This window comes from uncultured Thiodictyon sp., assembly GCA_903837595.1.
GTDB lineage: Bacteria > Pseudomonadota > Gammaproteobacteria > Chromatiales > Chromatiaceae > Thiodictyon.
In genome coordinates this window covers 1-93974 of record CAILVI010000562.1, presented here as the reverse complement: position 1 = coordinate 93974, position 93974 = coordinate 1, and the positions used below count along the sequence as shown (strand labels likewise).

The following is a 93974-nucleotide window of genomic DNA, read 5'->3' as shown; positions in this document are numbered from 1 at the left end:
GGTCCGGCTCGCAGGGACCACTGATTTCTCTTGAGTTCGCCGGAAACCGCCACCGGCTAAAGCCTCGACCTCCGGTTGCAGACGGACCGGCTGGCCGGAACGATGATAAAGGCCGCCGCAGGGGCGGAACGCCCCTCCTCCTTTAATAGGCCCGCCGGACCTCCAACACATCGGGGGTCTGGGCGAGCTTGGCCAGTACCCATTCCAGGTGCGCCATGTCGTGCACCTCGACGGTAAAGCGCATGGCGGCGGTGTCGGTGCTGCGCTCTGAATGCGAATTGACCCCGAGCACGTCGATATCCGCGTCGGCGAAGACCGAGGTGATGTCGCGCAGCAGGCCCTTGCGGTCGGCGGCGATGACCAGCAGGTCCACCGGGTAGATGGCGTCGACGCCCTGGTCGGCCCAGCGCACACGCAGTAGCCGCTCGGTCTCCTCCAGCGGCAGGTGGCGCACGTTGGGGCAGTCGCGCCGATGGACGGTGATCCCGCGCCCGCGGGTGACATAGCCAACGATGGGGTCAGAGGGAACCGGTTTGCAGCAGTGGGCAATCTGGGTCAACATATCGTCGACGCCCTCCACCACGACATCCCGGGCGCCGGACTTGGGCTTGGCGGGGGGCCGAGGGCGCTGCTCCGGCACCTCCCCGCGTCCCTCCGGGCGCCCATCGGGGGTGCGCGGGTCGCCGACCTGGCGGGCGACCACACCCACGGTCAGGTCACCGCGCCCGAGGGCGGCCAGGACGTCATCCCCGCGCTTGAAGTTGAAGTGCGGGGCGAGTTGGTCAAACTGGGGCTTCTCGGCGATCCCGAGGCGCACTAACTCGCGATCCAGGGCGGCGCGTCCGGCCTGGCAATGCAGGTCGTAGTCCTGGCGCTTGAACCACTGCCTGACCCGGTTACGGGCGTGCGACGTGGTGAGATAGCCATGGTGCGGGCTCAGCCAGTCCCGGCTGGGGGCGGCGTTCTTCTGGGTGAGGATCTCCACCGTCTCACCGCTGCTCAGCCGATAGACCAGGGGGACGATGCGCCCGTTGACCCGCGCGCCCCGGCAGCGGTGGCCGACCTCGGAGTGGACTTCGTAGGCGAAATCGAGCGGGGTCGACCCCTTGGGCAGTTCGATGACCTTGGCCTGGGGGGTGAGTACATAGATGTGCGTGGGCGCGAATTCGGCCCGGCCCCGCTCCAGGATGTCGGTGGCGTCCTCGCCCTCGCTCTTGATCTCCAGGAAGTTGCGCATCCAGTTGACGCGGCGCTGGAACTCGGCGTCCGGCCCCTTCCCGGCCTCCTTGTAGGCCCAGTGCGCCGCCACACCCAGCTCGGCATGGTTGTGCATCCCGTGGGTCCGGATCTGGATCTCCAGCGGCTTGTCGCCGGGACCGCTGACCGCCGTGTGCAGTGACTGGTAGAGGTTGCCCTTGGGGCTGGCGATATAGTCGTCGAACTCCTTGGGGATGTGGTGCCAGAGTCCGTGGACCAGGCCCAAGGCGGCATAGCAGTCGGCCACCGAGTCGACCAGCACACGCACCGCGCGCAGGTCGAAGATTTGGGTGATGTCCACGCCCTTGCGCTGCATCTTGCGCCAGATGCTGTAGATGTGTTTGACCCGACCGGTAACCTGGGCCTCGATCCCGGCCTCCGCAAAGGTGCGCTCCAGGGTCGCGATCACCTCCCGGATATAGCGCTGCCGCTCCTCGCGCCGCTCGTCGATCGCCCGCGCAATGCGCTGGTAGGCCTGGGGCTCCAGATAGCGCAGCGCCAGGTCTTCCAGTTCCCATTTGACCTGCCACATGCCGAGCCGGTTGGCCAGCGGGGCATAGATGCGCTGGGTGTCGCGGGCGATGCGCTCGCGCGGCTTCCGTTCCAGATTCTTCACCGCGCGCATCAGGTGCAGGCGCTCCGCGAGCACCACCAGCACCACCCGCACATCCTCGGCGATACCGAGCAGGAGGCGCCGCAGGTTTTCCTCGTGCTCCTCCTGGTCCTTGGCGGCGATGATCGCCTCCACGCTCGCGATCTGGCGGATGCGCGCGAGATCCCCGACCATGCGGGCGATACCGGGGCTGAAACGGTCCGCCAGTTGCGCCTCGGTCGACTCGCCCTGGCCGAGGCAGCCGTTGAGCAGGGCGGCGATCACGGTCTCGTGGTCCATGCGCAATTGGGCCAGGATGTCCGCGGTGGACAGTACGTGGCGCACATGGGTCTCGCCGGTCTCGATGCGGCGGTCACCCTGGCAGCGGGTGAGTGCGGCACAGGCCCCGGCGATCAGCGCGAGCTCCTCGCGGGTGTAGTTGGGCGCTAGCTTGTCCAGCCAGTGGCTGATGGCGGCGTCGTCCTCGTTGCACTCCTCGGGGAGGTTATAGACTGCTTTGACCATAGGGAGTTCCGCTTTGCGGCACTAATCCAAGACGTGACTGACCAATCCGTCCGCCAGCTTGGGCTCGAACCAGGTGGACTTCGGGGGCATCACCTCACCCGAGTCGGCGACCGCCATCAACTCATCCATTGAGGTGGGGTGCAGCGATAAGGCGAGAGCCATCTCGCCCGAGTCCACCCGCTCGCTCAAGGGAGCAAGGCCGCGGATGCCGCCCACGAAGTCGATGCGCTCATCCCGCCGGGGGTCCAGGATGCCGAGCACGGGGCCGATCAGGTTGTCCTGGAGCAGGCTGACATCCAGCCGGGCCACGGGGTCCGCGGCGGGAATGAGTTCGGGGTTCAGGGTCAGCCGGTACCATTGACCGGCCAGGTACATCCCGAACTGGCCATGGGCGGTCGGCTGGAGCGGTTGCGCGACGGCCTCGATGGTGAAGCGCGTGGCCAGGCGCTCCAGCAGGGTCTTGGGGGTATGGCCATGCAGGTCACGCACCAGACGGTTGTAGGGCAGGATCTGCATCTGATCGTGGGGGAAGATCACGGACAGGAAGAAGTTGTAGGACTCATCGCCGGTATGGGCGGGGTTGTCGGCACGGCGCGCGGCCGCGACCCGGGAGGCGGCGGCAGAGCGGTGATGTCCATCGGCCACGTAGAGTGAGTCCAGGGCCGCAAAGGCGGCGGTCAGCGCGTCGATGGTCGGCCGATCGGCGATGGCCCAGAGCTCATGGCGAACGCCGTCCGGGGCGGTGAAGTCCACCTCGGGGGCGGCGGCACTCACCCGGCTCAGCACCTGGTCGATGGTGGCGGTGGCCCGATAGACCAGGAACACGGGGCCGGTCTGGGCATTGAGCGTATCGATATTGCGCACCCGGTCGTCCTCCTTCACTGGGCGGGTAAACTCGTGCTTCTTGATCCGCCCCGCGTCATAGGCAGCCACCGCGGCGGCCGCCACCAGCCCAGTCTGTACGTGCCGGCCCATGGTCAGGCGATAGCAGTAATAGTGCGGCGCCGGGTCGCGCACCATCACCCGCTGCGTAATCATCCGCTCCAGATTCTCCCGCGCCTTGGCATAGACCTCCGCGGCATAGGGGTCGGTGTCCAGCGGCAGGTCCACTTCCGGGCGGGAGATGTGCAGGAAGCTCAGGGGGCGGCCCTCCACCATGGCGCGCGCCTCCTGCGCATTCATCACGTCATAGGGCGGGGCGGCAACCTCGGCGGCACGGCCGGTGGCGGGACGCAGACCGGCGAAGGGCTTGATCAATGGCATGATAGAACTCGAATCGGAAGTGGGTATAGTACGGAAGTACGCAAGTGCGTTAGCACGGGGATACCGGCCGGGATTGCCACGACCGCACGTACTCACGTATTGTATTGGTTGTCAGCGCGCCGGCGGGGCATACAAGATCCCGCCATCGCGCCACAGTGCATTGAAGCCACGCGCGATCTTCAGGGGTGAGCCGGTGCCCAGGTTACGCTCGAAGACCTCGGCATAGTTGCCCACCTGGCTGATGACGCGGTAGCTCCAACCCGGGTCAAGCCCTAGCAACTTGCCGGTGCGCCCGTCCACGTCCAGCAGCATTTGCACATCGTCGGCGCGGGCACGCCCGCGCACCGCGTCGACGTTGGTGGAGTCGACCCCGGCCTCCTCGGCGTTGATCAGCGTAAAGAGCGTCCAGCGCACGATATCGAACCAGCGATCGTCGCCGCGGCGTACGGCCGGTGCCAGGGGCTCCTTGGAGATGATCTCCGGCAGGATGCGATGGGCGTTTTCGCCGGCCAGTCCGGCGCGCATGGCATAGAGCTCGGACAGGTCTGAGGTCAGGGCGTAGCAGGTGCCGCTCAGATAGGCCTTGGTCGCCGCCTTGATGTCGGCGAACTCTCTGAGGTCGAACTCCATGCGATTGCGGGCAAAATAGGTACGCGCATCGCCCGGGGAGGTGCTCTCGGCGCTGGTACAGATCGGCTTCCCGGAGAGTTCCCGGGCACTCATGGTGCTGGTGCTACGCTGGACCATGAATCCCTGGCCATCGTAATAGAGGGTCGCGACGAAGATGATGCCCTTAGCGAGGTCCCGGGACAGGTTCCAGGTGGCGTTCTCTGACATCAGGTCCACACGTCCCTCGCCCAGCGCATCGAAGCGTTCGCTGTTGGGGATGGGTACCAAGTCCAGCTTATCCTTGTGCCCGAGCACGGCGGCCGCCACCGCCCGGCAGAAGTCGACGTCGAGCCCGCTCCAGTTGCCCTGGGCGTCTTTGAAGGAGAGGCCGGGAACGGCGCCATTGACGCCGCAGCGCAGGACGCCGCGCGCCTTGACGTCCTGGAGGGTGTCGGCCGACGCCGGTGCTGGGGTCAGCGGCAGGACAGCCAGGAAGATCAGGGCGGCAAGCCAACGGGAGTGTTGCTTCATTGTACTCTCCAAACGGGGCGATGCTCAGACACCGGCGGCACGCCTGTCGGCGGCGCTGGCCCACGCGTTCGGCGCCCGTGCGGGGTCAGGCCGAGCCTTGACGCACGCCGCTCACCGCCGGGCCACGGCCACGCAAGCAGTTTCGCGGGTGCTGATCGAGCAGCCTTCGCCGTGGTGGACTGCGCGCTATGGTACCAGCATGGATGGGAGCGGGCGAAGTGGCCGGGCGGATGCCGCCTAGACGCCCCCCCCCGGAGCCCAGACTCCGGTTTTGCTTACTAGACTGCCGCCGCGCCTTGAGATTTGATCGATTGCACCGCCGGCGTGGCCATCGAACGGTGCGGCTCGAATCGCAAGAACTGCATAGTGACCGGGAGACGGAACAAATGCTTCGCAGCAATGCCTTGAAGCTTCTTTCCGAGCACAAGGGACTCCTGGCCGGCCGCTTCGGTGTGACGTCGCTCGCCCTGTTCGGCTCCACGGTCCGGGACGATGCGCGGGAAGATAGCGACGTGGATATCCTGGTGGCCTTCGATGGACCGGCCACGTCGGAGCGTTTCTTCGGCGTCCAGTTCTGCCTCGAAGACCTGCTCAGCCGTCCCGTCGATCTGGTCACTGAGAAGGCCCTGCGCCCCGAGTTACGACCCTACATCGAGCGGGAGGCGGTTCGTGTCTGAGACCGGCGGCGGTCCACGCGAATGGGCCTTCTAGCTGGATGACATGATCGGATTCCCCGAGAAGGTCACCGCTTACACCGACGGCCTGGACCAGCGCGGATTCTTGAGCGATGGCCTAACCTACGATGCCACCCTAAGCAATCTAGAGCTGATCGGCGAGGCGGCAACCCGCGTCCCAGGGTCGGTGCGAAACGCCAACCCCCAGGTGCCCTGGCGACTCCCAAAATATACGTGATAAATCAGTGGCACCTGCACGCCGGAGCGGCTAACGCCCATGGCGCCCGCACCACCCCGCAAAGTGAAAGTTGGTGGCGCCTTAGCCGTTCCCTCTGCGCCCTCTCTCAGCGGGAGAGGGAAAAGTAGAGCGCGCTCCCGACGCGACTTTCACGGTAGGGGACGACTGCCGCAGACGAAAACACTCGTTGTATCAAAGTGACACGATCGTCGTGGAACCGGCAACCGCACATACTCCGGAGCTGCACATAACGCCGACCCATGGGTATCGGCCGCAGGGCGCGCTCCAGATGGTTGGTGTCGATGGGTACAGCGGCAGGTGGTAGAGGAACTTGTCGATGAGCAGAACGGCGAGGAAGCTCAGGTCGGCACGCCCGCCGGGACCGGTGCGCAGTGCCTGCCCCGTGCTGCCGACAAAGACGCGTTTATCGCAGGGTTCTTGAGCAGGCGCGGGCCCAAGCCAACCGCGGGGCGGAGGGCCTTGGCGCACGCGTCGCCGGCCGGCCCACCCCGCGGACTCGGATCAGGACCGCCTGATCAAAGCGAGCACGAACAAGAGCACGGCGGCACCGATAAGGGCGGCGCCCAACGTACCATGCCAACCAGGGTACTGCGTGGCAAGGCCAAACTGGCCGAAAACGTAGCCGCCGAACCAAGCGCCCAGGCCACCGGTGGCGAGGTCGATGATTCGACCGAACGCACCGCGCTGCACCAGGACTGCGACAAGCCATCCGAGCGCGGCGCCGGCCGCGATGTAGGTCAGGCTGATGAAATCCATAGAAGTCTCCGTTTGATTTAGGGTGAATATTGGAGGAAACCCCTTGGGGATTCACGGGCGGGTATCCCAGAGGGCTGCCACGGGTGCGCCAAGCTCAAGAGCTGGCGCGCCGGCATTTTACACTCAGTGGGCGCTGTTTAAGAAATGCCGTGATGCCCCCACGCGGGAACACGAGGGAGGTTACGCCCCCGCCCCCGCCCATCCTGACAGGCAGCGCTTTGCCCGGACTGCGGGATCCCCGCCGCCCGGGCCGCGACGCGCCTTGCGTCGACCTTGGGGTAGACCCGACACGCGCGTCACCAACCGCCGCTGCGGATCGAGCGGGATTTCAGCGCCTGACAATTTTGCGTGTCCGATGGTGGCAGCTAAGCAAACAGGTCCTTCTGTAGCGACGCCTGGGTTTCTTTCTCCAATAATCTGATTCCAAGCTCGCAATATTCTTTCAAGATCTCAATCGAAATCGATGCAACGCCATGCTGATGCACCGTCCGGCCGGTCGTCATGCTTCCAGAAAAGGGGTCGAGGACGCACATTCCAGTATGCATCCTGGAAATCAGCAATTCAGGAATTGCATTCGGGAAGGGAGCGGTGTGGCCGAGCACATTCTCTCCACGGACAATCTTGTAGACCGGCTTGGCGTCGAGAAAGACCGGGAACTGATAAGCGCAAGACGTGCCACCAGGCTTGCGGAATATAAGGCAATGCTCCCAACAATTCAGCGGAGCCTGGTAGTATGGCGAGCGGTTTCCTTGATTGTAATTGCGCTTGCCCTCGACTTTCCCCTTATACCATGCCACATTACCCTCCAGACCAAAGCCAATTCGTCTGAATAAATTAATTATGTAAGCCCCAAGAATCATCCGTTTCTTGCCCATTGCCGAGAACACGATACCGTTTTCATTGTCGAAATAATCGAAGATGTTGAAGATATAGTAAGACCCTGGTTTAAGCGTTCGGTATACTGCCCTCGCTGAATTGTACATATCATACAAGTAGCAGTAGATATTAGACCAAGTCGTATAGCTGCGCGCGTTGTAGTAGGGTGGTGACGTGACCGCTCCATCGATCGATGCGTCCGGCAGCCGCGACAGCACCTCAAAGCAATCGCCATGATAGACTAAAGCATCCTGTGAGCGATGCGGAACCAGCGCCGCTACCGAATTCGCCACCGGCATTCGATCGATAACAAATCGATCAAATAAAGCGGATGATTGAAACTTCTCATGCATCCCTTTAACGGCTTTTGTTGGGTCGAATATTTCGTGTACGATGCGACGCCCATGCATCTCCTGCGTGCGACAGGTGCCGTTAACGAAAATCACCGTATCGCCATGTAGACTGTAATGCCTGATCAACATATCCGGCACGGCGTTATCGTCAATATCGGATATCAGGTCTAACTTCCATCGCCGCAGGCTCCATTCTGGGATTTGGTCGGCTTCTGACCTAATCGCCTCCTGCTTGATGAGGGCGGAAAGGGAGTAGCGATTACCCCGGTCGAACGCGCTACGATCAGGACAAATCGGATTACGGCACTCCCAACCTCGTATGCCGAGTGCAGGATAGGAATTACCTGCAACATTGCGTGAGCGGCATGCTGGGCACGGAATGAGAGTTTCATCACGCGCGTGCTTATCGAACAGGAGTAATATATCCCCAGGCTGATTGTCGCATCGGCAGGTTATGTCGCCGGAAGTCAACAAGATAAAACAGTCCCGGAAGAAATAGCCTTCATTGGCGAGATCGAACCGCGCTTTCGATGTGTCCAGGCTGGGGATATGTTCCGACGTTGCGCGCTCGATTTCTCGCGGTCGGAAATACCCCGTTTTCAAATGGACTTCGCGGTGCTTCTCCGCATAAAGAACAATGTCGGAGAACAGGCGCCATTGGCCGTCCTCCTTCCCATCCCGAAAAGGCGGGAGTTGGACCGCTAAGACGCAGTGATTCGCAAGACGATCGTAGGTGTCGCAGATGAACGTGCAGAGCGCATCGCGTAGATCGATTTTTGTTAATCCGTCAATCATTTCCTGGGTGACCCGCAAGAACACCAGAGCGGAATCACGGTGGAGGGCTTGCGCATGAAATGCAAGCAGGTGTTGGTAATAGTTATCCCGATAAATTGCATTGCAGTCATGATTAAAATGGCGATGCATTGCCTCCGCGGGAAAGGCATAGAAGATAAAGCTTCCGAAAAGCGAGCGAAAGATTTCCGTCTGGCGCTCTGAGAGATCACAAGATCGTGCGTCGGTCCGGTTAACTCTGCCGGTACGGAGTAATTGGTGAAATCGCTCCAGTGACTCGCTTGCCGTCGTTGGAATGAATTGTAGCGCAAGCGAGTTTTCATAGCCAGACTGTGCGAGCCAGTGGTGAAAACGTCTCTCGTCGCCGAAATCAAGACACTCTAAGATTTCGGTCTTATCGTGGTAATTCGGGAAAATACGGCTCCGTGCTGCCCCGTCCAGCAATGACCGCATCGGGTCCTTGTTCAGCTTCAATTTCCCATTGATTAGGGCAATCAACCGCCGCCGACGCTCTTGCTCAGTGTGCATCGGCCAACCTTTACAGCCATCAATGGCATCCTGGGCCGCGGCCATCAAATCGGGGGGCGCATGGAAGTCAACGCTGAGCCACGCGTTAAACTCACGAAGCATTACGTGTGCATCAGTAGGCATATGGCCTCCCATCATGGTTATTTCGTAAGATCCCAGCAACGATCCCCCGGCACAGCCGGGGGTTTTCTCATGATAATCGGCGTAATCGCTCGTATGGAAACTTATCAGGTTCCCCCAGGCTTGACTAGGGTAATGGGGACGTACGACATAAAGAGGCGCGTCGTTGCTCCCTGCACCCAATGGGCCGCCCACTCAAGCCGATCCGCCACAGATCTCCTTCAGGCTCCGGCACTCCAACACGCGATCAGCCCACTCCTCAAGCGTGGTCTCGCTGGCTTGAACTCAGCGCATCTGGGGTTGGCAGCGGCACAGTTGCGCCGGCAGGCTCAGGGCACTCAGGTCCGCCAGGTGGGTCTTGGCGGTCCGCGGGGCGCACCCAGACCGCTTTCGACTGGGCGGAGGAGGTCGACGGGGGGGCGCGATCCTAGAGACCGAGCGGCCCTTCAAGCACGGTCGAGGGGTGTTCGCTACTGACCCAGTCGCGGCAATAGCGCACCAGGGCCTTGACTCGGCCGGCGGAGTCGCGGGCGCGGGGCGGGCGCAGGTCAGGAGGCTCGCCGCTTGCATCTCCCAGTCGGACCGACACGCGGCAAAGTGCCGCCGCAGCGCCCGATCGACCGGGGACGCGGCGGGCGACGACAGAGGCTGGTATGCTGGCTCCCAATTCAGCCTGATCGCCCGCCCCTAAAAAAGCCGATGCCACCACGCCAATTGAGCCGTCACCGCGTCGCACAATCAGCCCTGGTACTCAGCCTGCTCGCGGCCTGGGCCATGCCGGCAACTGCGGCGGCCGCCCCGCGCCTGCGCTGCCAAATCGAGCAGGGCGCGACCTCCCAGGTACTCGAATTCGCCCCGGTGGCCGACCCCTACAGCGTCCCCGCGATCCACATCAACACCGGTTTCCACTTCAAGGCCGTCGTGATCGGTGACGCGCAGCGGGTGCAATACATCAATCTCTATACCTACTACGAGACCGACCGGCGCATGCTCTTGTTGCACGAGGCCAAGTACCAGGCGCCGACGATTCAGACCGACCCCGCCCGGGACGCGCTCACCGGCCGGAATTATCTGTATTCACCCGGGCGCGAGCGGCAGTTCCAGTATGGGTGCGCGCTATTGGAGGTCAATCCATGACGACAGTCCGCTGCCCTCACCTGGCGGCCGCCCTGTGTTGCGCCCTCGCCTGCTGCTCTGGCGCCATGGCCGCGGTGCCACCGCCAGCACCGACCGTTACGCTGGCCGTGGTCGGCGACATCATGCTCGACGAGTCGCCGGGGACGGCGATCGAGCGCGGCCAGGACCCCTTCGCGCCCTTTGCCGCGCAGCTGGACGGCGCCGATATCCGGATCGGTAACCTGGAGTGTGTCGTGGCGACCCAGGGCGAGGCCGAGCCCGGGAAGCCCTATACCTTCCGCGCCCACCCGCGCACCTTGCAGCCGCTCAAACGGCATTTCGATGCGGTGACCCTGGCCAATAATCACTCCGGCGACTTTGGACCGGGCGCCTTCGCCGAGATGCTGGGCCTCCTGGATCAGGCAGGTATCGGCCGGTTCGGCGGCGGCATCAATTTGGCGCAGGCACATCGACCGCTCATCATCGAGCGTAACGGGCTGCGGATCGCGTTCCTCGGCTACGACGAATTCCTGCCGCGCAGCTTCGAGGCCGGTGCCGATCAACCGGGGGTCGCCTGGAGTGAAGATGAGCAGGTTGAGCGCGATATCGCCCGCGCCCGCGGCACCGATCACGCCGATCTCGTGATCCCGATCATGCACTGGGGCTGGGAACACGACACCATTGCCAGTCCCCGCCAACGCCAATTGGCGCGCCTGATGATCGATGCCGGGGCCGATGCGGTGATCGGCGGCCACCCTCACGTCACCCAGGACACTGAGCAGTATCGCGGTAAGCCGATCATCTACAGCCTGGGCAATTTTGTCTTCAACGGGTTCGACAAGGCCGTCAACAACACCGGATGGTTGCTACGCCTGGAGTTGGACCAACAGGGTGTGCGCCGGTGGCGGACCTTCGTCGCCCAGATCGACGACCAAGGGATTCCCCATCCCGCTGCGGCTGACGATGCCGTCGGCGCCTGCTGGGAACGGGGACAGACCATGCTATTACCCTGCGAAACCCCATAAAAAACCGGCCATCGGGAAACCCGAGGGCCGGTCGTCCTTTAAGCCTCCGTCGGGGGGGATGAGGCCTATTGGATGGGTGTCATCCATTTCTTCCGGCCACACGACCCATTGCCGGGACCGGCAGGTACAGCGGCAGCGCGTTCGATGTCGATTGGGTTTGGGGCGCGGCTAAACGCCCCGTGGCGGCGGATTCCCTGGGGGCTGAAGGATCGGCACCCGCGCGGGGCCGATCCAGGGCCGGACTACTGGCTGAACTGCTTGAGCTGATCGGGGCCGAGCTCGGTCACGACGACGCGACGACGCAGGGGATTGTTCTCCAAGGGACCCAGGTCGATGACCGCACCGTTGGCGGCGACGTCGTTGCCGCCTTCCCAGGCCATGCCCTTTACCTCGCGGATATCGGCGGCGGGGTAACCATGGTCGATCATGTAGTTCTTGATGGTCTCGGCACGGTTTTCACTCAGCACCTGGTTGAGTTGCAGGCTGCCCAGCTTGTCGGTGTGGCCGACGATGCTGACCACCTCTTCACGCGGGGTTGCCTTGAATTCCGCGATCAGGGTATCGAGCTTGCGCAGTTCTTCGGGGTTACGGATGTCCTGGAGCTTGTACCTGTTGATTTCAAACAGCAGGCGCATGACCAGTGGGGCATGGGGGACAAAGGCGACTTCGCCGCACGGAGCCAGCTTTTCGCCGTCCTGTCCCTGCCAGCACTCACCGTAGGGGTTGACCCAGGCGGTGGTGGTCGGCGCGGATTTCCAGTACAGGCCGATCGAATCCTCAGCGCTGACGGGGGCTGCGAGCACCGCGGCCATCGCCAGCGAGGCGGCCACGGCAGCGGCGCGGAAGGTCTTGTGGTCTTTGCGCATCTTGTGTTTCCTGTTGCGATTGGTTGGGGGAGTTCGGTCGATAAAGCGGCTTGATGGTCTCGCCATGTCAGTAAAAAGCAACACCTAGCGGCCGAGCCAGCGCCGCGAGCCGCCGCCGACCTCCCGACACGACGGCTAAGGTGCCTTGAGCCTGGACGAGGCTCGCTGACTGAACAGCCGGACAGTGCGATTTTAGCCCACAACGCATCTGCCAGTGCAACTTTTTTTCCTCTGAGCAACATATTTGCAACGAACGCGCGTTGCACGCCACGCGGCGGCCCGCAAGACACGCTGTCTGCGGCACCGCGTTGGGCCGGATGGCGGCGCCCGTTGTTGCAAAAACGCGACGGAGCGACAGAGCCCATCGCCCCCTCACAGAACCGCCCCACCGGTCTGGCGCTTCTGCACACACCTTATGGTGATGGTGAGTTTGAAGGCCGGGATGCAGGTCCATCCTGGGTCCACAATCAGCAGGGGTGCCATGAAGATTCTGATCTACCGCGGTCTGGATATCGCGGCCATTCCCGGCTTTGACAAGCTCGCGGGCTACCTGCGGACCGGCGATTTCCGCTCGGCGCAGATCAAGAAGGTCGGCGACAATCTCTACCGGGCGCGCCTGGACCGCAGTAACCGACTACTGTTCGCCCTGGACCGACACGCCGGGGAGCCCTGTCTGCTGGCCCTGGAGTTCATCCACCAACACGCCTACGCGCAGTCCCGCTTCCTCGCCCGCGGCGTCACGATCGACGAGGGCCGCATCCCGCCGATCGGCGCCGAGGCAGCGGAAACCGGGCCTTGGTCATCGTTCCGGCCACTGGAGGTCGAGGCTTACGGTGAAAGTCGCGCCGGGAGCGCGCTCCACTTCTCCCTCCCCTATTGGGGGATGGCCGGGGAGGGGAACGGCCAAGGCGCCCGCCACTTTCATCGTTCGGGGTGGCGCGAGCGCCATGGCCGTTAGCCGGTCCGGCTCGCAGGCGCCACTGATTTCTCTTGAGTTTGCCGGAAGCCGCCACCGGCTAAAGCCTCGACCGGTTGCAGACGGACCGGCTGGCCGGAACGATGATCAAGGCCGAGCTGCGCTATGCCCGCGGACGGGACTAGGGCGACACGTCGCTGGAGGTCTACAAGTTGCGGGACATGATCGTGGGGCTTGCCCGAGGTGAGGGCAAGCCCGCGGAACTATTTTGACGGACCGCGTCTAACGTCGGCGCCCGGTCGGACGCATAGCAGTGCCCCCCCCCGGGGCCAGGCCCAACCCGGGGCGGCGCCGACCCTCCGGCGTCCCGCCGGTACCGGCGGGCTGGAAGGCGGGGATCAGGTGGCGCTTGCCGTTGCCGATCAGGTCGGTCCGCCCCATCGCATTGAGCGCCTCGCGCAGCAGCGGCCAGTTCTCCGGGTCGTGATAGCGCAGGAAGGCCTTGTGCAGACGCCGCTGCCGCGCGCCGCGCACCACGCTCACCCGCTCGGCGTCCCGACCCACCCGTTGCAGTGGATTGAAACCCGTGTGGTACATGGCCGAGGCGATGGCCAGCGGGGTGGGCAGGAAGCCCTGGACCGCATCCGGCCGGAAGCCGTTGCGCTTCAGCCACAGTGCCAGGTTGAGCATATCGAGATCGGTGGTCCCCGGGTGGGCGGCGATGAAATAGGGGATCAGGTACTGCTCCTTGCCCGCCTCTTTGGAGTATTTGTCGAACATCGCCTTGAAGCGGTCGTAGGCGCCGATGCCGGGTTTCTGCATCTTGGAGAGTGGCCCGGGCTCGGTGTGCTCAGGCGCAATCTTGAGATAGCCGCCAACGTGGTGGGTAACCAGCTCGCGGACATACTCCGGTGAGCGCACCGCCAGGTCATAGCGCAGACCCGAGGCGATCAGCACCCGCTTGATGCCGGGGACCTGACGCGCCGCCCGATACAGTTGGATCAGCGGGCCATGGTCCGTATTCATATTCGGACAGATGGCGGGATAGACGCAGGAGAGTTTACGGCAGGACGACTCGATCGCCCGGTCCTTACAGGCCAGCCGCCACATGTTGGCGGTGGGACCACCCAAGTCGGAGATGGTGCCGGTGAAGCCCGCCGTGTGATCCCGGACCTCCGCGATCTCGCGCAGGATGGACGCCTCCGAGCGGTTCTGGATGATCCGCCCCTCGTGCTCGGTGATGGAACAGAAGGTACAGCCGCCGAAGCAACCGCGCAGGATGTTCACCGAGAAGCGGATCATCTCCCAGGCGGGAATGGGCTGCGCACCGTAGCCCGGGTGCGGGCGACGGCTGTAGGGCAGCTCATAGACCCGGTCCAGTTCGGCGGTGGTCAGCGGGATCGGCGGGGGGTTGAGCCAGACCGCCCGATCGCCGTGGCCCTGGATCAGGGCGCGGGCGTTACCGGGGTTGGTCTCCTGATGAAAGACCCGGGAGGCGTGGGCGTAGAGGACGGGGTCAGCGCGCACCTGCTCGAAGGAGGGCAGGCGCACCACGGTGTGTCCCCGGTCCAGGTGGCGGGGGCGGCGGTGGAAGGTGATAGGAACGGCCGCGACTGGCTCGGCACCCTGCCCCGCTGGCGTCGCGACGCACCCCACCGGCTCCGCAACATAGGGGTCCCGATGGGACTCCACCCACCCCGGTTGGTCCAAGTGGCTGGAATCGATCTCGGTCCAGGCCGCCGCCACCTCACGCACCATGAAACCGGTGCCGCGCACGTCGCGGATGGCGGCGATGGGCTCGCCCCGGGCCAACCGGTGCGCCACCTCCACCACCGCCCGCTCCGCATTACCGAAGATCAGCAGGTCCGCCTTGGCGTCCACCAAGGCGGCACGGCGCACCTTCTCCGACCAGTGATCATAGTGGGCGATGCGCCGCAGGCTGGCCTCAATCCCGCCGATGATGATGGGGACGTCCTTGTACGCCTCGCGCGCGCGCTGGGCATACACGGTCACCGAGCGGTCCGGGCGCCGATCGGCGACGCCACCCGGGGTATAGGCGTCGTCCGAACGCGCCCGCCGGTCTGCCGTGTAGCGGTTGACCATGCTGTCCATGTTGCCGGCGGTGATGCCGAAGAAGAGCGTCGGGCGCCCAAGACGTTGGAAGTCGGCCGCCAAGGTCCAGTCCGGCTGACTAATGATGCCGACCCGAAACCCCTGGGCCTCCAGCAACCGGCCGATGATCGCCATGCCGAAGGAGGGGTGGTCCACATAGGCGTCGCCGGTGACGATGATCACGTCGCAGGCATCCCAGCCGAGCAGATCCATCTCCGCCCGCGACATGGGCAGCTCCGGGGCGACTCCGAGCTTGTGTGCCCAGTGCCGGCGATAGGAAAAAAGGTCCGGCGCTTGATCCATGGAAACGGCTAGCCTGTACACAAAACACTGAATTACGAACCCAACCCCCAATAGCCGCAGCCCGGGCCGGTTTGGCTCATGAGCCGGGCAGAGCCAGTCCGCCATAGAGCAGTTCCAACGGGATCTCGCCCGCCACGCTCAGGAGCGGCAGACGCTGGGTGCCGGTGACGATCTGCGGCACCCAACCCAGCGCGCGCCGCCACACCTCAATGCGCGGTGTGTCGTGGGCAATCAGGACCAACTCTTCGAGCCCGGCGATGCGGCAGTAGGCCGGCGCCTTTTCCTCCCGGTCGCGCTGCTCAGTACGCGCCGAGAGCACCTCCAGGATCAGCCGGGGCGCGTCCAGAAAGTCCGGGTGCTCGAGGCCCTCCGCGTGGCCAACCTGGAGGTCCGGGTAGTAGAAGCGTTCGTCGCCGGCATCGTGGATATGGACCTTGACCGTCGGGCGGAACAGGCGGTAGGGCGACCCCACCAATTGCTGCTGGAGCAGGCGGGCGAGGCGCATGCAGAGTTGGTCGTGCAACCGGCTGGCGCCCACCACCGGGACGCGCCGGCCATTGACGTACTCGCTCTTCAGATCCGCGACCTTCTCGTTCTCCAGATAGGCGGCGACCGAAATCATATGAAAGTCCTTTCACTCAAGGGACCGGGGCCGGCGCCCGCCGACTCAACCCACCGAGGGCCCCCGTGAGACCACCGGCAGGCTCGCCAGGTTAACGGTGCCATACTGACTGGTGAAGGTGATCGAGGAACCATAGCCCTGTTGCTGCGAGAAACCGCCGATCTGGTGGTCCTGGGTATCATAGACCCAACACTCCCCGCCGGTATCCACCGCCAACCGCCGGATATTGGCGAAATAGGCGTATTTCACCTGATTCTGGGAGCCAGTGGCGCTAGGGGACCCCAACTGCGCGGGCCACCAGTGCATCAGTGGGTCCGGGACAAACAGGCTGGACTGCCCCGCAAAGCCCCCGGCGGCCTGAGTCTGGTAGCCGGACCCGCCCTGACTCTGGGACTGGAAGCTGCCGGTCTGAAGCGGCCCGGGCTGGCGGGCGAGGACGTCGGCGATCTCGCTGCACAGCGCGTCGACGCGGCCCTTGAGCGCGTGGTTGAACATGTCACCCAGCATGATCATGCCGCCGCGCATCCACTGGCCGCCACCGCCGAACTCCGGGTGGCCGAACTGGGCCATGGTGCCGTTGCCGTTGCGCACGGCGAACAGCAGGTGGGTGACGGCATCCACGCTGAAACCGTGGCGGCTGGCCAGTTCAGCGACGAGGCGCTGACCTTCGGGGGTGAGTTGCTGCATGGGCGATCGGCCTGGTAGGAGATTCGTGTTGGGCACAGGCTATCACGGGGACCGGCCGGATGTGCGTGTGCGTTGCGTCACAGCAGCACGCGCGACGGGTAGACGCCACGGCTAGGCGGGCTTAGCAGCGCGGTATAATATTGATATACTTAATTTTTACACTTATCCAGGTCTGCACCTACGAGAGTCTGGCAGCGGCGTTTGCGAGACGCTGGGGTGTGTAGCGATGTTGCTGCGCAGCGGCAGAGGCCATGAATCTGGCTGAAAAACTCCACGCCCTAGTGGCGTCCGAGCACTTCCACAATATCGGCGCAGTTACAAGCGGGCAAAGATGCCTACCGGCAAGCGCAGGTGAGCACTCGGAAGAACCCGCCCAGACAGCCCGCTGTGGCAACCGCCCGAGCAGCAACGCGTCCAGGCAGGTCCATCCTCCTGTGGTGTCAATCAGCGCCGAATAGCCCGCCACCCCCCCGAGCGAGGCACGACCAGCGATGGGTAGTCGGCCGGGTTCCGCGGGTCGAGGCCCCACCGATACTCTTGTAGATTGGTGGCACCGTCGCCGTCGATGTCCGGGTCGCAGGCATCGCCCAGCCCATCGCGGTCAAAATCGGCCTGCCCCGAATTGGCGATCGTCGGGCAGTTGTCGATCGGGTCGGCAACGCCATCCCCGTCGGCATCCGCAATGGATTTCAGCAGGACCCGCTGTATGTCCCGGTACCCTGACCCGACACCGAGGACGAACCCCTTGACCCGGTTCAGGACGCTGCTCGCACTCAGGTCGAATGCGTCGATTCCGAGCCTGGCCTTGGACGACGCATAGACCCGGTCCCGCGGGCCGATCGCCAGATTATTGCCGTCGTCCAGGCTGGTGTACGAGAGCAGTTGGACCTGTGGTGACGGGCCGTCCACCCACCCGATCACCGACAGGCGCCCACCGCCCCAGGAAGGATTCGGATTCCCGACACTGCCGATGATCGCCCGGTGTCCGTCCGCCGCAAAAGCGATCCCGCCCGCATAATCGCGGAGCCCCTCCACCGTGCCGACCTCCGCATAGGTACTCGCGTCGAAGACATCGAGTCCGCCAATCGCATACCCATAGGACGTGCGGAACAACAGGCGCCCATCCGGTGACAGCGCCAGGTCGCCGGGAAGGGGGCGCGTCGGACGGTCTTGAATCGCAGTCGCAACACATCCATAAGTACCGTCCGCGGCCCGCGTGATACGCTGGATCGGATTCCGGCCGGCGAATAGCGTCACACCATCGGCCGAAATTGCTGGATCAGTGTAAAAGGTAGCGCTGTCAATATTGGCACACAGGTCCGGCGCCAGTGTATTTGCTGGCACGTCAACAACCTGTTGGCGGACATAGAGCCGGTCCCCGACTGGCGAGACTAAGAACGCATTAGTCGCGAAGTCCGCAGACAACGGCAAAGGCCCGAAGGCCGCCGCCTGGTGGGTGGTGGTATCCACGACCCCACGATCGGACATATAGAGGAATCGCCCGTCCGGCGACAGGGCCACCGCGTGCCGCCCCGGTAGCAGCCCAAGAATACGGTCCCCGTCCGGATCGATCACGGCGGTCCCGGCAATGGCGGCGGTCGCGACATCGACATAGACCAGATTACGGTACTGGGTACTGAACCCCGGCGTATAGCGAACCACCTTGCTATAGGTGACCGGCGCCTGTCCGGACGCGGTGACGACCAAGGTCAGTGCGTTGTCGCCGGCCGTCAACGCCACGACGGTGGCAAAATTTCCGGCTGCGTCTGGGGCTGGGATCAAGGAACTGCCGTTCAGTGTGATGGCGCTTCCCGCGGGCGAGCGACCCGCCACCAGGAAACTCCCGAGATTGGTTTCGATGGGGCTGCGCATCGACATAAAATCGATGTCGTACGCCTGGGCGGCAAAGGCGTCGCGCAGGCTGTTGTAGACCTGACGCGGTACCCGATCAATATCGAGCAAGCCGAAATATTCCTCGTTGGCGAAACCATCGGGGTGGCCGGCCGCCAGGACGAACCCGCCCGGCTGTTGCGACCCGGCAGGCGCGACCTTCCACCATTCGTCATTCCACTCGAACAGGGTCCCGCCAACCGCCACACCATTCGGCGAGGCGGTCGAGAGATGGTACACAATATCGTTCCAGAGTGACAGGTCCCAACTCGCCTGCATGAGCTGATCGACGGCCCCTGGCGGGTTCGGCGTCGTGGCGGTTGAGCGATAGGCATCGGTGCCCGCTTCGCCGATCAACATGGGTTTATCGGTGATCGACGCCCACTGATCGAACAGCGTACCGAAGGTGCTACTGCGGTAGATATTGAGTGCCCAGACATCGACGCTCGGGCAGGTGGAGTTGACGTAGGTCCGGGTATCCGCCAGGGAGTGGCCGGGGGACGCATAGTCGATCTCTCCATAGCTGCTGGCGACCGGGTGATTGGTGTCCAGACTCTTGACCAGGGCGGCGGCGCGCTCGGTGCGTTGTGCCGCATCCAAGATGGATGAGGCCACCCCGTAATAGAGGTTGATGTTCCATTCGCTACCCAGCATCCACATGAGCACCGCGGGGTGATCCTTATAATAAGCGACCGCCTGTCCGATCCGCGCCAGGTCGTTGACGCCATCGTCCACATTCATCACGACCATGATCCCCTGGGCGTACAGCGCATCGAGCACCTGCAACCCGGCCGGACCCAGGACCGGGTCGACCCCGGGGTCCAGCAGCAGCCGGACCGTGTTGACGTGCATGGCCGCGAGCAAAGGGACATCGACTGCCTGCCAGGTCTTAAATTCCGCGCGCCGCACGTTGGCATTATTCGGGTCGGTCTTCGAGGTGTTGGTGCCGCGGCTGGCCGGCGACCACACGACGCCCCGCATCGCAAAGGACTCGGCCGTCGCAGACAAAGTACCGTCGGACAAGCGTCGACGCACCATGAGCCGCCGACCGTCGAACGAGACGATGCTCGGGCCACTCGCGGCCGCGGCCGCCGGCGCGGCCGCGGGTATGGCGAGTGCAGCCAGCGTCAACAGGGACAGCAGCCACCCGCCGATGAGACATCGACCGGCGACGATGGCCAGGCAGTGTGCAGGAGGAGCACGACCAGACTTTGAGGCTAGAGCCGTGGAGCCGTGTTTGATTATTAACAGGGACATAGGGTATCTCCGTTGGGCCAAGCGACGAACTGTCGGCGGTCGCCCGCCAACGCTGATCTTGCCCGGTCGGTGGTACCGCCGATGTTAAGATAGCTGAAGTTTTCTACGCCGAATGTCGAAACCCAGAATAGCGTTGCCGCACCCGGACCCTGGCACTGTCCGGCGGAGCGTGCGATCCTTAACGCTCGCCGCCCCCCCTGCCGCCCGTCACCACGCCCCCCCGTCGGCACCCCCGAGCCACCCCGACCATGCACATCTCGACCTTCACCAAGATCGCTATCGGCTACTGCCTGATGGAGGCCGCGACCTATCTCGTCTACCTGTTGACGAACAGCCTGCCGTCGCTCAGCGCCGTGTACACCGAGTCGCCCATCGCGTTCTTCGTGTACGTGGCCACGGTGATCATGGCGGCCACCTACGGCCGGCGGGGGTACCATCGGATCGCGCGGATCGCACGCTCGGCGCGGCCCGACACCCCCGGGAGCGATCGTCTGTCGGTCCTGTTTCCGGCCATCCGCGTCTTCTCCGATCCGATCCGTTATACCAATCGCAACCCGCGCTACCTGAACCGGTTCGCCTACGGGATGATGGCCTTCGCGTCCCTGATCCTGGTGCGCTCGCTGCTCTTCCCCGCGACTCTCCCACTCGAAGGCGGACACGCGATGGAGATGCTGACCCTACTGACCATCCCCATCTTCTGTCTGATCCTGCTGTCCGAGGAGTTTTATCGCGGTTACCTCTTCCAGCTGAAGTATCTGCGCCGCCTGCACGCCAAGAGCGAGATCGCCAAACGCGCGCTCTATGACGCCGAGGTGCTACGCATCAAGAACAAGGAGCAGGAGGACGTGATGGCGTTGGTGGCGCACAAGTTCCGCGGGTCACTGGACCGCATTGTCTATAATACCGAACATGAAAACAGTCCCTGGGTACACCGTGAGGCGGTCAACACCATGCGCGGCCTGCTTGATATCTTCGGCCTGATCTCCACTAATACTGAATTGCTGCGCCACAAGCTCCATGAGGACCAGAACGGCGCGGCCACCCTGGAGGAAATCGTCGTCCGCTCACTGGGGCTCGCCTTGGGGCAACTCCTGACCCAACGCGGGAGTGAGCGCATTCAACAGCATTTCCTGTGTTACGCGCGGCGCACCGCGCTGGTGCCGAGCGGGCTCCGCTTGCGGGATTGGCATGAGCAGCATCGGCCACTGGCGGAACGCCTGCGGGGCGAATGGGAAAGGTCACTGATGGAATTACTCCCGCGGGCGCGCCTCGCCGACCTATCCGACTGGATCGGCGAGCGCTTCTTCCCATTGCATACCCAGGGCTTTGCGGAGTCACCGATCCGCTTCACCCCGTTCGGGACTACCGGGTCGTTCCTCACCATCCTCTTCACCGAGTCTTTCACCAATCTGTTCAAATACTACGCCTCCGCCGACCGCACCCAGACCCAGGCGTCGTGGGTCAGCACCGGCGGCCTGGTCGAACTCATCGTCGACAACCCGACCACGCCCAGCGCGGCAGCGATGGTCAAGGGCAGCGGCCGCGGCCATGATTTTCTGCACCTGCTGATCGAGAAGCTCAACGGTCGACTCAGCACCACCGCGACCGGGCATTCATTCGGCCTGAGCATGCAATTGCCGGCAAACCTGTTCTTAGAGTAACTCCAATGAGCGATTTTCTGTGGATCGAGGATTTTGAAGGCGACATCCGGGCGACTGTCGATCAGGTATTCGGGCTGCCCGAGTGCCCGCCCGCCCTGCCGGAACTCAAAGCCTGGCTGCGCGCGCGCGGAATCACACTCAAGACCACCTTTTTCGAGGCCTATCGCCTGGTACGTGACCCGCAGCAACTGGCCGAAATCGATTATGTGGTCATCGATATCGACCTTAAGCCCTATGAGGACTACGACCTCGACGACCCGGAATCGGTGGCCGAGATCGATCACTTCCTGCGCGAGAAAAGGTACCTGAAAGACACCGCCGAGCCGCTCGGCCCCGGCTGGCGTGCCGCCGTCAGCGAACTGAAGAAAGTGGCCGGCTACCACATCTTCACCGAACTCCTGATCGAGGCCGGCTTCCCGCGGCGGCACATCCTGTTCTGTTCCAATCACGGCGATCAACTCACCTCCATTACGCACGCCTTCGAGGCCGCCAAGCTGACCCCGCCGGTCATCTATACCAAGCACGATGCGGTCGTGCGCCAGTGGATCGCACAGAAGCAGACGGACGCCTATTCGGTGCTGCGCCGCGGCGTCCTCATGGGTTGCGCCGCGGCCGAGGAACTGCTCGACCGGCGGGGTGATGACGGGTTGCTGTTCTCGCTCTTCTTCAAGCGGGAGGACGAACCGGAATGGCCACCGGGCCCCGCCTCACCCGACTATGTGCGGGACTATCTGGCCAGCATGACGGCGCTGCTGCCGCTGTGCGCGCCGCCGGTGTCCGAGCAGCGCAAACAGCGCTACCGCATCCTTCTGCACGCGCTCAGCCGGGAATGGGACAATCGCGCCAAGGTCAACCACCTGCCGGACAAGTCCACCTATATGGCGAGCTATGGCACCATCCTCAAGGAGGTGCGCAACTGGACGTCACACACCCAATTGCTCGATGATCTGAGCGAGGCCGATGTGGCCTTCATCTTCATGGCGGACCTGCGGGCCATGTTCGCCTTTCCCCGCGAGTCACAGCCCCATGAGCAACTGCTGCTCGGGCTGCTTAGCCGCACCTTCGGGGAGGTGAGTGAAGACGACACTGCAGAATTGATCGGGGCCAATGCCGAGGGGCGCAAGCTCCCCCTGGATCGGGTCTATTTCGAGACCAAGCGCCTGCTCGGCGAGCGCCGTAGCGCGGACGACAACGACCCCTATTACGACCAACTGATCCGCGAATTGGAGAAGGATACCCCGAACCGGGTGGATGAGCGCGACCGGCAGTTCTTCCTGCAGAGTCTGTATCGCATGTTCTGGTTCTATCCGAGCCGCATGCGCCGGGTGAGATACGGCTGGACGCCGGTCAGCGAGTCCGGTGAGTCGACGCTGTTTCGCCATTGTGACTTCTCGCGCACCCAGCGCGAGAGTTTTGCCTTCCAATTGGCACGGCGGATACTGATCCACGCCTTTCCCGAGTCCTTTGCGTCGCGAGGTACCCGCGACGGAAGTTGATTCGGTCATCTTAGGTGGAAAAAAATGGACCAACCAAAGTACCGACTGCCGGCCCTGGCGCTCGTGCTGCTGGCCTGTACCTTCGCCGTGGTGGCGGAACCGCTGCACCCACCCGGCAAGCGTGCCGTCTACGAGCGGGTACTGACCCGACCGGGGGCCGTGATTGCCGCGGCGCCGGGCACTGGAGCCAACCAGGCCCCGAACCCGTCACCGATCAAGGCACTGTCCAGACTCTATGTCTATGCCCGGGAGGGCTTCGGCGGGCAGGACTGGTTGCGGGTCGGCACCGGGACCCGCGACCAGAGCATCCTGGGCTGGCTGCCCGCCGCACAAACCATCCCCTGGAAACAGCAACTCACCCTGGCCTTCACCAACCAGGGCGCCGGGCGTGAGCCCATGCTGTTTCTGCGCAGTTGGGACGACCTGCGCGCGATCCTCGACAGCCCCAACCCGGGAGAGGCGGCCGGGGCCCTGCGACGCACCGTTGACGCGGGCCGACCAGACCCGCGCATCCTGGCCGTCGAGCCCGCCAATTTCATCGATTTGCACCGGCACTTCTATCTGTTGCCGATCCTGGACTTCGCCGAAGTCCGCGCCCCCACCGGTGATAAGGTGCGGGCACTGAAGGTCGCCTCGGTGACGCTGCCCGGCACGGGCCCCGCCGCCACGACCAAACCCCAGAACGCCGCGACCCCGTCCGACTATCGCGCCGCAGTCGTCTTCGTCATCGACTCCACGGTCTCCATGGGACCCTACATCGCCCAAACCAAAGCCGCCGTGGGGCGCTTCTACCAGCAGATCGCCAAGGCCGGGCTGCTTGATCGGGTTGCCTTCGGACTGGTCGCCTTCCGTGCCCCCTCAGCCGACCCGGCCAAGGCGCGCGGGCTCGAATTCGTCGCCCGCACCTATGCCAACCCCGCACAGGTACAGGACGGGCGCGACTTCCTCCGGCGGGTGAGCACACTGGATGAGGCCCGGGTGTCCACCGACCGGTTCGATGAGGACCCCTATGCCGGCATCCAGGCCGCGCTGGACGCCCCCGACTGGCGGCAACGCTTCGCCGAGCGCCACATCATCCTGATCACCGATGCCGGCGCACTCGACGGCACCCAGCGCGACGGCGCCACCGGGCAGCGCGTGCAGTCCAGCACCGGGCTGGACGCGCTACGGCTGCGCAGTCTCGCCGGCGAGGCCGGCACCTCCATCGCCGTGCTGCACCTGCTCACCCCCAAGGCCAGGCGCCTGGGCGACACCGAAGCCGCCGCCGGCCAGTACCGGACGCTGTCGACCAATGCAGTCAACCAACAGAGCGCCTATTTTCCCATCGCCGACGGGAGTGTGGCCGCCTTCGGCACGGCCATCGACGCCTATGCCGGGCGCCTGATCGAGAACCTGGCGCGGCCGACCGGCCGCCAACCGGTCGCTGCCGCCACGCCGCCGAAAGCCGACGACCAGTCGGCGCAGAGTCGCGCGATCGTCGACAGCCTGGGCCACGCCGCGCAACTCGCCTATCTAGGCCAGGTCCAGGGCACCCGGGCGCCGGAGGTCTTCGAGGCCTGGATCAGCGACAAGGACTTCGCCGACCCCTCACGCTTTGCCGTGGACGTGCGGGTGCTCCTGACCAAGGACCAACTCTCCGACCTGCAGCTGGTCCTGAAGGGCATCGTCGAGGCCGCCGAGACCGACCTGAACGCCGAAAACACCGCCCGCAGCTTCTTCAACCGCCTGGCCTCGGTCGCCGCGCGCTTCAGTGTCGACCCCCTGGCCGGCGGCATTGAGGAATCCACCCGGCTGGCGGACCTGGGCCTGCTGGGCGAATACCTCCAGGGTCTGCCCTACAAGAGCGACGTATTGACCCTGACCCAGGACACCTGGACGCGTTGGGGCACCATGCGGCAATACGAGTTCATCGACCAGCTCAACAAAAAGATCCGCCGCTACGGCCTCTATTATGCCGATCAGGATAAATGGGTGGATCTGGCCCAGAGCGGCACCAGCGACCCGGCGGAGTTGGTGTATCCCATTCCGCTGACCGATTTGCCGTAGCTTATCTCTCGTGACACCGCTCCAGCGGTGTCACGCCTGTGTCGGGCGCTGCGCGCCCGGGTGGTATCGGGCCAACTCGGCCCGAGCGACCGAACCTCAATGCAACCCGATTACCGCCGCCCCTTGACTGTCCAGATGCGTGATGTTGCCGTTCATCATCGTCATCAACACCTTGACTGACGCCAGCTGGTCGGCCGGAATACTGAAGATATCCCGATCCAGGATGATGAGGTCAGCGAGCTTTCCCTCCTCAATGGACCCGATGCGGTCCTCCAGCCGCATCTGTCGCGCCCCGGCCAGGGTATAGCCATAGACCATCTGCTCCCGGGAGGGAATGCGGTCCGGCGGTGCCGAGCCGAGGCCGGGCGAGGCGGGAATCCGTCCGGTGGCCGCGACCTGCATCTGATACAGCGGAGCCAATTCGTCCGGATCGGTACCGGGGATGTCGCCGCCGAAGCTGACGTTGACACCCTCCTCGATCAGCTGTTTCCACACATCCCATTCCGCGGCCCGCATCTGCTCACCAACGAGCGTCCGGGCGACGTCCCAATAGGTGACCAGCCACTCCAGTGTCGTATTGCCGCCGATGCCCAATTGCTTGAAGCGTGGCAGGTCGTCGGGGTGGATAACGCTCAGGTGATGCAGGGCCGAGCGGCGCTGCCGGACATCCATTTGTCCCGCAACGCGCTCAAAGGCATCCAGCGCGCGCCGGATCGAGCCGTCGCCCATGGCATGGATATGCACATCGAACCCTGCCGCATAGGCCAGGGCGATCCAGCGTGCCAGCGTTTCGGTCGTCCAGTCACTCTCGCCCTTGGTCGCGGGGTCGTCGGCATAGGGTTGCAGTTGTACCGCGGTATGGGTATCGGTGGTCCCGTCGGCCCAAATCTTCAGCCCGGTGACCTGCACCAGGGGCGTCCGATATCGTTCATTCCATTGTTTCAAAAGCGTAACATGTTCTTGCGCAGAGGCATTGGCATCGCGGACCCCGAGGACCGAAACCACCCGCACGGGGAGTTTTCCCGCGCGTTCCATCTCGGTCAACAGCTCCAGGCCCAGATAACCCTGAGGAAAATCAGGCGCCCAGATCGCCATATCGTGGTTGGCGGTGATACCGGCCGGGGGCAGTTTCGGAAAGACCTCTTGCGCGATTGCGGCGAGCATCTCCTTCCCCCCCAGGACCCCGGCCCCCAGGAGCATCCCCCTCCAGGCCTCCGGCTCCACCGCGATACCGGCGAGCGTACCGTCGGCGCCGCGCGTGTAATGCGACGTGGGCGTCGGGTCGGCGGCCGTCGGGCTCAGCCCACCCAATTCCATCGCCCTGGTATTGAACCAGACGCCGTGGGTGTCTTCATTGAAGAGGATGATCGGTTTGTCTGCTGCCAGTGCGTCGAGTTCCTGCCGGGTCCCCTTGGCCTCGCCCATCATCGGATAGCTCCAGCCATACCCCGTATAGCGGGTGCGGTCGGGATTGGCCCGGATATAATCGGCCACCCGCTGGAGCAGTTCCGCCTTGTCCCGCGCCCCGTTCAGCTTGACACCGCGTTTGGCATAGGGCCCTGAGAGAAAATGATTATGCCCATCGATGAAGCCCGGCAGCAGCAGCCGCCCCTGAAGATCGACTGACCGCGTCTGTGGACCAGTCAGTTCCGTCATCTCATCGTTGCTGCCCACGGCCAGGATCGCCGCACCCTTGACGGCCACGGCCTGCACCCAGGGCCGGTGCGCATCCACCGTATAGACCCGGGCATTGGTGAATACCCAATCGGCGGTTTCCGCGGCACCTGATTGGCCGCTGACCAAAGCCCCCACGCCGCATAACACAGACCACCATACCAATCGTTTGATGTTCATACATTGACCTCCGCCAATTCACCGATGCACGCTCGTGACACCGCAATCTCTCTCGTTACACCGCAATCTCTCTCGTGACACCGCAATCTCTCTCGTGACACCGCAATCTCTCTCGTGACACCGCAATCTCTCTCGTGACACCGCAACCTCTCTCGTGACACCGCAACCTCTCTCGTGACACCGCAACCTCTCTCGTGACACCGCAACCTCTCTCGTGACACCGCTCCAGCGGTGTCACGCCTGTGTCAGGCGCTGTGCGCCGCGAAGTCCCAGGTCACCAATCAGTAAAGACCTCAACCACCCCCGCCCGCCCCGCATAAACACGCGCACTCGACCACCGCCAATACTCCGGCTCATCCACGAACCCCCGCTTCACCGGGTTCCAATGGATATACTCCAATTTCTGCCGCAGCATCTCCTCCCCCTCGATCGCCTGCGGGTGCGACCCCTCCTGCCAGAACTGATGCGTCCGATCCCCGCGCTGCGCCTTGAACGCAAAGGCCATCCGGTCCAGCAACTGCCGCGCACCCGCCGTCTCCAGCACCTCGATCAACCGCTTGGCGGTGAATGACTTAAACCGCTGCCAGACCCCCGGCAAGTCCGACGCCTGGGCGACCGCGTGCAGATGATTCTCCAGCAACACGAAGCCATAAAGGCGCAACCCGGCGTTGGCCTGGAGCCAGGTCCAGGAATCGAACAGGACCTGCGCCGTCTCCGGGCGGGTAAAGACCGGCAGCCATTCGACGACCGTATCGGTGAGGAAGTGCGGCCGGTCGTGCTCGGCGAAGTGGTAGCGGGTGCGGGCCATGGGTGCCTCCTTCGTGATGGTGTTTCACTCTGAAAAGCCCGCCTGGTCTATTCGGGGTCTGGGGATTCCCGGCGCGGAGCGCCAGACACATGGGTGACACCGCTGGAGCGGTGTCACCAGAATAACCTCTCGCGACACCGCTCTGGCGTTGTCGCGCCTGTGTTGGGCGCTCTGCGCCCCGAGGCCGGAGCTACCAATCAGCCGGGGTAGAGGCTGCGGACTCCCGGCGCGAAGCGCCTGACACATGGGTGACACCGCTGGAGCGGTGTCACCAGAACAGAACAGCAACCACTCGCGCCCGACGCCTTTATCCCTTTATCCCTTTATGCGATGTGCGTACATGCCATCAGTCCATTTGTGAAGTGAGTAGGCGAGGTTCTTGAGGTCACTGCTTTCTATGCGACTGGCGTACATGCCGTCAACCCAGTCGTGAAGTGAGTAGGCGAGGTTCTTGAGGTCACTGCTGCCTATGCGACTTGCGTACATGCCGTCAGCCCAGTCGTGAAATGAGTAGGCGAGGCTCTTGAGGTCGCCGCTCCCTATGCGATGTGCGTACATGCCGTCAACCCAGTCATGAAGTGAGTAGGCGAGATTCTTGAGGTCGCCGCTGCCTATGCGAACTGCGTACATACCGTCAGCCCAGTCGTGAAATGAGTAGGCGAGGTTATTGAGGTCACCTGCTGTCCCACCCTCATTCCATGCCTTGACGAACCCGTTGACGGCCTTGGCCATCACCGCCTGCCCAAAGGTCATCCGGCCGCGCGCATCGACCTGTTGGAAATCACCCTTCTTGGCATCCGCGACGTATTTGTTGTCGTGTCCCGGCTTGATTTTCACGACGATGTCTACGCCATCATACTGGGCCCGAAACATGTCTTTTTTATTGTTGATCGAAACATGGCTGGCAAATGGCAAGGCGCGATTGTCCGTCACCATAGTGAAAAATCCCGCGTTCAGCCCCATATCCATCAGGTTTGCCGCATAGTAGCCCCACTCACCGCTCAGGACTTGCTTTCTTTCGGGATAGATGACCGTGGCCGGTATGCGATCGATCTTAACATCCGATGAATTAAGAATTGAAATCGCGAGGCATTCGTGGTTGGTGTTCTTGTCCGCGCAAAAGAATTTATTCTGCGAAATCAGGGTATTGCCTGACATCAACTTATAAAGCTCTTCCCAACCAATGGACGTCCAGGTACCAGCGGGATACTCTTTGGCCGAGCAGGAGATTTCACTAGGACACCGCTTGCCATCCCGGTACTCGCCTTCGTAGCGTTTGCCGTTGGCCCAAGTGTAGGTACCTCGGCCACTCTGCTGGCCATCTCGGTACTCGCCTTCATAGCGTCCGTTCGGCTTCCCGTTGAGCAACCACTGTAGTACCCCGTTGCCGTTGGCCCTTTTATTTGAGCACGGCCCTGACCATTTGATGCTTTCGCCAGGTGACGGATTACCATTCCAAACCTGGCATCCACTGGCGGAATCAGCAATCCATCCTCCTGCATACGAATTCACTGAACAAAGCAATGGCACGGCACAGATCAGTCTTTTCATGGTGCGTCCTCAGTCGTCATCGCCGGCCTTGATCAAGGCCTGGCATCTACGGTGGTCGATCGATCCATGACAACGCGGGCGCTGCCGTGAACCAGCTGCGAGAACAGGCGGGGACTGGGTGCGAAACAGCGGTTGCGAACCAAGTCCCTATTCGCGACCGGCGGGGGCCGGGGCATCACGCATCCCGACCGGCAATCCGCATTCCTGATCTATTTGATCGCATACGGGGTCCGGGGCCTTATTGGGTGTGACGCGGCGGCAGTATCCACAAAAACAATACACCTGTCAAGGGTGTGCGGCGGACCAGAGGATTAGGGAACTCAATTGGCAGCATTGGCGAAACGCTGCTCTCTTGACACCGCACCGGGGGTATCGCGCAGGCGCCGGATGCGCTGCGCCCCAAGGGGCGGGGAGCGAGTTGCCTGGGATTCGCGCTGGCACTCCCGGCGCGGAGCGCCTGACACAGGGTGACACCGCCGCAGCGGTGTCACCAGAAGGGAGGTTGGAGCGGTGTCACCAGAGGGTGAGGAGACTTGCCGCCAATGCAAACACGGGGGTGACCATCTTTCGTCACCACAGCGTGGCGACCGGGAACGCGCTGAACGCGGGATCTCGGGTCACCAGAACCATGGATTCCAACTCACTCTGGGCCGCCAGCATGCGATCGAAGGGGTCGCGGTGGGCCAGGGCGTAGCCTCCCGTCCGCAGTCCGTGGAGATAGCTGACCGGCAGATGCAGGAAGCCGTCAGCGGCAACCAGTTCTGCAAACCGCTCGGCCGCTTTGGGGACCTCATCCAGCTTGCCAATCCGCTGCTTAGTGGCGATGTCCCAGGCACTTGCCGCGCTGACATGGATCGTGTTGGCCTCATCGGCGATGGCGGCCTGAGCCCTGACAGACAGCCGCGCGTCGGCGGTGAACCACCATAGCAGCGCATGGGTATCGAGCAGTAGCCGCATCACCGGCCTTCCCAGGCGTCCAGTTCTTCCGGGGGCAGGGGTTCAAAGAAGGCGTCGGTCACGCGGCCCTCAAGGCGCCCCGGTTGACGCCGTGTTGGTGTGGGCGCCAAGGGCATCAGGCGCGCATAGGGCTTGCCGGCCTTGGCCAGGATGATCTCCTCACCGGCATGGGCCTGCTCCAAGAGCTTGGATAGGTGGGTCTTGGCCTCGTGGACGTTGACGGTCAGGGTCATTGGCGGCTCCTGATGGGCGAGGGTGGCGAACTCAAGTCTATGCAGGATGGCCCCGCGATGGAAGAAATCCGATCACTCGGGCGGGACGGGGCGCCGCGGGTATGGTGCGGCGGGGCCTGGATCAGCCCGTGGCCGGTCCCGTACCCAGAGGCCGCTCGGCGCGGAGCGCCTGACACATGGGTGACACCGCTGGAGCGGTGTCACCAGAAGGTAGGTGTCACCAGAGGGTAGCGCTCAGAATTGCCGCACCTTGATGTTCAGGGTCTGGATGCGATAAGCGATCTGGCGCGGGGTCATGTTGAGCAGGCGCGCGGCCTTGGCCTGGACCCAGCCGGCCTCCTCCAGGGCGGCGATGACGCGCTCGCGCTCGTCCAAATCCGGGTCGTCGAGGTCGACCTTGGGGACGGGATCCGTCGGCAGCGGCAGGCCTGAATCCGCGCCGGCACCGACACTCGGACCGGCCGCGCTGGCCCCGACCGCGGCGCCGACACCCGCACTGGTCGAGCGCCCATCCCAGGCGCTGACATCCAGCCCGGTGAGCTCGATCACACCGCGGTCGATGGTGCCGTCGGCGCTCATCACGGCCGCGCGCTCCATGCAGTTCTCCAGTTCGCGCACGTTGCCCGGCCATTCATGGCGCATGAGGATGCGCAGTGCACTGTCGGTGATCGTGAGCTCCCGGCCCTGCATCCGCGCCACCTTGGTGATCAGGAAGCGGGCCAGGTCCGGCACGTCCTCGATCCGCTCGCGCAGCGCCGGCATGCGGATGGGCATGACGTTGAGCCGGTAATAGAGGTCTTCGCGGAACTCGCAGGCGCGCACCTCGGCCTCCAGGTCACGGTTGGTGGCGGCGATGATGCGCACGTCGACCTTGAGTGTGCGCCCGCCGCCGACCCGCTCGAACTCGCCCTCCTGGAGCACGCGCAGCAGCTTGGCCTGGAAGGCGGGGCTGATCTCGCCGATCTCGTCCAGGAACAGGGTGCCGCCGTCGGCCTGCTCGAAGCGGCCCTTGCGCATCGCCACCGCGCCGGTGAAGGAGCCCTTCTCGTGGCCGAAGAGCTCGGACTCCAGCAGGTTGTCCGGCAGGGCGGCGCAGTTGAGCTTGACGAAGGGCGCGCGGGCGCGCGGTGAGTTGTAATGGATGGCGTTGGCAATCAGCTCCTTGCCGGTACCGGACTCGCCGCGGATCAGCACCGTGGTGGTCCATTTGGCGACCTGGCGGACCTGGTCGAACACGAGCCGCATCGGCTGGGTGCGCCCGATGATGCTGTCGAACCCGTGTACCCCCTTGACCTCGCGCCTAAGCTTGTCGCGCTCCTCGCGCAGGGCCGCCTGCTCGGCCTCCACCCCGCGCGCCAGCCGGATGGCCTGACCGATGAGGTTAGCGACCATCTCCAGGAACCGGGCGCGCTCCTCCAAGAGAGCGTCCGCCACCGGCGGCTGGGCGGCGAAGACGCCGACCGCGGCACCCTCGCCAATGCGGATCGGCACGCCGATGAAGGGCAAATCCTGCCGGTAGAGGTTCAGCCGGTCCAGAAAGCGGGGCTCGTCCCCCACCCGCGGCAGGATCCAGGGCTCATTTTTTTCGAGTATCCGCCCGATCACACCCTCGCCGGGGCGATAGCGGACCGGCTGGAAGGGGTCCGCGTCCTCTTCGTTGTGCAGTGCGCTGATCAGCAGTTCGCCGCTCTCCTCGTCGAGCAGGCTGACCAGGCCGTAGCAGAGCCGGCCGCGTTCGTGCAGCACCCGCAAGACCTCACGCAGCGTCTGGCGGAGATCCAGTGAGCGGCTGAGCACTGTGCTGACCTCATAGAGTGCGGCCAACTGGGTCTCTAAGAGCTCGAGGCGCGCCGCATCCGTGGCAATGACTGGAACCAGTGGATCGCGATTCATGCGCTCACTCATCGGTGGCCACGGCGTTCAGGGTGAGCAGGATGCGACAGCCGTCCTGGCAATCCGGGTCGACCTCGATACTGCCGCCGTGGGCGGTGACGATCTCCTGGGCCATGGCGAGCCCCATGCCGGCCCGGCCGCGGCGATTGCGCCAGCCGATGTAGAAGGGTTCAAAGACCCGGTAGCGGTCCCCGTGGGGGATGCCGCGGCCATTGTCCTGGATCACCACCTCCACCGCGCCGTCCAGCGGGCGGGTGGCGAGCAGCAGGTCGCGCTGTGGCCGCCCGGACTCGTTGAGTGCCTGGATGGCGTTGTCGATCAGGTGCTTGAAGAGCGAGCGCAGTGAATCCTGGTGGCCCGAGAGCGGCGGCAACAGGGGGGTCGGGCGCCAGTCCACCACGATGCCGGCGGCCAGCAGCCGGTCGGTCTCCAGCACCAGGACCTGGCGCAGCAGGTCGTTGACGTTGACCATCACCCCGATCTCGCGCGGTCCCTCCGGCAGCGCCGCCTTCAGGGTCTCCAGGGCGTGTGCCCCAGAGACACTGATCTCCTCCAGCATCCCGGCCAGGGTCGCGAGGCTCGCGTTACCGCCGCGGGCCATGGCGGCGGCGGCCTGGATCACGTTCATGGGGGCCTGGATCTGGTAGATGGCGGCGGAGAGGGCCTCGCGCATGCCGTGGGCCAGCTGCTGCTCGGCCAGCCGGGCGCGCAGATTCTCCAGGTGCGCCCGATCCACCTCGCGGCGCCGGGCGGTGACCTCGTTGGCCAGCAGGAGCATCCGCCGCTCGCCCGGCCTCTGCCGGCCAAAGAAGCCGCGTGCGCTGGGGTCGACCTCGTCCGCCGGGGTGCCGGAGCAGGAGAACCAGCGCGTTGCGCCTAGACCTTCGACACTGATGCTGACCTCCAGGTCCTTGAAGGCACGCCCGCCCAGACACTCGGCCAGCGGGTCCAGACCGACCTGCTCGCGCAGCGCGGTACTCAGGACCTGTGCCGGCACCTCCCCGTGCAGTTCGCCGGCGAGCGTCTTGTACTCCTGGTTGTCGAGGATCACCCGACCCTCGGCATCGAGCAACACGATCACCACCGGGGCCGCGTCCAGGACAGTCTCCATGCGCCCCTTCTGGCGGCGCAACTCGCCCTCCAGCTCGTGTACCTTGGTCACGTCGCGGTGCATGCCCAGGAAATACTTGAGTTCCCCGTGGCAATCCAGCACCGGGGCGATCACCAGTTCAGCCAAGTAGTCCCCGCCCTGTTTGGTGCGATTGATCAGGGTCCCGGTCCAGGTCTGCTTGCGCTGGATGGTCCGCCACAGGTGCTGGTAGACGTTGGTCGGCGTGGCGTGATTGGACAGGATCCCCTCGTTGTTCCCGATGACCTCGTCGCGGCTGTAGCCGGTCAGGACCTCGAAGGCACGGTTGGCGTAGAGGATGGTCGCGCGCACGTCGGTGATGGAGATGGCCGAGGGGGCCTGCTCCACGGCCTCGAAGAAGAGCCGCGGGGAGAGCGGATCGCGGGGATTGCCCGCCATCAGGGTGAGGGCTTCGATGACCTCCGCCGGGGTGCCTGCCGGAGGGGCGGCGAGGAACTCACCCAGTGCGGTAGCGACAAGCTGTTCCGGGGACTCCAGGGATGGTCGGGCCGACACGGTGTTCTCCAAGGTTGGCGTTGGGGGCGGCGCAATCGCGCAAGGCAATTCGTCGACCATGGAACGCAAATTAAGACGTGGCAAGTGCGGGGCGGTGGCGGTGCGGCAACCCGGATGGGGCCTGGCCCGTTCGGCGGCCTGTCGATATTACGACAATTCTACTGTATGGCGGCGTGGGTGTTGTCGTGTCGTCAACAGCCCAGAGCGCAGTCGGCCGCCCGGGAGCCGTCCGCCAGACCGGGGCAGCGCCCGCAAAGATAACGTAACAAATTGATTATAAAATTCTATTTATGACACTATTGGCTTCCCAAGCGACGCTAATGGGTCAGGACCAGAACCGCCTGGCACTGCGTTTGCATGGCGGTCTTTGCGCAAGGTGCGAAAGGACCATCGGTCCGCGCAGCGGACCCTACCGGCTCGCGGCGCAGCGCACCGGATACCTGCGAGACACCGCACCGCGGTGTCTCCCTTCATCGACCAGAGGCATCCAACCATGCTCGCCGCCATTGGCAGTCTCTCCGCCCTCGGCCTGATCCTCGGCGCCCTGCTAGGGCTCGCCTCCCGCTACCTGCGGGTGGAGGGCAACCCATTGACCGCACAGGCCTTGGCACTGCTCCCCGGCTCCCAGTGCGGGCAGTGCGGTTACGTTGGCTGCGGCCAGGCGGCCGAGGCACTCACCGCTGGCACCGCCCCGCCGACCGTCTGCCCCCCCGGCGGGCGAGCCGTCGCGGAGGCCCTGGGCAGCCTGCTCGGCAAAACGGTGGATCTCGCTGGCGTGGCGGAAAAGGCCCCGGCCGTCGCACACATCAACGAGAACCTCTGCGTGGGCTGCACCAAGTGCTTCAAGCGCTGCCCCACCGACGCGATCATGGGGGCGAATAACATGATCCATAGCGTCTTCGCGGACGCCTGTATCGGCTGCGAGAAATGCTTCGAGGTGTGCCCCACCGAGTGCATCGAGATGCGGCCCATCGCGGCGACTCTGCAAACCTGGTTCTGGCCCAATCCGGCCACGGTAACCGCCTGAGGCGGGAGGCCCCATGAAGCTCTTCAAGATCCGCGGCGGCGTCCATCCGGAAGACCGCAAACACCTGGCCGCCAATCAGGCGATCGAGGACCTGCCCTTAGCGCCACTGCTGCATGTGCCCTTGCAGCAGCACATCGGCAACCCGGCCACCCCGGCGGTGCGCCGCGGCCAGCGGGTGGCCAAGGGCGAGCTCATCGGCGCGGCCCAGGGACCGATGTCAGCCCCGGTCCATGCCCCAACCTCGGGGCGCATCATGGGCATCGGCAGCTTCCCGGCCCACCACGCCTCGGGGCTGTCGGTGCGCACCATCACCCTGCAACCCGATCGCGAGGACCTTTGGCTTGCGGGATTGGAAGGCGTGGCGGACCCATTCGCCCTGCCACCGGAAGCGATCGCTGAAAAAGTCGCGGCGGCCGGCATCGTCGGAATGGGGGGCGCGACCTTCCCGTCGGCGGTCAAGCTCAACCTGCGCACCAAGTACAGTCTACATACCCTGGTGATCAACGGGGCCGAATGCGAACCTTATCTCACCTGTGACGACCGGCTGATGCGCGAGCACGCCGACGAGGTCCTCGACGGCGCCCGCATCATGGCCCATGCCCTGGGGGTGTCGCGGATCATCATCGGGATCGAGAACAACAAGCCGCAGGCACAGGACGCCATGACCGGGGCCGCCGCGCCCTACCCCGAGATCAAAGTCGCCCGTCTGCCCATGCGCTTCCCCATGGGCTCCGAAAAGCACTTGGTGCAGACCCTCACCGGCCAGGAGACCCCGGCCCGGGGCCTGACCGCCGACATCGGGGTCGTCGTCCACAACCCGGCGACCGCCTTCGCGGTCCACCAGGCCCTGCGCCTGGGCCGGCCCTTGGTAGCGCGGCTGGTCACGGTGAGCGGCGCCGCCATCAACCGGCCACGCAACCTGCGGGTCCCACTAGGCACGCCGGTACAGCACCTGATCGACCATTGCGGCGGCTTCCGGGAGGAACCGGCACGGCTGGTGAGCGGCGGGCCGATGATGGGGCAGCCACTGCCGAGCACCCGCGTACCCATCGTGAAGGGCAGCAATGGGGTGCTGGCGCTGACCGCGACCGAGATCAATGCCGGCCCCAGCTCGCCCTGTATCCGCTGCGCGAGCTGCGTCGATGCCTGCCCCTGCGGCCTGTTGCCGCTCAACATGGCCGCCCACGCCCGCGCCGGTGACCTGGAGGGGACGGTGCGCCTGGGGCTCATGGACTGCATCGGCTGCGGTTCCTGCTCCTTTGTCTGCCCGTCGCACATCCCGCTGGTGCAGTTCTTCAACTACGCCAAGGGCGAGATGGCCGCCCGCGGGCGCGCCAAGCAGAAGCAGACCGAGACCCGGCGCCTGGTGGAGCAACGCGCGGAGCGGATGGAGGCGATCCAACGTGCCAAGCGTGAGGCCATGGCGGCGCGTAAGCGCGACACCACGGCCAAGCCGGCGGCGCCCAAGCCGACACCGGCGGACAGTCACGCGACGGCCTGAACCAGAAAGACAAGACACTTAAGCCCCACAGGGGCGTGACATAGCAGTCCAGGGCTAACGCCCTGGCTTCAACTCCGGAGGTTACCATGCACGTCGGCGTCGCCTATGCGGACAAGTTCAAACAGACCTGGCTCAAGCTCGATGTGCCGGACGGCAGTTGCGCGCGCGACGCCATCCTGCGCTCCGGACTACTGGACCAATTCCCGGAGATCGATCTGGCGCGCAACCAGGTCGGCATCTTCGGTAAGGTCGTGCGCCTCGACACGGCGCTCGCCGCCGGCAATCGGGTCGAGATCTACCGCCCCATTATCGCCGATCCCGAGACCGTGGAGCGTCGCGATCGGGAGTGAGGATGTGCCCCGAGCGCCGGCCTTGACCAATCGCGTCACCTGACGGCAAAAAAAGGCGCCTTGCAGGCGCCTGACAATTTCACCACACCAAGGAAAGCGCTTCGTTGCGTTGCAGTCTGGCATCGCATCCGACGCGGGGGAAGGCGGAATTTCCGCAGAGCTCGTTCATGCCGGCCGGCTATCGGCATCCGAAAATCAGATTAGCCATTCAATCGCGGTCCGCGGTAACCTAGCGTTTTAGCTTCGGACCCCTGTCACCGCAATGTCCTGGCAACTGTTCGCGCTCGGTTCGGCTTTCTTCGCGGGTCTGACCGCCATCTTCGGCAAGCTCGGCGTGGAAGGACTGAACTCTAACCTAGCGACCCTGATCCGGACGCTGGTGATTCTGGTCATGACGGTTGGCATCGTCAGCGCTCGCGGCGAATGGTTACTACCCAAAGCAGTGGGCCTTCGCCCACTTGCCTTTCTCGTACTCTCCGGCTTGGCAACGGGTTGCTCCTGGCTGCTCTACTACCGCGCGCTGCAATTGGCGCCGGCCTCTCTGGTGGCCCCCATCGACAAACTGAGCGTGGCCTTTGCTATCGTCCTGGCGGTCCTTTTTCTTGGTGAGGCCGTGACGCTCAAGCTGATACTCGGCGGGCTGTTCATACTGATTGGGGTATTGATCCTCGCCTGGCCCTAGACCGCTTCGCCAGCGATGGTGACGGTTATGAGCCAAACTGTTCGCAAGGCGGGCAGTCCCCTCCCCCCATAGGATCCAAGAACGGGCACTTGTCACGCCAAGGCGCCAAGCTCGCCAAGGATCTTTTGTGTGTTATAAGGGACACAGAAGGTCGAGCCGTAGGAACGGGTTTGAAACCCGCCGCTACACGGTTGCATCCTGCGCCGGACTGGCCTCGCATGGTCATTGGCGAACGGCTGAACACGCGCACTCAACTATCAAGCTACCCGCGCATCACCGCATTCATGGAGCGTCGTGGTTGGCGTTGCGCAGCGTGGCGATCACGACATCGCTGGACTTGATCAGCGCCAGGACCTGGCTGCCGACCGCGAGCTTCAGGTGTTTGATGGAGCCGGTGGTAATGGTCGCGGTAACAATTCCCCCGTCGGTCTGTACATCGACCTCCGAGATGACCGGACCTTGTTGCACGACCGCAGTGATGACCGAGGCCGGTTGCGCCCCCCCACGCGCCCCCGACGGCCTCGCCATTGTGGGTGGATCAATGAGTCTTGTTGAGCGCCAATTGCAGCGTCGGGTGACGCCAGCGCTTGAGCTTACCGTTCTCGAAATACTCCTCCTCGATCCGGTAGAGCAGACCGGTCAAGCCGCCGGCGCTGTGATGTGCGTGGATCTCATCCAGGGTGTAGCCGTATTTCCGATAAATGTCACGCTGCTTGTAGGCCACGTCCAGGTGCCATGCCGCCTCCGGGGTCTGGTGGCCTTCAAGGTCCGTGCCATCCGTCGGACGCCAGATCCCGGCCTTACCCAGGATGCCGCGCGAGGCCAGATATTCGACGCCGTCCAGCACCGACTTCTTCGTTTCGATGCCCGCGACGATATTGGAGGAGATGTGCGCCCGACCGAAGACGCCGGCGGCGTATTCCAGTGCGCCCACCCAATTGTCCCAGCCGCCGCAGACGTTCTCCTTTCCAGGTACGATCGCCTTACGAATGTTCCGGTCCCAGATCTCCATATTAGAGCCGATAAAGAAGTAACCGGCCTCTTTCAATTTGTCGAACACGGTGTAGTCAGCCGGTGCACCCATCGAGATGGAGCCGACGAAGTCGTCCAGGCCGGTGTGCGCCCGGATCTCTTCGGCCACATCGGTGTAATACTCGAGCTCACGGCGCTCGGGGACGAAGCCGCCGGTCAGGTGGAAACTGGTTGCCACCCCGGCCTCGATCGCGGCGGCAAACACCTCGGCCACCTGGCGGGGGGTCTTGATGATGCTGTTACGATTGTCGTAATTGCAGAACTTGCATTCCTCACCCTTGTCTTTCAGCGAGCATTCGACGCTGAAGGAGACATGAACCAACCCGGTGGACGAACTGACCCGGGCAATATCCGAAAAGGGCACGCCGTCGCTGGTGAACCGGCCGGCCAACGGCGACTTGGGCCGTTGCGGGAACTCCACCTCGGCGATCCGGGTGGTGCGCTTGCCGTAACGGTAAAGCACCGGCTGACCATCCTCCACCACCAGACCGTAGATCGAACGGTCATTCTGGCGCGCGTCGCCGGACAGCCCATGGGGCAAGGTAAAGGACGGCAGGGTCGGGGCCCTGAGCTCGCTCAAGGTGGTGGGTCCCAAGTCCTTACCACCCGCCAGGCGATGCAGCTCGGCATAGTCCTCCGGGTCCACCTGCACACCCTGCACCGCCAGGTCGACGTGCAGTTCCAGTTCGTTATAGAGCGCATCCTTCAGCGCCTGATTCGAGAGATAGGCTGGTTGCGGACGCGCCGCGGCGGTCGGTTCAGTCGAGAGCTGAGTCATTGCTGTATTCCTGTTTCGTGAGCCGGTCGATCGGTCGCTGTCAGTGGGTTTGGTTCTGCAGCGTGAGCCGCGGATGGTAGAGGCTCTTGAGCTTGCCATCCTCGAACAACTCATCCTCGATCCGATAAATGATCCCGGCGATCCCGCCGGCGCCGTGATAGGAATGGATCTGCTCCCGCGTGAAGCCGTATTTCTTATAGATGGCCACCCGCTTGAATGCCAGATCGAGATGCCAGGAGGCCAAGGGTGTCTGATGGCCTTCCAGGTCCGTCCCGGGGGTCGGCCGCCAGATGCCGGCGTTGCCCAGGATGCCCCGGGAGCACAGATACTCGACCCCCTCCAGGATGGACTTCTTGGTCTCGATACCGGCAACGATGTTGGAGACGATCTTGGTCGTACCAAACACCTTGACGGCATATTCGAGCGACGCCACCCAGTTGTCCCAGCCGCCGCACTGGTTTTCCTTGCCGGGGACGATCGCCTTACGGAAGTTGCGATCCCACACCTCCATGTTCGAGCCGATCATGACATAACCTGCCTCTTTCAACTTGTCGAAGATCGTATAGTCTTCGGTCGCCCCCATGGAGATGGAACCGACGAAGCCTTCCAGGCCGGTCCGCGCCTTGATCTCCTCGGCCACATCGATATAGTGCTCCAGCTCACGACGCTCGGGGATGAAACCGCCAGTCAGGTGGAAGCTGCTGGCCACCCCCGCCTCGACCGCCGCAGCAAAGAGCTCGCCCACCTGTCGCGGCGTCTTGACGATGGCGTTGCGGTTGTCGTAATTGCAGAACTTGCATTCCTCGCCTTTGTCCTTTAACGAGCACTCCTTGCTGTAGGAGACATGCACCAGGCCGGTGGTCTCATCGATTCTTGCGATGTCCTCGAAGCTCACGCCATCGGAGGTCACCCGGCCGGCCAGGGGCGACTTGGGCTTTCTGCGATAATCCAGCTTGGCAACCAAGGTCCGGCGTTTGCCGTAACGGCAGAGCACCGGCTCGCCGTCCTCGACCACCAGGCCATAGACCGAATGGGGACTGAGCCGGACGCCGGCGGATAACCCGTGGGGCAGATAAAATGACGGCAATTGCAGTGTGAGGTCTTCGTCCAGGCGCGTGGGACCGAAGGTCCTGCCGCCGCCCAGGGCATTCAACGCGGCATGGTCCGCCGGGTCGATATTGACACCCTGCACCGACAGATCGACATGCAACTCCAGCTCGCGATACAGCGCATCCTTCAATCCGGCATTGGCGGACTGTTTCGGTTGTGCGCCGAAGCGGATCTCGCTACCGAGGGCAGGCGTCGGCGCGTGCAGGTCAAGCGCAACACCCTGGATGCCGGGGCTCACGCGGAGATGCGGTGCTGCTGCACGCTGATCGAGTTGGGTCATGATGGTCTCACCGAATGAGCGGATAATGAATGCGAACTAAGTCGCCGAAGCGCTGCGTCTGAAAGCGTATAGCAGCAATCGTGCCATACGCATCCAGCCGGGGTCGGCGACGGGCTAACCGGTTGATTGTCAGCTGGGGAACAAAAGGATGGAGGTGATACCTGAGGTCATGGCAGCGGTCGCGGCGGGCGCCAGGTCCGGGCCGGCCTGTTGCTGCGGCAGCAATCGGCCTGGGCATGGGCCGTGTTGTCAACAGCCGGCGGACAACTCGTACCCGGTTCCACCCTATCTTGCGTGCCGACCCCAACGGGGTCGAACATACCAGCCCAGGGCAACGCCCTGGGTATGAGGCATATAGGGGGGCCTAGCCCTATAAGGGCGTGACAGATGGATCTCCACCATTATGTCACGCCCTTTCAGGGCTAGACCAATGACGCAATGCTATCCCAGGGCGTTGCCCTGGGCTGGTATGTCGCGCCCCTTCGGGGCTTAGCCCGGTCGCAAGGCAAGGCGGAACGCTCTATTCGCGGTATTTCAATCCCGTCCCGGTATTGAAGACGACGACACGTTCGCCGTCACGGATGAATCCGTTTTCGCGCAAGCGCTCCCACGCGGCCCAGGCCGCGCCGCCCTCGGGGCAGACGTCGATACCGGAGCGCACAGCAAGGTCGCGGGTAGCGCGTTGCATATCGTCTTCGTCAATAGTGATCGCCGTCCCGTGCGATTCACGCAAGGCCTGGACGCAGAGAAAGCCGCCCAATGGGGATGGGACGCGCAGTCCGTACGCCGCGGTGTGAGGATCGGGCCACGGCACCGTTCGCTCCTGGCCCGCGTGAAAGGCCTTGGCGACCGGCGCGCAACCGGCGGCCTGGACCGAGACGAAGCGCGGGCAGATCCCCGGTGCGATCCAGCCGAGCTGTGCCATTTCTTTGAAGGCCTTCCACATGCCGACCAGGCCGGTTCCGCCGCCGGTGGGATAGAGCACCACGTCCGGCACCTCGCCCGCGAATTGCTCGACCAGTTCGTATCCCATCGTTTTCTTGCCTTCGATCCGATACGGCTCGCGCAAGGTCGAGATATCGAAGGCGTCTTTGGGTCCATGCTCGCGCAGGAACTTACCGGCGTCGGCGATGGTCCCCGCAACACGGTGGATGGTGGCGCCGTAGAGCTCGCATTCGTCAAAGAAGGCCGTGGGGGTGTCCTGCGGCATCGCCACCGTCACCGGCATGCCGGCGCGCGCCCCGTAGGCGGCCAGCGCACCGGCCGCGTTGCCGGCCGAGGGGGCGGACAAGCCCCGCGCACCCAATTGCTTGGCCATCGAGACCGCCACCGCCATGCCACGCGCCTTGAAGGAGCCCGTCGGGTTGCGGGCCTCGTCTTTGACCCAGACGCCGTCGCCGACGGGCAGCAGCGGCGTGAAGCCTTCGGCGAGCGAGACCGCATCAGTGTCGTGCAACGGCAGGACCTCGCGGTAGCGCCACAGGGTCGGCGGCCGGTCGGCGAGGTCGGTGAGCCACAGCTGGACGGCGGACAGGTCGTAGTCGACCCGCAGCGGCAGGCCGCAGTGCGTGCAGAGGCTTTGCAGGGTGCGGGGATCGTGGCTTTGCCCGCAGGCAAAGCAACGGAGGCCGGTGAGCTGCGGTGCGAGGCGGGGGGCGGTCATGGGTGAATCCTTATTGATGTCAGTGGGTACCGGCGGATCAAGCCTCCGCGGCCTCGCCCACCGGCCCCCCGCGGAAGGCCAGGGCCAGCGCCGGACCGTGGATACGCGCCTCGCGGACCGCGAGCGCGGCCAGGGCGAGGAAGACGGGGACGAAGGCGATGAAGGCCGCGCTGGGGTAGAAGTGCGCACCGACCTGGCCGCCCAACAACGGGCCGAGACACAGTCCAATACCGATCGAGGCCCCGAAGAGCGAGACGGCCTTGCCCTTCTCGCCCTTGATCAGCCCCTGGCGCATGGCCGTAACCAGATTGAAGAGCCCCAGGCCCACCCCCAGCACCACGGAGAAGGCCGCGACCCGGAACACCTCCCCGGGAACCCCCAGTCCGATCAGGGCACCCAGGGTCACCGTGACCGCGAGCAGGTAGAGCTGCAGCGGGGACAGGTGCCTGATCAGCCCACCGGCGAGGAAGACCGTCAGGATGAAGGCCCCACCCTCCAGGCTGGTCAGGACCGAGGCAAAGCCGCCGGGCAGGTGCAGCGAGAGGACCACGATCGGCACGATGAAGGCGGTAAAGGCCGCAAAACAGCCCCCGGCCGCCGCCTCGGTGAGCAGGGGCAACACCAGCGGGTTATTCGCGAGCAGGGCGCGCAGGTCGCTCAATTGCGCCCGGATGCCGGCGGTGAGGCCAGATTGGCGGGCCGCGGGTCGGGCCTCCTCATGAAAGAAGAAGACGAGCGCGATCGGTAACAGGGTCATCACGGCCAACAGCCGGAAGATCTGCTCGGGGGCCAGCGCCTGCGTCAGTGCGGCCGCCAACAGCGGCCCAAGGAAGCTCAAACCGATGGACATCGAGCCCTTGTACCATCCGGCGCGGGCAATGCCCATCTCCCTGATCCGGGAAAAGAAAGAGGAGGTGAGCGCGGTCGACTTGAGCGACGCGAAAAGGCCGAGTGCCCCTTGCAGCGCGAGCAGGTGCAACGGTATCTGGGACAACGGGATCGCGAAGGTCAGGACCGTACCGACCAGGCTGCCCAGCAGGAACAGCCGGCGCGCGCCGAAGTGATCCACCAGAAAGCCCGCGGGGATCACCAGCAGCAGCAGGCCGAGCCCGGAGATGCCGCGGATCATGCCGATCTGGGCCGTCGTCGCCAGCAGTTGGAGTGCAAACAGCGGGACCATCAACTGCATGGCCCCGGCCACGGTGCCGCTGACGACATTCAGGACCAGGAAACCGCCGAGGACGCCGCGCGTCGCCATCGGCCGGGTCGCGCCCGCACTCATGCGGCGCGTCGCGACAGCGGCCATGCCGTGCCGGCCGCGTGCTCGTCCGCCGCCGCCTGGTGGCGGATCACCGCGGCGCTGAAGTCCTCCGCCAAGGCCAGGGCACCGGCGATGCCGGCATAGCTGCGCACCAGCACCGGGCTGTGACCGGTCGGCGCAGCGGTGATGACCAGCGGCGCGTCCAGTGCCCGGGCGGCGCCGGCCTCGATGACGCTGCCGAAGATGACCTGCGGTGCGGCGGCCGTCAGCGCGGCGGCAATCTCATCGCTACTGTCGCTGAACAGGACCGCCTCCGCGCCGCCGCCGAGCGCGGCGGTGATATCCGGGCGCCGGCTCTCGTCCGGGACGTCCGTGACGATCACGGCGGCGAGCGTCTGACCCAGGGTGCCGGCCAGGTAGCGCGCGAGCCCGATGGCATAGGCCGTGCCGCCGACGATCGCCACCCGTTGCTGCAGCCCGTGGTGCAGATAGCTGGCGGCAAACTTCTGGAGAAAGTGACGCTCACGCACATCGAGCGCCTGCGTGACTGCCGCGATCCCCTCGGCCGCGACCCCCAGTGACTGGCCGATCTGTCCGATGAGGAGCGCCAGGTCGCGACTGCCCACCGGGAGCCATCCGAAGTCGACAAATGGCGTCCCGTGGCGGCTGTGCAGCCGCCGGGCGGCCTCCCGACCCCAGGGCGACAGGACGACGTTGAGCCGCGCGCGGGGCAGGACGCGCCAATCCGCGCTCGTCTGGCCGACGCCGACCAGGCGGCGCACCGGGACGCCGAGGCGCCCGATCCAGCCCTCCAGTTCGAGCAGATCACCCTCCCAGAAGGCGTCCTGACCGGGGGCGATACCGAGCAGGTTGATCGCTTCTGCCGTCGCGTCCGGGGCCGCATCCGCCGCCGCGGCCGCCTCATCAAGCAGCGGCGGCAACTGGTCGACCAGCGTGTTCAGGAGGGTCTCGTAGCCGCGATAGGCGTTGCCATTGAAGCCCGGGGTCGCCACGCTGAGTACCGGAAAATGCTGTTGGCGAGCCTCCTTGACCATCGCCGGGACGTCGTCCCCGATCACCTCCGGCACGCACCCGGTGAGTACCACATAGGCGTCGCCGGCCAGCACCTTGACCGTGTTCTTGATCTGCTCGCGCAGGCGCGACCCGCCGCCAAAGACCACATGGCGTTCGACCAGGGTGGTGGAACTGGTTTCCAGCGGCCCGGTGTAACGCGGCCCGCCGCTGCCGCTCGGGGTGCCGTCGGCCAGGGTCGCGCCCAGGCTGCACCCGGCGTTGGCATGCACGATCGGCACCAGGCCGCCGATCGCGCCAAGCAGGCGCACACCCCCGTGCAGAGCACAGCCGTTTCTATCCTCGTGGACGATCGTCATATCAGTTGGACTCGTGCTTGACGTGCCAGTGGGTGCTCTTGCCGAGCCAGGAGGCGGTGTAGGCGTCGTCCGTGCCGCCGCCGTCGGCGAGGAAGTGCGCCAGCGCGGGCTTGCCGAGCGTGCGCGCCAGGCCGGTCAGGATGGACTCGACCCCCGCGTAACCGAGCGTGGGCCGCCGGGCCAGGTCGAATACCGGGATCCCCAGGCGCAGGGCATGCACCGCCCGATTGCCGCTGCCGACGTAGAGCGCGGGCTTGAGCGTGCCCAGCAGGTTGGCCTCCTCGAAGACCTGGCCGTTGCCGACCAGGACCGGAAGGTCGCCGTGGTCCGCCAGCAGGGTCGCCAGGGCCGGCGCATCGCCATCGCCGATCTCGGAGAACTTGCAGCCGGTCACGCGCAGGTCCAACGCGTGTGCCAGTTGCGCGACGGCAAAGGCGCTGCCGGCCGGCAGGTTGATGAAGAGCGGCGCGCGCTGCAAGGCGCCGGCCGCCTGCACCAGCTCGGCGACCCGCTCCGTATGGCGCGCGATGAGGTCCGGGCACTGCGCGTCGCGACCGGTCGCCGCGGCAATCGCATCGAGCCAGCGAGCGGTCGCCGGGATGCCGACCGGTGGCGGCAGGCGCAGGAAGGGAATGTCGTAAAGCTCTTCGAGCAGTTCACCGGCGTAACCGGCCGTGCCGGCGTCGATCGCCACCGACAACCGGGCCTCGGCTAGCTGCGGCGCCTCGCTGATGCGCCCATACCGCGGGAAGACCTGGGCGTCCAGGCCAAGCTCAGCCAGGAGCCCACGCAGAGCATCGACGTTGTGGCGGCTCTCCGCGACGGCGAGCAGGTTGATGTGCTCGCCACGGGGGCGCGGCCGGGACGGAGCCACGTGCTTGATCAGCGCATGTACGCTGACATCGTACCCGGTGGCCGCCACCTTGGAGCGGAAGCCATCGGTGTAGACGGGCACGATCGGGATGCCCAGCTCCTCGCGGGCGTCGATCACCGCCGTCTCGATGTCATCGTTGTTGATAGCCACCACCGGTGTGGCGACCACGAAGATCGCCGCCGGCGACCAGGCCCGGTGCGCCTGCACGATCGCCTGGCGCAGCTTGGTCTCGGCGCCCAGGATCGACTCACGCTCATTGATGCCGGTCACCAGCCAGCGTCCGGCGCCCCCCGCGTCACCGCCGCGCAGGCTCGCGGCGCACCCGGCCGGACCATGGACCACGATCGCGGCGTCCGCGATGGTGCCGAGCAGCTCGAGCGCCACCTGCAGGTCGCTCGGCCCATCCTGAGCAAAGGTGCGTACGCGCTGCTTGAGCTCGCCCCGCAGCACCTCCTGGAGCAGCCCCGACAGGCTGCCGCTATAGGCCCCGATGGCACCGAGCCGCTTCTCGCGGATCGGCGCCGTCTTGCCCCTCAAGCCCCCCGTCACCCGCGCCCACGCGGCGCCCACTTAGGCGACCGCCCGGATCGGCACGGGCGCATCCGCACCCTCGCGCAGGATCAGGTCGCCCCATTGGCGTGCCCAGTCGCGCAGGTCATTGACCCCCAGCGGCTGCGGGACCACCGACGAGTCGTCGGCCACGATCTTCTCGCCCAGCTCGCGGTAGATGGCCGCATGCGCCGAATCGGGCGCCGCCTCGATCACCGTCGTGCCGTGCAGTTCGGCCTGGGCGACGGTCGATGAGCGCGGGATATATTGGACGACGCGGGTCTCGGTCTGGACCGCGAAGTCGTCGATCAGCGGGCGCGCATAGGGCGCAATCAACCCGTTGGCGATGATCCCGCCGAGCTTGGCGCCGCCCGAGGGGGCGTACTTCTGGATTGCCTTGAACAGGTTGTTCGCGGCATAGATCGCCATGAAATCGGACGAGGAGACCACATAGACACGGTCGGTGAGACCCTCACGGATCGGTACGGCAAAACCGCCGCAGACCACGTCGCCGAGTACGTCATAGAGCACGATGTCAGGTTTGAACTCCTCGAACAGGTGCAGGTCCTGGAGCAGGCTGATCGCGGCATTGATGCCGCGCCCGGCGCAGCCGACCCCGGGCACCGGGCCGCCGGCCTCAATGCAGAGTACGCCGCGGAAGCCGACCACGGAGATATCCTCCAGATGGACCCGCCCGCCCTCACGCGTGCGGTCCAGCACCGTGGGCAGGTAATTGACTCCGCGCAGCGTGACGGTGGAATCGGCCTTGGGGTCGCAGCCGATCTGCACCACCCGATAGCCGGCATCGGCCAGCGCCGCGGCAATATTGGAGGTCGTCGTCGACTTGCCGATACCGCCCTTGCCATAGATGGCGATATGCTGTGTACGCTTGGTCATAGAGTGGTCGCCTGTGATTGTGATCTATACGGAAGCAAGCCGCCCACGCGGTCATTGGCGGTCAACGCCGGCACCGCCGCGGATATCAATGACGCAACTCGCCGAGGACCTGTTCCTTAAGTGAACCGAAGATCGGGTCGCCGCGCCGGCGCGGGCGCTCGATATCCACCTCGACGATGCTGCGGATGCGTCCCGGGCGCCGGTCCAGCACGATGACGCGATCGGCCAGATACAAGGCCTCCTCCACGTCGTGCGTCACCATCAGCGTCGTGCTGGTCTCTTGGTCCCAAATGCGCAGCAGTTCTTCCTGCAAATAGGTGCGTGTGAGCGCATCGAGTGCCCCCAGCGGCTCGTCCAGCAGCAGGATCGCCGGTTTCGCCACCAGGCCGCGGGCGATGGCGGCGCGTTGTGCCATACCGCCCGAGAGTTGCCCCGGGTAGGCCTTCTCGAAGCCGGTGAGGCCGACCAGTACGATGTGCTCAGTCACCAGCCGTCGCTTTTCGGCCGGTGCCAGGCTCAACGCATCAAGGCCCAGCAGGATGTTCTCCTCGACTGTCAACCAGGGAAACAATCGATGCTCCTGGAAGACGATCCCGCGATCCAACCCCGGCCCGGTCACCGCCTTGCCATCGATCAGGACCGCGCCGGTGGTGGGTGTTTCGAGTCCACCGATCATGCGCAGGATCGTGGACTTGCCGCAGCCGGAGGCGCCGACCAGGCAGACGAATTCGCCGGCCCGCACATCCAGGTTGATGTCGATCAGTACCTCGATCGGCCGCCCGTCGACCTGGAAGGTCTTGTGGATACGATCCAGCTTCAGTGCGCTTGCGCCTGCTGGGGGCGCCGGTTGCTGGTGAATCGCTGCCGGGGCACTCACCAAGGCCACCTCAGCGGCGAATGCAGGCGCGCCACCCAGTGGAGGGCGTTGGTCGAAGGCCAGACTCATGGGTAACCCGGTCATAGCCAGTCGCGCAAGTCGCTTGCGATCATAGGGTCCGCGCTCGACATCGCGGCCCGCTGTTGCCTGCGCCACTGCGTCAATGCGTCCGTCATGCCCGCACGGCCGCGGGGCCACAGCACGCCGACGCGCTGGTCGAATCGAGTCATGATGTTCTCACCCAATGATCTGCTTTGAAGGGTCTGCCAAGAAACCCGCATTCATGGTGGCACGGCGCCACGTTTCCAGTCATTAAGCAGCAAACGTGCCATCTGAACGGCAGACCGCGAACGCCCGCGCGGCTGCGGCTGTCAGACGCTAACAGACTCATTCTTAATCGGTAACGCAAAACGACAGGAGTGCCGTTCGCCGCGGCGGTGAGCCTTGGCTGGGGTGAATCTGTTGCTGCGGCAGCAGTCGGCCGCGGCAGATGCCAGTTTGCCAACAGCCGGACTGCCACTGCGGAATGGCCGTAGCGAGCATCGTTCTGCCCCAGGAGGGGCACCCGCTGCGATGAAGACGCGTCCGCTGATGTCGCAGATGCTATGCTGGCGACCTTGGGGACTCACCGCTGGATGACAACATGACGTATGTTTTTCCGCCACCCGAACCTAACTGCCTGACCGTCGCCGACAGCGGCTTATTCTTCCCTATACGTCGAATTTTCTGTATTGGGCGAAATTATGAGGAACATGCCCTTGAAATGGGGGCTGTACCGCAGCGAGCCATGCCCTTTTTTTTCCAGAAGTCGCCCACGTTTGTCGTCGCACAAAATCACTCAGGCGACAAGATTGAAATCCGCCACCCATCGGCTACGGCGGATTTGCAATATGAGGTTGAACTGGTCGTCGCGCTTGACACTGGGGGAAGAGATATTGCTCCTGAGCGGGCCGCCCAACATATTTTCGGGTATGCCATTGGACTGGATATGACGCGACGCGATCTGCAAGCGGTTTTCAAGGGTAACCGTTGGCCGTGGGACATGGCTAAGAACTTCGACGATTGTGCCCCGATCGGGGTGTTACACCGCAAAGCAGACGTCGGGGAGATTCGCACTGGCAACATGACGCTGGACGTCAACGCCCGGCGCAGACAAACCGGTAATATTGATCAGATGATCTGGTCCGTCAATGAAATCATCTCTGAGATTTCGAAATTGGTGGAGCTCAATCCTGGCGACATTCTATTTACTGGCACCCCAGCGGGCGTTGGCCGGGTCGATGACAGAGATACGCTATGTGCCACGATCGACCAGCTGGGAAGTATCCACGTAACAATTAAAAAAATTGATCGTCATCCCGGCTAGCACGTTGCCTGCAAGTTCGCTGGCCCGCACCGCGGACCCTACCGATCAATCTAAGGCCGACGCCGGCGCCACACCATGACGCTCGAACCAGTCCAGCATGCGTGCCCAGCCGTCTTGCGCCGCCTCCTCGCGGAAGCTGCCGCGGTAGTGCGCGTGAAAGGCGGGCGGCACCTCGGGATACTCGTGGACGATCGAGGCACTGTGTGCCTGTGCCAGCAAGGCACGCAAGCGCTGCGTCGTCGCGTCCGGGCCCCCGTGCAGCCCCAGCACAGGCGTGTCGAGCTGGCCGGCAAGGTCGATCGGATGCCGGGGCCGCAGTGCGTTGCGCTCGCCATCGAGCAGGCCACACCACGCAACCGCCGCCCTCAGGCGCCGCTCGCGCGCCGCGTACAGCCAGGCGATGCGCCCGCCCCAGGAGAAGCCGGTGACGCCCAGTCGGCTCACGTCACCGCCGTTCTGCCCCGCCCACGCCACGGCCGCGTCGAGGTCGTCGAGCACCTGCTCGTCGGGCACGCGGGCGGCGAGTTTGGTCTGCAGGTCCTGCTCCAAATCGAACACCGCCGGGTCGCCCTGACGGATGAACAGGTCCGGCACCAGGACGAAATAACCCTGCGCCGCCAGCCGGTGGGCGACATCGCGGATATAGCGGTCGAGGCCGAAGACCTCGTGGATCAGCAGCAGGATCGGTGCCGTATCGGTGTGGCGCGGCCGCGCCACGTAGGCCGGCATGATGTCGTCGAGCGTGCAGATCAGCGCCGCGCGCACGACGATGCCCGGCCATTCGATGCCGACGGTCGATACTGGGCCGGCGCAACGTCCGTTACAACTGGTGGTCATGACGCTAGGGCCTGAAATATCTGTAAGCGCACGCCATGGTCGACATGGAACCGCTCCGGCGCCTCCCGCTTGAGCAGTGCGGCCAGATCGCGGTCGAAGGCCTCGACCTGTTCCGGCGGTAAGGCGGCGCCGATCCACTTGCTGGCCCGCAGGCGACCACGCCAGGACTCATGAGTAAAGGGCAAGGCGGCGACATACTGGTGGTAGGTCAGGAGGCGAAAATGCCCCGACGCCCACGCCGGAATCAGCTCCCGATCGAGATGGTTGTCGCGACCGGACACGCCCGTGCAATAACGGCCGATGAGTGCCTGAGTGCCGCGCGTCAGCGCGTCTGCATCGCCGAGCCAGGTGGTGGAACTTACCAGCAGCCGCCCCAGGGGACGCAACAGCCGTTTGACCAGCGGGACGATGCGCGTCTTGTCTAGATAACCCCAGGACATGCTGGCAGTGACGACGTCGAACCCGCCCTCATCCAACTCCACCTCCTCGGCTGGCGAGACGATGAAGCGGATATCCAGGTGTTCTTCCAACGCCCGTGCTTGCGCGGACGCGATCTGCCCGGGGGCCGCATCCACCGCCGTGACGCGCGCGCCCTGCCGTGCAAAGGGCAGGGCCAGGGCACCGGTGCCGGTCCCGAGGTCCAGAATCTGCTGCCCCGGCAGGCCTATGCCTAATTGTTTGAGAAATTGGAAGTGGGCGTCTGTGTAACCTGGCCTATGGCTGATGTAATCCTTCGAGGTCCGGCTCCAGTCGAGTTGGCGGCGCGTGGCGGCTTGGGTCATGGGGTGCTCCTGGTCGCGGTTGGGCCGGCGTTTCAGCGGCGGGTGAAGATCGAGAACTGGACCAGATGATCGATCTGGAGCGGTTCGGGTTCATCGGTCAGGAGTTGTGCGTGTGCCGTATCGAAGGCCTGGACCTCTTCCGGGGAGAGCGTCGGGGCCATCCATTTGCAGGCGCGCACCCGGCCGCGCCAAGCCTCTTTGCTGAACCTCAGGGTGGTGGCGTACTGGTGCCAGGTTTGCAGCCGAAAGTCGCCCTGCAGCTCGGGGGGCAGCAACACCGGGGCACTGTCATCGTCCGTCTTACGCCGCATGGCCGGCGCAAAACGTGCCATCAGGGCCTTGGTGCGTTCGGTCAGCGTACCGGGAATGGCCGGCCAGTTGATGGAAGAAATCAACAGGCGCCCGCCCGGCACCAGGACCCGTCGCACCTCGGCCACCACCGCCGACTTATCGAAATAGCCCCAACACATGCTGGCCGTCACCACATCGATGGAGGCGGTCAGCACGCCGGTGGACTCGGCCTGCCCGACCCTCAGATCGAGGCCCAACCCCAACTCCCTGGCCCGGACGCGACACGCCAGGATTTGGCCGAGGGCCTGATCGATGCCGATGACCCGGGCGCCTTGCCGGGCAAAGGGCAGGGCGAGGGCCCCGGTGCCCACACCCAGGTCGAGAATGCGGCTACCCGCCACCCCGACCCCCAACTCCCGCAACAGCCGGAAATAACAATTCGGATAGCCGTTGCGGTGTCGCAGATAATCGGCCGATGCCGCACTCCAGTTCAACCCCTGGTCATCATCGCCCTGGCGATCGACCAGATGCAGGACGACCGCCATCAGCGCCAGTCCTGCAACTGCGCCGCGTCCGTACCGGCGATGCGCCCGCTGATCACCACCTCGCTGAGGTTGCCGCCCAACAGATAGAGGTGACCAAAGAACGAGCCGAGCTCTCCCACCGAGTACAGCCGGGGAATGGGCTCGCCATAGGGGTCCAGGACCCGCTGCCGCTCGTCATGCTCGGGACCACCTTGGGTATTGGTCAGGAGCGGCCACACCGGGACTACATAATAGGGGGCTTCACTGATCGGCAGCAGGGTGCCCGGGGGCCGCTTGAAGTCGGGGTCAGTCTTGGCCTCGACCCCCTGGTTCCAACGCTGCAAGGTGGCCTGGAGAACCAGCGTGTCCCACCCCTGCCCCTGCGCGAGTTCCTCAACCGTTGAGTATTTCTTGATCCAGCCACGGGCCACCTCGGCGCTGTTGTCCTCGCTCCAGACATACTGGTGATCCGGGTGCGAGGTCAGCGGATTGGCGATCCGCCCGAGCTTGCGACCATTCTCGTCGAAGATCAGATAGGCGGGGATGCGCGGGTAGTCCGGAATATCCGCGTCGTAGAGCCCCAGCGGCCGGGCTGCGGTATCCTGGACGGCGGGATGCAGCTCGTTCATGAATCGCTTTGCCTCCTTGTCGACGACGATCCAGGCAATCGGCCGGTCGGGATTGCGGGCGCCGCCGGGGGCAATCCGGAAGGCCGTCTCGTAATCACCGAACTTGAAGCCATAGGAGCCATGATAGTGCCACATATGCCACAAGGCCGCGCCCACCTTTTGCGCCATGAGTATCCCGTCGCCGGTATTCCCCGGGTTGCCCATTGCATAGACCGGGGTGGCCTCGAAATACTCCTTCTTGAGCTTCTCATTGAACTCGAATCCGCCGGAGGCCAGAATGACCGCCTTGTTGGCCCTGATGGCCTGTCGCTGACCCGCGAGATCGGCCCACACCCCAATGACAGCGCCCTCCCCGTCAGTGATGAGTGAGGTCACCGGCGACTGCGTATGGATCGGGATCTGGCGCTGTTCGACGTTATCCAGAAACACCTTGAAGAGCCGCTGGCCGTTGAGGTTCTTACCCGTGTGCGCCCACGGGTAACCGGTAAAGCCGGGGATATCCTTGACTGTCACGGAGTAGATAGTGGTCGCCCCGGGGAAGGGATAGATGCCGCCGTGGCTACCCTCGCGTACGACCACCTCGGCGTCATTGACCTTCGCCAGCTCCCGCAGATAAGCGGGCAGTTCCACCAGCCCCCGGGCAAAGACCTCGATCAGCCGCTCGCCCACGCGCCCACCCTGGGTCTTGGTCAGGTACGCGATCGCCTGGTCGAGGTCCCAGGCGGCCTTGACGCCACCCCCGGCCAGGACCGTGATCCCGCCAACCGTCTTCATCTTTTCCAGGATCACCACCCGGGCACCCTGGTCATGGGCATTGATGGCCGATACCAGGCCGGCCCCGCCGGCGCCGACCACGACGACATCGGTCTCCAGTGCCCATTCAATATTCTTTGCTGTCACGCGCGTTCTCCGTTGGAGGTACTGTTAATTTAGAAAACTGGGGTCGGTGATGTCTTCGATGGCCGGCCGATAGTCCTTGCTGATATCACCAACGGATTGGACGACGGCGATCGCGTTGAGCAGGCCCTCGTTGTCGATGGACCCGCTGTCGTCCCACTTCGGCACCTCCTTGTCGAATACCCCGGTAAGCAGTGCCTCGTCGAGCCCCAGCCGCTGGTGCCCCAAGGCCACCAACTCCTCCCGATGGGCGCGGGCGTAGGCGATGGCCTCCCGGTTGGCCTTGAAAAAGGCACGGATGGCCTGCGAGTGCGCCGCGATGAAGCTGCGGGTGGCAAAGACGCCACCAGCCTGGTAGTGGGGAAAGTATGGGGCCGCCTCCGCCAGCACCTTCCCGATCCCATCGCGTTCGGCTTTGGTCACAGAGGGTTCGGTGAGTACGGCCGCCGCCAGCCGTCCCGACTTGAGCGACAGATAGCCGTTCGGCCCGGCCCCGAAGGCGATGGTCTTGACCGTGTCACCCGCGACACCGTTGGCCTCGAGGATGACCCGCAGTGCCTGCGCGGAACCCCCGCCCACCGCGCTGATGCCGACCACCTTGCCCTTCAGTTCGGCGAGGTCCTGGGTATCCGGGCGTCCCACCAGCACAAAGGCCTGACCTTTGCGGGGCGACGCACCCACCAGGCGCAGAAGTATGCCGCGGCTGATGGCAATGAGCACGGGTGTACCGGCCGTACCCATATCGAGCTGGCCGCTCGCCGCGGCCGCCACCGCCTCCGGCCCGCCCTGGAGGAACTCGACAAATTCCAGATCCACCCCGTAGCGGCGGTAGATGCCTTGTGCCTGCCCCAGATACTGATACAGATCGCTCGTCGAAGGCCCCAGATTGCCGAATCGAATAGGGGTAGTAACCGTCTCTTGTGCCTGGGTGACTCCCAGCAGGAGTAGCATCAGGCCCAGCCCGATCACGTTGCGCGCGCATCGCGTCATCGCCGCCTCCGGTATCGATAAATTTTCCCGCAACAGACCATCGTCTTGCCGCCGCCCTAGAGCATCTCGATGAACGCGCTGATGCGATTGTGCATTTGCTCGGTCTGGGAGCGCTGCATATCATCTTCGATAATGAGCGTCGGCAGGCCGGTCTGGGCCTTGATCTCGTCCACGATCATGCGCGCCGCCGCGGACTGCGTATTGCATCCCCACTTGTAGAGAAAGAGCACGCCATCGGCCCGCGACTTCTTGATCTGTTCCGCCGTCCACCGCGCCCGCTCCTTGATCGGTTGCTCGTAGGGATAGGAGAGGATCGCCTTGGCCAGATTGTAGTAGGGGTCGCCCGTCTCCTCGACGATGGTGGTGATGTCGCTCCAGTGATTGTCATTGCCGACAATGATGCCGCCCGCCTGTTCCACCCGGTATTCGTTGGGCGAGACGCAGGAACCGCAGATAAAGATGCGCGAGGCGTCGGTGGCGACCCCCAGCCCATGCACCCCAGTCTCCACCCGTTTGGCGATCAGGTCACGGGCCTCGCGCAGCACGCTCAGCGAGGCGGTCGGGTCGGCATGGACCTCCATTCCGCCCATCTGGAAGATGTCGCGCCGATCCTTGCCGTTGGTCGGCGGCACCGGGGCCGACCACCAAAGATCGGCGATCTCCACCGCCAGGCGTCGCCCCTCGTTGTGGAGCTTGATCTCGGCACTGAGGTCGTCGGCGGTGGTGGTGCGGCCGGTCAGCTCATCGATGCTGCGGGTGAGCCGGCGCAGGTTGTCGGCGAAATAGGTGATCGCCCATTCCTTGTCCCGCTGGTGATCCAGCGGATAGTCAATCAGCAGCAGTTTGACATCCTGACGCTGGCCGTGGCGGTGGGCCTCCAAGCCATAGGACACATCGGAACAGCGCAGACAGGAAAAGGGTGCAATCATGTCGACCGCCAGGCCGTCCTGGATATGTTCGTATCCGGCCGAGTTGCAGACCTCGATGCTGATTTCGTTGTAGGCCTTCTGCCGACGCTTCTGGCCGCGCAAGTCCTCTTCGTTGCGGGAGAGCCCGGTCTCCTTGCGCCGCGCCCAGATCCCGGTACTGGCTGGCCGCAGGCCAATCGCCCCGGCCGCGTAATAGGGATCGACGCTCTGCCCACCCTGCACGAAGACGACCGGCACCCCCCGGGCCTTGGCCCGCGAGATCCGGTCATTCATGGTCATCAGCAGATAGTTCGCCTTCAGGGCGTAGGACAGGCCCACATCGCCCGAGATCCGCCGGCCGAAATAGTTGCTCTGGTCGTAGATATGCGGATATTTGGCCGGACCCTCCTCGGTCAGGTAGGCCCAGATCTCCGCGGGAGCCACCCGCGTCCCATCGCGCAGGACGATATCGGCGCCCGCCAGGAACTCCTCCTTGATGGCCTCGGGATAGCGGAACAGATGGCTTTCATTCGTGCCCATTAAAGTCTCCAGGGGTCGTGGTAATGCACCGGGCTCAATTCAGGAAGCGTGTGTCCAGCCAGGTGTTGGGATCAAAGACCGCCGTGGCCTTGATCTCTTTCAATTCTTTGAGGACCTGCACGGCATTGGCGGTGCCTTCCACATCGACCTGGAAGCTCAGATCCCAGACCTTAAACTGCTCCTCAAAGTAGGCGCGGATGATGTCCTTCTTGAGCCGGATCCGGGCGGCGGAAAAGTCAACCAGCTCATCCAGGTGAGTCTGTGCATACTGGAGCGATTCACGCGTGGCCCGCAGGTACGCCCGCACGCTGTCCGGGTGCTTCGCGATAAAGGCGTTGGTGGCAAAGATGAAACCGTGCTGATGACGCCCGTAGTAGTCGCTGGCCTTGGCGATCAGGCGGCCGCGCCCGTCGTCCTCCAGCTTGCGGCGGGTCGGCTCCGAGGTCACAACGGCCGCCACCCGCCCGGAACGCAGCACCATCTCGGCATCGGCGCCACCGGCGGCGACGATCTTGACCTCGCTATCCGACAGGCCGTTGCTTTGCAGGATCTTCAACAGCGCCTGGTGACTGCCGCCGCCCAGGGCGCCGCTGGTGACGACCTGGCCTTTCAGGTCCTTGACCGAGTGGATCTCTGGTTTGGCCACCAACTCGAAACCGGTGACCTTGACCGGCGGGGAGGCGACGATCTTGATGGGCAGGCCGAACGCCAGCCCGATCAGGATCGGCGTCCCGTAGCTGCCGATGTCCACCTGACCGCTGGCCACCCCGGCCGTCGCCTCGGCCCCCCCATTGACGAAATTGATCACCCGCAGATCGATCCCGTTGCGGGTGAAGATGCCCCGCTCGATGGCCAACGCCTGGGGCATGGAGGCCAACCCGACCCCCAGGTTGGCGAGGCGCACGGGGACCAGCGCCGCTGCCGATGGCGTCCCGCCAAGGTCACCCTGTGCCGGTGCAAACCCCAGGCACGCCAAGCAGGTCAATAGCGTAATAACGAGGATGCGCCGCCCTTTTCTCATGCCTGGTCGCAACGTCATGACACCATCTCCACAAATGAATTGACTCGGTTCTGCAACTGCTCGGTCTGGGTCGCCCCCATGTCATCCTCAATGATAATGGTCGGCACGCCGGTCTGGGCCCGCAATTCGTCAACCAGCAACCGCGCGATCGCCGACTGGGTGTTGCAGCCCCACTTGTAGAGGAAGAGCACGCCATCGGCGCGCGACGGTTTGATCTGGTCCGCGGTCCAGCTGGCGCGTTCCTTCAGCGGCTGCTCGTAGGGATAGGAGAGGACCGCCCGCGCCAGCTCCGTATAGGGGTCACCCGCTTCGTTGACCAGGGTCGTGATGTCGCTCCAATGATTGTCGTTACCGCCGATGATCCCGCCGGCCTCTTCGGTCCGGAAGTCGTTCGGGAAGACGCAGGAACCGCACACGAAGAGCCGCACCGCATCGTGCTGAGCCCCTTCAGCACGATGCCCCTCCTTGACCCGCTTTTCGATGGTCCGTTTGGCCTCGCGCAACAACGAGAGACTCGCCACCGGGTCACCATGGGTCTCCATCCCGCCGGGCAGGAAAAGCGAACGCCGGTCCCTCCCGTTGGTCGGTGACTGGTCCGCCGACCACCACAGGTCCGCAATCTCGATCGCCAAGCGGCGCCCGGCGTTGTGCAGCTTGATCTCGCGCGCCAGGTCATCCTCCATGGTCATGCTGAGATAGGTGTCCTTGAGCGTAAAGGGAAATGACACATCACGCGGGAATCGCCCCGAGTAAAGCCGGTGCTTCTCGTACAGGTTGGCGTACTTTACCGGGCCGATCTCGGTCAGATAGTGCCAGACCTGCGCCGCCGTGACGCTGGAGCCATCGCGGAACTCGATGTCGTCGGTGGCCACGAACTCCTCGCGGAGTTCCTCCGGATAACGGTAGTACTGCGGTGCGTCGCTCACGCTGCTGACGAGCGATTTCGGCAAGGCACTCATAGGACTCTCCCAGCGACTTGGCGGCGCGGCACGTCAGGACACCATCTCGATGAATGAATTGACCCGGTTTTGCAGCTGCTCGGTCTGCGTGCGGGTCATGTCATCCTCGATGATGATGGTGGGGATGCCGGTCTGCGCCTTGATTTCATCCACCAGCAGCCGCGCAATGGCGGACTGGGTATTGCAACCCCATTTATAGAGGAAGAGCACGCCGTCGGTCCGCGACTTCCGGATCTGATCGACGGTCCAGCCGGCGCGCTCCTTGAGGGGCTGTTCGTAGGGATAGGAGAGCACCGCACGGGCCAACTCGTAATAGGGGTCGCCGTCCTCGTTCACCAGGGTGGTGATGTCGCTCCAATGATTGTCGTTGCCGACGATGATGCCCCCCGCCTCCTCGGTGCGCAGATCGTTAGGAAAGACACAGGAGCCGCAGACGAAGAGCCTGGCCGCATTGTCCAGGACACCCTCGGTCCGGTGCCCCTGCCTGACACGCTTCTCGATGTCGCGTCGGGCCTCGCGCAGGAGGGAGAGACTCGCCACCGGGTCGCCGTGGGTCTCCATGCCCCCGAGCAGAAACAGTGAGCGGCGATCCCGGCCATTGGTCGGGGCCAGGTCCGCCGACCACCACAGATCGGCGATCTCAATCGCCAGACGGCGGCCTTCGTTATGGAGTTTGATCTCCCTCGCCAGGTCGTCGTCGGTAGTCTTGCGGCCCGTCTGCTCGTCGATGCTGCGGGTCAGCCGATGCAGGTTATCGGCGAAATACCTGATGGCCCACTCTTTGTCCCGCTGATGGTCCAGGGGATAGTCCACCAGGAGCAACTTTACCTCCTTGGCGCGCGGTCCGTGGCGGTGTGCCTCGGTGCCGTAGGAGACATCCGAGCAGCGCAACGCCGTATAGGGTGCCACCATGTCGGCCGGCACATTGCCCTCCTGGATGTGCTCGTAGCCGGCCGAGTTGCAGACCTCGAAGCTGATCGCGTTATACGCCTTCTGCTTATCACTGCGACTTTCCAACTCGTCCTGGTTGCGGGTCAGGCCCTCCCGCTGGCCCCGCGCCCAGCTGCCGGTACTGGCCGGGCGCAGCGCAACCGCACCCGCCGCGTAATAGGGGTCGACGCTCTGCCCGCCCTGCACGAAGACGATAGGGCGGCCCTGGGCCTTGGCCTTCGTCATGCGCTCGTGCATGGTCATGCTGAGATAGGCGTTCTTGAGATTGAACGCGAAGGTCACATCGTGCGACAACCGCCCGGTATACAGACTGCTGTTGTCGTAAAGGTTTGGATACTTGACCGGCCCGACCTGTGTCAGGTAGTCCCAGACCTCCAGGGACGTGACGCGGGAGCCGTCGCGAAACTCGATGTCATCGGTCGCGATGAACTGCTCGCGGACCTCGTCAGGATAGCGGAAATACTCCGCCGTATCGCTGACACTGGAACGGGTGATGTATTGTGGTACCGCGCTCATGCCGCCTCCTCCGACTCCGCCCGCAACTTGACCATTTCTACAAAGGCCTCGACCCGGGTACGAATGGCCTCGAAGTCGGAACCCGCATATTCGGTGTGCAGTTCCAGGAGCGGTATGCCCTCCTTCTCCAGGATGTCCTTGGTCTCCTTCGCCTTGAAGGTGTAGGGGTCGCAATAGCGCAAGGTGTGATAGATCACCCCGTTGGCCTTAAACGTCGTGATCAGTTCCTTCAGCCGCTTGATCCGCCGGTCGGTCGCCAGTTCCAGATACGGCAGCGCGCCATGCGGGGTGCGGTTGAGATAGGCGCTGGCCAGTGCCTCCAGGGTGGCATCCTCGATCTGCACATCGACATAGGGGATGAGCCCCGACCACAGGTCATCACCCACGATACGCCCGCCCAGTTCCTGCATGATGCTGATGAGCTTCTTGTCGCCGGGCGGGATGGTGCTGCCGGAAATGAAAATGCGAGCCTCGTCGTCCTCGCCCCCGATCACCGGGGCCCCGCGCTGTTGCACCAACTCCGCCAGCAGCGATTCCAGCAGGCCCAGGTATTCACGCCGATCCAGCACATACCCGGCCTGAATGACGTCAAACACCTGCTCCCAGGAGATGGCCGGATTCTTGGTGGCTTGATACGGATAGATCCGCACGATGGCATCACGGATGCCATTATAGAGTGCAATCGAGTCGGCCAGCCGTTCGCGGGTGAGCGTCACACCGCTGATGGCCTCCAGCCGACTCACGAAATGGCGCAGTTCGGCAGCAAAATAGGTATGCGCCTCTTGCAGATAGAAGTTGCGCGGTACCCCGAGAATAATGACCTCACGGTTGAAGTAATACTGGACCACTTCAGCCGTCCGGAAGGTCTGCAGGCAGGTGGCATCGAAGGCGACGATGTCGCTGTTGACGATGTAGGGGTCGGTGTTCTCGGCGAAGAGACCGACCGTTGAACGTACATAGACGCAGTTCTTCGTTGAGATGTAGCGGCCACCGACCTCCACCAGGTCGCCATCGCCACCTGAGCCCAGGCGTACCGGGATGAGCCCGAGGGCGTAGATGACCTCCTCGGGCAAATTATAGGCCTGGAATCCGACCACCTTGGCCCCGTTCGCCCGGGCCTCGACCAACTCCTGCGGCCGCTCCCTGAGCCGTTTATAGATCAATTCCAATGCGTTCAGTGCCATGTCATGTTCCTCTCGATCGTTGAAAACCAAACCCGCTCGCGCCCCGCCGTCACTTGGCCACGGCGGCGGTGGAGAGCTGGATCAAAAGTGCGGGAGACGCAGCCCGCTCAGGTCTCGGTGATCTTCCAGGAGTCGACCCGGCGACTCGCGTAGGCGAGGCTACGATCCATGATCACACCGATGGTCGCGATGACCACCACCCCGACAAATACGACATCGATCTGGAAGGTCGCCCCGGCATACTGAATCATATAGCCCAGACCCTCCGCCCCCCCGAACACTTCCGCCGCGACCACCCCCAGCAGCCCACGCCCCATGGCCAGGCGCAGGCCGGTCAGCAGAAAGGGGATGGAGGACGGCAATGCAACTGTGCTGAACAACTGCCACTGGTTGGCCCCGTAGGCGATGCCGACCCGCTTGTAATCGGCATCGATGTTCTGCATCGCCACCTGCATGTTGACGATGAGCGGGAAAATGGCGCTCAACAGGATCAGCGCGACCTTGGACCCCATGCCCAGACCAAACCAGATGATGAACAGCGGCATGAGCGCGATCCGTGGCATCGTGTAGAAGGCCGAGACCAATGGGCTGAAGGCGCGGTTGAACCACTTGAACCAGCCGAGCGCGACCCCGATCGGAATACCGAGAATCACCGCCAAACCGAAGCCGGTCAGGAACACCTTTCCGCTCGCCAGCACGTGCTTGAGCAGGGTCCCATTGTTGATCAGTTCCCAACCGGTCAGTAGCACTTGGGAGGGTGAACTTGAGAACATCGGGTCGACCAGGTGGGCTCGCGCAACGAATTCCCAGGTGGCGAACAACAGCACAAAGACGCCCCCGCTCAGGCCCAGGCTGAAAAGGTTTTCCCGGAACTTGCGGGCACGGAAGCGACGGGCGTCAGATGACATACTCAGGTTCCTCGCGCTTGCTCGCGCTGCTGTGAATCACCCCGAAGACCTCTTTGGCGAGGTAGTCAAAGGCGGGGCTGTAGCGGGCCTCCTGGGTACGGGGCCTGGGCAGATTGATCTTGAATTCAGTGCCGATGCGCGCGGGCCGGTCGGAGAAGACGATGACCCGATCGGACAGCAGCACCGCCTCGTCGATCTGATGGGTGACCATGAGCACGGTCTTGCGGGTGACGTTCCAGATCGACAGCAACTCATTCTGCATCGTCTCACGGGTGATCGCGTCGAGTGCCGCAAACGGCTCATCCAAGAGCAGGAGTTGAGGCTCCGTCACCAGTGCCCGCGCGAGGTTGACGCGTTGCTGCATGCCCCCGGAGAGGGCATGAGGATGAAAGTGCTCGAAGCCCCGCAACCGGACCAGGTCGATGCAACTTTCCGCCCTTTCCCTGGCGATGGGCTTGGGCACACCCCGCAGTTCCAGTCCGTAGATGATGTTGTCCATCACGGTCCGCCACGGCAGGAGTGTCGCCTTCTGGAAGACCACCGAGCGGTCAGGCCCCGGGCCGTCGATACGCTTGCCGGCGACCTTCATCGTGCCCGAGGCCGGCTTAACCAGACCGGCCACCGCATTGAGGAAGGAGGACTTGCCACAGCCGCTGAGCCCGACAATAGTGACGAACTCCCCTGCCTGGATATTGAGACTGACGTGGCTGACCGCCTCCGTTAGCTCGCCGGTGTTCTGGTTTTCATAGGTGATGACGAGGTCCCGCACCTCCAACAGCGGAGCGCTCGGCACCGCGGCAAGAACCGTTAGCGGCGTGGTCTCGGCGGCACTGTCCACCCGCCGCTCGCCCGCTGCGCGAGGCCAATGCACCGCCAACTCATCTGCCTCCCAAACAGGGTCGGGTCGCTCAAGCGCCAGTCCATTATTCATTGCGTAAATCCACCAGGTGGTTGACCGCACCGCACCCGCCGCCGGCAGTGACCGGGCGGGGTTCAAAGATGCTGGAGGTGGGACAGATATCGGCACAGACGCCGCAGGCCAGGCAGGCGTCCTCATCGATCCGATACAGATCCCCAGGAATGATCGCACTGTCTTGGGGACAGGCATTCCAGCAGTCGCCGCAGGCGATGCACGAACTGGCAATAGTGAAGGCCACGTAGACACCCCGTGATAACAACATTCCGTCCCCCCTCCAGCAGGGACCGGAACTCTGAGCGGATCGGTTTAAGCAGCCGATTGGATCGCGCTGCTCTCCTGCTGCCGGCCCTTCTTTGCCTCCTTCACCGCGATCGCCTGGGCCAGCACCGCGGCGCCTAAAGCCCCGGTCAGTTGCGGATCGAAATAGGGCTCGACGATATTGACCTTGAGGACCTCCTCGAGTGCCTTGCGCATCCCCTTGTTCTTCGCCACACCGCCGGAGAAATAGACGTCACTCTGAATACCGACCCGTGAGAACAACCCGGCGATACGATTAGCGATGGCATGATGAATGCCGGCCTGAATATTGTGCGGCTTTTCGCCGCGGGCAAGCAGGGAGATCGTTTCTGATTCCACGAATACGGTGCAGGTGCTGCTCATTGGCACCACCGCGTCGGCCTTGAGGGAGAGATCGCCCAGTTCCGAAAGAGATACCTTAAACAGCCCGGCCATGACCTCGAGGAATCGCCCGGTCCCGGCCGCACACTTGTCGTTCATGGCAAAATCGGCCACGGAACCGTCCCCGTTGACCCGGATGGCTTTGCAATCCTGCCCGCCGATGTCGATGATCGTGCGGGCATTGGGAAACAGATAGTTCGCACCCTTGGCGTGACAGGTGATTTCGGTGACTGTCTTGGAGGCATAACTTGCGGAAATCCGCCCATAGCCGGTAGAGACGATGTGGCTGATATCGGAGCGCTCGAGCCCCGCACTTTCCAGCGCCGCCGCGAGCGCATTGAGGCCGCTTTCTTCAGAGTTCAGCCCGGACGGAATCAGCCCGAACCCGGCGATCTCACCGTCGCGAATGATTACCGACTTCGAGGCAAGCGAACCGACGTCTACACCGGCGAAAATGCCTTGGATCTTTTCAGAGGCTGCCATGTCTTTTCTCCCGTATCATTGAATGAATACTTCGCCCCAGCGGCTATCGCCACCCCAGTTGGGGCAATCAGTCTTCAGCAAGCAGCACTAACTGTGCCAAAAGCAGGGCATGCCTTTGGGGCGTGCCGCCGCCACTCGTAACTGGTCCAGTTGTCGAAGCTTTTCGGCCTTTCCAGCGAGCAAGGTCCAATCCGACGCCGCACGTCGCGGCAGTCGGCTTGCTCAAAACCGAGCAGCCATCTCGCCAGAGTGCTTAATGGCCACCAAGCGCCGGCTGGCACCCCGCATCAGACCGGCTCGCCACCGTGTCGCCCCGGAGTTGGGCGAACTCGGCTTTCTGCCTGAGGCTTTCCTGCTTGTTCTTGAGCACAGCAATGAATGCCTTCACGCGGGTTAGGCTGCCCACCTCGACTCGCGACCGCTTGTGAATCCCCCGACGCGTAAAGGGTGCCCGCAACGACACAAACCTCGCCCCTAGGACTGCGGCGTTGCCTGCAAGGCACGATGCGCCACGCCGTGCAGATGCCCGAGCTAACGGCTACCTGAGTGGCGCTGAAGATCGCGACAACATCGCCATGTGGCGCATTGGGATTCTCACTGGCCTTGAACCTAGCACGAGCAGTTCTCACGCCAAGGCGCCAGGCTCGCCAAGGCTTGTCAGTCCCTTATCTGGGCTCGGCGATTCACCCAGCATGTGATTTGGATGCGGCATACATCCCATTGTCTTACTTGGCGAACGTGGCGCCTTGGCGTGAGGAAGTACCGGATACAGATTGAACGCCCCAACGGCCTGACGGACAGGGGTATATTCGATATTTTTGATTTGCCGGACGGTGTCTTCGCCTAACTCATGGTTGCCGCCCCAGCCGAGTCGGACTGGATTCAGTCCGAGGGCCGCAGTGGTTCCGGTCGGCTCGTAGAGCAAACGCCAACGCGTTGGGAGCGGCGGCGGCTAGGCGGCAAACAAAGCGAGGCGGCACCACCCCAATTGCGCCATTGCCGTTCAGTTCAGCCGCCCTTGGTGGCCTTGTCGAGCCATGAACAGTTCCACCTCCCAGGCCCTAGGCGTCTCCGTCGCGCCTTGGACCAGCGGAGGGCGGGCAGAAAATAGTTAAATTTATGGGATTGCTACCAAACCATCTGCGGCCGGACGGGGTTGCCGCTAGGGCGTTGCGCGGCCAGTTCCTAGTATGCGCATCCTCAGGTGTTCGACACGCGCCAACGCAGCAGTCGCCGCGATCCCACGTTCACCAGCGAGTTGAACACAAAGCCCAGGGCGCCGATCAGGATGATGCCAAAGAAGAGCACTTCCATGTGAAAGTGTTCTTGCCCCTCGCGGAGGATAGACCCAACCCCGACCGAGAAGCTGACCAGTGTTTCGACGCCGATGGTAGCCAACCAGGAGGCAATGAAAGCCAGTTGCAGGCCAGTCAGGCTGGACGGCAGGGCCGCCGGCAGGATCACCTTGCGCAGCATCTGCCAGCGCGAGAGACACATGGCACGGCCGACCTCCAGGTAGGCGGCCGGAACGCTACGAATTCCCTCTTGGGTGTTCATCACCATTGGTTTGAACGCTGCGATGGAAATAAACAGAATGCGGGTCGCTTCCCCGATGCCGAACCAGGCCGTCAACAAAGGTATCCAGGCGAACATGGCGATTTGCCGGAAGACATGGAAACTTGGCCCAAGCGTGCGGTCCGCGGTGCGCGAGAAGCCCAGCAGAGCCCCGAACAGCAGGCCAATGAAGCTGCCGATCAGCGCGCCCTCCAAGTTCCGACCGAGGCTGGCGAGTAGACCTTCGATGACCAGTTTACGAACCACCGGGTTAAAGGGGGCCGCAAGGACCTTGTCTATGGGTGCGAGCAACCGGGAATCGATCCAACCGTAGCGCGTGGCCAGCCACCATGAGAGGATGAGCGACGCCGGGAGAATGCACCCGACCCAGCAACTGAAGGGCTTTTTATTCACGTGAGTTTCTCGCTAACCTTCTTTACGCCAATCGCCGAGGCGGTGTTCGATCCCTCGCATCGAGACGTCCATCAGGAGCCCGACCGCCCCGATAATTAACACCCCGACGAAAACGACTTCGAGTTGGAAGATCGTACGACCCCAATGCATCACGTAGCCGATACCCTCAGTCGACGCCAGTAACTCAACGCCCACCAATGACACCCAGGCGTGGCTCAGTCCCAGGCGGACCCCGGTAAACATCGGTGGGAAGACCGCAGGCAAGACCAGCCGGCGCAGCAGGGTGCGACGGCTCAGACAGAGGGCGCGCGCGACTTCAAAATAGCGTTCCGGAATACCGCGGACCCCCTCAAAGGTGTTGATACACATTGGGACCATCACCGATTTTGTAATAATGATGATCTTCAATCCCTCACCGATGCCGAAGAGCACCATCATCAAAGGCAGCCAGGCCATCGTGGGGACCTGGCAAAAGGCACGAAACAGGGGATAGACGAGGGCTTCGGCGAGCCGTGAGACACCCATCACCAATCCCAGACCGAGACCGAGCAAAGCGCCGATCAGGAAGCCATGCACGACCCGTAGAACGCTGGTATGCAGGTGATGCGAGAGATCGCCCGACGCCCACAGTTCGCCGAACGCGGTGACGACCATGCCCGGGGAAGGCATAATAACCGGTGAGAGCAGTTTCGCGGAATAGGCCGCCTGCCACAGCAACAGCACCAAGAGCGGAAAGGCCGCGGCCTGCGCAACCCGGGTTGCGACCTGCGGGTTAAATGATATGGGATAGGCCAGGAACGGCCAGACGGGAAGTGCTTTCAGCGCGATCAGCATAGCAGCGTCCTTCGTAATCAGGTGTGGTGCCTAGACGGCAGCCACTGGGTTGCCGGCCGCATCCAAATGGGTCCAATAGTTGAGCAGGCCTAGCTCGGTCAAGGCTGCGCGAATGGTACTACGGTCGATCCACGCGTTGACGTCGATTGGGTTCTTGATGATGGCATTTTCCAGACAGAAGTCGACGGCCTCCTGGTAGCGGGCGACCAGATAGTCATCGACGACGGGATTGAGCGCCTCTTTCAGGTCGCGATCGGCATGATCGCGCTCCAGGTATCGCAGCGGTGTCGTTGAATTGCGTGTTTGTAGCTCGAAATAGGCAGCACGATTTTCTGGTAGCGCCGCCCAGTGTGATGCCTTAAGAAAGGCGCGAACCAGGTGATGTACTGCCCGCGGATAGCGCTCGGCGAAGTCCGCGGTAGCGAAGAGGCCGCCAAAGCCGCTGGCATGCGTCTGACGGCCTTTGGTTGCGTAAATGATCCGCACGAGACCCTGCTCTTCGAGGGCGAACAGGGTCGTATCGCCAAGGTAACCATCGATGCGGCCGGCGGCCAAGGCCGCCGATGAGTCCGTGCCGGACATGTTGACCAGTTTGACTTGTTTGAGGCCGATGCCATGCTCATGGAGCATAATGGCGGTCGAGAGGTGGCCGTAGCCCCCGAAACCGACGCCGATGGTAGCGCCAGCCAAGTCCTCGGGCTTCCGGCCGGGGAAGTCTTTGCGCACCGCAAAATAGCTATAGTGATAGCCTTGCGAGGCGAGCACCCGCGTCTTGAGGCCGCGGGCGCGGCCGATGATTTGCGGAAAGCCGCCGAAGCAACTGGCATCGACCAGGCCATTGGCGATGGCCTCATTGATGCCGATGCCGCCCTTGTCCATGGGCTTGAAATCGATTTTGACGCCTTTGTTGGCGAACTCCTCCTCAAGATAGCCCTGTGCCTGCAGAACCCCCATGATACCCGTGGCCCGGGATGAGCCCCAGGCGCCGTGGCCGACGATACGGAATTCTTTCGGAAAATCGCCGGTGGCCGCCGCGGTTGGCGGGTTCTTGTCACAGCCGCCGACCAGGACAGCGACGCTGCCGGCCCCTAACAGTTTTAGGAATTCCCGCTTATGCATGACTTTCTACCTCGACGGTCCGGTTGCCGCGATGGCGGTCCGCTCGTGCTGGTTCAGGACTCTGAGGAGGGGGCAACCGCGGTCTGGCCGGGACCTGCCCTTACACCAAAGTGTTGCTATTGCCCAAGTGCAGCAATATCGATGCCATGTCCGCAGCCATCGTATTCGGCAGAGCTGGCGCCTTTAGCGATTGAATTATAAGGGATTGACTCCGATAGCTCGGGGCCGTTATAGGCGGGGCGGCCGGGGGTGCTTCAGCGAAAACAGGAGGCTGCTGCAATTGCAGCAGTCGCGATCACCCCGGTGCGGTTGGACTGGCGAGCAGCGGCCTACGGGCATAAACCCTCCGGGCGACCGGCAGGGCGCTGAGCAGCACCAGGCCATGGAGCAGGGCCGCCGCACCCACCAGTAACTGTAGTCCGAGCCAATGGCTGGCCAGGCCAATGGCGAAGGCGCCAAGGGAGGGGCCGCTGCGGAACAGCAGTGAGTACAGGGCGAGCACCCGCCCACGCAATGCAGGGTCGGAAAACAGTTGTGCCAGGGACTGCATCCCGATGTTCGAGACGACATGGCAGAGCCCTGTCAGAATCATGGCGGCAACCGCCAGTTCGATGCGCCGGGTTGCGGTAAAGGCGAGCAGTGACAAGGTGAGTCCAAGGCTCGTCGCCAGGGTCGTGCGCACAATCACATCGGCCGGGCGTCGGCGTAGCATCCAGGCGGCCCCGAACAGGGCGCCACAGCCTTGGGCCGACATCAGCGCGGACAGAGTTTGTGGCCCCCCCGCGAAGACCTGTCCGGCAAAGGCGGGAAGCAACTCGGAAAACGGCCTTGCTAAAAGGGAGAAGGACAGGACGAGCGAGAAGAGGGTCGCAATCTTTGGGGTCTGAGCGATATAGCGAAAGCCGTCGGTAATGTCGCCCGCCAGCGCGGCCTTGCTGCCCGGGACGTCGGCATCGATCCAGCGACGAACCACCATCACCGCCCCCAGCATGGCGACAAAGGACAGCGCATTGGCCGCGAAAACCCACTCGACGCTGCCTTTGAGCATGATCCAGCCGGCAATGGCCGGGCCGATCGCCCGTGCGAGATTGACCGCGATCGAGTTGGTTGCGATGGCTTGCGAGAGCCGTGCCGGGCCGGCCAGCTGACCGGTGACCGTCATACGCACGGGTTGGTTGAAACCCTGGATGCTGGCTTCGCCAATGGCGAAGAACAGCAGCACCCAGATGTCGATAAGGCCGGCCGCGGTGGTTCCCCATAGCCCGGCCGCCAGTATCAGCGCGATCCCCTGGGTCGTTATCAGCAGGCGAAAGGGATTACTACGGTCGGTGACGGCGCCGGCCAGCGGGCCGACCCATAGCGCGGCCACGAGGTCGGCGAGTGCGATGGTTCCAACCCAAGCGGCGGAATGGGTCAGGTCCCAGGCTAGCCAGCCGATCCCCGTTTTCTGCATCCAGGTGCCGACCGAGGACAGACCCTGGCCAGCGCTGAAAATAACAAAATTGCGGATACGTGGGGGTAACCGGTCAGCGCTGATCCCAGCGGCGAAGTCATCAGACATGGCAGTAGGATCGGACCCTGGTCACCGCGGCACCGGCCGGTGTTGGCGGCCGTTGGTGATGCGATGGCGATTAGATGGAGAAGGAGGAGCCGCAACCGCAGGTGGTAGTCGCATTCGGATTTTCGATAACGAACCGGGAACCGTCTAGCGCATCGACGAAATCGATATTGGCCCCCGCTGGATATTGATAGCTGACGGTGTCGATGAGCAGGGCGATCCCGTTCTGCTCGACGAGGGTGTCATCTTCCTTCTGCCCTTGGTCAAAGGTCAGGCCGTACTGGAAACCGGAACAACCTCCACCGGTAATGAAGATCCGCAGTTTCAGGTCAGGGTTGGCGCTCTTCGCGACCAATTCAAGCACCCGGGCGGCGGCGGCATCGGAGACGGTCAGCAAGGAAGATAAGTCAGTTTGGGCGTTCATGAGCTCTGGTCCGGACTAGGAGAGATGGAAACACCGCCAGGATGACCTTGATGTCTCCCTTACGTCGCACTGCTGCGACTCAGGCGGCATAGGCGGCCAGCGGCGCTGCGATATCGTCAAAGGAATCATGGCTGCTGGAATGAAGTCGCGAGTAGAGGCCGCGGCGTTTCAAGAGTTCATCGTGGTTGCCCTGCTCGACGATCCGGCCCCGTTCCAGCACGATGATGAGATCGGCGTCGCGGATGGTGGCTAAGCGATGTGCGATCACCAGGCAGGTACGACCGTTGAGCAGGACCTTCAGTGCCTGTTGAATGGCTTGCTCGGTGAAGCTGTCGATGTTCGCGGTGGCCTCGTCCAGGATGAGAATCTTGGGCTTAGCGAGCAGCGCCCGGGCGAAACTGAGCAACTGACGTTGACCGATGGACAGGTTGCGGCCGCGCTGACCGAGCTGTGTGTCGTAGCCGTCCGGGAACTGCATGATGAAGTCATGGGCGCGGACGGCAACGGCCGCGGCGATGACGTCGGCCTTGTCAGCGCCAGTGACGCCGTAACGGATGTTGTCGTAGATACTCCCGGAGAACAGGAACGGCTCTTGCAGCACCAAACCGACCGTCTGTCCCAATGACTCCAGGCTGATATCCCTGACGTCGTGACCGCCAACCCGAACCTCGCCCTCCCACGCTTCATAGAAGCGGTGGATCAGGGCCGTGATGCTGGTCTTGCCCGATCCAGTCGGTCCGACCAGGGCAACGGTCTGGTGCGGTTTCACCGCAAAGTTCAGCGCGTGCAGGACCGGCTGGTCTGGCCGGTAGCCGAAAGTGACATTCCGAAACTCGATCCCCGGCGTCGCTTGCGTGATCTCGACAGGGTCAGGGCGATCGGCGATGGTGATCGGCAGGTCCAGCACCTCGAAGATCCGATGACCCGAGGCGGCCGCTCGCTGCATCATGGTGTACTGCATGGAGAGGGTGCGGATCGGGTCGAAAAAGCGCTGCACGTAAAAGATGTAGGCAACCATGACACCAACCCCGAGGGTCCCGCCAAGGACGGCCTCACCACCCACCACAACGACGATGGCGAGCGCCGCGCCGGTGAGAATATCCACGGCCGGGACCATGATCTGGGAGGCCTGGGACGAGCCGATCTGGGCCTCGAGGTTTTCCTGCACGAGCCCGGTATAGCGCTCGAAGTTGAATGCCTCCCGGCGGTTTTCCTGTACCGTACGAATGCCACTAATGTTCTCGGCCAAGGCGGCATTGACACTCGAGGAGGATTCACGGGCGCGTCGGAACTTGACCTTGGCCCAAGGAATCCAGAGCGCTCGCGCCAGCACCAACAGCGGCAGAACCGATAAGGTCAATAGGCCGAGTTTCAGGTCCATTCCGAGCAGCACCACAATGATGCCGATCAGCAGGAACAGATCGCCGATAGCCGACACTGAGTTTTCCAGGAACTCCTGGAGCGAGCCGACGTCGCCCTGGAGACGCGCCATGAGCCGCCCGACCTGGGTCTGATCCAAAAGTGAGAGGGAGACGTCCTGGAGGTGAGCGAACATCGCCCGGCGCAGGTCGAAGATTACGCGCTGCGCCAGGCAGGATGAGAGCCACTCCTGCACGAACTGCATAATGGCGTACAGGACGATCAGACCGCCAAATACCGACAAGACAGTCGTCAAGGCAATGGTCGATGTACCGACGGAAGCATCGATCGAGTAGCGGACGGTGTAGGGAATCGCCACCTGCACCGCGGTGAACAGCAGGACGGCCGACAGCGCGGCCACAAAATAGAGTCGATGGGGCCCAAAGAAGCCCCATAAGCGCTGGACAATGCGGCTGTCGAAACGCGTGAAGATCTCTTCACCCTGGTCGACCGCATTGCGCATCGAGCGGTCAGCGAAACCACCGCCGCCCCCGCCGCCACCGCCACCACCTGAGCTAATCATGATACTTGAGCCTCTTCGAGTGGGTGTCCCGCGGTCCCGAGATAGCCGTCCGTGCGGTTTTGTAGCGCCCACAAAGCCGCGTAGCGCCCCCCCGCCCCTATAAGGTGTTGGTGGTTGCCGCGCTCCACGATCCGGCCGCCCTCGAGGAAGACGATTTCATCCGCGTCTTTCAGTGCGCTCAACCGATGAGCAATGATAATGGTCGCCATGTGGTTGACCGCATCGCGCAGTGCGGCACGGACCCGTTGCTCGGTTGCCGCATCGATCGCCGCGGTGGAATCGTCCAGGATAATGATGTCCGGCTGGGACACCAGTCCGCGCGCGATGGACATGCGTTGCCGCTGACCGCCGGAGAGGCTCACACCCCGCTCGCCTACGCGGGTACTGTAGCCTTTGGGCAGCGTGGCGATATGTTCGTGGAGTTGGGCGATCGAGGTCGCCTCGATCACGCGTTCCTCTTGCGCCCAGGGGTCCGTATAGGCGACGTTATTATGGATCGAGGTATCGAAGAGGAAGATCTCCTGCTGGACCAGGCTGACCGAGCGACGTAACGACTGGAGGGTGACCCGCCGGATATCCTGACCGTCGATCGTGATACGACCGGCAGTGACGTCGTAGAAGCGGGGGATCAGGCCGGCGAGGGTGGATTTGCCACTGCCCGGGGCGCCGACAATTCCCAGGGTACGACCGGCCGACACCTCGATATTGATGTCAGTGAGTGCGTTGCGCGTGCTGCCGGGGTAGCTAAAGGCGACGTTCTCCAGCCGTAGTACCCCCTGGTCGATCACCAGATTCTTGGCGCCCGGCACGTCCGCAATCTCCGGCTGGGCATCCAGGATCTCGAACAGCCGCCGTCCGGAAGAGGTCGCGCGGGCGCTGGAGTTGACGACCATCCCCACCTGGCGCACCGGCTGCTGGAGAATACTCATGAAGGTCAGGAACTCGGTCAGCATACCGACCGTCAGGCTGCCGTCGGCCACCCGCCGGCCGCCGAAAAAGAGGACCAGGGCCATGGCGCTATAATAGGCGAGGTTCATCACGCTCATGGCGCCCATGCGGATGACGATGCGGCGATTAGACAGCTCCAGGGCAGCCTGGGCGATACGATCGAATTTGGCCAGCTCAAACGACCGCGAGGCGAAGGCGCGCACCACGCGCGATCCCTGGAGATTTTCTTCCATATCCAGAGTGAGATTGGACAACATCTCTTGCAGACGGTTCCAGGTCACCCGCAGCAGTGCCCCCATCTGGGTGGCCCGCCAGATGACAAAGGGGACGAAGCTCAAGGACAGCAGGCCCAATTGGAGGTCGGCACGCAATACCTGCCAGGAACCGACGCCCAACAGCAGGACCAGGGTGATAACCCGCAACACGCCGGTTTCCAAAAAACCGCGCACGCCTTCCAGATCGAGCATACCTCGGGCGATCAAGTCACCAGAGTGATTGGTGTCGTGGAAGCTGAAACTCATGTGCTGCAGCTTCTGGAAAAAAGCCAGCCGCAGATCGTAGCCGACACGCTGGGCGATGGCTTCACCGAGAAAACCCTGGAGCCCGGTGAGAGTGCCCCGCACCGCACAAGTGCCAACGATCAGCAGCGCGGTGGTCAACAAGGCGGCATGGGTCGCGGCGGGGTTGAACTGGCCGTCGACCAGCAAGTGGTGGGCCTGATCCACCGCCTGCCCGAGCAAGCGTGGGGTGATCAGGTTGAAGACCGCGGCGCCGAGGGCACAGCTGACCGCCGCCCCGCTCCAGATTGGGTAGCGCAGGGCCAGGCGGGTGAGCCGGCCGAGGATCTTCGGCATGGCCTTGACGTCGACCCGGGCGGCGGTCGGTTCCGCCGCTTGCTGGGGCGGCTGCGCCGTCATGATGAGGGAGGCAACCGTATTCATTGGCAGTCAACACCTATTGACTCAGGAGTCACGGCAGCTTCCCCTGGTGATTAGATCAGCCGGTCTGTTCAATCGTGTCATCGCGTATCCTTGATTGCAGCATGGCCGATGCAAGTCGGCCCTGGGGGTTGAGAACGCTGCGACGGGTCGGCCGGAGCCGACCCGTCGCAGAGCGCCTAGAACTTGGCGGTCCAGACCACCCCCACGAAGCGCCCGGGGGCGTAGGTGGTCGAGGCGATACCGGTACCGGCCTTGTTGAACGCCGTCCCAGCGACGACATAGCGTTGGTCGAAGACGTTCTGGGCGACGATATTGAGATCCCACCGCTTGCTCTCGGCGCCGACGCCGATCGTGAAATCGGTGGTCGAGTACCCGGGTATCTGGCCATAGCTGCTCAGGTCGACGGCCACGTTGCTCGCGCTTTGGTAGACCGTATTGAAGCTGCTGTGGAAGACGTTCCCGCCGCGGATCGGGAGGCGATATTCGGCGCCGAAATTGCCGGAAACCTTGGAGGCGCCCGGTAGGGTCCGCCCGGTGAGATCGACGACGGTGGCCACATCCGAGACCTCGGCCGGGGCGCCGGCGTTCTTGAAGTCCTTGTAAACGGCGGAGATAAAGGCGCCAGAGGCACGCAAATTCCAGTGCTTGAACCCGGTATAGGAGGTGTCGTACTCGATGCCCCGCAACTGCACCTTGGGGACATTGCCGGTGACCGTGCGCCAGCCGGTGGACGAGAGGGGATCAGCCGTCTGCAATTGCTGCTGATAGTCGGTGACGTCGGTCTGGTAAAGATTGACGTTGAGGACTAAGGTATTGTCGAGTAGCGAGTTCTTGATACCGAGCTCGTAGTCGATGACCTTTTCGGGCTTGGCGTTCTGCGGTGTGCCGTCGGTGGTATTGAAATACACCAGCCCGGATTTCTCGCCGTAGCTTACGGAGGCATACACGAAGATGTTGTCGGACAGCTTCCAGGAGGGGCTGAACAGGAGCGACGGCGCCGTGGAGTTGAGCGGTATGCCCGGCGTGATGCCATAGTAGGTGCCAAGCTGGGACGAGCGGATAGCGGTGGCATCCTTGAGCTGGTTTTGCTGGGCCGCGGTCAGACCCGCATAGGTTGCGGTGCCGAAGTACTTCAAAGCCGCAGCATTGGCAGCGGCCAGTTGCTGCGCCTGTTGCGCCCGCGTCCGATTGGCTAGCGTCGCCTGTGGCCCAAAGAGCAAAATGGCCGTGGCCGCGTCGTTATCGGCGGCGATCGCGTCGCCGGGACCTTTCTGCAGGAGGACATTGTTGATATTGTTAAAACGATTCTCCTGGGTCAGACGTGCACCAAGGGTGAGCGTGCCCTTCTCCGTGAAATGCCAGTTCAGTTGACCAAAGCCCGCCAGACTGCGGGTCCTGGGCCATTGGGACTGCACCGTCTGGATGTAGTTCAGCGAGTCGCTCAACAGCGAGCGGCCGGCCGCGTTGGCGTTGAGACGGGCGTATTGTGCATCGGTGGCGTAAAAGGCACCGGCATCTGGGCCATATTGACCCTTGAGGTTGGTTTGGTTCTGGTTCTCCAGGTAAAACAGTCCGGCCTGATAATCGATCGGACCGCCCAGCTTGGAGGTCAGGCGGAACTCCTGACTGAACTGCTTGAAATGGGCATCCGTGTTCCAGTTGTAAGTGACAGAGAACGGGGTGTTGTCGAAGTCGTTACGGGCATCGAAGCTGACGTCGCGATAGGCGCTGATGGAGGTGATAGTGTGATTCAGGACTTCCCAATCGACTTCTGCCGAGGCACCGAACTGGCCGTTCTGCACTGGATTCTGGGCGTCGGTCCAGAGCAGCGGACGACTGATGACATCGTTCGCTTGAAACCCGCTGATACGATTGGAGAACCAGTCGCGCGAAAGGCGCTCGGTGAAGCGCACCGAGCGGGCACTGAGGTTGGCGGGGGCACCGCGACTGCCGGGGATGCGCGAGGCACCGCTGGCGAAGGTCAAAGGGTCCCAGCCGAGGGTCACCGAGCCGGTGTTTCCCTCAAGGGTTTTCGGCAGGATATCGACGATAAAGCGCGCCTGAAGTTCGGGCGCCGGGGTAAACAGGAGCTGGAACCGGCCGGCCAGACGATCCCGGTTGCCGCTATAACTCTGCTGGGGGCTATAGACATTGGTGCGTTCGCCCTCCAGCCGCTCGACATTAAAGGAGGCGCGATAGGCCAGTAGCCCGTCGATCACTGGACCCGTGGCGGAGGCCTGGCCGAAATAGCTGTTCCGCTCCCCAGCCTCGCCCTGGAAAAAGTATTCGGGGGTAAAACTCGGCATCTTGGTGTTAATGACGAGCGCCCCGAGATTGGTATTCTTACCCATCAGGGTGCCCTGAGGACCACGCAGCACCTCGACCTGATCGATGTCGACCAGGTTCTGAAAGGAAAAGGCACTGTAACTGTAGAACACGTTGTCGACCATGACGCCGACGCTGGTCTCCATTGCATCGGTCTGACCCTGTTTGCCGAGGCCGCGGATCGTGGCGCTGGACTGACGGGCGTTGGATTGATTGATCTTGACGTTAGAGGCACGGTCGGCAACAGCTGCCAGGGTGTGACCATTTTCACGCAGCAGGGTCTGGCCGGTGACCACTGATACCGGGATCGGGACGGTCTGGAGCCGTTCCTCGCGATTACGGGCGCGGATGACCACCGCATCGAGGGTTTCAAAGCCCGCACCGTCGGTACTGCCGCCAGGGTTGGCGGTATCGCTTGCTGGGGCCTCAGCCTTACTGCCGGCTGGCGCCTTCTTGCTGGCGGGAGTCTTCTTAGGACTAGCGACGGCCGCTTGGCGGGTCGGCGCGGCGCCGGCAGCACCTTGGGGCTCGGCAACTGGCGCCGTTTGCGCTGGGAGCCCCTTGGCGGCGGCCAGCTCTTGGCGCAGCCTGGCGATTTCGGCCTGTAATTCGGCGACGACTTTATCGTCGGCGCTGAATGCCTGGCCCGGAGCCAGAATGGAGGCACTGAGCGTGACCGCCGCGGTCCCGAGGATGAGTCTGCGACCGCGGCCCGCACTGGTCTTGCTTTTTGTTTGGGCGACAGGGTCTTGCTGTGTCGGTCGTTCGATCTTTCTAAGCATTTTCTGTGAGCTGCAAAGGCCGATAGTTAAAGCAGGTCTCACATTAATTGCAGTTAACGTGCCATGGCGCTGGCCAGGCACCGCCAGCGGCAGATCGGCGCGCCGACTGAGTGGAAAAGGTCTTTATTTGTCTGTTGTTAAGCGATGTCACTGGGGTGTCGAGGGAGTACCTGCGCGAGGAAAAAGGCGAAGCTCAGGACTGGCGCAACTGCTGAAAGAAAATCAACCTGCGCCGGCTGCTGCTAGCTTGGCAACAGCTTGACGGTGGGGGGGCGTGAAGATGGGGGGACGGGAACGCTCGATCGGCCGCAATTGCGCTTCACTCGGAATCAGCATCGTACATTGGCGCTATGCACCACTCGCCGCGGTCGTGCCTGCATTGCACGAGCGACTGACGCACCATTTGGGCCAGTGTCTTGGCAAGGTCGCTGGCGCGAATGCCGGTGGCCACCGCGAGCCGGGGCAGGCTGGTCGGACCCCTCGCGAGCACCGCCGCGATCTCCTGGAAGAGCTCTGGATTGTCCCACGGCGCCAGCTCGCCCGGGCCCCGTCGGCGGACGGCCTGCACCTGTAGTGGGTAGAGGAAGTCGCGGACGCGCTGCAACGCCGCGTCACCCGGCGGCGCGACCCCGGGGTGCGGCGCCGGGCGATCCAGGCTGTTGAGCTGGATCGCATCGGGGGCGATGAGGGTGGCGGCCTGTTTCAGGGCCGCCAGTTCTTCCGGGCGATCGTTCTGGCCGGGTACCAGGAAGACTTCCAGCAGGAGCAGACCGGGAAAGCCCCGCCGGAATGCGGCGATGCCCTCGATCACCGCGTCCACCGTCAGCCCGGCGGCGGGCCGACAGATGGCGCGGAACGCGGCCGGCGTTGCGCCATCGAGCGAGGGTACGACCAGATCGGCAGCGGCCAGTTGCGCCTGGACCTCGGGGTCGCCGAGCAGGGTGCCATTGGTCAGCACCGCGACCGGATAGTGCGGATAGTGGCGCTTCAGGTGTCCGATCACGACGCCGATCCCGGTGTGCAGGGTCGGTTCGCCCGCCCCCGAAAAGGTCACGTAATCGAGCGGCGGGCGCGCCGCCAGATAGTCGTCCAGCTCGGCGATGACCTGATGCGTCGGCACCAGTTCGGCCCGCCGTAGCGTCTGGTCGGTGGTCCAGCCACACTCGCAATAGACGCAGTCCAGCGTGCAGGTCTTGAAGGGCAGGAGGTCGATGCCGAGCGAACGCCCCAGGCGGCGTGAATTGACGGGGCCAAAGAGAAAGCGCTTCATCGGTGCGTCCGGTTAGTCTAGAAAGGACAGTTGTCACGCCAAGGCGCCACGCGCGCCAAGGTTTTTCAGCGTGTTGTCGGTGCTGGGCCATTCACCAGACGGGGGCTCTGGATGCCTGGTGTATCTTGCTGTTTTGCTTCGCGAGCTTGGCGCCTTGGCGTGAGTAATTGCGGCATTTAGGTTAGGGCGCCGGGGTGCGTAGGGCAAGCGGGCGCACTGCCGCGGGTCGCGGCGGTCGGCCCCGCGCCCTGCTCAATGTGCAGCAGGGCCTTGCCCGCCGCTGGCCCCTCGGCAACAGCACCAGGGAACAGGTCGCGCGGAGCGGCCACCGGGGCCGTGGCGCGCCAACACCTTGGGCGATTCGGCATGGACTTTGCGTCACGTCCCCGGTTGCACCCTAACCGGCCCCGGTGGCTGCCCACGTTCAGGACGGATATGTTCAATTTTCTCGAATCGCTGATTCACGGCACCCGCACCCCGGGGCCCGGAACCCCGCCGCCGGGGCTGCTCGCCTTCTACTGGCACTTTATCGGTCAGACGCCCGGCCCCTACCTGGCAATGTTGTTCACCAGCCTCAGCGTCGCCCTGGTGGACATGTGTATCCCGGTGTTCATCGGCAAGTTGGTGGTACTGATGCAAGCGCCGGAGCGGGCGGCGGCACTCACGGCGCAGGCGCCGGTGCTGCTGGGGATGGTCGCGCTGGTGCTGTGCGGGCGGCCACTGATCCAGTTCGCCGATATCGCGATCCGTCACAACGTGCTGATCCCGGGCGCCACTAACTTGGTGCGCTGGCAGAGCCATTGGCATGTCGTGCGGCAGAGTTGGCCGTTTTTCCAGCAGGACTTTGCCGGCCGGATCGCCAACCGCGTCATGCAGACCGCGCAGTCACTGCGCGAGAGCGTGATGTCGGCGCTGCGCGCCGTCCTTTATCTTGCCATCTACGGTCTCTCTGCGCTGGCACTGATGGCCCATTCCGACTGGCGACTAGCGCTGCCTACCCTGGTCTGGCTGTGCGCCTACGCGGGGCTCCTGCGCTACTTCGTGCCGCGCCTACGCCGGCTTGCCATGCAAAGCTCGGAGGTGCGCTCGCAGGTCATGGCCCGGGTGGTGGACAGTTACACCAACATCCTGACCGTCAAGTTGTTCGCCCGCGTGGCCGACGAGGATGCCTATGTGCGCGAGGTCCTGGACGAGCACCAAGCGGCGGTGGCGAGACACATGCGCATGACCAGCCAGTTCATGTTCACCCTCCAGGCGATGAATGCGCTGCTGTTGACCAGCACCGCGGTGATCGGCGTAACGCTCTGGGGCCAAGGGCTGATCGGCGCCGGCCTGGTGGCCACCGCCGTCCCGCTGGCCTGGCAGATCACCAACACGGCCGGCTGGGTATCGTTTGAGATCGCCGGCATCTTCGAGAATATCGGCGCCGTACTGGACGGCATGCAGACCATCACCGTGCCACATGCGCTGGTGGATGCGCCCAACGCCCGAGCGCTCGCGGTGCCGCGCGGCGAGATCCGCTTCGAGCGGGTGAGCTTCGGCTACGGCACCGGCACCCCGGTCATCGACGCGCTGGACCTGGTGGTCCGCCCCGGTGAGCGGGTGGGACTGGTCGGCCGCTCGGGGGCCGGCAAGTCGACGCTGGTGAGTCTGTTGTTGCGTTTTTTCGAACCCGAGCAGGGCCGGATTACGATCGACGGCCAGGACATTCGCGACGTGACCCAGGAGAGTCTGCGCGCGGCCGTCGGACTGGTGACCCAGGACACCTCACTGCTGCACCGCTCGATCGCCGCCAACATCGGCTACGGCCGCCCGCAGGCAACCCCGGACCTCGTGGAGGCGGCGGCGCGCAAGGCCCAGGCCCACGACTTCATCCTGGCACTGAAGGATTGGCATGGTCGGGCTGGCTACGAGGCCCACGTCGGTGAGCGCGGGGTGAAACTCTCCGGCGGTCAGCGCCAGCGGATCGCCATCGCCCGCGTCATCCTCAAGGATGCCCCGATCCTGCTGCTCGACGAGGCCACCTCCGCGCTCGACAGCGAGATCGAGCAGGCGATTGCGGAGCAGTTGATCGGTCTCATGAGCGGTAAGACCGTCATTGCGATCGCCCACCGGCTCTCGACCATCGCCCGCATGGACCGACTGATCGTGCTCGATCGCGGCCGCATCGTCGAGCAGGGGACGCACGAGGCGTTGCTGCGTCTGGACGGACATTACGCGGCCCTCTGGCGCCACCAGTCAGGCGGCTTCCTGCCCGACGTATTACCGCAAGAGGCGTCGCCGAAAGTTGCCTTGCAGGTCCGCAGAGTTGATGGCCTATCGGCGGCACAACCACTGGATATCCTTTCCCCGCTCCACCGCTTGGTACCGCAAGCCGCAGGCTAACTTTTCCGACTACAAACCATGCCGGTCGACTATCGACCTCCGAAAAACAGATTGGCAACCCACCCGCGGCCCGCGGCCCGCGGTAACCTACCATTTTAGCTGCGGACCTCGCACAACGTCCTGGCAACTATTCGCACTCGGTTCGGCATTCTTTGCGGGACTGACCGCCATCCTCGGCAAGCTCGGCGTGGAAGGACTGAACTCTAATTCTATTTTGTCAGATTGATTGGGCTACCCATTCGCGATGGATTCATATAAAATAACTCATTTTTTGATAAGAGCAAATCACGATGAAGTCGTAAAAATACTGCCACCCCTTGCCGGCAAAATGCCCTTCAGGGCCTGCCAGCGGCGCTCAGCGCCCATCTGGAGCCTTTCTCCCGGTTTTTCCGCTCTTGCACCCGCGACGCCACAGCGAACTTTGGCGGCTATATGCGCGGGTTGTTCCAATCGGAGCGGGCCAACATGCTGCGCATGAGCGAAGTCAACGCGGTTGATCATCAGTCGATGCAGCATATGCTCGCCGAAGGCGCGGTCGACTGGGACGGATTCGGCGACCAGTTGGCCCAAGAGGCCAACATGCTGCTGGGCAGCGCGCAGTCGGTGTTGCTGATCGACGAAAGCGGCATAGCCCAAGAAGGGCGAACGTTCGGCCGGGGTGGCCCGGCAATGGAATGGCCGGCTGGGCAAGGTCGACAACTGCCAGGTGGGCGTGTTCGCGGCCCTGTGCCGGGGGGAGACGGCCAGCCTGGTGGACGCCCGACTGCATCTGCCCCAGGCATGGGCGGACGACGCATTGCGTTGCGAGCAGGCGGCCATCCCGGAGAACGCCCGCGACTACCGCAGCAAGAGCGCGCTGGCACTGGAGATCGTCGCCACGGCGCGGCGGCGTGGGCTGCGCTTCGGGTACGTCGCGGTGGACGGTGGCTACGGCAAGGAACCCGCCTTTCTGTACGGGCTCGACGCCTTGGGCGGCCGATTCGTCGCCGATGTCCTTTGCAATCAATCGGTTTATCTTCAGGACCCTGCTGCGCAGGTGCCCGCGTGGTCGGGACGCGGGCGCCGCCCACTGCATCCGCAGGCGCAGTCGGCCGCGGTGCGGGTCGACCACTGGGCCGCCTTGCAGCCGGCCGACGCCTGGCAGCGCCTGTGCCTGCGCGGGGGTGAGAAAGGGCAACTGGTCGCCGAGTACCTGCATACCCGTGTCTGGGTCTGGGACCACTCCCAAGCCCAGGCACGCTGCTGGCATCTGTTCGTGGGGCGGGAAGTCGGTGCCACTGAGATCTCCCACTATTGTCTGTCCAACGCCCCCGAACACACGCCTTTGACCGAACTGGCGCGCGTCCAGGCCCAGCGGTTTTTTCATCGAGCACAGCTTTCGTGAGGCCAAGAGCGAATGCGGCCTGGCCGACTATCAAGTGCGCCGTTGGGATGCCTGGCATCATCATATGGCCTTGGTGATGTTGGCGACACTGTTCCTGGCCAAACAGAAAATCCAGGGCCGGACGCAGTGGCCGATGCTCTCGTTCAACCTAGAAAGAGCAATTATCCACAGATGAACACAGATTATCAAAGATGATTCATTGACTTACGCTTGGCCGGGGACTCACCTTCCCGGTGATTGTGACAGTAGCGATAAGCGTATGAACATTCGAAAAAAATCTGTGTTCATCTGTGTTCATCTGTGGATTGTAGGTTCAACGATTTGGTCACGGCCCTGGCCCATCTGCTACCCCGTCGCCAGCTCACCGCCGAAGACTTGGCGGAGATCATCACCAAGCGCCACAGTATGCGGGAGCAGGCCAAGGAGTCCCATGCCCGAAGGACTGCGGCGGCGTTGGAATGAATCTGACAAAGTAGAACTAACCTGGCCACCCTGATCCGGACCCTGGTTATTCTGGTCATGACGGCCGGCATCCTCACCGCACGTGGCGAATGGTCACTGCCCGGCGCGATGAGGCTTCAACCCCTTTCTTTTCTGGCCCTCTCCGGCCTGGCAACGGGTTGTTCCTGGCTGCTCTATTACCGCGCGCTGCAACTGGCGCCGGCCTCTCTGGTGGCACCCATCGACAAATTGAGCGTGGCCTTTGCCATCGTCCTGGCGGTCCTCTTTCTGGGTGAAGCCGTGACGCTCAAGCTCACACTCGGCGGGCTGTTCATCCTTGTGGGGGCGCTGATCCTCGCTTGGCCTTAGACCGCCTCGCCCGTCCCCGATGGCCGACCGCGGGTTCTTCCCGAGGCCCTTGCGCGCGTCACCAATGTCGTGGCGATGCCTTGATTCTGAAATAACATCGTCAAAAAAAAGCACACATGGAGCCGCTCACACTGGTCCTCAATCCGTGCGTCATGCGGCCAACCCACCCATCCCGGTACCGGCCGGACATGATTCTGAATTTCATCGCACGATTCCTTCCTTCCGTCACTAGCCGAAAGCCCCTAATGTAGCACAACACTCGTATTCGCACCTTCGGAGGCGCGCGACATGCATCAGCCGTCAAACCTCGTCAAACTGCTGACCCTGCCCAACGCCGCAGAGCTCACCACCTCGATTCGGGCGAAGGCGATGACCTTCCACGACCAGCGCTCTCGTGATCTCTTGTCCTATCTGGAGCGGGTCGCGCCGACCGACGCCAACATCCTCATGATCGGCGAGACCGGCACCGGCAAGGAGTTGGTCGCCCGTTTCCTGCATGATCAAAGCGGTCGCACCGGTCCGTTCGTGGCGGTGAATTGCGGTGCTTTCACTGAAAGCCTGATCGAGGCGGAACTCTTCGGTCATGAAAGCGGCGCCTTCACCGGCGCCCAGCACGCACGCGCAGGCTGGTTCGAAGCCGCCAGCGGCGGCACCCTGTTCCTCGACGAAATCGGCGATATGCCGCTGCCCCTGCAGGGCAAATTGCTGCGCGTGCTCCAAGAGCACTGTGTGGTGCGCATCGGCTCGCGTAAGGCCATTCGGGTGGACGTGCGTCTGGTGGCGGCCACCAATGTGAACCTGGAGCGCGCGGTGGAAAACGGCCTGTTCCGCCGTGATCTTTTCTATCGGCTCGACGTCGCTCCGGTCAAATTGCCGCCTCTGCGCGAGCGCCGCGGCGATATCCTGCCGCTGGCCGATCACTTCATTACCCAGTATGGGCAAAAACTGCACCTCAGCGACGTCACGATCACCCCCGAAGCGGAACGGCAGTTACTAACCTATGATTGGCCGGGAAACATCCGCGAACTCGAGAACGTGATCCATTTCGCCCTCATCATGTCACAGAACCAGCGGATCGAAGCGCACGATCTGCGCCTTCCCAGCCAGGCCGCAGGGGCTTGCCACTATGGCGGCAGCACCAATGAAAGGTTCATCGCGGTACTTCATGACATGTTCGCGCAGGAGGACTCGGAAGCGCTTTACGAGCGGGTTGAGCGCCTGCTGGTGACTGCCGCCTTCGCACATTGCGGCAGCAACCAGGTACGTACCGCCAAACACCTCGGTATCTCACGCAACATCTTACGCGCGCAGCTCAAACGTTTTGGACTGCTGGGTAGTTCTGCTGAGGGCGCCGACAGCGACGAAGAGCTCAAGAGCGTCGGCATGACGATCGATCCACTGGGCTACTCCTGATGGTTGACACGCTACGCTCACGATTAATAGGGAGGCTAAGTGCCGAAAGTTGGCAATAGCTATCTGGCCGGTTTCATGGCCTTGGGCGTACTCACAGGAACGACCAACGGCATTGCCAAGGTAGCCATGCCCCTGGTGGCCGTCTCACTGAACGCACAGCAGTGGCAAGTCGGTGTCGTGGGTGGCATTCAGTTCCTTGGGATGCTGCTTCTATCGCTGCCGCTGGGCGCGGTGATCGACCGCTATGGCCCGCGCGCACCCTTCCGTTTCGGTGCGGCCTGTGGTGCCATAGTCTTCCTGTTGGTCCTGAGTCAGGCAACCGCGCCCTGGCAGCTCATACTGGGGGTTACCTTGTCCGGCTTTCTGGCGCCTTTTCGGATCGTGCCAACGAATACCGAGTTCCTGCATCTATTGCCGCAAATGGGCCTGAACAAGGCAGGCTGGCAGCGTGCGGCCCACACCTTGGGGATGTTTTTTATCGGCCCGACACTGGGGGCCTTGCTGCTCGGATGGCTGGGTTACCCCGACCTCTTTCGCCTGGTCGCCGCCGGCATGCTGATGACGCTCTTGATCGGCAGCGGCGTGCTGTCCGGGAGTGCTCAGGGCCAGCGCAGCAACACCACACCGTTTCTGGAGCGGCTGCGTCTTCAGTTCGATATTGTCGCCCAACGTGCGGAATTAAGGCACAGTATGCTGATCGAGTTCTGCGGCCAGACCGCTATGTCATACTTCAATGTATTCATCATCCTGGTGGCAATCCGCGAGTTCCACTTGTCCACCGAATTGGCAGCCGGACTGATCACCGTCCAGGGCGCGGTGTTCGTGGTCACCCTGCTGCTGACCGGCGGCTGGCTCGCCCGCTGGGCCGAGACCTCGCGCTATGCGTTGGCCTTTGGCGTACTGCTGGTCACTCAATTGTTGTTCGCGTTTCCGGTGACGGTCGCCTCCCTGTGGCTTGGTGCCGTACTTCTAGGGGTCGGACTCGGCATCCAACATGTCACCAGCCTCAATCGGTTCGCGGCCTTAACACAAGAACTGGGCCGGGGACGGGTCGGCGGTATGTTCTCACTGGCCGGTCCGCTGGGCGGCCTCACCGGCGCCAGACTCGGCGGCGTGCTGAGCCAACACTTTGGAGTGCTGGCGGGGTTTCGCGTGCTGATCCTGGTCTATGTGGCGCAGCTGCTATGGCTGGCGGGTCGCCCGCCCGACATCCGAGCCCAGATTCAGTATCGAGGCCGAGGAGAGCCTCTAGCCTAGCTCCGGCAATTGCTCACGCCCAAACCTGTTGAGTATGCACCAGCCTGGCGATGGCAGCTGCTGCACCCGCAGCAGCAATAATGGTACCTTGGTGCGTCCACCACTGGTCGCACCGAGCTAAAGCCACGCCGGTTCTATATGCGCGACGCCTGGCGCGCGCCGTTTTGGTTTGGCACGGCTTCTGCAATCACATCGCTATCATGACTTGAGGCGCAATTATGAGCTATGGCCTACAAAGCAGGAATCCGAGCCGCCATGTGACGGCCATCGGTGGCGTGGTGCTCCTGCATTTAATCATTGGTTACGCCTTGCTGAACGGTCTCGCGCGCAAGGTAGTGGAGATTTACGAAAAGCCGGTCCCGGTGACCATTCTCGCGGCCGCCCCGCTGGTCGTGGAACCGCCAGCGCCGCCAGTGCCGACGCCGCCCCCGCCGGTGGCTCCACCGCCCAAGCCCAAGCCAGTGGTCACACCGCCGAAGCCCAAGCCGGTGGTGTTGGCGCCGAAGCCGAAACCGCCCGCCCCACGACCGCGTATTGCGGTCGAAGCGCTGCCAAGGCCGCCGACACCGCCGGCACCGCCGGTGCGCGCCCCCGCCCCGGTCAAGGCTGCGCCGGTGGCACCGGCGGCACCAGTGCCGGCCGCAGTCGGTGTCGTGTGCCCGAATCATATGGCCGTGCGCAGTCACGTCGCCTATCCGGCGCTGGCCCAGCGGCAGGGCTTGAGCGGGGAGGTCCTGATCGAATTTACCGTCGGCGGCTCGGGCGGCATCGGCAACATCTCAGTGCTGCGCGCCAGCAACCCGATGTTCGAGAGCGCGGCGCTCAGTGCCGTCCGCGCCTTCCATTGCTCCGGCCAGGGCCATCCTGTGCGCGTGCGCGTGCCCTTTACCTTCCGCATCGACAGATGAGTCGGCGCTGCCATCACACCACTACTCAACGGAGAATCCTGATGTCTCGTACCGCGCGCTTACGCACTTTGACAACGATCGTCGCCCTCGCAATGGGCGTGGTGGCGGCCGCGCCACTGCGCGCAGAGGGGGCCGGCACCGCCGCCGCTGGTGGCACCGCGCCGGCCCAGAGCACTGCGGCACCGGCCACGGCAGCGGTAGCGGTAGCCGCACCGGCCGCGGCATCGGCGGCACCGGCAGCGGGCGTACAAACGGCCACCGCGACAGTCCCCAAGGCGACCGCCGAGCCCGCCGCAGCGGGCGGCGGCGCCCCAACCGCGGTCAAGGATGGCGCGGAGCGGGCCTCCGGTCTCAACGCGCTCTGGAGCGGATTGCGGGCCTTGCCCGAGCTGGCACGGGGCAGCACGGCCGGCTCCAGCTCCGCCTCCAAAGCGACGGTCGACAATCCCTATGGCATTGATGCACTGTGGCGGGGTAGCGACGTCGTGACCAAGGGCGCACTGGTGATCCTGCTGCTCATGTCGGCCGGTAGTTGGTATGTGATGTTCACCAAGCTCTTTGAGCAGTTCAAGCTGGGCCGACAGGCCCGCGCGGCCAATAAGACGTTCTGGGACGCGGGGGCCTTGCCACTGGCGATTGACACACTCCACCACAAGAGCGCATTTCATTACATTGCCCGCTCCGGCCTTGACGCCACCGAGCGCCACGAGGGATTGCTGGGCCACATCGATCTCAACACCTGGGTCAACCTATCCATCCAGCGCAGCATTGAGCATGTACAAAGCCGCCTGCAGGACGGCCTCGCGCTGCTCGCCACCGTCGGCTCCACCGCCCCCTTCGTCGGCCTGTTCGGCACCGTGTGGGGCATCTATCATGCGCTGACTGCCATCGGCATCGCGGGCCAAGCGTCGATCGACAAGGTTGCCGGGCCGGTCGGTGAGGCACTCATCATGACGGCGATCGGGCTCGCGGTGGCGGTGCCCGCGGTGCTGGGCTATAACCTGCTGGTCCGGCGTAATCGCGCCGCGCTGGAGCGGGTGCGGGCTTTCGGCTCCGAGTTGCATGCGGTGGTACTGGGCAGTGCCGGCGAACGTCCCCCGGTCGCTAAGCCGCAACCGACCTACTTCCTGCGCGCCGTGTCGAACTAGCCATGTCATTCCAATTGAGTTCGGGGGCCGAAGAGGACGAAGTCCTCTCGGCCATCAATACCACACCGCTCGTAGACGTGATGCTGGTGCTGCTGATCATTTTCCTGATCACCATTCCGGTCGTCACGCATACGGCCCCGGTGGCATTGCCAAAAGAGACCAACCAACCCCGGCAGGCCAAACTCGACAACATCAATCTCGCGGTGGCCGCCGACGGTGAGGTCTATTGGAATGAACAGGCGCTGGCGAGTTCAGATGAATTGCTGATGCGTCTGCAACAGGTCGTGCAGCAGGCGGGCACGCAGCAACCGGAGGTACAGGTGCGCGGCGATGCCGACGCACCCTATGAGTTCGTCGGCCGCGTCGTCCGTACGTGCCAGCAGGCAGGGATCGACAAAGTCGGATTTATCGTTGAGCCCCCCCCCAGAGGTTGAGAGTCCATCATACTGCCATGGCCATGAATTTCCCCTCAAGCGGCTCCTCCGGCGAGCCCGACGTGCTGGTCGACATCAACACCACGCCGCTGATCGACGTGATGCTGGTGCTCTTGATCATGCTGATCATCACCATTCCGGTGCAACTGCATGCGGTCAACCTCAACCTGCCCGATGACACGCAACCGCCGCCGCCACTGCCGCCACCAGCAGCGATACGGATCGATATCACTGCCGATGGGACGATCCGCTGGAATGGCGAGGACGTGGCGCCGGACCAGCCACTCGATGCCCGGCTGGCGGGGGTCGCCGCCCAGCCGGAGCAACCCGAACTGCACCTGCACCCGGACCGGCGCGCGCCTTATCGGTTCGTCGCCAAGGTGCTGGCGGCCGGGCAGCGTAATGGCCTCACCAAGATCGGCATCACCGGGCAAGAACAGCTGTGAGTGCCTGCCGTTGATCCGGGCGCCCGACCGGCAGCGACGCACGCGTCGCCAGGTCTGGGCGGGATTGGTTGCAGGACGTATCAGGGTGGAGCGGAGCACCTGGGAGCGCCGACATGCTGTCGGCCAACCACCGCAAGCGGTTCGCGGTTTCGCGGTGAATCGCAAAGGGCCTAGTTGTCGCGAGGATCCAACGGCGCTTCGCGCCGTCGCCGACAGAATGTCGGCGTTCCCAGGTACGGCGGGGTTTGGTGTCGGCGAATACTTGCCCAGTCTCTAGCGCGGTGTCACGAGAGGCCGGTTCGCCGGAGTTATGATCGACGGGGGGCGCGACATAACAGCCCAGGGCAACGCCCTGGGACAGCAATCACCGCGATCAGGGAGCGTCTTGGTTGGCGGTGCGCAGCGTGGCAATCACCACATCGCTGGATTTGATCAGCGCCAGGACCTGGCTGCCGACCGCGAGCTTCAGGTGTTTGATGGAGCGGGTGGTGATGGTCGCGGTAACAATTCCCCCGTCGGTCTGTACATCGACCTCCGAGATGACCGGACCTTCAACGATTTCGATAATCCGGCCGCGAAACTGATTGCGGGCATTGACGGCAACAATGGGCATGGGACACCTATCAAGAGTGAATCGTCAGTAAGCGATCGGCCCCCATCCTTGCGTGATGGGAGAAGCGGTTGGCTGGTGCAACGGCAGGACCGAGCGTACCGGTCGCGGAGCCCTAAAGTCCGTCAACGCTGCCAGTCAGTGCCGCAGGGGCTTGAGCATCGCGGACAGCTTGCCTGCCGATGGCCGGCCGGCGAACTGATAAATTCTGATAAGCTAAGTGGCGATTTTACCCGGCGCCGTTGTGGCCAGGACGTTGACAAACGGCGCCGCATTTGCTCGACTAAGTCGATGCGGCGAGCTCTGAACCCTTATGCCAATTCACGACCGGTGCTGACCGCGCTAGTGCTGGCGGTGTGCACACTGGTGTTGCTCGGCTGCGGCCCGGGGTCTTCCGACGAGTCGATCCTGCGGGCCGAGTTCGCCATTCCCCGCGCCGCGAGGCTCGTCAGCGACGAAGCGCAGCCCAAGGAGGCGGGTTGGTTCGGTCGCGAAGGACTCAAGATCACGATCGTATTCCAGCTGAGCGAGGGCGACTACCGGGCCTATGTCGCTCGGGCGCAAGCGGCGGGAACCTGGGCCACGCTTCCCATCCCGGAGGACGTCTTACGTCGCATGGGTGCGGTCGAGACGGCCAAGACCTCGATCGCCCGGTCATATGAGGCGCAAGGCAAGCCGCTTCCCGCTGAGGGCTCGGTCTACAACCCGACGCAGCAGCAGCTACTCGAGCGGTTTACCGCGTCGCTCGCCCCGCAACCGGGTGACGGACTCTTCCAGGTGCGCTCGGCGGGAACCGATATCATGCGTGCGCGCAAGACGATCCGCCGCGAGCCCGAGCAAGACCTCAACGATTTCATGCTCGGGATGCTGGACCACGCGCAGCAGCGGATCATCATCAAGGTCAGCACCAGCTATTAGGCGGAAGGGTCGCTGCTAGTATCGTCTTCACGACGAAGGGGACAGGCGGCGATGCAGCAGGGCAGCGGCGGCAGGACAAAGAGAGTCATACTGGCGGCTGGCCTGGATCGCGGGCGGCGCCTGGGCGCGCTCGATGCGGGAAAAGCCGAGCTTGCGGGCGAGCCCTTCGACCGTGGTGGTCAATAGATAGACATCCGTGACCCCGGCCGTGCCCAGTTGCTCCAGCGCCCAGCCGGTCATGATCCCGCTCCAGCCCTGGCCGCGCTCGGCCGGCACCACCACCAGCGAGCGCAGCAGTACTGCCTCGCCCGCCAGTTCCCACCCGATGAAGCCGATCAGGCGGCCAGTCGCAGCACGAAAGCGAAAGAAGCGCCGACCGGGCTCGGCCAGGTCGTCGGTCGGAAGGCCAGTCATCCGCAGCGTTGCTGCCAACTCCGGCTCGCGAGAGTCGATCTCGTCGATGAGCGGTGGTTCTAGCATGAGTCTGTCACCTCGGCGCGCGACGGCGCCGTTTGAAGGCGAGAATAATCTCGGCCACCGGCACTCGCGACATTCGTCGCGGCCGGGGGGCCGCTCCTACCGAGGACCAGGATACCGACAACGATGAACTGGAAACACGGCCTCAGCCAACCCGGCGTACTCGCCGCCTTGGGCGCGGCACTGTTGTTCGGCGGCAGCACGCCACTCGCAAAGCTGCTGTTAGTGAGCATCAACCCCTGGTTGCTGGCGGGCCTGCTGTATCTCGGCTCGGGGGTCGGGCTGTCGGTCTACCGCCTGATACGCCGCGCACCAGCGGGGCGGCTCGCGCCCGGTGAGTGGCCCTGGCTGGCGGGGGCCATCCTGGCCGGCGGGGTGGTCGCCCCGGTCTTGCTGATGTTCGGGCTGAGCGGGATGCCCGCGGCGGGGGCATCGCTGTTGCTCAATGCCGAGGCCGTGTTCACGGCAGGCCTTGCGTGGTTGGTCTTCCGCGAGAACGTCGACCGGCGCATCGCCCTGGGGATGGCCGCCATTGTGGCCGGAGCGCTCGTGCTCAGTTGGCCGGGGGAGGCGCGGTTCGGCGCCGCGTGGCCCGCCTTGGCGGTGCTGGGGGCGGGCCTCGCCTGGGGGATCGACAACAACCTGACCCGCAAGGTGTCGCTGGCGGATGCGACCTGGATTGCCGCCATCAAGGGCCTGGCTGCCGGCAGTATGAATCTGCTGCTGGCACTGTGGCTCAACGCGGCCTGGCCGCCGCTGCCCAAGCTCGCCGCGGCGCTACTGATCGGCTTGCTCGCCTATGGCGTGAGCCTGGCCCTGTTCGTGGTGGCGCTACGCCATCTGGGGACGGCCAGGACCGGGGCCTATTTCTCCGTGGCCCCGTTTTTCGGCGCCGTGGTGGCGATCCCATTGCTGGGCGAGGCGCTGAGCCTGCCTTTGCTCATCGCAGGCGTCTTGATGGGGCTGGGGGTCTGGCTGCATCTGACTGAGCATCATCGCCATGAGCACGCGCACCCGGCGCTGGACCATGACCACGCGCATACCCACGATGCGCATCACCAGCACGCGCACGACGGACCGGTCCCACCTGACATCTCACATTGTCATGGTCACCGGCACCCTCCCCTGTCCCACGAACACGCGCATTTCCCCGACGCGCATCACTTACATGATCATTAGGGCGACAGGCGCAACTGCGGCCACCGCCGGTGACTTTCGTCTAAGCTCGGCGGGGCCGGCCGTGCCCTGGCCGGGACCCGGGGACGCGCGCTCTGCCGTTTGAAGCCGACCAGGTCCGCCTGATAGGCAGCGGCATCGATCAGGAAGCCGTCGTGACCATGGGAGGAGTGGATGTGCAACAGGCGGGCGCCCGGAATGAGGCGGGCCAACTCTTTCTGATCGCTGGGGCAATAGAGCGCATCACTGCGGATCGACCCGACTAAGACCGGGACCCGGATGCTCTGCAAAACGGACTGATAGTCACCGCGCCGCCTCGCCACATCATGGGTATCCAGCGCGTCGAGCAGTACGCGATAGCTGTTGGCGTCGAAGCGCTCGACCAGCGACCGGCCGTGGTGGCGCAACCAGCCGTTGACCGCAAAGTCACCGGGGTCGTCAGACTCTTGGCCGAAGACCTCGCCGCCCGCGGCACGGCCGAAGCGTTGCGCGAGCGACTCGGGGCTGCGGTAGGTCACCATCGCCACCGCGCGCGCCGCGGCCAAGCCGGCCGCCGGCGGGTCGTCCGGATCATAGTGACCATCACGATATTTCGGGTCGGCGGCCAGCACCCGGCGCTGCGCCTCGCTCCACACCAGGCACCAGGCCGAATGCCGGCCGGACGCGGCGATGCTGGCCACACTCCCCACCCGCTCCGGGTCCATCAAGGCCCACTCCAGTGCCTGTAACCCGCCCATGGAGCCGCCGAGCACCAGCCGGATGTGCCGTATTCCCAGCGCGTCGGCCAGCGCCATCTGGACCCTTACCTGATCGCGGATGGTCACGGCGGGAAAACGCCCGCCCCAGGGCCGGCCGTCCCGGGCCAGGCTGGTCGGTCCGGTGGTCCCGTAACAGCCGCCCAGGGCGTTGCTGCAGACGATGAAATCGCGCTCCGGGTCCAGTACGCGGCCGGGTCCGAACAGCGGCGCCCACCAGCGATCCGCATCCGCCGAGCCGGTCAAGGCATGGCAGACGACGATGGCGTTGTCGCCCCCCGGGGCCAGGGTGCCCCAGGTCCGATAGGCGATGCTGACCTCGGGCAGGATGGCGTCGGACTCCAGCGCGAACGGCTGACCCAGGGTCAGCCGCTGGAGCCCGGCGTCTGGCCGCGTTGCGGTCACGCGGCGGCCTCGAGCACAGAGCGCCGCAGGGCATGGTCGAAATCCGACTTGATGTCCTCGATATGCTCGATGCCGACCGACACCCGGATGAGATCCGCCCGCACCCCGGCCTGGCGCTGCTCGTCGTCCGACAACTGCTGGTGGGTGGTGCTGGCCGGATGGATCACCAGGGTCTTCGCGTCGCCCACGTTCGCCAGGTGACTGGCCAACTGGACCTGGTCGATGAAGCGCTGAGCCGCCTTGGCACCGCCGGCGATGCCGAAATTGAGCACCGAGCCGAAGCCGTTGCGCAGATAGCGCTTGGCCTTCGCGTTGTAGAGATTGTCCGGTAGGCCCAGATATTCCACCCAGGCGACCTGCGGATGGGCACGCAGCCACTGAGCCAATTCCAAGGCGTTGTCGGCATGGCGCTGCACCCGCAGCGACAGGGTTTCGACCCCCTGGATGAGTTGGAAGGCGTTGAACGGGGACAGGGTCGCGCCGATGTCGCGCAGCCCCTCGACCCGGGCGCGGATGGCAAAGGCAATATTGCCGAAGGGGCCACCGCTGCCGAACACCTCCCAGAAGTTCAGACCATGATAGCCGGGCGCGGGGTCGGTAAAGAGCGGGAACTTGCCGTTGCCCCAATCGAAGGTGCCGGCATCCACGATGATGCCGCCGATGGACGTGCCGTGCCCGCCGATCCACTTGGTGGCGGAGGCGACCACGATGTCCGCGCCGTAGTCGATCGGGCGGATGAGATAGCCGGCCGCCCCGAAGGTGTTGTCGACGATCAGGGGGATGCCATTCTCATGGGCGATCTTCGCCAACTCTTCGAAGTCCGGGACATTGAAGCGCGGGTTGCCGATGGACTCGACATACAGTGCCTTGGTATTGGCATCGATCGCCCGGCGGAACCCTTCCGGGTCATCGCCATCCACAAACTTCACACCGATGCCCAGCCGCGGCAGGGTCACCTTGAATTGGTTATAGGTGCCACCATAGAGAAAGGTGGTGGAGACGATATTGTCCCCGGCCTGGGCGATGGTCGTCAGGGTGGTGAACTGGGCGGCCTGACCGGAGGCGGTCGCCACCGCCGCCGCCCCGCCCTCCAGGGCCGCGATCCGTTGCTCGAACACATCGGTGGTCGGATTCATGATCCGGGTATAGATATTTCCGAATTCCTTGAGGGCAAACAGGCGCGCGCCATGGTCGGCGTCGTTGAAGGTATAGGAGGTGGTCTGGTAGATGGGCACCGCCCGCGCGTTGGTGCCGGGCGCCGGGGACTGGCCGGCATGGACCTGCAGGGTCTCGTAGCGATAGTTGCTCTTTATGTCACTCATGATCGGATTCCAGTGGTTGGGGGCAGCCTGCTGCCACTCTGGCGCGGATCACGCGGGGACTCAAATATGATTTTCGGCAAAGCTTAGATTGGCACTGCGCTTAAGAAAACGTCAGACCGCGTGACAGCCTTGATCATCGTTTTGGCCACCGAGGCGGGTCGGCCGGCCGTCAGGCCGACCGAGTGGGAGCGCCGCACCCCAGTGCGGCCCGGCCCATCCACAAAACGCGACGCTGCGGCCGCTTGCGAGATCGCGCCGCACTGGGGTGCGGCGCTCCCAGTGGGCGG

At 63.9% G+C, this 93974-nt stretch carries 78 protein-coding genes and 1 pseudogene; 26 read left to right on the top strand and 53 right to left on the bottom strand.

Going from position 1 to position 93974, the window contains the following annotated elements; genetic code table 11:
* Positions 1–142 precede the first annotated feature (142 nt).
* The 3 genes from QZY44_RS34635 to QZY44_RS34625 form a co-directional block, all read right to left on the bottom strand.
* Positions 143–2374, bottom strand: a complete 2232-nt coding sequence (locus tag QZY44_RS34635) for a bifunctional (p)ppGpp synthetase/guanosine-3',5'-bis(diphosphate) 3'-pyrophosphohydrolase (protein ID WP_295458718.1) — start codon at positions 2372–2374, stop codon at positions 143–145.
* 21 nt (positions 2375–2395) lie between these two features.
* Positions 2396–3637 carry a DUF1015 family protein gene (locus QZY44_RS34630; protein WP_295458716.1) on the bottom strand — a complete coding sequence of 414 codons (1242 nt, stop codon included), beginning with the start codon at positions 3635–3637 and terminating at the stop codon, positions 2396–2398.
* Positions 3638–3748: 111 nt separating this feature from the next.
* A complete protein-coding gene (locus QZY44_RS34625; protein ID WP_295458712.1) occupies positions 3749–4777 on the bottom strand; it encodes an amino acid ABC transporter substrate-binding protein in 1029 nt (342 codons plus the stop codon).
* Positions 4778–5163: 386 nt separating this feature from the next.
* Here QZY44_RS34625 and QZY44_RS34620 point away from each other — a divergent pair, with 386 nt between their 5' ends.
* Together QZY44_RS34620 and QZY44_RS34615 are read left to right on the top strand one after the other, a co-directional pair.
* Positions 5164–5454 carry a nucleotidyltransferase family protein gene (locus tag QZY44_RS34620; RefSeq protein ID WP_295458709.1) on the top strand — a complete coding sequence of 97 codons (291 nt, stop codon included), beginning with the start codon at positions 5164–5166 and terminating at the stop codon, positions 5452–5454.
* 43 nt (positions 5455–5497) lie between these two features.
* Positions 5498–5689 carry a HepT-like ribonuclease domain-containing protein gene (locus QZY44_RS34615; RefSeq protein ID WP_295458707.1) on the top strand — a complete coding sequence of 64 codons (192 nt, stop codon included), beginning with the start codon at positions 5498–5500 and terminating at the stop codon, positions 5687–5689.
* A 522-nt stretch (positions 5690–6211) separates the two neighbouring features.
* Here QZY44_RS34615 and QZY44_RS34610 read toward each other — a convergent pair.
* A complete protein-coding gene (locus QZY44_RS34610) occupies positions 6212–6466 on the bottom strand; it encodes a GlsB/YeaQ/YmgE family stress response membrane protein (RefSeq protein ID WP_295458703.1) in 255 nt (84 codons plus the stop codon).
* A gap of 365 nt (positions 6467–6831) precedes the next feature.
* On the bottom strand, positions 6832–9138 hold the full coding sequence (locus tag QZY44_RS34605; RefSeq protein WP_295458700.1) for a DNA methyltransferase: 2307 nt from the start codon (positions 9136–9138) through the stop codon (positions 6832–6834).
* 696 nt (positions 9139–9834) lie between these two features.
* On the opposite strand from QZY44_RS34605, the gene QZY44_RS34600 reads away from it, so the two are divergent.
* Together QZY44_RS34600 and QZY44_RS34595 are read left to right on the top strand one after the other, a co-directional pair.
* Complete coding sequence (locus QZY44_RS34600; RefSeq protein WP_295458697.1) at positions 9835–10272, top strand: hypothetical protein; 438 nt, start codon at positions 9835–9837, stop codon at positions 10270–10272.
* Positions 10269–11276: a CapA family protein gene (locus tag QZY44_RS34595; protein WP_295458694.1), complete on the top strand. Its 1008-nt coding sequence runs from the start codon at positions 10269–10271 to the stop codon at positions 11274–11276. The genes QZY44_RS34600 and QZY44_RS34595 overlap by 4 nt, the downstream gene beginning before the upstream one ends.
* 242 nt (positions 11277–11518) lie before the next feature.
* Here the strand turns inward: QZY44_RS34595 and QZY44_RS34590 are convergent, their stop codons facing one another.
* Entirely contained in the window at positions 11519–12142 is a 624-nt protein-coding gene (locus QZY44_RS34590; RefSeq protein WP_295458692.1) for an OmpA family protein, read from the bottom strand.
* A gap of 481 nt (positions 12143–12623) precedes the next feature.
* Between QZY44_RS34590 and QZY44_RS34585 the strand changes: the two genes are divergently transcribed.
* Entirely contained in the window at positions 12624–13100 is a 477-nt protein-coding gene (locus QZY44_RS34585; protein WP_295458690.1) for a hypothetical protein, read from the top strand.
* Positions 13101–13340: 240 nt separating this feature from the next.
* Here the strand turns inward: QZY44_RS34585 and QZY44_RS34580 are convergent, their stop codons facing one another.
* The 4 genes from QZY44_RS34580 to QZY44_RS34565 all read right to left on the bottom strand — a co-directional run bounded on the left by QZY44_RS34580 (position 13341) and on the right by QZY44_RS34565 (position 19929).
* Positions 13341–15473, bottom strand: coding sequence for a YgiQ family radical SAM protein (locus QZY44_RS34580; protein ID WP_295458688.1), 2133 nt, complete (start codon positions 15471–15473; stop codon positions 13341–13343).
* A gap of 76 nt (positions 15474–15549) precedes the next feature.
* Positions 15550–16095 (bottom strand): Uma2 family endonuclease, encoded by a 546-nt coding sequence (locus tag QZY44_RS34575; protein WP_295458685.1) that lies wholly within the window; start codon positions 16093–16095, stop codon positions 15550–15552.
* Positions 16096–16140: 45 nt separating this feature from the next.
* Positions 16141–16782, bottom strand: coding sequence for an SHOCT domain-containing protein (locus QZY44_RS34570; protein ID WP_295458680.1), 642 nt, complete (start codon positions 16780–16782; stop codon positions 16141–16143).
* 444 nt (positions 16783–17226) lie between these two features.
* The gene (locus tag QZY44_RS34565; RefSeq protein ID WP_295458677.1) at positions 17227–19929 is read right to left on the bottom strand and encodes a thrombospondin type 3 repeat-containing protein; all 2703 of its coding nucleotides are present in this window, start codon (positions 19927–19929) and stop codon (positions 17227–17229) included.
* Positions 19930–20177: 248 nt separating this feature from the next.
* On the opposite strand from QZY44_RS34565, the gene QZY44_RS34560 reads away from it, so the two are divergent.
* The 3 genes from QZY44_RS34560 to QZY44_RS34550 are packed head-to-tail and all read left to right on the top strand — an operon-like array spanning position 20178 to position 25132.
* Entirely contained in the window at positions 20178–21590 is a 1413-nt protein-coding gene (locus tag QZY44_RS34560; protein ID WP_295458673.1) for a hypothetical protein, read from the top strand.
* Positions 21591–21595: 5 nt separating this feature from the next.
* Complete coding sequence (locus QZY44_RS34555) at positions 21596–23086, top strand: hypothetical protein (protein WP_295458670.1); 1491 nt, start codon at positions 21596–21598, stop codon at positions 23084–23086.
* A 24-nt stretch (positions 23087–23110) separates the two neighbouring features.
* Positions 23111–25132 (top strand): vWA domain-containing protein, encoded by a 2022-nt coding sequence (locus QZY44_RS34550; RefSeq protein ID WP_295458667.1) that lies wholly within the window; start codon positions 23111–23113, stop codon positions 25130–25132.
* A gap of 96 nt (positions 25133–25228) precedes the next feature.
* Here the strand turns inward: QZY44_RS34550 and QZY44_RS34545 are convergent, their stop codons facing one another.
* The 7 genes from QZY44_RS34545 to nifL all read right to left on the bottom strand — a co-directional run bounded on the left by QZY44_RS34545 (position 25229) and on the right by nifL (position 34073).
* The gene (locus QZY44_RS34545) at positions 25229–26986 is read right to left on the bottom strand and encodes an amidohydrolase (protein WP_295458664.1); all 1758 of its coding nucleotides are present in this window, start codon (positions 26984–26986) and stop codon (positions 25229–25231) included.
* A 274-nt stretch (positions 26987–27260) separates the two neighbouring features.
* The gene (locus QZY44_RS34540; RefSeq protein WP_295458661.1) at positions 27261–27794 is read right to left on the bottom strand and encodes a transposase; all 534 of its coding nucleotides are present in this window, start codon (positions 27792–27794) and stop codon (positions 27261–27263) included.
* A 315-nt stretch (positions 27795–28109) separates the two neighbouring features.
* Complete coding sequence (locus QZY44_RS34535; RefSeq protein ID WP_295458658.1) at positions 28110–29345, bottom strand: hypothetical protein; 1236 nt, start codon at positions 29343–29345, stop codon at positions 28110–28112.
* A 570-nt stretch (positions 29346–29915) separates the two neighbouring features.
* A complete protein-coding gene (locus tag QZY44_RS34530; protein WP_295458655.1) occupies positions 29916–30302 on the bottom strand; it encodes a type II toxin-antitoxin system VapC family toxin in 387 nt (128 codons plus the stop codon).
* A complete protein-coding gene (locus QZY44_RS34525; protein WP_295458652.1) occupies positions 30302–30535 on the bottom strand; it encodes a type II toxin-antitoxin system prevent-host-death family antitoxin in 234 nt (77 codons plus the stop codon). The genes QZY44_RS34530 and QZY44_RS34525 overlap by 1 nt, the downstream gene beginning before the upstream one ends.
* A gap of 234 nt (positions 30536–30769) precedes the next feature.
* Entirely contained in the window at positions 30770–32428 is a 1659-nt protein-coding gene (gene nifA, locus QZY44_RS34520) for a nif-specific transcriptional activator NifA (RefSeq protein ID WP_295458649.1), read from the bottom strand.
* A gap of 4 nt (positions 32429–32432) precedes the next feature.
* Complete coding sequence (gene nifL, locus QZY44_RS34515) at positions 32433–34073, bottom strand: nitrogen fixation negative regulator NifL (RefSeq protein WP_295458646.1); 1641 nt, start codon at positions 34071–34073, stop codon at positions 32433–32435.
* A 493-nt stretch (positions 34074–34566) separates the two neighbouring features.
* Here nifL and QZY44_RS34510 point away from each other — a divergent pair, with 493 nt between their 5' ends.
* The 4 genes from QZY44_RS34510 to QZY44_RS34495 all read left to right on the top strand — a co-directional run bounded on the left by QZY44_RS34510 (position 34567) and on the right by QZY44_RS34495 (position 37633).
* Complete coding sequence (locus tag QZY44_RS34510) at positions 34567–35100, top strand: RnfABCDGE type electron transport complex subunit B (protein ID WP_295458643.1); 534 nt, start codon at positions 34567–34569, stop codon at positions 35098–35100.
* A 13-nt stretch (positions 35101–35113) separates the two neighbouring features.
* The gene (gene rsxC, locus QZY44_RS34505) at positions 35114–36601 is read left to right on the top strand and encodes an electron transport complex subunit RsxC (RefSeq protein WP_295458640.1); all 1488 of its coding nucleotides are present in this window, start codon (positions 35114–35116) and stop codon (positions 36599–36601) included.
* A gap of 86 nt (positions 36602–36687) precedes the next feature.
* On the top strand, positions 36688–36951 hold the full coding sequence (locus tag QZY44_RS34500; protein ID WP_295458637.1) for an RnfH family protein: 264 nt from the start codon (positions 36688–36690) through the stop codon (positions 36949–36951).
* A 262-nt stretch (positions 36952–37213) separates the two neighbouring features.
* Positions 37214–37633, top strand: coding sequence for an EamA family transporter (locus QZY44_RS34495; RefSeq protein ID WP_295458635.1), 420 nt, complete (start codon positions 37214–37216; stop codon positions 37631–37633).
* A 282-nt stretch (positions 37634–37915) separates the two neighbouring features.
* Here the strand turns inward: QZY44_RS34495 and QZY44_RS34490 are convergent, their stop codons facing one another.
* From QZY44_RS34490 to QZY44_RS34450, 9 genes are all read right to left on the bottom strand, one after another.
* On the bottom strand, positions 37916–38161 hold the full coding sequence (locus tag QZY44_RS34490) for a TOBE domain-containing protein (RefSeq protein WP_295458633.1): 246 nt from the start codon (positions 38159–38161) through the stop codon (positions 37916–37918).
* A 10-nt stretch (positions 38162–38171) separates the two neighbouring features.
* Entirely contained in the window at positions 38172–39443 is a 1272-nt protein-coding gene (locus QZY44_RS34485) for a radical SAM protein (protein WP_295458630.1), read from the bottom strand.
* Between the two features lie 40 nt (positions 39444–39483).
* Positions 39484–40833 (bottom strand): radical SAM protein, encoded by a 1350-nt coding sequence (locus QZY44_RS34480; protein WP_295458626.1) that lies wholly within the window; start codon positions 40831–40833, stop codon positions 39484–39486.
* Positions 40834–41353: 520 nt separating this feature from the next.
* Positions 41354–42496, bottom strand: coding sequence for a threonine synthase (locus tag QZY44_RS34475; protein ID WP_295458624.1), 1143 nt, complete (start codon positions 42494–42496; stop codon positions 41354–41356).
* 37 nt (positions 42497–42533) lie between these two features.
* On the bottom strand, positions 42534–43778 hold the full coding sequence (locus tag QZY44_RS34470; RefSeq protein ID WP_295458622.1) for an MFS transporter: 1245 nt from the start codon (positions 43776–43778) through the stop codon (positions 42534–42536).
* Positions 43775–45148, bottom strand: a complete 1374-nt coding sequence (locus tag QZY44_RS34465; RefSeq protein ID WP_295458618.1) for a nitrogenase component 1 — start codon at positions 45146–45148, stop codon at positions 43775–43777. The genes QZY44_RS34470 and QZY44_RS34465 overlap by 4 nt, the downstream gene beginning before the upstream one ends.
* Position 45149: 1 nt before the next feature.
* Positions 45150–46559, bottom strand: a complete 1410-nt coding sequence (locus tag QZY44_RS34460; RefSeq protein ID WP_295458614.1) for a nitrogenase component 1 — start codon at positions 46557–46559, stop codon at positions 45150–45152.
* Positions 46560–46592: 33 nt separating this feature from the next.
* A complete protein-coding gene (locus tag QZY44_RS34455; RefSeq protein WP_295458611.1) occupies positions 46593–47468 on the bottom strand; it encodes a nitrogenase iron protein NifH in 876 nt (291 codons plus the stop codon).
* 85 nt (positions 47469–47553) lie between these two features.
* Positions 47554–48414, bottom strand: a complete 861-nt coding sequence (locus QZY44_RS34450) for an ABC transporter ATP-binding protein (RefSeq protein ID WP_295458608.1) — start codon at positions 48412–48414, stop codon at positions 47554–47556.
* 574 nt (positions 48415–48988) lie between these two features.
* On the opposite strand from QZY44_RS34450, the gene QZY44_RS34445 reads away from it, so the two are divergent.
* A complete protein-coding gene (locus tag QZY44_RS34445) occupies positions 48989–49711 on the top strand; it encodes a fumarylacetoacetate hydrolase family protein (RefSeq protein WP_295458605.1) in 723 nt (240 codons plus the stop codon).
* A gap of 45 nt (positions 49712–49756) precedes the next feature.
* Here the strand turns inward: QZY44_RS34445 and QZY44_RS34440 are convergent, their stop codons facing one another.
* The 23 genes from QZY44_RS34440 to QZY44_RS34330 all read right to left on the bottom strand — a co-directional run bounded on the left by QZY44_RS34440 (position 49757) and on the right by QZY44_RS34330 (position 77839).
* Positions 49757–50548, bottom strand: a complete 792-nt coding sequence (locus QZY44_RS34440) for a dienelactone hydrolase family protein (RefSeq protein ID WP_295458603.1) — start codon at positions 50546–50548, stop codon at positions 49757–49759.
* Positions 50545–51330, bottom strand: coding sequence for a class I SAM-dependent methyltransferase (locus QZY44_RS34435; RefSeq protein ID WP_295458601.1), 786 nt, complete (start codon positions 51328–51330; stop codon positions 50545–50547). Before QZY44_RS34435 ends, QZY44_RS34440 begins: the two co-directional genes overlap by 4 nt.
* Before the next feature lie 32 nt (positions 51331–51362).
* Entirely contained in the window at positions 51363–52166 is an 804-nt protein-coding gene (locus tag QZY44_RS34430) for a class I SAM-dependent methyltransferase (RefSeq protein WP_295458598.1), read from the bottom strand.
* Positions 52166–53674 carry an FAD-dependent oxidoreductase gene (locus QZY44_RS34425; protein WP_295458595.1) on the bottom strand — a complete coding sequence of 503 codons (1509 nt, stop codon included), beginning with the start codon at positions 53672–53674 and terminating at the stop codon, positions 52166–52168. The genes QZY44_RS34430 and QZY44_RS34425 overlap by 1 nt, the downstream gene beginning before the upstream one ends.
* A 24-nt stretch (positions 53675–53698) precedes the next feature.
* A complete protein-coding gene (locus tag QZY44_RS34420) occupies positions 53699–54661 on the bottom strand; it encodes an ABC transporter substrate-binding protein (RefSeq protein ID WP_295458592.1) in 963 nt (320 codons plus the stop codon).
* A gap of 56 nt (positions 54662–54717) precedes the next feature.
* Entirely contained in the window at positions 54718–56109 is a 1392-nt protein-coding gene (locus QZY44_RS34415; protein WP_295458589.1) for a 2-hydroxyacyl-CoA dehydratase family protein, read from the bottom strand.
* A gap of 34 nt (positions 56110–56143) precedes the next feature.
* Positions 56144–57148 carry an ABC transporter substrate-binding protein gene (locus tag QZY44_RS34410; RefSeq protein ID WP_295458587.1) on the bottom strand — a complete coding sequence of 335 codons (1005 nt, stop codon included), beginning with the start codon at positions 57146–57148 and terminating at the stop codon, positions 56144–56146.
* The gene (locus QZY44_RS34405) at positions 57145–58089 is read right to left on the bottom strand and encodes a 2-hydroxyacyl-CoA dehydratase family protein (RefSeq protein ID WP_295458584.1); all 945 of its coding nucleotides are present in this window, start codon (positions 58087–58089) and stop codon (positions 57145–57147) included. Before QZY44_RS34405 ends, QZY44_RS34410 begins: the two co-directional genes overlap by 4 nt.
* A 33-nt stretch (positions 58090–58122) precedes the next feature.
* Entirely contained in the window at positions 58123–59556 is a 1434-nt protein-coding gene (locus QZY44_RS34400; protein ID WP_295458581.1) for a 2-hydroxyacyl-CoA dehydratase family protein, read from the bottom strand.
* Positions 59553–60740, bottom strand: coding sequence for a 2-hydroxyacyl-CoA dehydratase family protein (locus QZY44_RS34395; protein ID WP_295458578.1), 1188 nt, complete (start codon positions 60738–60740; stop codon positions 59553–59555). Before QZY44_RS34395 ends, QZY44_RS34400 begins: the two co-directional genes overlap by 4 nt.
* Positions 60741–60847: 107 nt before the next feature.
* Entirely contained in the window at positions 60848–61648 is an 801-nt protein-coding gene (locus tag QZY44_RS34390; RefSeq protein WP_295458574.1) for an ABC transporter permease, read from the bottom strand.
* A complete protein-coding gene (locus tag QZY44_RS34385) occupies positions 61638–62579 on the bottom strand; it encodes an ABC transporter ATP-binding protein (RefSeq protein WP_295458571.1) in 942 nt (313 codons plus the stop codon). Before QZY44_RS34385 ends, QZY44_RS34390 begins: the two co-directional genes overlap by 11 nt.
* Positions 62572–62829: a 4Fe-4S binding protein gene (locus QZY44_RS34380; protein WP_295458568.1), complete on the bottom strand. Its 258-nt coding sequence runs from the start codon at positions 62827–62829 to the stop codon at positions 62572–62574. Before QZY44_RS34380 ends, QZY44_RS34385 begins: the two co-directional genes overlap by 8 nt.
* Before the next feature lie 44 nt (positions 62830–62873).
* Positions 62874–63728, bottom strand: a complete 855-nt coding sequence (locus QZY44_RS34375) for an acyl-CoA dehydratase activase (protein WP_295458565.1) — start codon at positions 63726–63728, stop codon at positions 62874–62876.
* A 1200-nt stretch (positions 63729–64928) separates the two neighbouring features.
* Complete coding sequence (locus QZY44_RS34370; protein ID WP_295458562.1) at positions 64929–65498, bottom strand: ABC transporter permease; 570 nt, start codon at positions 65496–65498, stop codon at positions 64929–64931.
* Positions 65499–65708: 210 nt separating this feature from the next.
* Positions 65709–66530 (bottom strand): ABC transporter permease, encoded by an 822-nt coding sequence (locus QZY44_RS34365; protein ID WP_295458559.1) that lies wholly within the window; start codon positions 66528–66530, stop codon positions 65709–65711.
* 30 nt (positions 66531–66560) lie between these two features.
* Entirely contained in the window at positions 66561–67649 is a 1089-nt protein-coding gene (locus QZY44_RS34360; RefSeq protein ID WP_295458555.1) for an ABC transporter substrate-binding protein, read from the bottom strand.
* Positions 67650–67944: 295 nt separating this feature from the next.
* Complete coding sequence (locus QZY44_RS34355) at positions 67945–69210, bottom strand: MFS transporter (RefSeq protein WP_295458552.1); 1266 nt, start codon at positions 69208–69210, stop codon at positions 67945–67947.
* Positions 69211–69280: 70 nt separating this feature from the next.
* Positions 69281–69631 carry an iron-sulfur cluster insertion protein ErpA gene (erpA, locus tag QZY44_RS34350; RefSeq protein WP_295458547.1) on the bottom strand — a complete coding sequence of 117 codons (351 nt, stop codon included), beginning with the start codon at positions 69629–69631 and terminating at the stop codon, positions 69281–69283.
* A 79-nt stretch (positions 69632–69710) separates the two neighbouring features.
* Entirely contained in the window at positions 69711–71573 is a 1863-nt protein-coding gene (locus tag QZY44_RS34345; protein WP_295458544.1) for an ABC transporter ATP-binding protein, read from the bottom strand.
* Complete coding sequence (locus tag QZY44_RS34340) at positions 71570–73462, bottom strand: ABC transporter ATP-binding protein (RefSeq protein ID WP_295458538.1); 1893 nt, start codon at positions 73460–73462, stop codon at positions 71570–71572. Before QZY44_RS34340 ends, QZY44_RS34345 begins: the two co-directional genes overlap by 4 nt.
* A gap of 176 nt (positions 73463–73638) precedes the next feature.
* The gene (locus QZY44_RS34335) at positions 73639–76569 is read right to left on the bottom strand and encodes a TonB-dependent receptor (RefSeq protein ID WP_295458535.1); all 2931 of its coding nucleotides are present in this window, start codon (positions 76567–76569) and stop codon (positions 73639–73641) included.
* A gap of 319 nt (positions 76570–76888) precedes the next feature.
* Positions 76889–77839 carry a radical SAM protein gene (locus QZY44_RS34330; protein WP_295458533.1) on the bottom strand — a complete coding sequence of 317 codons (951 nt, stop codon included), beginning with the start codon at positions 77837–77839 and terminating at the stop codon, positions 76889–76891.
* A 435-nt stretch (positions 77840–78274) separates the two neighbouring features.
* Between QZY44_RS34330 and QZY44_RS34325 the strand changes: the two genes are divergently transcribed.
* The 11 genes and pseudogenes from QZY44_RS34325 to QZY44_RS34275 all read left to right on the top strand — a co-directional run bounded on the left by QZY44_RS34325 (position 78275) and on the right by QZY44_RS34275 (position 88024).
* The gene (locus tag QZY44_RS34325) at positions 78275–80224 is read left to right on the top strand and encodes an ABC transporter ATP-binding protein (RefSeq protein ID WP_295458530.1); all 1950 of its coding nucleotides are present in this window, start codon (positions 78275–78277) and stop codon (positions 80222–80224) included.
* Between the two features lie 432 nt (positions 80225–80656).
* A pseudogene (locus QZY44_RS36105) lies at positions 80657–80809 on the top strand (hypothetical protein); the annotation flags it as partial.
* 73 nt (positions 80810–80882) lie between these two features.
* Positions 80883–81608: a transposase gene (locus tag QZY44_RS34315; RefSeq protein ID WP_295458523.1), complete on the top strand. Its 726-nt coding sequence runs from the start codon at positions 80883–80885 to the stop codon at positions 81606–81608.
* A 300-nt stretch (positions 81609–81908) separates the two neighbouring features.
* Positions 81909–82070: a hypothetical protein gene (locus QZY44_RS34310; RefSeq protein WP_295458519.1), complete on the top strand. Its 162-nt coding sequence runs from the start codon at positions 81909–81911 to the stop codon at positions 82068–82070.
* A 21-nt stretch (positions 82071–82091) separates the two neighbouring features.
* Positions 82092–82418, top strand: coding sequence for an EamA family transporter (locus QZY44_RS34305; protein WP_365305902.1), 327 nt, complete (start codon positions 82092–82094; stop codon positions 82416–82418).
* A 288-nt stretch (positions 82419–82706) separates the two neighbouring features.
* The gene (locus QZY44_RS34300; RefSeq protein WP_295458516.1) at positions 82707–83831 is read left to right on the top strand and encodes a sigma-54 dependent transcriptional regulator; all 1125 of its coding nucleotides are present in this window, start codon (positions 82707–82709) and stop codon (positions 83829–83831) included.
* A gap of 39 nt (positions 83832–83870) precedes the next feature.
* Positions 83871–85088: an MFS transporter gene (locus tag QZY44_RS34295; RefSeq protein WP_295458512.1), complete on the top strand. Its 1218-nt coding sequence runs from the start codon at positions 83871–83873 to the stop codon at positions 85086–85088.
* A gap of 218 nt (positions 85089–85306) precedes the next feature.
* Positions 85307–85996: an energy transducer TonB gene (locus QZY44_RS34290; protein WP_295458508.1), complete on the top strand. Its 690-nt coding sequence runs from the start codon at positions 85307–85309 to the stop codon at positions 85994–85996.
* A 41-nt stretch (positions 85997–86037) separates the two neighbouring features.
* Entirely contained in the window at positions 86038–87144 is a 1107-nt protein-coding gene (locus QZY44_RS34285; protein ID WP_295458504.1) for a MotA/TolQ/ExbB proton channel family protein, read from the top strand.
* Positions 87145–87146: 2 nt separating this feature from the next.
* Positions 87147–87578: a biopolymer transporter ExbD gene (locus QZY44_RS34280; RefSeq protein ID WP_295458501.1), complete on the top strand. Its 432-nt coding sequence runs from the start codon at positions 87147–87149 to the stop codon at positions 87576–87578.
* A gap of 23 nt (positions 87579–87601) precedes the next feature.
* Positions 87602–88024 (top strand): biopolymer transporter ExbD, encoded by a 423-nt coding sequence (locus tag QZY44_RS34275; RefSeq protein WP_295458498.1) that lies wholly within the window; start codon positions 87602–87604, stop codon positions 88022–88024.
* Positions 88025–88397: 373 nt separating this feature from the next.
* Here the strand turns inward: QZY44_RS34275 and QZY44_RS34270 are convergent, their stop codons facing one another.
* Positions 88398–88637: a molybdopterin-binding protein gene (locus QZY44_RS34270; protein ID WP_295458495.1), complete on the bottom strand. Its 240-nt coding sequence runs from the start codon at positions 88635–88637 to the stop codon at positions 88398–88400.
* A gap of 288 nt (positions 88638–88925) precedes the next feature.
* On the opposite strand from QZY44_RS34270, the gene QZY44_RS34265 reads away from it, so the two are divergent.
* Positions 88926–89552, top strand: coding sequence for a hypothetical protein (locus tag QZY44_RS34265; protein WP_295458491.1), 627 nt, complete (start codon positions 88926–88928; stop codon positions 89550–89552).
* Between the two features lie 27 nt (positions 89553–89579).
* On the opposite strand, the gene arsN2 is transcribed toward QZY44_RS34265, so the two are convergent.
* The gene (gene arsN2, locus QZY44_RS34260) at positions 89580–90032 is read right to left on the bottom strand and encodes an arsenic resistance N-acetyltransferase ArsN2 (protein ID WP_295458487.1); all 453 of its coding nucleotides are present in this window, start codon (positions 90030–90032) and stop codon (positions 89580–89582) included.
* Positions 90033–90155: 123 nt separating this feature from the next.
* Between arsN2 and QZY44_RS34255 the strand changes: the two genes are divergently transcribed.
* Entirely contained in the window at positions 90156–91208 is a 1053-nt protein-coding gene (locus tag QZY44_RS34255; RefSeq protein ID WP_295458484.1) for a DMT family transporter, read from the top strand.
* Here QZY44_RS34255 and metX read toward each other — a convergent pair.
* Complete coding sequence (gene metX / locus QZY44_RS34250; protein WP_295458481.1) at positions 91205–92365, bottom strand: homoserine O-acetyltransferase; 1161 nt, start codon at positions 92363–92365, stop codon at positions 91205–91207. The two genes, QZY44_RS34255 and metX, sit on opposite strands and share 4 nt — an antisense overlap.
* Entirely contained in the window at positions 92362–93687 is a 1326-nt protein-coding gene (locus tag QZY44_RS34245; protein ID WP_295458478.1) for an O-acetylhomoserine aminocarboxypropyltransferase/cysteine synthase, read from the bottom strand. The genes metX and QZY44_RS34245 overlap by 4 nt, the downstream gene beginning before the upstream one ends.
* Between the last annotated feature and the right edge of the window lie 287 nt (positions 93688–93974).

Excerpts from the sequence above, each read along its gene's own strand:
- QZY44_RS34280 (WP_295458501.1), top strand. The coding sequence starts at position 87,147 with ATGTCATTCCAATTGAGTTCGGGGGCCGAAGAGGACGAAGTCCTCTCG.
- QZY44_RS34605 (WP_295458700.1), bottom strand. The coding sequence starts at position 9,138 with ATGCCTACTGATGCACACGTAATGCTTCGTGAGTTTAACGCGTGGCTC.
- QZY44_RS34355 (WP_295458552.1), bottom strand. The coding sequence starts at position 69,210 with ATGTCTGATGACTTCGCCGCTGGGATCAGCGCTGACCGGTTACCCCCA.
- QZY44_RS34630 (WP_295458716.1), bottom strand. The coding sequence starts at position 3,637 with ATGCCATTGATCAAGCCCTTCGCCGGTCTGCGTCCCGCCACCGGCCGT.
- QZY44_RS34385 (WP_295458571.1), bottom strand. The coding sequence starts at position 62,579 with ATGAATAATGGACTGGCGCTTGAGCGACCCGACCCTGTTTGGGAGGCA.
- QZY44_RS34285 (WP_295458504.1), top strand. The coding sequence starts at position 86,038 with ATGTCTCGTACCGCGCGCTTACGCACTTTGACAACGATCGTCGCCCTC.
- QZY44_RS34490 (WP_295458633.1), bottom strand. The coding sequence starts at position 38,161 with ATGGCGAGGCCGTCGGGGGCGCGTGGGGGGGCGCAACCGGCCTCGGTC.
- QZY44_RS34555 (WP_295458670.1), top strand. The coding sequence starts at position 21,596 with ATGAGCGATTTTCTGTGGATCGAGGATTTTGAAGGCGACATCCGGGCG.
- QZY44_RS34465 (WP_295458618.1), bottom strand. The coding sequence starts at position 45,148 with ATGACGATCGTCCACGAGGATAGAAACGGCTGTGCTCTGCACGGGGGT.
- nifA (WP_295458649.1), bottom strand. The coding sequence starts at position 32,428 with ATGAATCGCGATCCACTGGTTCCAGTCATTGCCACGGATGCGGCGCGC.
- QZY44_RS34335 (WP_295458535.1), bottom strand. The coding sequence starts at position 76,569 with ATGCTTAGAAAGATCGAACGACCGACACAGCAAGACCCTGTCGCCCAA.
- arsN2 (WP_295458487.1), bottom strand. The coding sequence starts at position 90,032 with ATGCTAGAACCACCGCTCATCGACGAGATCGACTCTCGCGAGCCGGAG.
- QZY44_RS34410 (WP_295458587.1), bottom strand. The coding sequence starts at position 57,148 with ATGACGTTGCGACCAGGCATGAGAAAAGGGCGGCGCATCCTCGTTATT.
- QZY44_RS34265 (WP_295458491.1), top strand. The coding sequence starts at position 88,926 with ATGCGGCGAGCTCTGAACCCTTATGCCAATTCACGACCGGTGCTGACC.
- QZY44_RS34270 (WP_295458495.1), bottom strand. The coding sequence starts at position 88,637 with ATGCCCATTGTTGCCGTCAATGCCCGCAATCAGTTTCGCGGCCGGATT.
- QZY44_RS34245 (WP_295458478.1), bottom strand. The coding sequence starts at position 93,687 with ATGAGTGACATAAAGAGCAACTATCGCTACGAGACCCTGCAGGTCCAT.
- QZY44_RS34330 (WP_295458533.1), bottom strand. The coding sequence starts at position 77,839 with ATGAAGCGCTTTCTCTTTGGCCCCGTCAATTCACGCCGCCTGGGGCGT.
- QZY44_RS34435 (WP_295458601.1), bottom strand. The coding sequence starts at position 51,330 with ATGACCCAAGCCGCCACGCGCCGCCAACTCGACTGGAGCCGGACCTCG.
- QZY44_RS34455 (WP_295458611.1), bottom strand. The coding sequence starts at position 47,468 with ATGACCAAGCGTACACAGCATATCGCCATCTATGGCAAGGGCGGTATC.
- QZY44_RS34290 (WP_295458508.1), top strand. The coding sequence starts at position 85,307 with ATGAGCTATGGCCTACAAAGCAGGAATCCGAGCCGCCATGTGACGGCC.
- QZY44_RS34485 (WP_295458630.1), bottom strand. The coding sequence starts at position 39,443 with ATGACTCAGCTCTCGACTGAACCGACCGCCGCGGCGCGTCCGCAACCA.
- QZY44_RS34510 (WP_295458643.1), top strand. The coding sequence starts at position 34,567 with ATGCTCGCCGCCATTGGCAGTCTCTCCGCCCTCGGCCTGATCCTCGGC.
- QZY44_RS34420 (WP_295458592.1), bottom strand. The coding sequence starts at position 54,661 with ATGACGCGATGCGCGCGCAACGTGATCGGGCTGGGCCTGATGCTACTC.
- QZY44_RS34445 (WP_295458605.1), top strand. The coding sequence starts at position 48,989 with ATGACGTATGTTTTTCCGCCACCCGAACCTAACTGCCTGACCGTCGCC.
- erpA (WP_295458547.1), bottom strand. The coding sequence starts at position 69,631 with ATGAACGCCCAAACTGACTTATCTTCCTTGCTGACCGTCTCCGATGCC.
- QZY44_RS34470 (WP_295458622.1), bottom strand. The coding sequence starts at position 43,778 with ATGAGTGCGGGCGCGACCCGGCCGATGGCGACGCGCGGCGTCCTCGGC.
- QZY44_RS34450 (WP_295458608.1), bottom strand. The coding sequence starts at position 48,414 with ATGAGTCTGGCCTTCGACCAACGCCCTCCACTGGGTGGCGCGCCTGCA.
- QZY44_RS34525 (WP_295458652.1), bottom strand. The coding sequence starts at position 30,535 with ATGACCCTGACCGTCAACGTCCACGAGGCCAAGACCCACCTATCCAAG.
- QZY44_RS34365 (WP_295458559.1), bottom strand. The coding sequence starts at position 66,530 with ATGCTGATCGCGCTGAAAGCACTTCCCGTCTGGCCGTTCCTGGCCTAT.
- QZY44_RS34500 (WP_295458637.1), top strand. The coding sequence starts at position 36,688 with ATGCACGTCGGCGTCGCCTATGCGGACAAGTTCAAACAGACCTGGCTC.
- QZY44_RS34570 (WP_295458680.1), bottom strand. The coding sequence starts at position 16,782 with ATGCAGCAACTCACCCCCGAAGGTCAGCGCCTCGTCGCTGAACTGGCC.
- QZY44_RS34540 (WP_295458661.1), bottom strand. The coding sequence starts at position 27,794 with ATGGCCCGCACCCGCTACCACTTCGCCGAGCACGACCGGCCGCACTTC.
- QZY44_RS34325 (WP_295458530.1), top strand. The coding sequence starts at position 78,275 with ATGTTCAATTTTCTCGAATCGCTGATTCACGGCACCCGCACCCCGGGG.
- QZY44_RS34595 (WP_295458694.1), top strand. The coding sequence starts at position 10,269 with ATGACGACAGTCCGCTGCCCTCACCTGGCGGCCGCCCTGTGTTGCGCC.
- QZY44_RS34600 (WP_295458697.1), top strand. The coding sequence starts at position 9,835 with ATGCCACCACGCCAATTGAGCCGTCACCGCGTCGCACAATCAGCCCTG.
- QZY44_RS34440 (WP_295458603.1), bottom strand. The coding sequence starts at position 50,548 with ATGACCACCAGTTGTAACGGACGTTGCGCCGGCCCAGTATCGACCGTC.
- QZY44_RS34530 (WP_295458655.1), bottom strand. The coding sequence starts at position 30,302 with ATGCGGCTACTGCTCGATACCCATGCGCTGCTATGGTGGTTCACCGCC.
- QZY44_RS34590 (WP_295458692.1), bottom strand. The coding sequence starts at position 12,142 with ATGCGCAAAGACCACAAGACCTTCCGCGCCGCTGCCGTGGCCGCCTCG.
- QZY44_RS34585 (WP_295458690.1), top strand. The coding sequence starts at position 12,624 with ATGAAGATTCTGATCTACCGCGGTCTGGATATCGCGGCCATTCCCGGC.
- QZY44_RS34360 (WP_295458555.1), bottom strand. The coding sequence starts at position 67,649 with ATGCATAAGCGGGAATTCCTAAAACTGTTAGGGGCCGGCAGCGTCGCT.
- QZY44_RS34395 (WP_295458578.1), bottom strand. The coding sequence starts at position 60,740 with ATGGCACTGAACGCATTGGAATTGATCTATAAACGGCTCAGGGAGCGG.
- QZY44_RS34345 (WP_295458544.1), bottom strand. The coding sequence starts at position 71,573 with ATGATTAGCTCAGGTGGTGGCGGTGGCGGCGGGGGCGGCGGTGGTTTC.
- QZY44_RS34620 (WP_295458709.1), top strand. The coding sequence starts at position 5,164 with ATGCTTCGCAGCAATGCCTTGAAGCTTCTTTCCGAGCACAAGGGACTC.
- QZY44_RS34580 (WP_295458688.1), bottom strand. The coding sequence starts at position 15,473 with ATGGATCAAGCGCCGGACCTTTTTTCCTATCGCCGGCACTGGGCACAC.
- QZY44_RS34635 (WP_295458718.1), bottom strand. The coding sequence starts at position 2,374 with ATGGTCAAAGCAGTCTATAACCTCCCCGAGGAGTGCAACGAGGACGAC.
- QZY44_RS34495 (WP_295458635.1), top strand. The coding sequence starts at position 37,214 with ATGTCCTGGCAACTGTTCGCGCTCGGTTCGGCTTTCTTCGCGGGTCTG.
- QZY44_RS34535 (WP_295458658.1), bottom strand. The coding sequence starts at position 29,345 with ATGAAAAGACTGATCTGTGCCGTGCCATTGCTTTGTTCAGTGAATTCG.
- rsxC (WP_295458640.1), top strand. The coding sequence starts at position 35,114 with ATGAAGCTCTTCAAGATCCGCGGCGGCGTCCATCCGGAAGACCGCAAA.
- QZY44_RS34390 (WP_295458574.1), bottom strand. The coding sequence starts at position 61,648 with ATGTCATCTGACGCCCGTCGCTTCCGTGCCCGCAAGTTCCGGGAAAAC.
- QZY44_RS34375 (WP_295458565.1), bottom strand. The coding sequence starts at position 63,728 with ATGGCAGCCTCTGAAAAGATCCAAGGCATTTTCGCCGGTGTAGACGTC.
- QZY44_RS34610 (WP_295458703.1), bottom strand. The coding sequence starts at position 6,466 with ATGGATTTCATCAGCCTGACCTACATCGCGGCCGGCGCCGCGCTCGGA.
- QZY44_RS34565 (WP_295458677.1), bottom strand. The coding sequence starts at position 19,929 with ATGTCCCTGTTAATAATCAAACACGGCTCCACGGCTCTAGCCTCAAAG.
- QZY44_RS34380 (WP_295458568.1), bottom strand. The coding sequence starts at position 62,829 with ATGTTGTTATCACGGGGTGTCTACGTGGCCTTCACTATTGCCAGTTCG.
- QZY44_RS34415 (WP_295458589.1), bottom strand. The coding sequence starts at position 56,109 with ATGGGCACGAATGAAAGCCATCTGTTCCGCTATCCCGAGGCCATCAAG.
- QZY44_RS34550 (WP_295458667.1), top strand. The coding sequence starts at position 23,111 with ATGGACCAACCAAAGTACCGACTGCCGGCCCTGGCGCTCGTGCTGCTG.
- QZY44_RS34275 (WP_295458498.1), top strand. The coding sequence starts at position 87,602 with ATGAATTTCCCCTCAAGCGGCTCCTCCGGCGAGCCCGACGTGCTGGTC.
- QZY44_RS34480 (WP_295458626.1), bottom strand. The coding sequence starts at position 40,833 with ATGACCCAACTCGATCAGCGTGCAGCAGCACCGCATCTCCGCGTGAGC.
- QZY44_RS34255 (WP_295458484.1), top strand. The coding sequence starts at position 90,156 with ATGAACTGGAAACACGGCCTCAGCCAACCCGGCGTACTCGCCGCCTTG.
- QZY44_RS34400 (WP_295458581.1), bottom strand. The coding sequence starts at position 59,556 with ATGAGCGCGGTACCACAATACATCACCCGTTCCAGTGTCAGCGATACG.
- QZY44_RS34545 (WP_295458664.1), bottom strand. The coding sequence starts at position 26,986 with ATGAACATCAAACGATTGGTATGGTGGTCTGTGTTATGCGGCGTGGGG.
- QZY44_RS34340 (WP_295458538.1), bottom strand. The coding sequence starts at position 73,462 with ATGAATACGGTTGCCTCCCTCATCATGACGGCGCAGCCGCCCCAGCAA.
- QZY44_RS34405 (WP_295458584.1), bottom strand. The coding sequence starts at position 58,089 with ATGAGTGCCTTGCCGAAATCGCTCGTCAGCAGCGTGAGCGACGCACCG.
- QZY44_RS34615 (WP_295458707.1), top strand. The coding sequence starts at position 5,498 with ATGATCGGATTCCCCGAGAAGGTCACCGCTTACACCGACGGCCTGGAC.
- QZY44_RS34430 (WP_295458598.1), bottom strand. The coding sequence starts at position 52,166 with ATGGCGGTCGTCCTGCATCTGGTCGATCGCCAGGGCGATGATGACCAG.
- QZY44_RS34300 (WP_295458516.1), top strand. The coding sequence starts at position 82,707 with ATGCATCAGCCGTCAAACCTCGTCAAACTGCTGACCCTGCCCAACGCC.
- QZY44_RS34560 (WP_295458673.1), top strand. The coding sequence starts at position 20,178 with ATGCACATCTCGACCTTCACCAAGATCGCTATCGGCTACTGCCTGATG.
- QZY44_RS34475 (WP_295458624.1), bottom strand. The coding sequence starts at position 42,496 with ATGACCGCCCCCCGCCTCGCACCGCAGCTCACCGGCCTCCGTTGCTTT.
- QZY44_RS34625 (WP_295458712.1), bottom strand. The coding sequence starts at position 4,777 with ATGAAGCAACACTCCCGTTGGCTTGCCGCCCTGATCTTCCTGGCTGTC.
- QZY44_RS34575 (WP_295458685.1), bottom strand. The coding sequence starts at position 16,095 with ATGATTTCGGTCGCCGCCTATCTGGAGAACGAGAAGGTCGCGGATCTG.